At 55.8% G+C, this 115,343-nt stretch carries 97 protein-coding genes and 1 tRNA gene (2 of these 98 cut by a window edge); 47 read left to right on the forward strand and 51 right to left on the reverse strand.

Annotation, left to right across the window (positions count from 1 at the left end):
* The 4 genes from MTX78_RS16365 to MTX78_RS16380 all read right to left on the reverse strand — a co-directional run.
* Window positions 1–817, reverse strand: partial view of an adenylosuccinate synthase gene (locus MTX78_RS16365; protein ID WP_243796464.1) — the 5' portion only. The gene continues 455 nt to the left of window position 1, outside the view; 817 of the gene's 1,272 nt are visible here — the first part of the coding sequence; it begins with the start codon at window positions 815–817; its stop codon lies beyond the left edge, outside the window.
* On the reverse strand, window positions 817–1,164 hold the full coding sequence (locus MTX78_RS16370; RefSeq protein WP_243796465.1) for an STAS domain-containing protein: 348 nt from the start codon (window positions 1,162–1,164) through the stop codon (window positions 817–819). Before MTX78_RS16370 ends, MTX78_RS16365 begins: the two co-directional genes overlap by 1 nt.
* On the reverse strand, window positions 1,161–1,634 hold the full coding sequence (locus MTX78_RS16375; RefSeq protein WP_022822735.1) for a Fur family transcriptional regulator: 474 nt from the start codon (window positions 1,632–1,634) through the stop codon (window positions 1,161–1,163). The genes MTX78_RS16370 and MTX78_RS16375 overlap by 4 nt, the downstream gene beginning before the upstream one ends.
* A gap of 156 nt (window positions 1,635–1,790) precedes the next feature.
* Window positions 1,791–3,998: a RelA/SpoT family protein gene (locus MTX78_RS16380; RefSeq protein WP_243796467.1), complete on the reverse strand. Its 2,208-nt coding sequence runs from the start codon at window positions 3,996–3,998 to the stop codon at window positions 1,791–1,793.
* Between the two features lie 352 nt (window positions 3,999–4,350).
* Between MTX78_RS16380 and MTX78_RS16385 the strand changes: the two genes are divergently transcribed.
* The 4 genes from MTX78_RS16385 to clpX all read left to right on the forward strand — a co-directional run bounded on the left by MTX78_RS16385 (window position 4,351) and on the right by clpX (window position 8,161).
* Window positions 4,351–4,432 (forward strand) — tRNA-Leu (locus MTX78_RS16385).
* A gap of 109 nt (window positions 4,433–4,541) precedes the next feature.
* The gene (gene tig / locus MTX78_RS16390) at window positions 4,542–5,870 is read left to right on the forward strand and encodes a trigger factor (RefSeq protein ID WP_243796468.1); all 1,329 of its coding nucleotides are present in this window, start codon (window positions 4,542–4,544) and stop codon (window positions 5,868–5,870) included.
* Between the two features lie 109 nt (window positions 5,871–5,979).
* Complete coding sequence (locus MTX78_RS16395; RefSeq protein WP_317258908.1) at window positions 5,980–6,687, forward strand: ClpP family protease; 708 nt, start codon at window positions 5,980–5,982, stop codon at window positions 6,685–6,687.
* 250 nt (window positions 6,688–6,937) lie between these two features.
* Window positions 6,938–8,161 carry an ATP-dependent Clp protease ATP-binding subunit ClpX gene (gene clpX, locus MTX78_RS16400; RefSeq protein WP_243796470.1) on the forward strand — a complete coding sequence of 408 codons (1,224 nt, stop codon included), beginning with the start codon at window positions 6,938–6,940 and terminating at the stop codon, window positions 8,159–8,161.
* Window positions 8,162–8,265: 104 nt separating this feature from the next.
* On the opposite strand, the gene lpxB is transcribed toward clpX, so the two are convergent.
* From lpxB to MTX78_RS16420, 4 genes are all read right to left on the reverse strand, one after another.
* A complete protein-coding gene (gene lpxB / locus MTX78_RS16405) occupies window positions 8,266–9,381 on the reverse strand; it encodes a lipid-A-disaccharide synthase (protein ID WP_243796472.1) in 1,116 nt (371 codons plus the stop codon).
* A gap of 115 nt (window positions 9,382–9,496) precedes the next feature.
* Window positions 9,497–9,913, reverse strand: coding sequence for a 6-pyruvoyl trahydropterin synthase family protein (locus MTX78_RS16410; protein ID WP_243802909.1), 417 nt, complete (start codon window positions 9,911–9,913; stop codon window positions 9,497–9,499).
* A gap of 170 nt (window positions 9,914–10,083) precedes the next feature.
* On the reverse strand, window positions 10,084–11,082 hold the full coding sequence (locus tag MTX78_RS16415) for a FecCD family ABC transporter permease (RefSeq protein ID WP_243796474.1): 999 nt from the start codon (window positions 11,080–11,082) through the stop codon (window positions 10,084–10,086).
* 104 nt (window positions 11,083–11,186) lie between these two features.
* Complete coding sequence (locus MTX78_RS16420; protein ID WP_243796476.1) at window positions 11,187–12,119, reverse strand: ABC transporter substrate-binding protein; 933 nt, start codon at window positions 12,117–12,119, stop codon at window positions 11,187–11,189.
* A 934-nt stretch (window positions 12,120–13,053) separates the two neighbouring features.
* Here MTX78_RS16420 and MTX78_RS16425 point away from each other — a divergent pair.
* From MTX78_RS16425 to MTX78_RS16435, 3 genes are all read left to right on the forward strand, one after another.
* The gene (locus tag MTX78_RS16425; protein WP_243796481.1) at window positions 13,054–14,094 is read left to right on the forward strand and encodes a glycosyltransferase family 4 protein; all 1,041 of its coding nucleotides are present in this window, start codon (window positions 13,054–13,056) and stop codon (window positions 14,092–14,094) included.
* 116 nt (window positions 14,095–14,210) lie between these two features.
* On the forward strand, window positions 14,211–15,179 hold the full coding sequence (gene rfaD, locus MTX78_RS16430; RefSeq protein WP_243796487.1) for an ADP-glyceromanno-heptose 6-epimerase: 969 nt from the start codon (window positions 14,211–14,213) through the stop codon (window positions 15,177–15,179).
* A gap of 256 nt (window positions 15,180–15,435) precedes the next feature.
* On the forward strand, window positions 15,436–16,851 hold the full coding sequence (locus MTX78_RS16435; RefSeq protein WP_243796489.1) for an FAD/NAD(P)-binding protein: 1,416 nt from the start codon (window positions 15,436–15,438) through the stop codon (window positions 16,849–16,851).
* A 94-nt stretch (window positions 16,852–16,945) separates the two neighbouring features.
* Here the strand turns inward: MTX78_RS16435 and MTX78_RS16440 are convergent, their stop codons facing one another.
* From MTX78_RS16440 to MTX78_RS16450, 3 genes are all read right to left on the reverse strand, one after another.
* Entirely contained in the window at window positions 16,946–17,227 is a 282-nt protein-coding gene (locus tag MTX78_RS16440; protein ID WP_243796491.1) for a hypothetical protein, read from the reverse strand.
* Window positions 17,228–17,349: 122 nt separating this feature from the next.
* Window positions 17,350–18,354 (reverse strand): zinc-binding dehydrogenase, encoded by a 1,005-nt coding sequence (locus MTX78_RS16445; RefSeq protein ID WP_243796492.1) that lies wholly within the window; start codon window positions 18,352–18,354, stop codon window positions 17,350–17,352.
* 61 nt (window positions 18,355–18,415) lie between these two features.
* Window positions 18,416–18,826 (reverse strand): thiol-disulfide oxidoreductase DCC family protein, encoded by a 411-nt coding sequence (locus MTX78_RS16450; protein ID WP_243796494.1) that lies wholly within the window; start codon window positions 18,824–18,826, stop codon window positions 18,416–18,418.
* Window positions 18,827–19,368: 542 nt separating this feature from the next.
* Here MTX78_RS16450 and MTX78_RS16455 point away from each other — a divergent pair.
* Window positions 19,369–19,776, forward strand: a complete 408-nt coding sequence (locus MTX78_RS16455; RefSeq protein ID WP_243796500.1) for a hypothetical protein — start codon at window positions 19,369–19,371, stop codon at window positions 19,774–19,776.
* A 339-nt stretch (window positions 19,777–20,115) separates the two neighbouring features.
* Here the strand turns inward: MTX78_RS16455 and MTX78_RS16460 are convergent, their stop codons facing one another.
* Window positions 20,116–20,694: a hypothetical protein gene (locus MTX78_RS16460; RefSeq protein WP_243796501.1), complete on the reverse strand. Its 579-nt coding sequence runs from the start codon at window positions 20,692–20,694 to the stop codon at window positions 20,116–20,118.
* A gap of 157 nt (window positions 20,695–20,851) precedes the next feature.
* Here MTX78_RS16460 and MTX78_RS16465 point away from each other — a divergent pair, with 157 nt between their 5' ends.
* The 3 genes from MTX78_RS16465 to MTX78_RS16475 all read left to right on the forward strand — a co-directional run bounded on the left by MTX78_RS16465 (window position 20,852) and on the right by MTX78_RS16475 (window position 24,083).
* Window positions 20,852–22,399 carry an HTTM domain-containing protein gene (locus tag MTX78_RS16465; RefSeq protein WP_243796503.1) on the forward strand — a complete coding sequence of 516 codons (1,548 nt, stop codon included), beginning with the start codon at window positions 20,852–20,854 and terminating at the stop codon, window positions 22,397–22,399.
* Window positions 22,400–22,480: 81 nt separating this feature from the next.
* A complete protein-coding gene (locus MTX78_RS16470; RefSeq protein WP_243796504.1) occupies window positions 22,481–23,503 on the forward strand; it encodes an MBL fold metallo-hydrolase in 1,023 nt (340 codons plus the stop codon).
* Between the two features lie 259 nt (window positions 23,504–23,762).
* On the forward strand, window positions 23,763–24,083 hold the full coding sequence (locus tag MTX78_RS16475) for a hypothetical protein (protein WP_243796505.1): 321 nt from the start codon (window positions 23,763–23,765) through the stop codon (window positions 24,081–24,083).
* Window positions 24,084–24,161: 78 nt separating this feature from the next.
* On the opposite strand, the gene MTX78_RS16480 is transcribed toward MTX78_RS16475, so the two are convergent.
* Complete coding sequence (locus MTX78_RS16480; RefSeq protein WP_243796507.1) at window positions 24,162–24,665, reverse strand: DUF4126 family protein; 504 nt, start codon at window positions 24,663–24,665, stop codon at window positions 24,162–24,164.
* A 542-nt stretch (window positions 24,666–25,207) separates the two neighbouring features.
* Between MTX78_RS16480 and MTX78_RS16485 the strand changes: the two genes are divergently transcribed.
* The 3 genes from MTX78_RS16485 to MTX78_RS16495 all read left to right on the forward strand — a co-directional run bounded on the left by MTX78_RS16485 (window position 25,208) and on the right by MTX78_RS16495 (window position 30,833).
* Window positions 25,208–26,665 (forward strand): LbetaH domain-containing protein, encoded by a 1,458-nt coding sequence (locus MTX78_RS16485; RefSeq protein WP_243796509.1) that lies wholly within the window; start codon window positions 25,208–25,210, stop codon window positions 26,663–26,665.
* Between the two features lie 170 nt (window positions 26,666–26,835).
* Complete coding sequence (locus MTX78_RS16490; protein WP_243796510.1) at window positions 26,836–27,198, forward strand: hypothetical protein; 363 nt, start codon at window positions 26,836–26,838, stop codon at window positions 27,196–27,198.
* A 434-nt stretch (window positions 27,199–27,632) separates the two neighbouring features.
* Window positions 27,633–30,833: a TonB-dependent receptor gene (locus tag MTX78_RS16495; protein WP_243796512.1), complete on the forward strand. Its 3,201-nt coding sequence runs from the start codon at window positions 27,633–27,635 to the stop codon at window positions 30,831–30,833.
* A gap of 84 nt (window positions 30,834–30,917) precedes the next feature.
* Here MTX78_RS16495 and MTX78_RS16500 read toward each other — a convergent pair whose 3' ends face one another.
* A complete protein-coding gene (locus MTX78_RS16500) occupies window positions 30,918–31,571 on the reverse strand; it encodes a flavin reductase family protein (protein WP_243796519.1) in 654 nt (217 codons plus the stop codon).
* A gap of 335 nt (window positions 31,572–31,906) precedes the next feature.
* Here MTX78_RS16500 and MTX78_RS16505 point away from each other — a divergent pair, with 335 nt between their 5' ends.
* Window positions 31,907–32,773 carry an aldo/keto reductase gene (locus MTX78_RS16505; RefSeq protein ID WP_243796520.1) on the forward strand — a complete coding sequence of 289 codons (867 nt, stop codon included), beginning with the start codon at window positions 31,907–31,909 and terminating at the stop codon, window positions 32,771–32,773.
* A gap of 81 nt (window positions 32,774–32,854) precedes the next feature.
* Here MTX78_RS16505 and MTX78_RS16510 read toward each other — a convergent pair whose 3' ends face one another.
* From MTX78_RS16510 to MTX78_RS16520, 3 genes are all read right to left on the reverse strand, one after another.
* The gene (locus MTX78_RS16510) at window positions 32,855–34,705 is read right to left on the reverse strand and encodes a DUF885 domain-containing protein (RefSeq protein WP_243796522.1); all 1,851 of its coding nucleotides are present in this window, start codon (window positions 34,703–34,705) and stop codon (window positions 32,855–32,857) included.
* Between the two features lie 175 nt (window positions 34,706–34,880).
* The gene (locus MTX78_RS16515; protein ID WP_243796524.1) at window positions 34,881–36,116 is read right to left on the reverse strand and encodes a hypothetical protein; all 1,236 of its coding nucleotides are present in this window, start codon (window positions 36,114–36,116) and stop codon (window positions 34,881–34,883) included.
* A gap of 459 nt (window positions 36,117–36,575) precedes the next feature.
* Window positions 36,576–37,178, reverse strand: a complete 603-nt coding sequence (locus MTX78_RS16520) for a T9SS type A sorting domain-containing protein (RefSeq protein ID WP_243796526.1) — start codon at window positions 37,176–37,178, stop codon at window positions 36,576–36,578.
* A 1,157-nt stretch (window positions 37,179–38,335) separates the two neighbouring features.
* Between MTX78_RS16520 and MTX78_RS16525 the strand changes: the two genes are divergently transcribed.
* Window positions 38,336–39,052, forward strand: coding sequence for a 3-ketoacyl-ACP reductase (locus tag MTX78_RS16525; RefSeq protein WP_243796528.1), 717 nt, complete (start codon window positions 38,336–38,338; stop codon window positions 39,050–39,052).
* A gap of 91 nt (window positions 39,053–39,143) precedes the next feature.
* Here the strand turns inward: MTX78_RS16525 and MTX78_RS16530 are convergent, their stop codons facing one another.
* Together MTX78_RS16530 and MTX78_RS16535 are read right to left on the reverse strand one after the other, a co-directional pair.
* Window positions 39,144–40,793 (reverse strand): DUF6345 domain-containing protein, encoded by a 1,650-nt coding sequence (locus MTX78_RS16530; RefSeq protein WP_243796529.1) that lies wholly within the window; start codon window positions 40,791–40,793, stop codon window positions 39,144–39,146.
* A gap of 360 nt (window positions 40,794–41,153) precedes the next feature.
* Window positions 41,154–42,428 carry a carboxypeptidase-like regulatory domain-containing protein gene (locus MTX78_RS16535; protein WP_243796531.1) on the reverse strand — a complete coding sequence of 425 codons (1,275 nt, stop codon included), beginning with the start codon at window positions 42,426–42,428 and terminating at the stop codon, window positions 41,154–41,156.
* A gap of 283 nt (window positions 42,429–42,711) precedes the next feature.
* Between MTX78_RS16535 and MTX78_RS16540 the strand changes: the two genes are divergently transcribed.
* Complete coding sequence (locus MTX78_RS16540; RefSeq protein WP_243796537.1) at window positions 42,712–43,458, forward strand: superoxide dismutase; 747 nt, start codon at window positions 42,712–42,714, stop codon at window positions 43,456–43,458.
* Window positions 43,459–43,693: 235 nt separating this feature from the next.
* Window positions 43,694–44,710, forward strand: a complete 1,017-nt coding sequence (locus MTX78_RS16545) for an alkaline phosphatase D family protein (RefSeq protein WP_243796538.1) — start codon at window positions 43,694–43,696, stop codon at window positions 44,708–44,710.
* A gap of 87 nt (window positions 44,711–44,797) precedes the next feature.
* On the opposite strand, the gene MTX78_RS16550 is transcribed toward MTX78_RS16545, so the two are convergent.
* Window positions 44,798–45,841, reverse strand: coding sequence for a glycoside hydrolase family 5 protein (locus tag MTX78_RS16550; protein ID WP_243796544.1), 1,044 nt, complete (start codon window positions 45,839–45,841; stop codon window positions 44,798–44,800).
* 443 nt (window positions 45,842–46,284) lie between these two features.
* The gene (locus MTX78_RS16555; protein WP_243796546.1) at window positions 46,285–48,012 is read right to left on the reverse strand and encodes a cellulase family glycosylhydrolase; all 1,728 of its coding nucleotides are present in this window, start codon (window positions 48,010–48,012) and stop codon (window positions 46,285–46,287) included.
* A 687-nt stretch (window positions 48,013–48,699) separates the two neighbouring features.
* Between MTX78_RS16555 and MTX78_RS16560 the strand changes: the two genes are divergently transcribed.
* Window positions 48,700–51,900 carry a glycoside hydrolase family 3 N-terminal domain-containing protein gene (locus MTX78_RS16560; RefSeq protein ID WP_243796548.1) on the forward strand — a complete coding sequence of 1,067 codons (3,201 nt, stop codon included), beginning with the start codon at window positions 48,700–48,702 and terminating at the stop codon, window positions 51,898–51,900.
* A gap of 198 nt (window positions 51,901–52,098) precedes the next feature.
* Here MTX78_RS16560 and MTX78_RS16565 read toward each other — a convergent pair whose 3' ends face one another.
* Both MTX78_RS16565 and MTX78_RS16570 read right to left on the reverse strand, forming a co-directional pair.
* On the reverse strand, window positions 52,099–52,545 hold the full coding sequence (locus MTX78_RS16565) for a hypothetical protein (protein ID WP_243796554.1): 447 nt from the start codon (window positions 52,543–52,545) through the stop codon (window positions 52,099–52,101).
* Between the two features lie 277 nt (window positions 52,546–52,822).
* The gene (locus MTX78_RS16570; protein ID WP_243796561.1) at window positions 52,823–52,987 is read right to left on the reverse strand and encodes a hypothetical protein; all 165 of its coding nucleotides are present in this window, start codon (window positions 52,985–52,987) and stop codon (window positions 52,823–52,825) included.
* 77 nt (window positions 52,988–53,064) lie between these two features.
* Between MTX78_RS16570 and MTX78_RS16575 the strand changes: the two genes are divergently transcribed.
* Window positions 53,065–54,690 carry a 3-(methylthio)propionyl-CoA ligase gene (locus MTX78_RS16575; RefSeq protein WP_243796568.1) on the forward strand — a complete coding sequence of 542 codons (1,626 nt, stop codon included), beginning with the start codon at window positions 53,065–53,067 and terminating at the stop codon, window positions 54,688–54,690.
* A gap of 101 nt (window positions 54,691–54,791) precedes the next feature.
* Here MTX78_RS16575 and MTX78_RS16580 read toward each other — a convergent pair whose 3' ends face one another.
* From MTX78_RS16580 to nagB, 4 genes are all read right to left on the reverse strand, one after another.
* Window positions 54,792–55,298 carry a DUF2059 domain-containing protein gene (locus tag MTX78_RS16580; protein WP_243796570.1) on the reverse strand — a complete coding sequence of 169 codons (507 nt, stop codon included), beginning with the start codon at window positions 55,296–55,298 and terminating at the stop codon, window positions 54,792–54,794.
* 238 nt (window positions 55,299–55,536) lie between these two features.
* Complete coding sequence (locus MTX78_RS16585) at window positions 55,537–56,709, reverse strand: acyltransferase family protein (protein ID WP_243796572.1); 1,173 nt, start codon at window positions 56,707–56,709, stop codon at window positions 55,537–55,539.
* Between the two features lie 76 nt (window positions 56,710–56,785).
* Window positions 56,786–57,451 (reverse strand): class I SAM-dependent methyltransferase, encoded by a 666-nt coding sequence (locus MTX78_RS16590; protein ID WP_243796574.1) that lies wholly within the window; start codon window positions 57,449–57,451, stop codon window positions 56,786–56,788.
* Window positions 57,452–57,501: 50 nt separating this feature from the next.
* On the reverse strand, window positions 57,502–59,415 hold the full coding sequence (nagB, locus tag MTX78_RS16595; RefSeq protein ID WP_243796575.1) for a glucosamine-6-phosphate deaminase: 1,914 nt from the start codon (window positions 59,413–59,415) through the stop codon (window positions 57,502–57,504).
* 345 nt (window positions 59,416–59,760) lie between these two features.
* Here nagB and MTX78_RS16600 point away from each other — a divergent pair, with 345 nt between their 5' ends.
* The 3 genes from MTX78_RS16600 to MTX78_RS16610 are packed head-to-tail and all read left to right on the forward strand — an operon-like array spanning window position 59,761 to window position 65,825.
* Window positions 59,761–62,886 carry a SusC/RagA family TonB-linked outer membrane protein gene (locus tag MTX78_RS16600; RefSeq protein ID WP_243796581.1) on the forward strand — a complete coding sequence of 1,042 codons (3,126 nt, stop codon included), beginning with the start codon at window positions 59,761–59,763 and terminating at the stop codon, window positions 62,884–62,886.
* A 33-nt stretch (window positions 62,887–62,919) separates the two neighbouring features.
* Complete coding sequence (locus MTX78_RS16605) at window positions 62,920–64,455, forward strand: SusD/RagB family nutrient-binding outer membrane lipoprotein (RefSeq protein ID WP_243796583.1); 1,536 nt, start codon at window positions 62,920–62,922, stop codon at window positions 64,453–64,455.
* Between the two features lie 41 nt (window positions 64,456–64,496).
* Entirely contained in the window at window positions 64,497–65,825 is a 1,329-nt protein-coding gene (locus MTX78_RS16610; RefSeq protein ID WP_243796585.1) for a hypothetical protein, read from the forward strand.
* A gap of 117 nt (window positions 65,826–65,942) precedes the next feature.
* On the opposite strand, the gene MTX78_RS16615 is transcribed toward MTX78_RS16610, so the two are convergent.
* The 6 genes from MTX78_RS16615 to MTX78_RS16640 all read right to left on the reverse strand — a co-directional run bounded on the left by MTX78_RS16615 (window position 65,943) and on the right by MTX78_RS16640 (window position 70,860).
* Entirely contained in the window at window positions 65,943–67,730 is a 1,788-nt protein-coding gene (locus MTX78_RS16615; RefSeq protein WP_243796587.1) for a glycoside hydrolase family 10 protein, read from the reverse strand.
* 68 nt (window positions 67,731–67,798) lie between these two features.
* Entirely contained in the window at window positions 67,799–68,053 is a 255-nt protein-coding gene (locus tag MTX78_RS16620) for a hypothetical protein (protein ID WP_243796600.1), read from the reverse strand.
* Window positions 68,054–68,135: 82 nt separating this feature from the next.
* Complete coding sequence (locus MTX78_RS16625) at window positions 68,136–68,789, reverse strand: M15 family metallopeptidase (protein WP_243796606.1); 654 nt, start codon at window positions 68,787–68,789, stop codon at window positions 68,136–68,138.
* Complete coding sequence (locus MTX78_RS16630) at window positions 68,786–70,048, reverse strand: serine hydrolase (RefSeq protein ID WP_243796608.1); 1,263 nt, start codon at window positions 70,046–70,048, stop codon at window positions 68,786–68,788. Before MTX78_RS16630 ends, MTX78_RS16625 begins: the two co-directional genes overlap by 4 nt.
* 139 nt (window positions 70,049–70,187) lie before the next feature.
* Complete coding sequence (locus MTX78_RS16635; protein ID WP_243796609.1) at window positions 70,188–70,469, reverse strand: hypothetical protein; 282 nt, start codon at window positions 70,467–70,469, stop codon at window positions 70,188–70,190.
* A gap of 85 nt (window positions 70,470–70,554) precedes the next feature.
* Window positions 70,555–70,860, reverse strand: coding sequence for a hypothetical protein (locus tag MTX78_RS16640; RefSeq protein ID WP_243796611.1), 306 nt, complete (start codon window positions 70,858–70,860; stop codon window positions 70,555–70,557).
* A 153-nt stretch (window positions 70,861–71,013) separates the two neighbouring features.
* Here MTX78_RS16640 and MTX78_RS16645 point away from each other — a divergent pair, with 153 nt between their 5' ends.
* From MTX78_RS16645 to MTX78_RS16660, 4 genes are all read left to right on the forward strand, one after another.
* Window positions 71,014–71,892: a hypothetical protein gene (locus MTX78_RS16645; RefSeq protein WP_243796612.1), complete on the forward strand. Its 879-nt coding sequence runs from the start codon at window positions 71,014–71,016 to the stop codon at window positions 71,890–71,892.
* Between the two features lie 89 nt (window positions 71,893–71,981).
* On the forward strand, window positions 71,982–72,893 hold the full coding sequence (locus MTX78_RS16650) for a rhomboid family intramembrane serine protease (protein ID WP_243796613.1): 912 nt from the start codon (window positions 71,982–71,984) through the stop codon (window positions 72,891–72,893).
* 134 nt (window positions 72,894–73,027) lie between these two features.
* Window positions 73,028–73,987 (forward strand): T9SS type A sorting domain-containing protein, encoded by a 960-nt coding sequence (locus MTX78_RS16655; protein ID WP_243796619.1) that lies wholly within the window; start codon window positions 73,028–73,030, stop codon window positions 73,985–73,987.
* A 281-nt stretch (window positions 73,988–74,268) separates the two neighbouring features.
* Window positions 74,269–75,405: an esterase/lipase family protein gene (locus tag MTX78_RS16660; protein ID WP_243796621.1), complete on the forward strand. Its 1,137-nt coding sequence runs from the start codon at window positions 74,269–74,271 to the stop codon at window positions 75,403–75,405.
* A gap of 201 nt (window positions 75,406–75,606) precedes the next feature.
* Here MTX78_RS16660 and MTX78_RS16665 read toward each other — a convergent pair whose 3' ends face one another.
* Both MTX78_RS16665 and MTX78_RS16670 read right to left on the reverse strand, forming a co-directional pair.
* A complete protein-coding gene (locus tag MTX78_RS16665; RefSeq protein WP_243796622.1) occupies window positions 75,607–77,169 on the reverse strand; it encodes an alpha/beta hydrolase family protein in 1,563 nt (520 codons plus the stop codon).
* Window positions 77,170–77,367: 198 nt separating this feature from the next.
* A complete protein-coding gene (locus tag MTX78_RS16670) occupies window positions 77,368–78,402 on the reverse strand; it encodes a fasciclin domain-containing protein (RefSeq protein ID WP_243796624.1) in 1,035 nt (344 codons plus the stop codon).
* A 250-nt stretch (window positions 78,403–78,652) separates the two neighbouring features.
* Between MTX78_RS16670 and MTX78_RS16675 the strand changes: the two genes are divergently transcribed.
* Window positions 78,653–79,543, forward strand: coding sequence for a hypothetical protein (locus MTX78_RS16675; protein WP_243796626.1), 891 nt, complete (start codon window positions 78,653–78,655; stop codon window positions 79,541–79,543).
* A gap of 144 nt (window positions 79,544–79,687) precedes the next feature.
* Here the strand turns inward: MTX78_RS16675 and MTX78_RS16680 are convergent, their stop codons facing one another.
* The 3 genes from MTX78_RS16680 to MTX78_RS16690 all read right to left on the reverse strand — a co-directional run bounded on the left by MTX78_RS16680 (window position 79,688) and on the right by MTX78_RS16690 (window position 84,382).
* Window positions 79,688–80,230 carry a hypothetical protein gene (locus tag MTX78_RS16680; RefSeq protein ID WP_243796631.1) on the reverse strand — a complete coding sequence of 181 codons (543 nt, stop codon included), beginning with the start codon at window positions 80,228–80,230 and terminating at the stop codon, window positions 79,688–79,690.
* A 32-nt stretch (window positions 80,231–80,262) separates the two neighbouring features.
* A complete protein-coding gene (locus tag MTX78_RS16685) occupies window positions 80,263–81,813 on the reverse strand; it encodes an ArnT family glycosyltransferase (protein ID WP_243796633.1) in 1,551 nt (516 codons plus the stop codon).
* A 133-nt stretch (window positions 81,814–81,946) separates the two neighbouring features.
* Window positions 81,947–84,382, reverse strand: a complete 2,436-nt coding sequence (locus MTX78_RS16690) for a glycoside hydrolase family 31 protein (protein WP_243796634.1) — start codon at window positions 84,380–84,382, stop codon at window positions 81,947–81,949.
* 202 nt (window positions 84,383–84,584) lie between these two features.
* Between MTX78_RS16690 and MTX78_RS16695 the strand changes: the two genes are divergently transcribed.
* Window positions 84,585–85,622 carry a glycosyltransferase gene (locus tag MTX78_RS16695; RefSeq protein ID WP_243796636.1) on the forward strand — a complete coding sequence of 346 codons (1,038 nt, stop codon included), beginning with the start codon at window positions 84,585–84,587 and terminating at the stop codon, window positions 85,620–85,622.
* Window positions 85,623–85,777: 155 nt separating this feature from the next.
* Complete coding sequence (locus MTX78_RS16700; RefSeq protein ID WP_243796638.1) at window positions 85,778–86,251, forward strand: YdeI/OmpD-associated family protein; 474 nt, start codon at window positions 85,778–85,780, stop codon at window positions 86,249–86,251.
* 23 nt (window positions 86,252–86,274) lie between these two features.
* Here the strand turns inward: MTX78_RS16700 and MTX78_RS16705 are convergent, their stop codons facing one another.
* Window positions 86,275–86,505: a hypothetical protein gene (locus MTX78_RS16705; RefSeq protein ID WP_243796640.1), complete on the reverse strand. Its 231-nt coding sequence runs from the start codon at window positions 86,503–86,505 to the stop codon at window positions 86,275–86,277.
* An 85-nt stretch (window positions 86,506–86,590) separates the two neighbouring features.
* On the reverse strand, window positions 86,591–88,639 hold the full coding sequence (locus MTX78_RS16710) for an alpha-amylase family glycosyl hydrolase (RefSeq protein WP_243796641.1): 2,049 nt from the start codon (window positions 88,637–88,639) through the stop codon (window positions 86,591–86,593).
* Window positions 88,640–88,854: 215 nt separating this feature from the next.
* On the opposite strand from MTX78_RS16710, the gene ggt reads away from it, so the two are divergent.
* Window positions 88,855–90,612 (forward strand): gamma-glutamyltransferase, encoded by a 1,758-nt coding sequence (gene ggt, locus MTX78_RS16715; RefSeq protein ID WP_243796643.1) that lies wholly within the window; start codon window positions 88,855–88,857, stop codon window positions 90,610–90,612.
* A gap of 135 nt (window positions 90,613–90,747) precedes the next feature.
* Here ggt and MTX78_RS16720 read toward each other — a convergent pair whose 3' ends face one another.
* The 3 genes from MTX78_RS16720 to MTX78_RS16730 all read right to left on the reverse strand — a co-directional run bounded on the left by MTX78_RS16720 (window position 90,748) and on the right by MTX78_RS16730 (window position 92,258).
* Complete coding sequence (locus tag MTX78_RS16720) at window positions 90,748–91,113, reverse strand: hypothetical protein (RefSeq protein ID WP_243796644.1); 366 nt, start codon at window positions 91,111–91,113, stop codon at window positions 90,748–90,750.
* Window positions 91,114–91,344: 231 nt separating this feature from the next.
* Entirely contained in the window at window positions 91,345–91,674 is a 330-nt protein-coding gene (locus tag MTX78_RS16725) for a hypothetical protein (RefSeq protein WP_243796646.1), read from the reverse strand.
* Window positions 91,675–91,916: 242 nt separating this feature from the next.
* Window positions 91,917–92,258, reverse strand: coding sequence for a hypothetical protein (locus tag MTX78_RS16730; RefSeq protein ID WP_243796648.1), 342 nt, complete (start codon window positions 92,256–92,258; stop codon window positions 91,917–91,919).
* A 302-nt stretch (window positions 92,259–92,560) separates the two neighbouring features.
* On the opposite strand from MTX78_RS16730, the gene MTX78_RS16735 reads away from it, so the two are divergent.
* A complete protein-coding gene (locus MTX78_RS16735; RefSeq protein ID WP_243796649.1) occupies window positions 92,561–93,577 on the forward strand; it encodes a bestrophin family protein in 1,017 nt (338 codons plus the stop codon).
* A 50-nt stretch (window positions 93,578–93,627) separates the two neighbouring features.
* Here the strand turns inward: MTX78_RS16735 and MTX78_RS16740 are convergent, their stop codons facing one another.
* The 3 genes from MTX78_RS16740 to MTX78_RS16750 form a co-directional block, all read right to left on the reverse strand.
* Window positions 93,628–94,185: a YceI family protein gene (locus tag MTX78_RS16740; protein ID WP_243796651.1), complete on the reverse strand. Its 558-nt coding sequence runs from the start codon at window positions 94,183–94,185 to the stop codon at window positions 93,628–93,630.
* Window positions 94,186–94,220: 35 nt separating this feature from the next.
* Window positions 94,221–94,748 (reverse strand): hypothetical protein, encoded by a 528-nt coding sequence (locus tag MTX78_RS16745; RefSeq protein WP_243796652.1) that lies wholly within the window; start codon window positions 94,746–94,748, stop codon window positions 94,221–94,223.
* 172 nt (window positions 94,749–94,920) lie between these two features.
* Window positions 94,921–96,177: a helix-turn-helix domain-containing protein gene (locus MTX78_RS16750; protein WP_243796654.1), complete on the reverse strand. Its 1,257-nt coding sequence runs from the start codon at window positions 96,175–96,177 to the stop codon at window positions 94,921–94,923.
* 107 nt (window positions 96,178–96,284) lie between these two features.
* On the opposite strand from MTX78_RS16750, the gene MTX78_RS16755 reads away from it, so the two are divergent.
* From MTX78_RS16755 to MTX78_RS16765, 3 genes are all read left to right on the forward strand, one after another.
* Window positions 96,285–96,746, forward strand: a complete 462-nt coding sequence (locus MTX78_RS16755; protein WP_243796655.1) for a hypothetical protein — start codon at window positions 96,285–96,287, stop codon at window positions 96,744–96,746.
* Window positions 96,747–96,792: 46 nt separating this feature from the next.
* Complete coding sequence (locus MTX78_RS16760) at window positions 96,793–97,668, forward strand: AraC family transcriptional regulator (protein ID WP_243796657.1); 876 nt, start codon at window positions 96,793–96,795, stop codon at window positions 97,666–97,668.
* A 113-nt stretch (window positions 97,669–97,781) separates the two neighbouring features.
* The gene (locus tag MTX78_RS16765) at window positions 97,782–98,180 is read left to right on the forward strand and encodes a DUF983 domain-containing protein (RefSeq protein WP_243796659.1); all 399 of its coding nucleotides are present in this window, start codon (window positions 97,782–97,784) and stop codon (window positions 98,178–98,180) included.
* A gap of 48 nt (window positions 98,181–98,228) precedes the next feature.
* Here the strand turns inward: MTX78_RS16765 and MTX78_RS25470 are convergent, their stop codons facing one another.
* Window positions 98,229–98,543 carry a T9SS type A sorting domain-containing protein gene (locus MTX78_RS25470; protein ID WP_394805590.1) on the reverse strand — a complete coding sequence of 105 codons (315 nt, stop codon included), beginning with the start codon at window positions 98,541–98,543 and terminating at the stop codon, window positions 98,229–98,231.
* A 501-nt stretch (window positions 98,544–99,044) separates the two neighbouring features.
* Between MTX78_RS25470 and MTX78_RS16770 the strand changes: the two genes are divergently transcribed.
* The 8 genes from MTX78_RS16770 (at window position 99,045) to MTX78_RS16805 (ending at window position 107,932) form a co-directional block, all read left to right on the forward strand.
* The gene (locus MTX78_RS16770; RefSeq protein ID WP_243796661.1) at window positions 99,045–100,493 is read left to right on the forward strand and encodes an alpha-amylase family glycosyl hydrolase; all 1,449 of its coding nucleotides are present in this window, start codon (window positions 99,045–99,047) and stop codon (window positions 100,491–100,493) included.
* A 169-nt stretch (window positions 100,494–100,662) separates the two neighbouring features.
* Window positions 100,663–102,489, forward strand: coding sequence for a DUF885 domain-containing protein (locus MTX78_RS16775; protein ID WP_243796662.1), 1,827 nt, complete (start codon window positions 100,663–100,665; stop codon window positions 102,487–102,489).
* Window positions 102,490–102,604: 115 nt separating this feature from the next.
* Complete coding sequence (locus MTX78_RS16780; RefSeq protein WP_243796664.1) at window positions 102,605–103,084, forward strand: DinB family protein; 480 nt, start codon at window positions 102,605–102,607, stop codon at window positions 103,082–103,084.
* 92 nt (window positions 103,085–103,176) lie between these two features.
* Complete coding sequence (locus MTX78_RS16785) at window positions 103,177–104,523, forward strand: alpha-amylase family glycosyl hydrolase (RefSeq protein WP_243796665.1); 1,347 nt, start codon at window positions 103,177–103,179, stop codon at window positions 104,521–104,523.
* A gap of 292 nt (window positions 104,524–104,815) precedes the next feature.
* Complete coding sequence (locus MTX78_RS16790) at window positions 104,816–105,097, forward strand: hypothetical protein (protein WP_243796667.1); 282 nt, start codon at window positions 104,816–104,818, stop codon at window positions 105,095–105,097.
* Between the two features lie 192 nt (window positions 105,098–105,289).
* The gene (locus MTX78_RS16795) at window positions 105,290–106,240 is read left to right on the forward strand and encodes an aldo/keto reductase (protein ID WP_243796669.1); all 951 of its coding nucleotides are present in this window, start codon (window positions 105,290–105,292) and stop codon (window positions 106,238–106,240) included.
* Between the two features lie 328 nt (window positions 106,241–106,568).
* Window positions 106,569–107,042 carry a GNAT family N-acetyltransferase gene (locus tag MTX78_RS16800; protein ID WP_243796671.1) on the forward strand — a complete coding sequence of 158 codons (474 nt, stop codon included), beginning with the start codon at window positions 106,569–106,571 and terminating at the stop codon, window positions 107,040–107,042.
* A 179-nt stretch (window positions 107,043–107,221) separates the two neighbouring features.
* Window positions 107,222–107,932, forward strand: coding sequence for a DUF421 domain-containing protein (locus tag MTX78_RS16805; protein WP_243796672.1), 711 nt, complete (start codon window positions 107,222–107,224; stop codon window positions 107,930–107,932).
* A gap of 3 nt (window positions 107,933–107,935) precedes the next feature.
* Here the strand turns inward: MTX78_RS16805 and MTX78_RS16810 are convergent, their stop codons facing one another.
* The gene (locus tag MTX78_RS16810; protein WP_243796674.1) at window positions 107,936–108,631 is read right to left on the reverse strand and encodes an alpha/beta hydrolase; all 696 of its coding nucleotides are present in this window, start codon (window positions 108,629–108,631) and stop codon (window positions 107,936–107,938) included.
* 238 nt (window positions 108,632–108,869) lie between these two features.
* On the opposite strand from MTX78_RS16810, the gene gloA2 reads away from it, so the two are divergent.
* Window positions 108,870–109,259 (forward strand): SMU1112c/YaeR family gloxylase I-like metalloprotein, encoded by a 390-nt coding sequence (gene gloA2 / locus MTX78_RS16815; RefSeq protein ID WP_243796675.1) that lies wholly within the window; start codon window positions 108,870–108,872, stop codon window positions 109,257–109,259.
* Window positions 109,260–109,265: 6 nt separating this feature from the next.
* Here the strand turns inward: gloA2 and MTX78_RS16820 are convergent, their stop codons facing one another.
* Window positions 109,266–109,964, reverse strand: coding sequence for a hypothetical protein (locus MTX78_RS16820; RefSeq protein WP_243796681.1), 699 nt, complete (start codon window positions 109,962–109,964; stop codon window positions 109,266–109,268).
* Window positions 109,965–110,132: 168 nt separating this feature from the next.
* Between MTX78_RS16820 and serA the strand changes: the two genes are divergently transcribed.
* Together serA and MTX78_RS16830 are read left to right on the forward strand one after the other, a co-directional pair.
* Window positions 110,133–112,034: a phosphoglycerate dehydrogenase gene (gene serA / locus MTX78_RS16825; RefSeq protein WP_243796682.1), complete on the forward strand. Its 1,902-nt coding sequence runs from the start codon at window positions 110,133–110,135 to the stop codon at window positions 112,032–112,034.
* A gap of 145 nt (window positions 112,035–112,179) precedes the next feature.
* On the forward strand, window positions 112,180–112,584 hold the full coding sequence (locus MTX78_RS16830; RefSeq protein WP_243796689.1) for a cupin domain-containing protein: 405 nt from the start codon (window positions 112,180–112,182) through the stop codon (window positions 112,582–112,584).
* Between the two features lie 193 nt (window positions 112,585–112,777).
* On the opposite strand, the gene MTX78_RS16835 is transcribed toward MTX78_RS16830, so the two are convergent.
* The gene (locus tag MTX78_RS16835) at window positions 112,778–113,383 is read right to left on the reverse strand and encodes a hypothetical protein (protein ID WP_243796690.1); all 606 of its coding nucleotides are present in this window, start codon (window positions 113,381–113,383) and stop codon (window positions 112,778–112,780) included.
* A 51-nt stretch (window positions 113,384–113,434) separates the two neighbouring features.
* Complete coding sequence (locus MTX78_RS16840) at window positions 113,435–114,796, reverse strand: D-alanyl-D-alanine carboxypeptidase/D-alanyl-D-alanine-endopeptidase (RefSeq protein ID WP_243796692.1); 1,362 nt, start codon at window positions 114,794–114,796, stop codon at window positions 113,435–113,437.
* 352 nt (window positions 114,797–115,148) lie between these two features.
* On the opposite strand from MTX78_RS16840, the gene MTX78_RS16845 reads away from it, so the two are divergent.
* Window positions 115,149–115,343, forward strand: partial view of a Gfo/Idh/MocA family protein gene (locus MTX78_RS16845; protein WP_243796693.1) — the 5' portion only. The gene runs 1,242 nt beyond the window's last position; the window shows 195 of its 1,437 coding nt (coding positions 1–195); it begins with the start codon at window positions 115,149–115,151; its stop codon lies beyond the right edge, outside the window.

A 115,343-nucleotide genomic window follows, 5' to 3' on the forward strand; every position in this document is an offset into this window, starting at 1 on the left:
TACCTACACGAGTGCAATACGCTTTGCTGATACCATAGACTCTATCTATGTGGCGAGGAGCGATACCTAGACCAGTGCAAGCACCGGCCACAATGGTACTAGATGATGTAACGTATGGGTAGGTACCGAAGTCAACATCTAACAAAGAGCCTTGTGCACCCTCCGCTAGTATTTTCTTGCCTTGCTTCAACAAGTCGTTCAGCAGATACTCGGTGTCGGTAAGTTGAAGAGTACGCAAGAATTCCACGGCAGAGAAGAACTCTGTTTCCAAAGCTTCGATTTCCAACTCTTTGTTGTGAAATGCAGCTAACGTAGCATGACGAGCAACAGCCTCTTGGTAACGCTCTTGAAAATCGGGTAATAGTACATCACCGACACGAAGACCTGTGCGGCCAATTTTGTCTTGGTATGTTGGACCGATTCCTTTGAGTGTAGAACCTATTTTGCTTCCTCCCCTAGCATCTTCGTTGATGCGGTCAAGCGCGCGGTGTGAAGGAAGAATCAGTTGCGCTTTCTTGGAAACGTAAAGATTGGCGGCCCAGTCGATACCCCGATCGGTGAGCTTCTGTAATTCCTGCCGGAACACAACAGGGTCGAGAACGACGCCGTTGCCTACAACATTAAGAATATGGGGGTGAAATATGCCCGAGGGAACCTGATGCAAGACATGCTTGATACCATCAAAGGTAAGTGTGTGGCCCGCGTTGGGACCACCCTGGAAGCGTGCTACCACATCGTAAGTGGGGGCTAGCACGTCAACTATTTTGCCTTTGCCCTCATCACCCCATTGTAAGCCTACTAAAACGTCAACTGGCATTAGTTTGTGGCTTTCAGTTGTTGAGCGGCGGCGGTATCGTCGTCGGCAATAGAGAAAATAGCGTTTAGCTTGGTTAAAGCAAGCATTTTGCGTGGGTGGTCAGCGGGGTTGATTAAGACTAACTCGCCGCCGCGGCTACGGAATTTGGTGAGCAGTGATACAAGAACCCCAATACCTGTGCTATTAATGTACCGCACTTCTGACAAGTCAACAGCGCAATGACGCAGTTCATCACCAAGGTGTTGGTCAACCGATTGAAGTAATTGCTGTGTATCGGGACTACCGATAAGGTCGCCGGCAAGGCGCACGAAGAGGATGCCGTCCTGAACGGCCGTTTCTGTTTTCATTCGGCTAAAGAGCGGGTAGCGGCTTTAGCACGGCAGTCGCCGCACACGCCATAAAGATTTAAAGAGTGGTGCAAGATATGGAAGTTGAGTAACTCCCCGACCATGGTTTGGATGCCATGGATACGAGGGTCACAAAATTCAACCACTTTGTGGCACTCGGTGCAGATGACGTGGTCGTGCTGTCGGTAACCATATGACTTCTCATACTGAGCAAGATTACGGCCAAATTGGTGCTTACTAACTAGCCCATGTTCAACCAGCAGATCAAGCGTGTTGTAGACAGTAGCACGGCTTACTTGTAGGCCTTGCTCCTTCATACCGGCAAACAGTTCCTCTACATCGAAATGGCCTGTACGAGAATATATTTCTTCTAAAATGGCGTAGCGCTCTGAAGTTTTGCGCAAGCCCTTATTCTCTAGGTACGCTGTGAAGATCTTCTTGACCTCCTCGTACTTCTCTTTGTCGAGCATTTTATGTGATCCTACCATTATAAGGAGTGAGGCAAAGTTACTACACAACAACCAATGCAACCGGTACGCATTGGCTTGAACAACTCACACCTCCATTTATATGCTGTTTTAGACTGTAGAACTTTTTTAAGACTTTTTAAGACTTAGAATTAAGCTTTAGGAGTCAAATCGTTCAACTAACAAAACGCCGTTTACTTTAGAAAGGCGTTGTATTAGCTTCGTCAGGTGGTCAGTATCATTAACGAAGACCATGATTTGCCCTTCGAACATACCGTCGTCTGAGTCGATAGTGATAGACCGCATGTTGACTTTGAGGCTGTTACTGATAATACGCGTGACATCATTCACTAGCCCTACCCTATCGGAGCCCTTAATGCGTAGCCCAGCGAGGAAGGCTAATTCTAGCTGGTCAGTCCATTTGGCCCGAACAATTCGATTGCCATAGTTGGACATCATCTTCACCGCTCTAGGACAAGACGTGCGGTGGATAACAATGCCTTCCTCGGTTTCGAAGCCAAACACGTCGTCGCCCGGAATGGGATTACAGCACGGCGCAATAGTGTAGTCGAACTTATCGGTTCGTTCGCCAATCACCAGCATGTTGGCGCTTAGTCCTCGGATTTTTTGTACCTCGTGGTCGAAAGCTTTGGGCTCCAATTTGGACGGCAGGCGTGGTACTTCAATCGTTGGATCGAAGAGGTCCGGCTTGATTTCGCGACCATCAATCTGGCCAATAGCCACGCGGTAGAAAAACTCCTGCACATTATAGGTGTTGAAATGCGCCAGCAGGCGGTTGAAGTTGTCCTGCGTGTATTCGATGCCAATCAGCTCTAAGCGCTTCTCTACTATATATCGGCCATCATCTGCTTTACTGCGTTTGTCGTCGCGCAGCCATTCCTTGATTTTGGAACGCGCTTTGGACGTGATAACATATTGCAACCACTCCTCCGTTGGTTTCTGCTTTTGTGAGGTCAGGATTTCAACTTGGTCGCCATTGTGGAGCTGATAGCTGAGGGGCTGAAGCTTCTGATTCACTTTGGCACCTAAGCATTGAAGACCAATGTGAGTATGGATTTCGAAGGCAAAATCTAAAGCAGTGGCTTTGTCGGGTAGAATGAGCAGCTTGCCTTTGGGGGTAAAAGCATACACCTCTTTTACAAAGAGATTCTGGCGGAACTCATCCATGAATTCCAAGGCACTGGAATTGTTGGTTTCCAGCATTTCCCGCACCTTATTAATCCAGGCTTCTAGAGTGGACTCCGGCTGAATGGCACCGGTGTCTTTGTATTTCCAGTGCGCAGCGTAACCTTTCTCGGCAATTTCGTCCATGCGGTGAGAACGAATCTGCACTTCCACCCACTGCCCAGACCGGGACATAACAGTGGTATGCAGACTTTCGTAGCCGTTGGCTTTGGGTGTGCTTACCCAATCGCGCAGGCGGTCAGGGTTAGGCTGATAGAAATCGGTGACAATAGAATACACCTGCCAACAAGCGGCCTTTTCTTGCTCATGAGGCACATCCAGAATGATACGAATAGCAAACAGGTCGTACACCTCATCAAAGGTGATGTTCTGCTTGCGCATCTTCTTTAGGATGGAATAGATGCTTTTGGGGCGACCCTTAATCTCGAACTCGAACCCTTGAGCCTTCAATTCTTCGTCGATGGGCTGCACGAATTCTTTGATGAAGCGGTTGCGGGCACTCCTACTCTGGCGCACCCGGTTTACCAATTCATTATAGATGTCGGTGTCAGTGTACTTGAGATGGAGATCTTCCAACTCCGTTTTGATAGCATAGAGGCCAAGCCGATGCGCTAGTGGAGCGTACAGATAGATAGTCTCGGAAGAAATTTTAAGCTGCTTATGGCGCGGCATTGAGTCGAGAGTCCGCATGTTGTGCAGACGGTCGGCGAGTTTGATGAGAATCACGCGTACATCTTCGGAAAGCGTGAGCAACATCTTTCGAAAGTTTTCGGCTTGCTCGGAGGTACCGTACTCGAAAACACCCGAGATTTTGGTGAGGCCATCCACTATGCGGGCTACTTTCGAGCCAAACTCCCGCTCGACGTCAGCAATTTCCCACGGCGTATCTTCTACTACATCGTGAAGCAAAGCAGCTACGATGCTGGTGGTGCCAAGGCCAATTTCCTCTACTACAATCTGGGCTACAGCCAGTGGGTGCAGAATATATGGCTCGCCTGACTTACGGCGCATTTCTTTGTGCGCCTCTAAGGAGGTGTTAAATGCTTTTTTTATCAGCTTCGCATCCCCTTCTTTCAGGTAAGGCTTTGCGGTGCGGAGTAGGCGGCGGTAATGGCGCAGGATTTCCTGGCGCTCTACCTCGGGGTCAAGTAAGGTGGCCATGTTGCATGGGCAGCGCGGAAGCGCCAAAGTCAATAAACACTAAAGTACGAAGCTAGGGGCGGCTTATGAACAAGCAACAGCCACTAAAAGGTTGGTTTACCTAATTGCGGCCCGCGCAAAGCTCCTGCTAAAAGTGGATCCGCTGGTATGCAATCAGTCTATTGAGAGTAGACACTATGCCTGCCCATTACAGCACGAAGGAGGATGTGCAAAAAAAGCTACGCAAAGAGACTAGCAGAATAAGAGGCATTTAACACATTACGGAACGAATTTTAGGTTTTATCCGCGAGGTAGCGTTTGGTTTTTCAAGGAGCTTGCGTAGCTTTGCGCCCCCGAGGCGAATGGCCTTGAGGCGGATGTGGCGAAATTGGTAGACGTGCCAGACTTAGGATCTGGTGCCGCAAGGCGTGTGGGTTCGAGTCCCTCCATCCGCACATTTTTTTAACAAGTACCGAAGCACCCTGAGCCCTCAACCCAACCGTTGGGGGTTTCTTTTTCCCGGTTTCGGTCCCTTTACCCTTTACCCTTAACCGACGCCCCGTTTTGGACATCACCCTCGATAAGAAAGACGACCAACTGAGTGCCATCCTGACAGTAAACCTCAAGGAAGCGGATTATGCTCCTGCTGTAGATGCCAAACTGAAGGACTATAGCAAGAAGGCGCAAATCAAAGGGTTCCGCCCCGGCAAGGTTCCGGCCACGCTGGTGCGCAAAATGTATGGCAAGGGCATTCTAGCCGACGAAATCAACTCGTTGCTTGGCAAAGCGGTTGATGGCTATATCAAAGAAAACAACCTCAAAATTCTAGGTGAGCCGCTACCGGTTCCGACCGATGTGAATTTTGATACCGAGAAAGAATTTTCCTTTCCTTTCGAGCTGGGCTTGCTGCCTGACTTCGAACTGCCTACCGATCAGAGCATCACGGTTGACCGCCATAAAGTAGAGCTTGACGAGGCTACACTGCAAGAAACCTACGAGCAGATCGAGCGCCAGTTTGGCGAGAGCACCAATCCGGAGGTTTCGGAAGAAGGCGACTCGTTGTATGGCAAGCTGAAGAAAGCCGACGAGGAAGGCGAAGGCCGGCCAGTATTGCTGCCGATCAAGAAAGTAAAGAACGGTGCTGAGAAGTTTGTGGGTGTGAAGCCTGAGGACACTGTAACGTTTGATCTGAAAGATGCTTTTGACGGCGACGCGGCTACTATTGCCAGCGTTACGGGCCTGAGCAAGGAAGATGCTGCTACTGCAGAAGGCGAATACGTGCTGACGGTTGAAAAAATCAACCGCACCATAGCCGCCGAGATGAACCAAGAGCTGTTCGACAAGGTGTTCGGCAAAGACATCGTAACCTCGAAAGAGGAGTTCGATGAGAAAGTGCGCGAGACGGTAAAGCAGAATTATGATCGAGAAGCTGACAGTTTGATCAACCGCACCATCATCGACAAGATGGTGGAGGCTACTACTGTGCAGATTCCGACCGAGTTTTTCAAGAAGTGGCTGGTGCGTGCCAACGAAGGCAAACTAACCACTGAACAGGTAGAAGAGCACTACGCTGACTACGAGAAGGAGCTGAAGTGGTCGATGATCCGCAACAAAGTGGTTGAGGAGCAAGGCTTAAAAGTTGAAAACGAAGAAATTCTGGACCGCACGATGCAGAAGATTCTGGGTCAGTTCAACATGGAAATGACGCCTGAGCTAGAGGAGTCAGTACGTGGGTTCGCTGACAATTATCTGCGTCAGGAGAACGGTAAAAACTACGTGCAGGAGTATGAGGCCATTCTGGCAGAGAAAGTAGTGGAAAACTTACGCGGCAAAGTTGTTGTTAACGACAACCCGATTACGGCTGAGGACTTCCGCAATCAGAACGCTGGCTAAGGCTATCGTTCCGGTTTTCTAACCAACAAAAAAGCCCTTACTTGCCGTATGGGCTTTTTTGTTGCCCCACGGTTTCGTTTTAGCTATTTCACTTCTCCTAATTTTTGTCATGCTGAACAAACAAGAGTTTCGCAAATTCGCTGTGAAAGGCCAGGGCCTCAGCGGCCTAGGTGTGGATCAGTATCTGCATCATATTGAAGGTCAGGCGAAAGCCGGGCTAGTGCTACCAACGGGCATGACTCGTTCTGTGATTGAAGAGCGTCCTACGCGTTTCGCTGAGATTGACGTGTTTTCACGTCTCATCATGGACCGGATTGTGTTCCTAGGCACGGCCGTTGATGACTACATTGCCAACATCATTACCGCTCAGTTTCTATTCTTGGAGTCGGTAGACGCCAAGAAAGATATTCTGCTCTATATCAACTCCCCAGGTGGCTCGGTGTACGCCGGTCTTGGCATCTATGACACAATGCAGTACGTGAACCCTGACGTAGCCACTATCTGCACAGGTCTGGCGGCTTCTATGGGCGCTGTACTGCTAGCGGGTGGTGCCAAAGACAAGCGTTCCGCGCTGCCACACGCCCGCGTAATGATCCACCAACCTTCAGGTGGCGCACAAGGCCAGTCGTCGGATATTGAAATCACGGCGCGCGAGATTCTGAAGCTGAAGAAAGAATTGTACGACATTCTGGCGCAGCATACAGGCAAGACTTACCAGGAAATCCACGACAACTCGGACCGTGACTACTGGATGCGGGCTGATGAGGCCAAAGAATATGGCCTAATTGACGAGGTTCTAGAAAAAAAGGTAGCCTAAATTATACCGTTGAGAATTGAGCGTTGGGAGCTCAAATGCTCCTTCTCTAATGAGTTTATGCTCAGGCTCTAGGTTCTGTCCTTATTGATCTAAGATTTGGGAAAGCCCGCTCTTGCGGGCTTTCCCTTTTATATAGGAGGCCGACCGCGCAGGCACTTTTTTCGTGCTGTACGGCGTTGGCCTTTTCGTACCTTTGAGATAGGTTGATCGAATTAGCTTATCCTTCTCTACTCTGAGAGTTCCCTTAGCAATGGCAGATATAACATGCTCCTTCTGCGGTAAGAGCAAAAAAGACGTCTCGGTTATGATTTCCGGCATCAACGCGCATATCTGTGAGCGGTGTGTCGGACAGGCCCAGCAGATTCTCAACGAGGAGAACAAAATTCGATCGAACTCGAAGACACCAAAATTCAACTTGGTGAAGCCGCGGGAGATGAAGGATTATCTCGACCAATATGTGGTAGGTCAAGACGAAGCCAAAAAGGTAATGTCGGTGGCGGTGTACAACCACTACAAGCGCCTGATGCAGAAGCCACAGAAGGACGACGTGATAATTGAGAAGTCCAACATCATTATGGTGGGCGAGACTGGTACCGGCAAGACGTTCCTGACCCGCATGCTGGCCAACATTCTGCAAGTGCCTTTTTGCATTGCTGATGCTACAGTGCTTACTGAAGCGGGCTACGTAGGCGAGGATGTGGAGAGCATTCTGACTCGCCTACTCCAGGCCGCCGATTACAATGTGGAAGCAGCCGAGCGTGGCATCGTATACATCGACGAAATTGATAAGATTGCTCGTAAGAGCGACAACCCAAGCATCACGCGTGACGTGAGCGGAGAAGGCGTACAGCAGGCTATGCTGAAGCTATTGGAAGGCACTACGGTGAACGTACCGCCCCACGGTGGCCGTAAGCACCCGGAGCAGAAGATGATTACAGTGAATACCGAGAACATCCTCTTCATCTGCGGGGGCGCTTTTGTAGGTATCGAGCGTATCATCAAGAGCCGGCTTAACACCAAGCCCATTGGTTTTGCCAAGACACAGCTGGAGGAAAAGATTGATACAGAGAACTTCTTGCGCTACGTAACAGCGCAGGACCTGAAAGCTTTCGGGCTGATTCCGGAGCTTATTGGCCGTTTGCCTGTGCTCACGCACCTCAACCCGCTCGATCACGCCACCCTGCGCAAAATTCTGACGGAGCCTAAAAACTCTATCGTGAAGCAGTATCAGCGTCTGTTTGACATGGAAGGCGTTCAACTTTCCTTCACGGAAGGCGCGCTGGAATACATTGTTGTGAAAGCTGACGAATACCGCCTTGGTGCACGGGGTCTGCGCTCTATCTGTGAAGGCATCATGACGGACGCTATGTTCGATATGCCTTCGGAGACAGACACCAAGGAACTGGTTATTGACTTGGAGTACGCACGCAGCAAGTTCGAACAGTCACCGATGAAGCAGTTGCGGGCAGCGTAATTGCGCCTCTGTGAGCAAGCAGAAAGGACCGGGCCGTAACGGAAAGCAATTATACTTTCCGTTACGGCCCGGTCCTTTCTGCTTGTGGTGGACCGTGCTTGCGCTTAACTGGCTGGGGCTAGATAGCCTACCATCAGCTTTGCCGCTTTTTCGGCCGCGTTCTGTCGACCTAGCTTCTCGCGGATTTCAGCGTAACCAGCCTTTTGCAAGGCAATGAACGCCTCGTCAGCGGTTATCTTCTTCAACTCTTTGACGAGGTTGCGAGAATTGAAGTCTCCTTGAATAAGCTCTTTTACCACCTCACGGTCGGCAATCAAATTTACCAAGGAGATGTACGGTACCTTGATAACGGCTTTGCCTATTGCATAGGAAACAGCACTAGTACGGTAGCATACCACTTGAGGCACGCCAAATAATGCCGTTTCAAGCGTGGCTGTGCCACTCGTTACGAGTGCAGCGGTGGCATGAGCTAGCAAGTCGTACGTTTCGTTGAAGAGGATACGCACGTTATTGCGCTCGAAATTGGCGTAGTAGTTGGCATCGAGGTTGTCGACCCCGGCTACAACGAATTGGTAGTCGAGGAATGGCGGCAGAATGGCTACCATTTCGTAAAGCATCTCCTCGATTTCCTGTTTGCGTGAACCGGGCAACACAGCAATGATTTTGCGGGCTGGATCGAGGTTATGACGCTGGTGGAAATCGGTGGTTTTTTGGTGTTCGGCTACCGCATCGGCGGTGGGGTTGCCAATGTAGTCGACATCGTAGCCAAAACGCTGATAGAATTCCTGCTCGAAAGGTAAGATGACGAACATCTTATCGACCAGCTTTTTGACTGTATGAACTCGGCCTTGATTCCAGGCCCAAATCTTAGGCGAAATGTAGTAGAACACCTTGATACCGTGTTCCTTGGCAAACTTAGCAACTCGCAGATTAAAGCCAGCATAGTCGACCAGAATCAAGACATCGGGTTTGTAGGCTAGCAGGTCGCGCTGACATTCTTTCAGGTAGCCGCGAAACTTGAGAATGCTGGTAGCGGCTTCCCAGAAGCCCATGATAGCCATTTCCTGGTAGTGATGAACCAGCGTGCCCCCTTCGGCCTTCATCATGTCGCCACCCCAGCCTCGAAATTCGGCTTTTGCGTCTTGCTGACGCAGGTTACGCATGAGGTTGGAGGCGTGAAAGTCGCCGGACCGTTCGCCAGCTATCAGGTAGTACTTCATTCGTTGAGTCAATAATTAGTAAGCACGAAGTAAGAGTTGTCACTAAATAAAAATCGAATACAAAGCCGTGAAGCCTAAACTTGCCGATTCCTAGTTGCTACTTCCTATTTGTTGCTTACTCTCCTAAGTATTCCACGAAGTTGCGGGGCGTTTCGTAGAGCTTGATACTGTGCAGACGAGCAGGCGAAATACGCTCGATTTCGGGCTGTAGTATCTTCCAGAATGCCATAGCCAAGTTCTCGGTACTGGCCATTTGTCCCTCCATGAAGGGTACATCCAGGTTGAGGTTCTTGTGGTCGACCTGGTCGATGATGTGGGTACGGATGAGCGTGCTAAGTTGCTTGAGGTCGATGACGAAACCGGTATCTGGGTCAGGTTTGCCCTTTACGGTTACGATGAGGTCGAAATTATGGCCGTGCCAATTGGTGTTGGCACAAGGGCCGAACACCTCACGATTCCGCTCCTCGCTCCACTTAGGATTGTAGAGTTTGTGGGCCGCGTTGAAGTGTTCCTGCCGACTGATGTAAATCATTGATTGTTGCGTGATGATAGGCAGCTTGTTGGGGTTGCCATCAGCTTGAGTGGTGTCTGCTGTGCGCCGCCCGAAGGGAGCTTGAAAGAAAGAAGTATCGCCGGCCAAGGCATGGAAGTGGCTATGCAAGCAGCACAGAAGTTCCTCCTGAACCTGAACGGCAGCCGATATCAACCTTTTTTCCGCAGCAAATATACGAAGAACGGTACGCCGAACAGGGCAGTGACCAAGCCTACTGGCAGGCCAGCTGGCGGATAAAGTAGCCGGGCAAGTAGGTCGCAGGCCAGCAAGAAGTTCGCACCGAGCAGTACACAGAACAGCGGATTGGCCCGCCCCGTCACGCCCAACAGCCACCGCGTGAGGTGGGGCACCACCAGACCAACGAATCCAATGGGGCCACACAAGGCCACCACACAACCCGTTAGGATGGAGGCAGTAAGCAGCAACAGCCAGCGGGTGCGCGCTACGTGTACGCCGAGGCCCTGGGCCCGCTCCTCCCCTAGCAGCAAAATATTCAGGTCCTTCTGCATAAATACGAACAGCCCCAGCGCTGCTGCCAACGCTACCGCCGGATAGGGTAGCATGCTCCAACCGGCCCGCTCGAAGCTACCCGCCGCCCAAAACGTAACACTCCGCAGCTTTTCCTGCGTGTCCGACAGGAACGTGAGCACCCCACCCACGGCCGTAGTGAGTGAGCCTACCGCCACGCCCGCGAGCAGCAACTGCGCCGGGATAAGTTGGCCCCGCTGCGTGCCAACGGCTACCACCACCAACGTAGTAGCCAGCGCCCCAACCAGCGCGAAAAGCGGTGGCAGATAGAAGCCACCTAATGTTAGACTAGGCAAGAAAGAAAAGCAGAAGATAGCGCCTAGAGAAGCCCCCGAAGCCGTTCCTAGCAAGTAAGGATCGGCTAAGGGGTTGTTGACCATAGCTTGCATGAGGTAGCCACTGAATGCTAAGCCACCGCCCGCCAGCAACGCCAGCAGAATACGGGGCAGCCGCAGTTCTACGAGCACCAAATGGGTTGGGTCCTGAGGATTATAGCTTATAAAAGCGCGGGCTAGTAGAGCGTAGGTGGTTTCGTAGCTACCCACGCGCATACCCAGTACCACCAGCGCGAACGTCAGCAGCAAGCTGGCCAAAATCCAGGGCAGAGCACGTTGGTTCATGTGATTAGGCTACGGGTGTCTGGGGCTGACTTCTATTTAACAGCAAGAGCGGATGGTGGGGGTGGGTGAGATATAAGCCAACTTTTGCGGTATATGGGCAAAAACTATGGCTGGCTGCTCGCTAGTATCTTTTGAAGCTCTCGCACTGACTCCACTACCCGCGGGCCGGGGCGCTCCATTAGGTTGCCCGTAATACCATATACTTGGCGAGCTTGATAAGCACGAATCCGCTTCAGCTCTGGGTAATTTTTAAAGAACGTACTGTCTAGCTTGCCAAAGCTCCCCCCGATGAGCACATCAGGATTTAATTTGAGAATGTATTCGCGCGTAAGCGCTGGATAGGGCTGCGCAAATTTCTCGGTTACGGCGTTCTGGCCTCCTCCTAACCTGACTTTGTCGGTGAACAGCGTGTTTTGCCCGTATACGTAGATGGGGTCTTGCCAAGTAATAGCCAGCACGCGAGGCCGGGCTTTCGAGGCAGAAGTGTTCTTCGCAACAGCTGCTAGCTCTTGGCGCAACGAATCGGTGAGGTGGCGAGCCTGCGGCTGCCTGTGCAGTATACGGCCCAAAACCTGCATGCTTCGGAACACGTCTGCTACTGTCTGGCTACGCTGATAGTAGACTGGAACACCAAACTTTTCCAGCCGTGCTGCATCGTCAAGAGAAGTGATGCCTTCGACTGTAAATACCACATCGGGGCGGAGCGCAATCAAGCGTTCCATATCCAGCGGGTAATTGCTTATGATGGGCTTTCGGAGCGCCGCAGCTGGGTAGTCGCAATTTTGGGTACGGGCAATAATGGTGGCAGTGTCGGCTATGGCATAGAGCATTTCGGTCATGGATGGAGCTAGCGCCATGATACGAAGTGGCTGAGCCACTAGGGTGAGTTCGCGCCCTAAGTCGTCGCGGATACGTTGCGTTTTCGGTTGGACAGCCGTTACGGAGTTGGTGGCTGATTGGTCGGCTTGCTGGCAGGCTAGCGGCAGGCAGAGTAGCGGCAGCAACTTCAGCAGGTGACGCACGGATAAGTGAAGCATGGCTACAAAGGTAAGTTGCTAGGGGAAGAGTGCTTCGGCCATCAACACCCGCGTGCTAGTTGCCTCATAGACCCACAGCCTTAGTGTAGTTGCTCCATGCTGGCTGCACGTGTAGCCAGCCATGCAACCGGCACTGCAATATGATAGTCCATGTTGAATAGGCGCTGAAACAGCCTAGACACAAAATTCACTGGCCTAAACCACAGAAAACCAGGGTACTGTTTGCGTCGGAAAGCCTGTATCCAAATAATACCTTGTATCAGGGGTTGGTGGGGCGTTGTCAGCAACAACTAAGAACTCGTAAGAACTACAACTAATCTACCATATATACTTACTGATGCCCTTATTGCATACCTGCGTAGCAAGCACTAGCTGCTGAATACTATAGAGTGGGCTATTTCGGGTTTTCAATCAAAACGCAAAGCTTTTCTAACTTTGATAGCTTTCAGTTGTTGTACTACGCTTGGAACCTATTGTCTAAATCTACGATTGTCTAACCACTAAAATCAGCTGTTTCCTATATTTGCAGATCGGTTTCTAATGGCTCAAAGAACCAACATCATTGTAGCTGCGCTGGCTTCTGGTGTTTGGGGTTTCTCCTTCCCTGGTAACTTTATTGGCTTGAGCAGATAATTTTTTATTAAACCAGCCTTATAGTTTTTCGTCTATGCGGCAAGACATCCGCAGCGAAATGCTTTTACGAAAGCTGCACCACACTCCATCATGCAGCCAGAAGCACTTGCTACCAGTATGTCTGCTGCCACAGTACTTCGTGAAATTTCAGAAAGACCGCAGTGTTTCTGAACAAGTCTCCCCTAGCTTTTAAACCTCGTATATAATGCCGTCAGCTACACAAGTTCTCCCTCAAACTACAACTCATGCTGTTGAAACAGCGAAGGCACCGGCTTCTATTTTGGTGTTCGCTACGCAGCATATGCCAACGGGTGGTATTGAGAGCCACCTCCGGGAGTTCTGCTTGAATCTGGCTGAATCGGGAGCCGCAGTTGATTTGGTTATCCGCAATTCTGCAATGCTTCCGGAAACGGAAGATTTTTTCCGGCGCATCTGCAACCGAGTGTACCTAGGGCGGCCGAATAGTTCGCTTGGGCAATTGATTTGGCTTTCCTGGATCGGGCTAAAACGACTTACCAAGCGCTACGATGCGCTGTACACCAATGGCCAAGGCAACAGCGTCAACCTGTTTGCGCGGTTGCTGCCGCGCCGCCGCCGTTGGGTACACCACCACCATACCGCCGGTGATGCCGCCGACCAAGCCACTTGGCCAGCAGGCTACCGCAATGCCTTGCGCAACGCTGATTCCATTATTGCTTGCTCGAGCCGCAACGCCAAGGACATGCAGCAAACCTTGGACCGCCGGGTGCTTAGCATTCCATGCTTCTCACGGGAAATAGCAAGCGCCCACCCCGAGCCTGGTCCTACGTTGCGCTTCGGCTATTACGGCCGCTTGATTAAGGAGAAAGGCATTGATCTGCTGTGCCAGCTTAGCGCCGACCCCGAGGTTAAGGGTGTTGAGTTTCACATTTGGGGCGAAGGAGAAACGTATTCTCCTGAATTCTTCACGCGTTACCCCAATCTTCGGTACCACGGCCCTTTCTCTGGCAAAGAGGCACTGCAAGGCGTCTTAACCCAACTCGATGCCTACCTGCTGCTCTCCACCCATCCGGAAGGGTTACCTATCGCGCTGCTAGAAGTGATGAGCGCCGGCTTGCCGTGGCTGGCCACCGACCGTGGAGGCGTACCAGACATTGCCTGCGACCCCATGGCTACACGGGTTATTCCTACCACTGCTTCTTACGAGGAAGTGAAAAATGCAGTGCTGACTTTGGCTACTGACATTCAGACAGGCCGAGTATCCAGAAGCGCGCAAAAGGCGCTGTACGCCGAGACTTTTTCGGCGAAAGTATTGGTGAAACGCTGGCGCGAAACCTTAGGCATCGGGCCGACAGCTAGCTAAGCAGCTTCAGCTTCTTGCTTGGCTGCAGCGAGAGCTGGGGCTGCGTTGCTTGGCAGAAGAGGCGGCGGGCGGGCAGTCAGTGAAATCTGTGATACTTTTGACGAAAATTCTGCCTTATGATAGTCGTCACTGGAGCGGCTGGCTTTATTGCCAGCTGTCTTGTCACCCGCCTCAACGCCGCCAATTTCAATGACATCGTGGTGGTGGACAACTTTGCTGTAGAGCGCAAGCTTGCCAATCTCAAAGGAAAACACCTACGCGAATACGTAGACCGGACCGAGTTTTTCGATTGGCTGGATACCCATCATGAGCAAGTAGAGTTCATCTTTCACTTGGGCGCACGCACCGATACTACGGAGCAAGACCGCGCCGTGCTAGATTTGCTGAACCTGAACTACTCCAAGCAGATGTGGCAGGCTTGCTGCCGCTACCAGCTGCCGCTCGTATACGCTTCCTCAGCGGCTACCTATGGCTCGGGCACACTTGGCTACTCCGACCAGGATGATGCCCTGTTGCCGCTCTACCGCCCCCTCAATCCGTACGGCGACTCTAAAAACGACTTCGACAACTGGGCTATCAATCAGTTGGAGAAGCCTTTTTTCTGGGCCGGACTGAAGTTCTTTAATGTGTACGGGCCCAACGAGTACCACAAGGGCCGGATGGCTTCCGTGATTCTCCATGCGTTCGAGCAGATTCAGAAAACGGGCTCCATGACGCTGTTCCGCTCGCACAACCCCGACTATACGGATGGCGGCCAAATGCGAGACTTTGTGTACGTGAAGGACGTGGTGGAGGTGTGCTACTTTCTGATGCGCCAGCGCCAGCACTCAGGCCTCTATAACTTGGGCACGGGGGAAGCGCGTACGTTCCTGGATTTGGCGCTTAACACCTTTGCTGCCCTCGGCCGCACCGCCGACATCCAGTTTCGCGACACTCCTGAAGATATCCGGGACAAGTACCAGTACTTCACGCAGGCCGACATGAGCAAACTGCGGAGCATTGGCTACAACCAGCCTTTCATTGCTCTCGAAGAAGGCATCAGCGACTACGTGCGCAATTATCTTGTGCCAGGAGCTTACCTATAAGCTAGCCCTGTGTTGTATGGTTGTCAATTGCCTGATGCTGCAACAACAAGCTACGTTCATACGACTTTGTGCTTCAGCAGCCCGCCCGTGTGGAACCCACGGACGGGCTGCTGGTTTTATAGTGCAGTAGGTACCGGCTGGTTTGCTTGTCTGGTGAAGTGAATTCAGAATTATACTAGTCCATTGCTTTACCTTGCACTCTTTGAAGAGTCGGCGTTTTTTTTGCTCCTGATTCCGTACTTCTAACTTGCTTGTTTTGCAGCAGCGCACTATCACAATTTTGGGAGGCGGCTTTTCGGGCTCGATGCTGGCCATTCAGCTGGCGCAGGTAGCAGGGCCGTTGAACGGAGAAGTACACATTGTGGAGCCCCGCCCGGTGCTGGGCCCGGGCCTGGCGTACCTAGACCGCCGGCCCGAGCATTTACTTAATGTGCGGGCGTCAAACATCAGTGCCTTCCCCGATCAGCCCAGGCATTTTATTAACTGGCTACAAGCAACCGGCACTCCCGTCCAAAACGATGATTTTTGTCCGCGCCAAACCTATGGCCGGTATATGAGGGCCCTTACTGATGAGGTTCTAACTCACCCAGCCGCCAATGGCCTAACGTTTCAGTGGCACCAGCAAGCAGCAATAGGCGTGACGGTAGCACCCGACGGCCACTACGCCACTGTGCGCCTTGCCGACGGCACCACACTACGCAGCGACATAGTAGTGCTGGCCTTGGGCAACTTTCCGCCGCCTACGCCAGCCGGTGCGGCGGAGTGTGTTTCTCATTCGGGCTTTCACAACAACCCTTGGGCCGAAGGCGCCCTACGCGCCATTAAGCCCGACGATGAAGTGCTGCTTATTGGCTCAGGACTGACAGCGGTTGACATACTGATGGGCCTGCGCGCCGATGGGCACCGGGCTCAGATTACGGTGGTATCTCGCAACAAGCGCTGGCCAGTTAGCCACCAACGGCACCCTTCGTACCCCAGCTTCTACGAAACCGAGCTGCGCCACCTGCATACAGTGGGCGAAGTGGTAGCGGCGGTGCGGCGGCAGGTCAGACAGGCTGCTACACAAGGCATACCGTGGCGGCCAGTATTCGACTCCCTGCGGCCGCACCTAGGCGCCATATGGTCGGCATGGCCTCTTCCAGAGCAGGCGCGTTTTCTACGGCACTTGGCCTCTCTGTGGTCGGTGCTGCGGCACCGGAGCCCGCAGCAGAATGTAGCAGCACTTACGGCTATGATAGCCACCGGCCAGGTACACATGCACAGTGGCCGCGTCAGGAAGATCGTGGAAGCCGGTGAAAACCTGCGCGTTGAAACCGAGCATAAAACAGAAACTACCTGGCATACCGCCCGGCACGTTATCAACTGCACCGGCCCGCTGCTAGACTACTCCCGAATCCAGGACCCTGCGGTAGCAGCGCTACGCACCGCCGGACATCTGCAAATTGACCCTTTGCGGTTAGGTATTCTTACCGACGAGCATGGTGCTATGCTCAATGCACGTGGAGAGGCCTCCAACTTGCTTTTCACTCTTGGCCCAAGCAGAAGACCAGCGTACTTCGAGTCGACAGCGGTGCCTGAACTACGCCAGCAGGCAGTGGCACTAGCGCAAGAGCTAGGATGCCGCTGGAACGAAAAGCAGAACGTAGCCCTAAGTGGTCATGAAGCTGGTTAGAGTGCCGTGCGCAAGACACATGACCAATAGGCACCTAACACAACGACCGTGTCCTGGGGCCCGGTCGTTGTGTTAGGTGCCAGCAAGCAAGCTGTTAGGCTGCCAGTTCATCGTCTTCAGGATACAGAGGGAAAACTGGCGTTTCGGGTGTCAGTAGACGGTTCGGAATGAGGGAAGGAGCCACCGTGTTGGCGGCGTTGTTGCGACGCAGGGCGCGCATGAGTAGATAGCGGTATTTCTCTGCATCGGCAAGGGCAGCTTCCACTGCGCGTAGGGCATCGTTGTAAGCCACTACGGGCACTGATTCCGCAGATTCGCCCGTGGGATACGTCAGATCAAAAACCGGGCACTGCAGGTATTCGGCGGGCGTTTTCATAAGAGCAAGATAAAGGAAATCAGGGTTGAAATTCAATCAAGAGTACAACAGCCCGACCGGTATTTTCATTCCATTTCAAGCTGGTTTTTCAATGAATTTTACCTGCCACTTATCATTGAATATCAGTTAGTTATACTCAGTACTAGCTTTCCGAATTGCAGCCCATTTTCCATCCGGCGCAGGGCTGTTTCACCCTCGGATAATGGAAAGGTTTCGTCTATTATTGGCACTAGCTTATGCTCTTCTAATAGCTGCACCATTTCACTGAAGTCTTGCTCGGTGCCCATGCTAGAGCCCAGCAAGGAAAGCTGATTCCAGAACACTTTGCGGGCGGCTAGTTGCGGTATATCACCATGTGTGGCGCCATAAAACACAATGCGTCCGCCCGGAGCCGCAGCGTCTATTAAGTTATTGAAGCCAGGCCCGGCAGCGCTATCTACTATCACGTGGAATCCACCGCCGGCTTGCTTGCTCAGGATAGATGGCCATTTTTCAGTTTTGTAGTTGATGCCTCCTTTGGCACCCAAGGCTACCGCCTTTTCTATTTTTTCCTCGGAACTAGAGGTCACCCACACTTCGGCGCCCACCGCTACCGCCATTTGCAACGCATGCAAGGCCACGCCACCACCTATTCCACTAATAAGCACCCGCTCGCCGGGCTGTAGTGCGGCCCTTGTAAACAGAGCCCGATACGCTGTTACGCCACCCAACGGGAGTGCGGCGGCTTGCTCGAAGGAAAGATGCGCGGGCTTGGCCTGCACGTAGCGCGCGGGTACGCAAACATACTCGGCAAAAGTACCGTCCTGCGGCAACCCCAGGATCGTGAACTCACGGCCCTGCGCAGCAGGATTGTCGCCCCAGTTCTGGCCGGGATTAATGAGCACCTCCTGGCCACGTAACTGCTCGTTCACTCCTTCGCCTAGCTCAGCGATAATGCCAGCGCCATCGGCTCCGAGAATAATAGGAAATTTCAGGCCCGCATACTGCCCTTTTTGAATCCAGACGTCGCGGTGGTTGAGGGCAGCGGCACGTAGCTGCACAAGCACCTCCCCGGGGCCTGGCTGTGGTGTTGGTACTTCCCGATACTGAATTACTTGGTTGATGCCGTCAAGGACAAGAGCTTGCATATGGTGAGGTGGTGGAATGGAACGATATGGGTAGCAACAAGGCGTACTACCAAATGAGGAGTTACAGAAAGCGTTGTTTGAGGGCAGGCGTTGGCAGCATGCAGGCGTCTTGGTGTCCAAACCACTGGTAGCGGTGCCGGGCCACGAAGCGGTACACCCAGTCGCGGAGCGGACGTGGTACTGCCATGCCTACATAGGCCCATGCCCAAGGTGCCTGCAACCGCCGCACGATGCGCAAAGCAGCCGTGGAATGCGTGTAGACCTGCCCATGCTCAACTAGCATCACTGTTTCTGGCTCTAGCACCGGGGGCAACCCATGAGCTGCCAACAGCTTGCGGCCGGCTTCTGACTGCAGCGACGTGAACTGAAAGTAACTGGCTGGGTCGCGTTTGATAACGAACTGCACAAAGCCGTTGCACAGGTTACAGACGCCATCAAACAAAATAACGGCGGCAGCGGCAGAAGAAGCCATATACTAGTAGGTAAGCATGAGTGAACTTGCCGCTGGACGCAGCTACTAGCACCAGTACGTAGACTGGTGCTTGCTGTTCGTATCGTACTGAACTCGCAACACAGTCAAACGTTTTTATTCACTTGGCACCCTTGTGTAAGCTCAACGGCAAGCGGTGGAACAGCGCTATTATATCTAGATCTATACAACTGTTTATCAACTAGATTACGTGTTTTTACTTACGTCCTTATCAAGGAAAACAGGTGTTTATTCAGGGGTAAAAAGTCTATGTCTCTATCCGGATGGCCGTATAGCGAAAGACGGTTCTCAATCATCTACACTTCTTTCTGCGCTATGAAAAGTTAGGTACAACCTCGGACACCACTACGGGCGGCACCACATCGAGCACTACTAACCGAACTACTTCGGGTGGCGGCGGGGGAATCACCTAAGTTCAAGCTCTACAGTCGGTTGCAAGGAAGGTTTCCAAAGTAGACCTTCTTGGCGGTCGGCTCGTAGAAGGGGGCTGTTTGCTTATTCTTTCACTGTTTCTTCTTTCTACTATGTACAAGTCACGCATCAACTTTCTGGCAGTTGCTCTCTTAGGCGCCACACTTTCACTGGGTTCCTGTGGGGGCAATGGCAGTGCATCCGAATCGAGCACCGGATCAGGTGATGTTGCTACTGATTCTGATGCTAATGGCAGCTCAGACATCAACGGCACATCCAACACCGAAATGGACTCGATGAGCACGGATAACGCAGCAAGCACCGGCGAAGGCACGGGGGCCACGGGCGGTAGCTCTACCTCTGGCACAACCGGCAGCACCACCAACGGTGGCACCATGAGCAATGGTCCCGTGTCAACGGGCACTGGCAGCGGCAGTACCAGCGGCACTACGGGAGCCTCTAACGCAGGAGGTACCACAGGTGGCGGTACTACGGGCGGCGGCACTACCAGCGGCCAATAAGTTTAAATGCCTAAACAGCAGTATACCAACTCATTACTGCGCTGGTATCAGCTTGAAACTGGTAGCTATTTGTGCGTATAAGTTCGCAAAAGAGAGGGTCAAATGGTAGCTCAACCGTATTTATGCGGACTACAGCTGAGAAAATTCAGTATTAATTCAGAAGCTATTTCCAGCCCTTTGTTTGCTTGATACCGTAGAACAGCCCATTGCCCTTAGGCATTAGGTTACCATCATCCTCCCATCATCTCTCCGTTTTCTAGCTATGAAAAAGTCTTCATTCTTCCTTTCCGCCGCTTTACTTGCCGCTTTCGTTGCCACTTCTAGCGTATCGGCTTTGGCTCAAACTACAACGGGTGGCACTACCACAGGTACCAGCACTGCTGGTAGCACCAGCGGCTCCATGACGAGCGGCAGCACTAGTGGCTCCATGACCACTGGTACCACAGCTGGCACCACCGCCGGCCGCACTACCATGGGCACCACTAGCGGCACTATGACCTCAGGCACCACCGCTGGTACCACCAGCGGCGCTGTAACTTCGGGCACTACGGCCGGCACCATCACCAGCGGTACCACCTCGGGCTCAATGACCACGGGCACCACCACCACAGGCACTACGTCCGGAACTACTTCGGGCACCACGGCCGGTTCGCGTACGACGGCTGGCTCGGGCACCACGTCCGGCTCAGGCTCTATGACAAGCGGTTCTACCAGCGGCAGCACCTCGGGTTCGATGACTTCAGGTTCAACGACCTCGGGCCGTTCTACTAGCGGCGCTTCTACGTCCGGCACCTCGGGCCGCACGACTAGCAGCACCAGAAGCGGCAGCAAAAACGCAGGCCGTACTACCAGCGGTACCACGTCAGGCACTACTTCAGGCAGATCTACTTCGGGTTCGGGCTCTACGAGCGGTAGCACTACTTCTGGTTCTACCAGCGGCAGCACTACCCGCTAAGGGCAATGCCGGCTTCTAAGTTTTAGTTGGCCGAAAAGGCGGAAAGGCTGACCATCTGATACGATGGTTACCTTTCCGCCTTTTTTTGGCTGTTTGTCTCTGCGTTCCGTTGTGCTATCTATGCTCAAACTGCTTACAGTTCTTCGTCGCCCTTTCGTTTTCGATTTACGTGCGTTGGCCTTGTTGCGGGTAGCAGTGGCAGCAGTGCTACTCACCGACCTCGTTATCCGAAGCACTGATTTGGAGGCGCACTATTCCAACATGGGGGTGCTACCACTGCAAGTACTGTTTGAGCACAACTGGAATCCGTACGAGTTTTCGCTGCACAGCAGCAGTGGCCTGTGGCAGGTGCAAGCGGTGCTTTTCCTGTTGGCAGGCTTGGTGGCCGTAGCTTTGCTACTCGGCTACCAGACCCGCTTGGCTACGGCAATTTCGTGGGTACTGCTGGTGTCCGTGCAAAACCGCAACCCGCTCATTTCGCAGGGCGGCGACGATTTGCTGCGCATGCTCTTGTTCTGGGGCTTCTTTTTGCCTTGGGGCCGGGTGTACTCGCTTGATGCCCGCCAACGCCCTACCCCACCAGCGCTGAGCTATTTCAGTGTCACCAACGTGGCGTATGTAGCGCAACTGGCGCTGGTATATTGGTGCACGGCCCTGCTCAAAACCGGCGCCGAATGGACCCAAGACGGCACAGCCCTCTACTACGCCCTCAGCCTCGACCAGGTGTTGATGCCCGGCGGATGCCTTATTTACCCGTATCCGGAGCTGCTGCGTTTTCTCACGTTCAGCACCTATTACCTGGAAATGCTGCTGCCATTCGTGCTGTTCTTGCCGTTCTGGGTACCGTTCTGGCGGCTGGTGTTTGTGGGCGTCATGTTCGCGTTCCACCTCGGCATTAGCCTCACTTTGTTTGTCGGGCTGTTTTTCCTCATCAATATGGCCTCTGTGTTGGGGCTACTGCCTCCCGTGGCCATGGACTGGCTGGAACGCCGCTTAGTGCCTGCCACCCAACGGCTGCGCCCCCGGGTGGCAGCCCGGCTGGCTCCTTGGCAAAGCCGGTTGGCCACCTGGCAACGGCCGCTCCACGTCCGGATCAACTCTTCGCTGGAGCTTTCCGAAGGCTTCCGCCGCTTGATGCGCAGTATGCGCTCCGGGCTTGTTACGGGCCTGTTGGTGTATGTCTGCTGGTGGAATTTCGACAACATTGTGGACCCGCGTTGGACCATGCGCGAACCGTTGCGCTGGATAGGGTATTTGGTTCGCATTGATCAGCACTGGGGCATGTTTGCGCCGTCGGTGTTCAAAGATGATGGCTGGTACATTCTGGATGCGACCACCACCGACGGCCGCCACCTCGACCTGAACCGCGGGGGGGCGCCTACTACCGAAGCAAAGCCCGCTTCCGTAATGCAGCTCTTCAAAAACGACCGGTGGCGCAAGTACTCGGAAAACTATCTGTTTGTCTCGAACACCTACATGCGTCCCTATTACTGCAACTACCTGTTGCGTATCTGGAGCGAAGATCCGTCGCACGCCCCGCTGCGCCACCTCGATGTTGTCTACATGAAAGAAGTGTCGCAACCCAACTACCAGCCCGTAACGCCTACCCGAGAGGTGCTTTGCGGCTGTGATGCGGCTGTTCCTGCCGCTCCGGTGGCAGTTAAGTAGCAGGCTGTTGTGCCATAACAGCATGTGCTACGGCACAACGGCCACCTGTTTCTATTCCTCACCTTTTCTCCCCAATCTTCTATGCTTACCACCGCTAACCGTGCCAATACGCCCGCGCTGCAACATGTTGCAGCGGGTTTATGGGGCCTGCGCGACGTATTCGCGAACCTGTACTTTGTACGCAACCTCGATGTCATTGCCGACTCCTGGGTGCTGATTGACGCCGGACTTCCCGGTTCGGGCCAGAAGGTGCAGCGCTCTGCCGAAGCACTTTTCGGCGAGAAGAACCCACCGGCTGCCATCTTGCTTACCCACGGCCACTTCGACCACGTAGGCGCGTTGCCGCACCTGCTGGCCGCCTGGCCCGATGTGCCGGTGTACGCGCACTCGCTGGAACTGCCCTATCTCACGGGCCGCTCGTCTTACCCCCCACCTGACCCAACGGTTGGGGGCGGTGCTATGGCCGCCATGTCGTTTCTGTATCCAAAGAAGCCTCTTGACTTAGGCTCCCGCGTGCAGCCCCTACCAGCCGATGGCACCGTGCCGAACCTGCCCGGCTGGCGTTGGGTGCATACGCCTGGCCATACCCCCGGTCACGTTTCGTTTTTTCGCGAAAACGACCACACGCTGGTAGCCGGCGACGCTTTCGTGACGGTGCTGGCCGAGTCGGGAGTAGCTACTTTCACCCAGAAGCAAGAAGTGAACGGCCCACCTGCCTATTTCACCCCCGACTGGCAGCATGCACGCTATTCCGTAGCGCTCCTGGAAGGCATGGAGCCGAAACTAGCAGCTACCGGCCACGGCATCCCAATGCGGGGCGAAGAACTGCGCAAACAGCTCGCCGACCTGGTTAAGCACTTCGACGAGAAAGCGGTGCCAGCTCGCGGCCGGTACGTGGGGCACCCCGCCACCGCCGACGAAAGCGGCGTGCTATCGGTACCGCCGGCGGCCCCGAGCACCATTCCGTTGTGGCTGGTAGGAGCCGGTTTGGCGGTGGCTGGCGGCATTTGGCTGGCACGCAACAGCCATAAGATTTCCGGAGCCCGGCAGTCGCGCCGTGCCCCTAAGCAAAGCTATTCGTCGTCTACGGTTTACAGGGGGTAGAAAGCAGGTTGCAGAACAAAGGCGGCCAACCGGGTGCTTCCGGTTTGTTGGCCGCCTTTGTTCTGCAGTAGTGAGCTTGGCGGTGCAGCGAGCAAACGCCGGTTTGGCAGGGATTCAACGTACAACGGGCCTGCTAGCCACCCAAACCGTAACCGCAGAGCCGTGCAGTACGTTCGCTGAAGCAGCAGGTGGCTGGTTAGCCACCACTCTGGCCGGTTTGCCCTCCGTTGTTGTACTTCTACTATCCAATCACATACTCATGAAACGATTTCCCCACCTACTCGCCTTGCTGGCTATAGCTTCGCTTTCGGCCTGCGACCCCCAGAACTCTCCTGGCAAAGACCCGCAACGTAGCGAAGACTTCAGCCAGAATCCGCCCGCAACGGCCAACGAAACAGACCGTGACAGCATTTCGGGCGGCCAACGCGTAGAAAAGCCTATCGGCAAGGGCTCGGCGGCCGACCAGAAAACGTCAGGCTCGGATAGCTACCAAGCTGCCCCCGGCGACCGGAGCTCACCAACCAGCCAGATGCCCACCAATTCGGAAGAGCTGAAAGGCAACGCCCGCGAAACCGAATAGTTTTGCTTGCAAACAAACAAAAGCCCGCTGATATGCTATCAGCGGGCTTTTTCGTTGTGCTTTACTAGAGTAGACTCTTTACAGCGCTCTACCTGCCGGAGAGCCCAGCGCGGTGCCCTTCGACAACGCCAAACCGGCACCGAGCACCAGTGCATCTTCGAAGCCCCCGACCAGCGCGATTGGCAGGCCGGATTCTTGGGCTGATTTTTTGCGCAAATACAAGCTGCCATACGTGGCAGCAACCGCCATGGCGCCACCTAGCAGCGCCCCTTTCACCACACTGTCGTGGTTTAGCTTATAGAGGGTAGCTCCTACCAGTGCCCCCGAGAGCAACCGGCCGGCTAGTACCGGCGGCGCCGTACGGTCAGGCCCATCGGGCAGCTTGTCGCCGACCATTTCGCCGGCGGTCATGAACTTGAGGCCGGTGGCCACCCAGGGCTTTTGCAGCCACCGCAACGGTGATTTTGCCAAGCCTTGCGGATGAAATTTGGTGAGGTTATCAGCTAGTAGCATGGGAGCGGTCATGCTCCGGAAGCCGGCTAAGGTGCCCAAGCCAACAGTTTGCCAGAAGTGCTTCTGCATGTTCTTAGAAAATCAGGTGAGGAAAGTACTCCCTTGAACGGCAAATTCCCTCCCACGACCAAGCAACAGTTGATTTCTTTTTCTGTACCCCTCTCCCCTACCCGCGGTGCAGCGCACCACCTTGGAAGCCTTCGTTTAAGCGACCTTCAATGCTTGGCATTGGAAAGCTAGCGGGGGCAGAAAGGCAGAAACGTTCCTCAGGTTGCTCGTTCGCGTCGTGCCGGCAGTGCAGTGAACTTACCGGTAGGGAACTTGCCAGGAGCGGGGTATTTTGCTGGGTGCTGAGATTATGTTTTCACTCCCTACGCCTGTGTAGTAGAGGTCCATTGAACCGCCTTTTCCAACAACTATTCAACTAAGTCGCTATTAGCCAGTATGTACCTCGTGCATCGGGCTAGTCCCCGTAATTGCGCAAACCAGCACGGCCCTTCTACGGGTGTGTAATATTTTGATTCACACCACTATAAGCCTGCTTTTTTTCTTTAAAATTCTTAAATCCTAGATCGAAAGGCCATTCTATTTCTCAACCAACTATCCTTACCATGCGAAAGATTAACTCATCATTTACTGCTTCCTCTAAAAGGATGCTGCAACGGTGCGCTAGCGCGGTACTGCTTGCCAGCGCGGGCTTAGCCGGTTTGGCGTCCTGCACCGAAACGCTGGAAGAATCGGTTGCCCCTAGCACTGTGGGTGCTGCCGACTCCGAAACGGTGGAGGCGAGCTTCAGCCCAACACAGCGCAACCGCCCGGTGCTACCCGCCACGGCTTCTTTGGAAAAGGCCACGTTCATTGACCCAACCGTCACCATCACCGGCGCCAATTCCATTCTACTGGGTCCCCAAATCTACATTGGCCCGTTTGCGCGCTTGCTCGCCGACGACAGAAAAGACAAAGACCGTAGCACCGGCACTCCCGTTACTGCGGTGAGCTTGCAAGGCAACGGCCACGACGAGGACATCCAAATCCGGATTGGCAAGGAAACCAACCTGCAAGACAACGTAACCGTGGTTGCCGACGCCAACCGTTCCGGCGCCGACCGTGCCAAAGTAGCTGCGCTGGGCATCGAGGGCGTGGAAATTGGCGAGCGGGTTATTCTGGCTCACGGCTCCACCGTGAAGGGCCCTGCCCAGATTGGCATCGAGGGCACCAACATCCCCGTCGACCCCGACGACGACCAGGAGGTATTCCTTAGCTTTGGCTGCGAAATTGATGGGGCTATTTTAGAGAAGAACACCGGGGTATCGGCGTTGGCCCGTGTGGGTCCGGGGGTGCGGCTGCGCAGTGGCTACATTGTTCTGCCCGGCAAGAACGTAACCACCCAGGCCGAAGCCGATGACCCAGGGCTTGGCAAAGTCCGGCTGCTAGTGGAAGCCGACATCCTATTTAATGAAGGCGTGTTGGAAGTCAATATTGCTTTCGCCCGCGAGTACTCACGCCTTTTCCGCGAAAACCCGTCGAACGTGCGCGGCATCAACTTCGACCCTGGTAACACGGGCTTCAACCCCAACCGCGACCTTCCAAAACTGGCTGGCCGCCCAACCCAGATACCGGGTTACCGCAACCGCATCATCGGTGAGGTGTCCATTGCAAACTCGTTCCCAGACCTTCAGCACGTGCTAGGCGAGGGCATTTCCATCCGAGCTGATGAAGGGGAGCCCTTCGTGATTGGCCGCATTGCCCGCATGGACGACAACGTTATCTTCCACGCCCTAGAGCAAACGCCTATTCAGGCCGGCGACAACATCCGCTACGGCGAACGGTCTATTGTGCACGGCGGTGGCCGGCGCCCCCTAGCTGGTGGCGGCGACGATGAGCCTACCATTCTGGAAGACAATGTGCAGCTCAAAAGCCAGGCAGTGGTGTTCCGCTCGCTCATTGGGCGAGGCGCTAGTGTGGGCCGCAAGTCGGCAGTTGTCAACACCGATGTTGCGCCTAACACTGTAATTCCTGACCGGGTAGTCTACGTCAACAACGCCCTGTTCGGCCCCGTCGAGTGGTAAACAAAGCAGTTATGCTACCCCAGCAACGGGTTGCTAGAAGTCTGAAAGCCTGGTTCCCACTGGGGAGCCAGGCTTTTTTCGCGGTGCTTTTCGTAGCTAGCCTGCTTGCAAGCTGCCACGAAAAGCAAGCGCCTACAACCCCTAGTGCCTCCCTCGCGCCCGTCACAGGGTTGCGCACCACCTTGCTCGACACGGTAACCACCCTGCCCAACGGGCAGATTGCGTGGTCGACGTACTGGCGGCTGTGTTGGGAACCTTACCCTGGCGCGCAAGCCTACGAAATGCAGACAGCCACCGATGAAGGCATTTCGCCCAAATTGCGCCGGCTTCCGGCTGCTTGTTATCGCCTACAGGTGGCCGCCGGCCGAAATGCCAAAAGCCAAGGCTTCCTGAACCGCAAGCAACTTCTAGACCTGCAAGCAGGCCAGCTCTCATTTAGAATCCGAGCCGTGTTAGGGCCAAACCAGTTTAGCGCATGGTCGGCCCCTACCCGGTTGGAACCCGCTACCGCTGCCGCAGCTGCGCCTAACTAGAGTTGACTACTTCACTGCACAGCTCATTTTCTGTGGCAACACTGTTGCTAGCGTGCTTTCCACGAGGCCGCCGCCCCAACACAACTACAGTGTATCGGAGCGGCGGCTTTGTTGCTGGTTGTAGTAGCCGTAAAGCTGTGCTGTGTTGGCAGCGCAGGAGTTGCTTTCCTCACTCCTTTTTAAGCTACGCCTCACTTGGTTTCCTTAAGCTCCCCTGCTGCCGATAGAATAGACACGTATTGTCCTTGTCTATAGTATATTTCTTATATTTATTTTACTAGTGGAATATATAATTGACTATCACGCGCTTACGAGATATTTAATGTTTCCTAATTGTTACTAAAATGTTATGCAAGCATAATTCATAATTCCTTAATCTAGTTTCGCGGTCGAAAACTGGATGCTTTGTGCTGAAACCTAACCGCTCTTTTCCTATGAGAAACAAACTTCTACTTGTTCTACTACTGGGCTTTACGCTCCTGCTTGGCGGCCACGTTGGGCTTGGGCAAGGAGTTACCACGTCCGCCATGAAGGGGCTGGTGCTGGATAGCAAAAACCAACCGTTACCCGGCGCCACCGTGGTAGCCACCCACCTTCCGACCGGCACCAAATACGGCACTGCCACCCGCGACAATGGCCAGTACGACTTGCTCAACATGCGCGTTGGCGGACCGTATGAGCTGGCAATTTCCTTCGTGGGGTCCCAAACCTACACCGATACGGGCATTCAGCTGGCGCTCGGCAAAACGTTTGAAAGCAAAGTGACACTGGCCGATGGCACGCAGGCGCTGGGCGAGGTGGTAGTGAAGGGCAACCGCGACGGCCAAATCAACAAGGACCGCACGGGGGCATCCACCAACATCAGCAGTGCTGCTATCCGTACGCTGCCCACTATCAGCCGCTCCCAGGAAGATTTTACGCGCCTCACGCCCCAAAGCAGCGGCCTGAGCTTTGGCGGACGCAACACGCTTTACAACAACTTCTCGCTCGACGGCTCCATTTTCAACAACTCGTTCGGGCTAGATGCGCCTACGCCGGGCGGCCAAACCAACTCGCAGCCGGTTAGCCTCGATGCCATCGAGCAGTTGGAAGTGAGCTTGGCACCTTACGATGTGCGGCAGGGTGGCTTTACGGGCGCCGGCGTGAATGCTGTAACCAAGAGCGGCACCAACGACTTTAAAGGCACCGTGTACACGTACCTGCGCAATGAGAGCCTAATCGGAGAGAAAGTAGGCGACGTTCAACTCACCAATCCCGACCTCAAATTCAACCAGACTGGGTTTGCGCTGGGCGGTCCTATCCTTAAGAACAAGCTGTTCTTTTTCACCAACGCTGAAATTACGCGGCGCGACGACCCAGGCCTCACGTTCCGTCCTGCTAGTAGCGCCGCTGAAGCCCAGGCCGCCCTCAACGGCTCGGTTGATGGGGTGAGCCGCGTATTGGAGAGTGACCTAATCAGCATTCGACAGCGCCTGATTGATGTGTATGGCTACGACCCCGGCACCTACCGAGACTTTACCTACCGCACCTCCAGCGACAAGTTCCTGGTGAAATTCGACTGGAACATCACGCCCAAAAGCACTTTCTCGCTGCGCTACAACTACCTGAAGAGCTACCGCGAGCAAGGTCCGCACCCCATTGCCATTGCGCCATCCAGCCGGGTGCAGGGCGTGAACACGCTGCAATATTCCAACTCGGGCTACACCATCCACAACAACTTGAACTCATTGGTAGGCGAGTTAAACTCGCGCATCGGTGAGAAGTTCAGCAACAAGGCCCAACTCAGCTTCTCAGCTTTCCGCGACTACCGCGAACTGCCTTCCAACAAGCTGTTTCCGATGATAGACCTCACGCGCAACGGCACCACTTACGTGAGCGTGGGCACCGAGCAGTTTTCGGCTGAGAACCGGCTAGACCAGAACATTACGCAGTTCACTGATAACCTAAGCTACTTCGCTGGTGCCCACGTGCTAACGGCCGGCGTTACCTACGAGCAGTTCAACTTCGTCAACGACTTCAATTTGCAGCGCTACGGCTACAATCGTCTCGAAGTAGACAGCTTGTTCAAGTACACAACTCCTGGGCAATCAGGCTTTTTAGACCTCAATGCAACAGCTGAAGCCGGCGGCCGCAACCGGGTAAAGTCGGCGGACGTGAAGGTGGCGCAGTTGGGCTTGTACCTTCAGGATGAGTGGAACGTCACGCCCGCGTTCAAGCTGACGCTTGGCGTCCGCGCCGACATGCCCATCTACAACACCGACGTGGCCCCGAACACCCAAATCCTGAACGCTCCCCTGCTCGACTCCAAGGGCCAGCCAGCCACGGTTGACGTCACCAAGTTTCCGAAGAACACACCGTTGTTTTCGCCGCGGCTGGGTTTCAACTACGCCATCGAAAACGACCTTACCACCCAGGTTCGGGGCGGCACGGGCATTTTCACCGGCCGTATTCCGTTCGTATGGATCAGCAACCAAGCTTCTAACTCGCAGTTCGACCCTGGCTATACCTTCCAGATCAACGGTACGGCCAATGACTTCAAGTTTCCGCAGGTATGGCGCTCCAACCTGGCCATCGACCAGCAACTGCCGGGCGGTATTGTAGCTACGCTGGAAGCTATTTACTCTAAAGACCGGAATGCCGCCATTCACCGCAACTACAACTTCGTGACGCCGACCGAAACCCTAACGGGTGCGGATACGCGCTTGATTTATCCGGCGGCAGGTCCACGCATCACACCGGGTTTCACGGGTCCGGATGGGCAGTTCAGCTTCCTAGACGCCGGCGTGATTGTACTCGAAAACACCAACAAAGGCTACCAGTACAACCTCACCGGACAGCTGAAAAAAGACTTCGCCAACGGCCTATACGTGCAAGCAGCCTACACCTACTCGCGCGCCAAAGACGTAACGTCGAACCCCGGCGAAATTGCGGCCGATGCGTACCAGCGCAACCCGGTGATTGGCAATGCCAACAATCCGCAGCTGGCGTTCAGCGACTTTGGGTTGCAGCACCGCATCATTGGAGCCGCCGGTAAGCGCTTTAGCTATGGCAACGGGAAGATGGCCACCACGCTTAGCTTCTTCTTTGAAGCTGCCCAAGGCAACCGCTTTTCCTACACCTACGCTGGCGACCTGAACCGCGACGGTATTCCGGGCAACGACTTGCTGTTTGTGCCTGCTACCCGCGACCAAATCAACCTGGTGGACATTCGGGATGCCGCGGGTACTGTGCTGGTTACGGCCGCGCAGCAGTGGGAGCAGCTGAATGCCTACATCAGCCAAGACGATTACCTGTCCGAGCAACGTGGCAGCTTCACGGCCCGCAACGGCGCCATTAGCCCGTGGTACACCCAGTTGGATGCCAAGGTATTGCAGGACTTCTCGGTGGCAGCCGGTGAGCGGAAGCACACCTTCCAACTTAGCTTCGACATTCAGAACCTAGGCAACTTACTCAGCTCCGATTGGGGCGTGCGACGCGTGTACGCCAACAACCGGTTCATCGAAGCCAGCTACCCAACGGCCACCTCGAACGTGCCCGCGTACCAGTTCCGCGGCGGCAACCAAACCTTCATCAACAACACCGACCTCAACAGCCGCTGGCGTGCCCAGATTGGCCTGCGCTACATTTTCGATTAAGTAACGCATAGCGAGTATTATTAGCAAAAAGGCCCCGAAGCACAATGCTTCGGGGCCTTTTTTTGCGGAGTGCGCTGTGTAGGGCTAGCCGTTTGCGTCCTTGCTGCTCTCCTTGTACTGCGGGCCTTGGCCGGGCCGGGCGTAGGCAAATGCCCCCACCTGCGTAGCTCGGTAGTAAGTATCGAGGCCGGATACGCAAACATCGTCGACGGCGACCAGGTCGAGGGTGCCGTCGGGCAGCAGCACGTTTTCGGGAAGGTAGATATGCTCCACGGTGCCCACCAGGAGTGCCGTGCCGTTATGAATCGGCAATTCTTCCTTCAACCGCAACCCGATACTGATTTTGCTTTCAGCCACATAGGGCGCTGGAAAACCGTCGCGGAACTCGGCCGTGAAATGGCATTGCTCGAACTCCGATTCTTCGGCCGGGAAGTCGGCGGAGGTGTAGTGGGCCTGGGCTACAAAGCCGGCGTGCACGTGGTTGATGGTGAAACAGCCCGTGGTTTTCAGGTTCTGGTAGGTATGGCGCGGCACGGTGGTCGGCCGCGTAACGATGCCCAACACCGCTGGTGCCGACCCCAGGTGAATCACCGAGCTGAAAATGGCCAGGTTGGTGAACCCGCCTTCGTCGGCAGTGCCAATGAGGTTGGTGGGCTTGTAGCCGGGCAGAGCATTGATCAGGTTGAGACGAAATACCTTCTCGAAACCCTTAAGGTCGTCGGGGGTGATGTGGCGCATAAAGAAGTAGGGTATAAGCTAAACCACTTGCGGTGGTTGAAAACGTGAGCAGCAAGCAAAAGTAACCGGAGTTTGCGAGGCGCTATAGCCACGCCTGAAACCAAACGCGCATTGGTTGCCAGCACCAAAAGCTATGGGCAGCTGGAAAGGTTTATCTGTTTCTTGGTTGTGGGTACCCGGCCGCGACGCAAGCCCAGCATTCAACACAGCGCTTCGGTTTCAATCTGGCCCCACAGCCGCTGCCTATACCTACAGCATTCTGGTATATCATCGCCTTGTTGGCGTGGAATACGTTAGTGGTAGTATCGTTTTTCATTCCAATTAGACTACTCATCATGGCAGGCACAACCAGCACTTCTTTTGACGCTACCTACACATTGGGCGGCGATATCACCATCAACCGCATGGGCTACGGCGCCATGCGCATCACCGGCGACGGTATCTGGGGTCCACCTAAAGACCACGACGAATCCATACGCGTACTGAAGCGGGCGGTGGAGCTAGGCGTCAACTTCATTGACACCGCTGATAGCTACGGCCCGAACGTATCGGAAGAATTGATTGCCGAGGCCTTACACCCGTATCCGTCCAGTCTGGTGATTGCTACTAAGGGTGGACTTACGCGCACAGGTCCCAACCAATGGCCCATCAATGCTCACCCCGACCATCTGCGGCAAGCATTGGAAGGCAGCCTGAAGCGGCTGAAGCTCGATCAAATCGACTTGTACCAGCTGCACCGCATCGACCCGGAGGTACCCTTTGAACAAACGCTGGAATTTTTGCAGCAAGCCCAGGAACAAGGGCTGGTGAAGCATATTGGGTTGTCGGAGGTCACCGTCGAGCAAATCAAGAAGGCCCAGGAATACGTGCGGGTGGTGTCGGTACAGAACATGTACAGTGTTGACAACCGCAAGTGGGAGGCCGAACTGGAGTACACCGAGCAACACGGTATTGCGTTCATTCCGTGGTATCCGCTCAGCGGCGGCAACGAGCAGGCCCTCAGCAAACTCGACCAGATTGGCCAGAAATACAACGCCACCAAACAACAAGTGGCGTTGAGCTGGCTGCTGCACCGGGCGCCCAACATCCTGCTCATCCCGGGCACCTCGAAAGTGCAGCACCTGGAGGAGAATATGAAAGCAGCTTCCATCTCACTTTCGCAGGAAGATATGGCCGAACTGGAAGCACTGCATCAGGCCTAACAGGCACGCACAGAAAAGCGGGCTGATTTCTTTGACGTTGTATCAAAGAAATCAGCCCGCTTTTCTGTGCGCGCTTAGTGGTTATTTCTCGCCGTAAGCCCAGGTATCCATCTTGCGTTCGAGCACTGAAAGCGGCATCACCCCGTCTTTGAGCAGCTCATCGTGGAAACCCGCCAAATGGAAATGCTCCTTATTTTGACCTGGATACTGCTCACGCAGCGCATTCGTCTTAGGTCCTAGCTGCTTCTGGTATTTTTCGCGTAGCTCCCGGATTTTCAGCGCGCCTATTTTGTAGCTCAGCGCCTGCCCCGGAATAGCCATGTACCGCTCGATTTCGGCCGTAGCGCCTTCTTCACTGATGGCTTCGTTCTCTAGCATGTAGGCAATGGCCTGTTCCCGGGTCATGTTTTTGCTGTGCATGGCTACGTCTACTACCAAGCGGACGGCGCGGTGCATCTCGTCGCCGAGGGCGCCCATGTACTGGTAGGGGTCGGTGTAGAGCCCTAGCTCTTTGCCCAGGCTTTCGGTGTATAGCGCCCAGCCCTCGCCCATGGCTCCATACCAGGCAAACCGGCGAAACTTCGGTAGCTTGTCGTTTTCCTGTTGCAGCGAAATCTGATAGTGGTGGCCCGGAATGGCTTCGTGCAAGAACAACGACTCCATGCCCGACGTCACGTTGAAGGTTTTGGCGTCCAGAATCGGGATGTAGAAGATGCCAGGCCGGGAGCCATCGGGGCTGCCTTGGTTGTACTCGGCTGAGGCCGAGGCGGCGCGGAAGGCTTCGGTTTGTCGAATTTCAAACGGCGTTTTGGGAGTGCGCCCAAACATCTTGGACAGGTTGGGCGTGATTTTAGCCTGAATAGTCCGGAAAGCGCCCAACACATCTTCCGGCGTCTGGTACGGCATCAGCTTGGGGTCGGTCTTCAGCGACGCAAAGAAGGCTTTCAAGTCACCCTTGAACCCAACTTGCGCTTTCACTTTCTCCATTTCCGTACGAATGCGCTTCACTTCCGACAAGCCAGTCTGGTAAATTTCCTCGGGCGTTTTGTCGGTGGTAGTCCAGCTCTTCACGTAGTAGCGGTAGATTTCTGGCCCGCCAGGCACAGCCGCAATACCGGTAGTGGTCCGAGCTTTGGGCAGGTACTCTTTCTCCAAGAAGTTGCCGAGCTTCCGGTACGTAGGCACCAGCTCTTCCATGATGGCTTTCTTGTACGCGGCTGTAATCCGCTCTTTGTCTTCGGCGGAAATTTCTTTTGGGAAGCGGTTGATGGGGCCGTAGAACAAGCTCTTAGTTGGGTCCGTCACTTCTAAAGCACGCATCTGCGGAACCATCCGCTCCACCAGCGTTTTGGGCAGCACCACCCCGGCCTTCATGCCTTGCCGGAAATTGACGATAGCCGAGTCGCCCCACACCGAGAAGCCACGTACCCGGCCCAGCCAGTTATCGTAGTCTTTAGCTGTTTTGAACGGCTGCACTCCCTCGCCGGAGCCATACTGCCCCATAGAAATGGGCAAGCCCCAGAACTGCTGAAACGGCATCATCCAGAGGTTCAGCTTCAACCCTTCCAGCTTGGTTTCCAAGTCATACTGAAAGATGTCGTAGCTGATCTTGTCGTTTTCCGACAGCTTTTCGCGGTTGAATTTCTTGAGGCCGTTGAGGTATTTCTCGTAGAAGCCTTGCACCTGCTGGCGGAAGGCGCGGGTTTGGTCGTTCGGCAGCTGGTCGTTGTAGCGGTTGTCGCCCTGCGTGGTAGCCTCCAGCGGGAACAGGCGCGCCTGCTCTTCCCAGTACCCCGCAAACAGACCTGATAGGTCCTTGATTTTACTGATGTCCGTTTCGATAGGAGTGCTGCCATCCGCAGCAGGTTTTTGTTGGTTGCAAGCACCTAATAGGGTTGCAGCTAGCAAGCCAGTAAAGGCAAATTTCTTCATGTAGAAAAGCACAACAGAGTTTTGTGGTCAAAAGGTAAGCGGTTTGCACGGTCCAAGGAAAAAGTTTGCCTTTTATGACAAGACCTTGTAACCGGTCCGACACCGGAAAGCCCCCAAGAAGCGTTTCTTAGAGGCTTTCAGGTGGGAAGCAGCACCAGCAAAAGATGGTGGCAGTTTAAGGCGTCGTCGCAAACTTCTTGCTTATCACTCCTTCCGATGTGACAGCCTGCACTATATACACGCGCGTTTCGGCAGCAGGCATAGGGATGCTGCGCTTCACAAGCTCAGTTGGCGCAGCTGTTAGTGTTTCTGTGTACAGCACCCGCCCCATGGTATCCAACACCCGCAACTGTTGCAAGGCGCCCGGCACTTGCACTATCACATTCAGGTTGCCCTGGCTGCCGTACGCTTCTACTTTCGACGTTGCGCTTCCTACTTGCACGGGCACCACCTGCGTGTAAGAAAAGGTGCCATCCAGGTCTACTTGCTTGAGGCGGTAATAATTCAAGCCGTTGCGCATGCCGTAGTCCGTGGCCTGGTAGTCATGACGGACAGCGGAAGTACCGGCCGCCGCCACCGTTGCCACAGTGCTGAAGTTTTTGCCGTCTGAAGAGCGCTCTACAACGAAGCTAGCAGCATTCATCTCGGAAGCCGTGGCCCACCGCACGTTCACTTGTGCTTGTTCCAAACGAGCGGAGAAGCTTATCAGCTCCACGGGCAGCGGCCCAGCCAAGCAGTCAAAAGGTGTGTTGTTGACGAATATATTAGTTGCCACGAAGTTCCGAACGGCACCAGGCGTGGCAATAATAGACCCTTCCACCCGGAGGGTGCCTCTCCCCTGCCCGTCTAGTCCTTCCACGGCCGTGTTGCCTTGCGTAATGGTTAGGTTTCCACCTATTGTAATGCTACTAGGAGCAGACAAGACCGTGTTATTGGCAATAGTTACGCACGAGCTAGTTTGCATGGGAGCGGCTAGGGTGCCGATGGCCTTGATAAACGAAATCTTGAACAGATCAAGCGCATTGCCACCAGAGCGGCTTTGCACTCTAAGACGCTCCTTCGAGTTTCCTCTTATGTCGCCAATTGTGAGTGTATGTCCTCCCGCATCCACCAACGTTCCAGTAGGTGTGATGGTCAGCAAGCCGTCGTCTCCACCCACTGCATAGTCGGTATTCAACCGAACTGTGTTGTTGATTGTGATGATATTGTTTGCGCCAGGTACGGGATACGAGTCGGGCACGGGTACTCCGTTTTGGGTGGCAGTCCAGGTACTAGGAGCAGTCCACAAGCCGTTGGGCGTTCTTGACTCGTAGATGATAGGCGTATTCGACCCCGGTTGTGCGTACGCGTTCGAGGCGAAGTTTAGCACGCAGAACCACATGCTAAAAAAGAACAGTAAAGGCGTTTTCATAGAGGGCAGGTTTAGCAGAGCAGTTGTCAATTCTGCAACAAACTTACCTTTCCTGAAAACCGATTAATAGCTAATCCGCAACTATACAGATAGATACATAAAAAATGGTTTTATACAAATAGGATTTCTTCAATTAAAATATTTCAACACAAAAAGTGTCTTAAGATATCTCCTACCAGCTTTCAGTATAAATTTCGGAAGGCATTCGGAGGCCCCGGAAACGCAGATCAGATGCCGCTTACTGCTATTTTCCTTGGCATAATCCAGTATACAAAAAAGGGCCTGAAAGTTATTTCAGGCCCTTTTCTCGGCTTGTATCAATTTGTGCGCGTGTGCCCTATGCCATTCGTGGTAACCACCTATGGTGACGCGAACCTGTTATATGCACTTCGAGCTCTTATGGAGTCCATTACAGGAATGAATGTCCTTGTAACGGGTGCTGGCAAGGGTATTGGTTATTTAACGCATCGTTGCAAACTTCTTGCTTACCACTCCTTCCGACGTAACGGCTTGCACCATGTACACGCGGTTTTCGCTACCCATGGGCACCGAGCGTGTAACAAGGCCGGTAGCGCCTTCAGGTATGGATTCGGTGTAAAGCACTCGGCCCATCATATCGAGTACTCGCAGTTGCTGCACCGTACCTGGCATTTGCAGTACAATGTTGAGGTTGCCTTGGTCACCGTAGGCTTCCAGTCGCTGTGGCTGTGCGTCGTCCCCTACTTGTACAGGTACGACGGGCGAATACGTGAATGTGCCGTCCAAGTCGGTTTGCTTCAAGCGGTAGTAGCTCAATCCGTTACGCACATTGCGGTCAGTTGCTTCATAGTCGCGGCGCGTGGAAGAGTTACCAGCAGCTTGCACTACAGCAACGGGGCTGAAATTCTTGGCATCCGAAGAACGCTCCACCGCAAAGTTGAGGGCGTCTTTCTCTGATGCCGTGGCCCAGCGGAGTACCACTTGGCTGTTGTTGTACTTAGCATCGAAGCTAATTAGCTCCACGGGAAGAGGCACCAGTACGTCACAATCCTGGTTAACCTCAGGATCGTTTTGGATCTGCACGTTTACGAAAATGAAATTTCTTAAGGCGTTCGGATTACCGTCCAATCTACCTCTAACCCGGATTATAGATCTAGCATTTCCACCGCCATCTAGGCCATTTGCAGCAGCATTACCCTGTGGCACAACTAAGTTGCCGTTTACGGTGATAGTAGTTGGAACAAATAAGTCAGATTGGTTGCCAACAGTCATGCAGGAAGCAGTTGCAAGCGGAGCTGCAATGGTCCCTTCTGCTTTTATAAATTCAATTTTGTATAGGTTCATAGCAAGCGTTGTACGAGCCGCTACTGTGATGCGCTGTTGTGCACTACCGCGTTGATCCCCTACTGTCAATGTGAACTGACCAGTATGAGATAATGTGCCTGCCTCCGTGATAGTTAGTGCTCCGTTGTTACCACTAACATCATAATTGATATTTAGCCTAACGTCGTGGCCGATGACTACATCGTTATTAGCATTTGGAGCAGGAAACGAAGAGATTAGCGTTCCATTTGGACTAATGGCTGTCCAAGTACTCGGGGAGTTCCACGGACCATTGCTCCTCGATATGTATCTGGTGGCCTGTGCCTGCGACTCCGAAATGGAGCCAAATAGGCAAAAGAAGGCTAAAAAGACAGTGAGTAAGGTGGGTTTCATAGTAATTGCGTTTGACGAAGCATGACTTAATTCTTCGGCAAATTACGCTTACCACAACTTTATGATGCCTAAACAGCAGAAATACAGATAGATACATATAAATAAGAAATATTCAATTCAATTTATAAAGATTATAATATTTTAAGTGACTTATCTAATTACATGCAATCAACCATTATTATTTTGCAATATAAAAAGACAAGTAATAAAGAAATAATTCAAGTCGCTGTATCTGATGACTAATTTTTCTTATTAAAATACAATATATCGAGCAGCTATACTGCCGGGCTTATCTGAACACTGTGCGCCTCAGCTACATACCTCTAAAACACGCACCAAAACAGCCCAAACTTCTTACCAACGCTGGCAATAAAGCAAGAAATTACCTTTGTGCCGCTAACCTGTGCCAACAAAAGCTTGGCGTCCCCGTCAACCATATGCAAAGCACCAAAGTAAGATAACTGTTTCGCCGCAGATCGGTTGTACAAGCTTCTCTCGTTTACATTCTCACGTTCTAAGTTCCTATGGAATCCATCAGTGGAAAAAATGCCCTTGTAACGGGCGCAGGTAAAGGTATTGGTCGGGCCGTGGCGCTTGCCCTAGCACAAGAGGGCGTACACGTGGCCTTGTTGGCCCGGACCGAGAGTCAATTGCAGGACGTTGCCAAAGAAGTGGAAGCCTTGGGTGTAAAGGCGACCATCGTGGTGGCTGACGTGGCTGACCGCGCTGCGGTGGAGACGGCCGTTTCTCAAGCCGAAGCCACCCTAGGTACCATCGACATCCTAATCAATAATGCGGGCATCGGCACGTTCGCCAAGCTCGTTGACATGGACCCGGCTGAGTGGGAACACATTGTGCAGGTGAACCTGATGGGAACCTACTACACCACCCGTGCTGTGTTGCCCGGCATGATAGCTCGCGAAACCGGCGACATCATCAACATTGCCTCCACGGCTGGCCAGCGCGGCGCGGCCACTACCAGTGCCTACAGTGCGTCCAAATTTGCCATTATGGGCCTCACCGAGTCGCTGATGCAGGAAGTCCGCAAGCACAACATCCGCGTATCGGCCCTCACTCCTAGTACCATTGCCACCGAGCTTGCCATCAGCAACAAGCTCACCGACGGCAACCCCGATAAGGTAATGCAGCCCGAAGACTTAGCTGAGTTCATCGTGTCGCAGCTCAAACTCAACCGCCGCATCTTTATCAAAGAAGCTGGTATGTGGAGCACCAATCCGTAACCAAACTAGATAACGCGGACCCGTTATCTACTAGCAAAAGAAAAAGGCTACCGTGTGGCAGCCTTTTTCTTTTGCTAGTAGATACTGGATACTATGAATAGATAGGCACTCTTACTTTATATCTCTTTTTCAGATTGTCACCAAAATCAACTTCATATTCACGCTGTGCTTCTATGCTACCGTAGCCTCCGTTCACGTTATAGCCTATTTTCTCTTCAATAATTTCGGCGTCTTTGGCACTAGCCGATCTTAAAGCGCCGGTACCGTTTGTTTCGGTGGCGCTATTTCGAGCAAGAATAGCAGCCAGCTTTTGCTGAAATAACTTGTCGAGCGTTTTTTCGTCGAACGACGCATACTTGCTGTCGGCTGCGCCTTTTCTGTTGCTGTCGGGGGCAAGCGTTGATTTGGCTTTCGTGCTGAGGTCCACGACTTTTTTCGCGGAGTTTGTGATGGCAATCACGTTTCCATCATTATCAATGCTCACCCGCACCAAGCCGTTGCCGTCGTTGATGGTTGGCAGGCCATCAATGAGCTGCCGGAACTGCACGATGGTTTCCGTAACAACTGGTTCTCCAATTTCGCCACCGCCTTTGCTGGAACCGCCGCAGCTAAAGCCATGAATTACTTTTTCAATCCGCAAATCCGCTTTTTTATCGAAGCCGGTTTCAGCTAGTACAGACTTGGCAATTGTAATTGCTTTGTCTTGGCTGATCTGGCGAGTGTTTTCATAATTGTACTTGCCAGTTACTATGCTAATAGTACCGTCTTTCGCTACCGATGCGCGTTTGTCGCCGTCTTTCAAATACGCATTCCCGTCCCGATCATAGAGCATGGTTTCGGTTGCTTTATTCGAGAAGCCTAATACAGTTGCGGCCTTCACTAATTCTCTGTCCTGCGTAGTAGCACTTTCCAGAATAGCTATTTTGGGTTCTGCTGGAATAGCAGCAGTTGAAGCCAGCAGCATCTCCGAAGTGGTAGCAGCGGCACTGTACCAGCGCCAATGATAGAAGTTGCGGGAGGTAGCAGCGCCATCAAAAATTCGCTCGTTGAACACCCGGTTCTGGGCCTCCGCGGCGGTAGCGCCCGTCGCGACGACGGTGGGCGTTTGGTTGTGCGAGATGCGCCAGCTTGCGTCTAGCCACGCAGTGCTGAAAGACTTGTTCTTGTTCCACTCTTCCCAGAAGAACTTGCCATAGTTGGCGTCGTCTACGCTAACTGTTTCGAAGCCAAACAGCATTCTGAACCCGAGGTTGGCGGGGTGCCACGTACGAATAGGGTTGTGGGTGCCAGAAATGCGGCATGAATAGCAAGTGGACCAGAAAATGTAGCGCACCGTTTCATTGCCGAGCCGCATGTCGGACGAGAAAGCCCAGTCGCGGTTGCTCCATTTGCTGCCCAGAGGAATCTGGAACACGCCATTGTTATCCATGGCGCCGTGGCCGGAGTGGTAGAAGGCTACTACCGCATCAGCGCCGTAGGTGTCCTGCCAGTTGTCGTACTGCTCTTCGTACAGCCAAACCTGAACCCCGGAATCCTTATACCAGAAGTTGCCGGGCGTGAACTTGGTTACATAATCTATCCAGCCTTGCGCGTCTTCGTGCGTGAGCCCAAGCGGGCTGGCTGAACTGAACGTTTCGATGCTGCACGCACCGTACATGTCAGCAGAGCCACTGATTACGGCTTCTGCCCCCACTTTGCTTTTTGCAATCGGGGATTCACTTTCAACTATCATCTTTTTCATAGCGGGAGTTTTTATTACATAGAGAAGTTTCTATATAACAAAACTATAGTGCCTCTCTCCGCTACGCAAAAAACGCGGGTCACATAATCATGCGGTAAACTACCATCTACCACTGATTGTCAGCTAGTTAAATTTTAAAAGGCCATTGTAACAGGTAGTTTGTACGGGAGCAGATTATACATATCTAGGTTGGCAAACTCTTAGCTGTCATAACCAGCTTCTGCCTCACTAGCATCCTCACAAACGCACACTGCCTTCACGCAACACGGCACCAGCGCCACCCTCTACATGGGTAGCTTGCTGGTGCCGTGTTGCGTGAAGGCAGAGCTACTGGGCGGTGCTACGCGGCTTTGTGGTGTATTATTTCTGCGCGCCAGCTTTGGGCTGGGGCTTTTTAACCATGGTCCCGAAAGCGCCTTTTTTCTCGAACGAGGCTACTACCTCATCTTCAACAGGCGTGCGCTGTACCACCGGATTATTGGCCCAGAACTCAGGGTCGTATTTGGTGGCTTTAATTGTTTCCAAGTCCCGGTCGTCGAGGCTGGCGCGGGCGTAGGGAATGTTGGTGGCCTTCGTGGAGGTGTCGTAGAAGTAAGTGAACGACGTTACGCTGAGTGGTACGGTGCCGGTTTTGGTGCCCGTAACCAAGTCGGCGGTGAGGTCTACCTGCATGTGGTCGATGGGAGAAACCAAGTCGCTGGAAGGCTGAAATACCATATCCACCGACAGCTTAGGGTTCTTGAACTGCTGGTTGGGGTTGCTGGAAGTGGCCGTAAAATTGGGCTGGGTCATCTTGTACCGCACAATCTTGTTGGTTTCAATATTGATCCAAATCGTACCGGAAGACTGGTATTTGATTTCTGGCCGCGTCTCGAAGGATATTTCCGCAATGGTGCTGCTGTCTTGGTCGAGCAAGCCTTTCAGTTCCAGCAAGTAGTTTTTCACGGTGTTGGGGCTGAGCAGCGCCAACGACTTGGTGCTGTCCATACCAGCGTCGTAGAGACCGTAGCGGCGGGTGTAAATCGAGAAGTTGCTGAACGCGGTGGCGGCCTGCTTGGCCGCGTAGCGTCCCTGCGCCACAGTGGTTCCTTCGATGCGGGCCGGGTTGGATTTCACGTTCCACACCACTTCCTGGAGCTCAGTGGGCTCATTGCTGATGCGCGTGAGCTGCCGGTAGTAGGCTTTGCCGTAGAATTTGCGGGAGTAGCTGCTTTGCAGTTGCCGAAACGCCTTTTCCACCAGCTGGAAAGGGTAGCTGTTCACTTTCACCTCGGGCAACGCCACCGAGGCCGGGGCCATGGTTATTTGCAGCGGAGTGGTGTAGTTGGCTTGGGTTACACGCGCCGTGTCGCGCAGGTGACCTAGCTCCGAGAAGACCAGCGTACGGGGCACGTCTTTGAGCACCAGCGTAAACTCTCCGTTGGCATTGCTGGCAGTGCCGTTGGTGGTGCCCGCCACCGAAATGCTCACGAAGGGCAGCACCTCTTTGGTTTCTCTATCAACCACGGTACCGCGCACCGTGTATTGGGCCAGGGCAGCTGAATTGAGGCCAAGAAGGGCAACCAAGATAAGTCCACTCGTTAGCAGCAAGCGCAACGGCGACCAACGACGGATAGAAAAAACAGACGAGAACAAGGCGGTACTGGTTAAATGAACAATGAAAGTGAAGTCCTAACGGATAAAGAAGGCCGAAGCATATGTTATGGCCACAAAGGTAGGCCAGGGTGAAGTTTCGGTGATGGAAAAAGTGGAAGTTTCTCGCTGGAATACAAATACAATACCGATTCGGCTACTTCACTCGGTGAAGCTGTTTTACTGTTCAGTACGATACCTTTTTCTTCATCTGCGTACACCCGGCGGAACCTATCTTGGTACCTTCGCTGGTATCATTCTTTCCTTCACTCCAATTTTCCACGTCATGCTGAAGCGAGATTTTTTGAAAAACGGTCTATTGACCATGGCCGGTGCCCTGGTTAGCCCCGCTTTGCTGGCCCGCGCCCACGACGAAAAGCTGCTCCGCGAAGCCCGCGCCACCCCTATTGCCGACGGCCCTTTTACCCTTCCGGCTTTGCCTTATGCCTTCAATGCACTAGAGCCCCACATTGATGCGCGTACCATGGAAGTGCACCATGATGCCCACCACAAAACCTACGTTTCCAAGCTGAACGAGGCCGTGACTGGCAAGCCACAAGAGAAAATGTCGTTGGCCGACTTGCTAGCTTCGGCCAGCAAGCAGTCGGATGCTGTGCGCAACAACGCCGGTGGTCACTTCAACCACTCTATGTTCTGGCAGTTGCTGTCAGCGAAAGGCGGCGGGCAGCCCACGGGTACGTTGGCCACGGCCATCACCAGCAGCTTCGGCTCGTTCGACAAGTTCAAGGAGCAGTTTGCTACGGCGGCCACCAGCCGCTTTGGCTCCGGCTGGGCTTGGCTGAGCGCCGACAAAGCCGGCAAGCTGTTTATTTCCTCGACCCCCAACCAAGACAATCCCCTCATGGACCTGCCGGGTATCCAGCACGGCACGCCGGTGCTGGGCCTCGACGTGTGGGAGCATGCCTACTACCTCAAGTACCAGAACAAGCGTCCTGAGTATGTAGCCGCTTTCTGGAACGTAGTCAACTGGAGCGAAGCCAACCGTCGCTTTGAAGCCGTGAAGAAAAGCTAACCGCTTTTCCCCTTGGCCTTCTTTGCCAGGCATTGAATTTCACATTGAAAAGGGCTGTCAGATATTCTGGCAGCCCTTTTCTGTTTCCAGAGGTAGGTGGCGCTCTAGCAACCACCAGTAGGCTGTGCTTGTGAGTCGTTGCTAGCGTGTGCGCTTCACCTATGCATCACTTAGTTAACAAACACTTCACATGCGGCTCTGCACCAAGCAGACGCCAGCTTACCATCTTTGCCGGATGAAAAAACACCTGTTAATCCTCCTATCGGCGGGCATGCTATTTGGCAGCTCGGCTACCGAGGCACAAAACAAGAAGGAACTAACGGTAGCTTTTGGCTCCTGCAACCGCATCGATCTGCCCCAGCCTATGTGGCCCGTTATTGCCAAGGAAAAGCCCGATGTCTGGATCTGGCTTGGCGACAACATCTATGGCGACACCGACGACATGGCGATGCTTAAAGGCAAGTACGACAAACAGTACAACCTGCCCGGCTACAGCCAGTTTCGGGCCCAAGTGCCCACCATCATCGGCACCTGGGACGACCACGACTACGGCCGCAACGATGCCGGCAAAGAGTATCCCTACAAAAAGGAAAGCCAGCAGCTCGCCCTCGACTTTCTTCAAGAGCCCGCCAATACCCCACGCCGCCAACAGGAGGGCATCTATGCTTCCTACGAGTACAAGGTGGGCAGCAAGAAGGTGAAAGTGATTCTGCTCGACGACCGGTACCACCAGGACGCGCTAACGAAAGACACCCAGAAAGCCTACATCGCCAATCCTACCGGCGACATCCTGGGTGCCGCGCAGTGGCAGTGGCTGGAGCAGCAGCTCAACAACAGCACCGCCGACGTGCACATCATTGGTTCGGGCATTCAGTTTGTGCCCCAGCAGCACCCGTACGAGAAGTGGGCCAACTTCCCCGTGGCGCGCCAACGTTTCCTCGACCTGCTAGCTTCCAGCAAAGCCAAGGGCGTGCTACTCGTTAGCGGCGACCGGCACATCGGAGAGTTTTCCAAAATAACGCCGGCGGGCATGCCCTACCCCGTGTATGAAATTACGTCCAGCGGCCTCACGCACCCAGCCGTCAACAACAAAGGCGAAGACAACCAGTACCGCGTGGGCCCGCTCGTCAACCAGAAGCACTACGGCGTTTTTCGCTTCCGTGAGCAAGGCAAGAAGCTGTTCGTAGCGGCCGCCCTAAAAGGCGAAGATGGCAAGGTGATTTACGCCGAGGATATCGAGGTGAAGCCCTAAGGCCGACGTTTCTACAGCAGCACGCCAGCCAGCAGTGGAATTCTCCTTCGCTGGCTGGCGTGTTGCTGTAGTTGCCTGGGAAAGAACCTACTTCTCGACGTTGTACTTGCGTAGATACTCCCGCACTTTGAGCCCCGATTCTTTCAGATCCTCGTCTTTCCACTTGCCCGTAGAGGCAGCTGTCTTTTTCAGGATAGAGCAGGTTTCGTCTTTGTCGGAAACCGACCAGGTAATCCAGCTCACCTTGTTGGCTTCCATCCAGTCGATGTACTCTTGCCACGCTGCGTAGTTCAGAGGACCATCGCCGGAAGCTTCCATGCCCGCCGACTCGGAAACGAATATTGGTAGGCCGCTCTTGATGGCCGCTTCGGTCCGGTCGCGCAGTTCCTGCTTGTGGGTGGCCGCGTAGAAGTGCATGGTGTACATCAGGTTGCTCTGGCCCTTGATGGGGTCGGCGGCCGGCAGATGCACATCCTGGTCCCAATGCGGCGAGCCAACCAGTATCACATTGTCGGGGTCGTTTTCCCGAATACTCTTGATTACTTCTTCGGCATACGCTTTCACCTCGGGCCAGCTCTCATAATCAGGCTCGTTGAACACCTCGTAGATGACGTTCGGCTGCTTGCCATACGCCTTCGACATTTCGGCGAAGAAGGCTTTAGCTTCGTTGAGGTTGATGTTGTGGCTGTGCCAGTCAATAATCACGTAGATGTTGGCCTTAATGGCGCCATCCACCACCGCCCGGATTTTTTCCTTCGAGAAGTCCGGATGCTTGAGGTAATTCTTTTCCCCGGATTCCACGCCCGCTGCTGCCCGCACCACGTTGCAGTTGAAATCCTCCTTCAGCCACTGCACTGTTTCTTCGGTGTAGAAGCGAGGCCACATGCTGTGCCAGCCAAAGCTCAAGCCGCGCAGCACCACCGGCTTGCCGGCTTGATCAACTAGCTGCGTGCCTTCCACGCGCAACTGCCCGTGCTTTTTCACAAACTTGGTGGGGCGCTTCGCTGGAGCGGGTTTCGTGGTGCTTGCTCCCTCTGATGGTGCTAGTGTTTGCCCTGATGGCTGCGCAGCCACGGGGCCAAGTAGTGCCGCTGCCAGTACGAGGGGCAGCATTTTACCGGTTTGGAGCATAAAAGCTGGTAGTAAGAGGTGCGTAGGTTATTGTTGACGAATGCGCCGACCAACAGGGCTGCACAAATAAAGGGTGTATTCCCAACAAGTGCTTAAAGGATTTAGCAATTATCTCTTTTCTCACCTGTTTCCTACACCTCTGCTCACGCAACGCCTCAGGCTTGTGGTTGAAATAAGCGGTTGCAGGGCACTGGAATCTTGCTGCTCTCGCGCCGCACAAAGTAGCATTTTCCTCAACGGATTGCAGCTTGAATCCTTATGCTTCTCACAGCTATTGAGTTCAAGACCTGGTTACTACGAACTACACAACAAAGGCCCACTCAGCACAAGCGCTGAGTGGGCCTTTGTTGTGTAGCGGCCAAGTTGGCTTAGCCTAACAAACAGATTCAGTGAAAGCAGAGCCTAAGCCTAGGTTCGTGCTGCACTTTGTTTGCTGTCGAGCATTACTCTTTCACGAAGCGGTGCGTGGTAATGACACCGTTGTTGCTCACTCGGACCGAATAAATACCTGGCTCTAACCCAGAAACGGGCACCAGCATTTCGCCGCCCTTCAAATTGCTGCTGCTACGGGTGAGTACCTCGCGCCCTTTGGCATTGAACACTGTTAGTTGCACGCTGCTGCTGGTAGTTGGCACCGATACCGTCAGTTGGCTCTGGGTGGGGTTGGGGTACAGCGACACGGTAGCTGGCTCCGTGGTGGCTGCCCGGCCGCCGGTCGTGGCTTTCGTGAAGCTCCACCAATTGAGGTTGTAGCCACCAGCAGCCACTCCAATGGCAATGTTCTGCCGCCCTGCCGCCAAGCTAACGGTGTGCGAAATAGTGGTCCAGGTCTGCCAGCCACCGGTAGCGGGCACCGCCAAGGTACCCCGAACAGTCGTACCCGAGTTCTGCTCTAGGCTGATACGTCCGCCGCCACTCAAACTAGCTACCCGATACTGAATCACGTAGTCGCCGGCCGTGGGCACGTCGATGGTATAGGCCATCCAGTCGCCGGCGTCGAGGTAGCCCACGTTCAGGCCGCCCCCCGTGTCGGCAGTGGTTTCGGTCTGCACGCCCGACATGGCATTGTAGCTTTCGGCCTGCACCGTGGTGCCCCCCGTAGTGGGTGGCGTGGTTGGGGGCGGCGTAGTGGTACCTCCGCCGGTGGTGGTGCCATTCCAATTCTGGATGTAGCCTTTCACTAAGGCTCCCGACTGCGTAAGGTAGCTGTCCGACCACGCAGCCGTAGGACTGGTGCCGGGCTTGAAAATCGAGGCTGATTCTGCTTTATCGTTTACCGCCCAGTTGAGGTGGCTGATGCCGTTCTGCTTCATAAACGTCATCCATTCCTGGGTGGAGGCGGCGTCTACGTAGCCGTTGCCGGAAGCTTCCGTAGTGCCGTACTCTGTCACGAATAGCGCAACCCCTTTGCTAAGAGCTGCTTGTGCTTTTGTTCGGAGGCTGGCTTTGTGGGTGGCTGCGTAGAAGTGCAGGGTGTAGGCAATATTGGAGTAGCGGGTAATCGGGTCGTTGGCGGCCACATCCACATCCTGCGACCAGGTGGGCGTACCCACGATGATGAGGTTGTCGGGGTCGATGGCTCGGATGGCGCCAGCCACGGCTTCGGCGTAGGGTTTCACCACGCCGCTCCACGACACCTGCAAGGGCTCGTTGTACACTTCATACAGCACGTTAGGGGAGTTGCCGTAGGTGGTGGCCATCTCGCGGAAGAAGGCAATGGCTTGCTGCTGTTGCTGCTCAGCTTGATGCGAGTGCCAATCGATGATGACGTACAAACCCGCGGCTATACAGGCATCTACCACCGTTTTCACTTTCTGCTTTTCGCGGGTTGGATTGCTGAGGTAGCCGCCGCTTTCGTTGGTGCCCATGGCTACGCGCACAATTTTGGCTTGCCAGTTGTTCTTGAGCCAGCCGACCACATTGGCATTGTAATATTTCTCGCCGCCCCAACCGTCGTTGCTCCAGAACAAGCTGTTGCCGGCCAAGCTAATAGGCTGGTTGTTCTTGTCAACAATCTTGTTGCCAGCCACTTTCAGCTGGCCGTATTGCTGCACTGGCGTTAGGGTTTGCGCCGCCGCACTTAAGGGCAACAGCAAGGCCCCTGCTGCACACAGGAGGCCAGCCCCCCAAGAGCGCAACGTGCGCATACCGGTCATTGTACCATTGTTCATACTAAGGAAGATTAGGGTTGGTTGGTAGGAAAGAAGGGTTGTAAGCGAGGTTCGCAGCTTGGCGCCGGCCAGAAAGAGCACAAGGGTTTAGCAGCGCCACAACTGGCACAGAGAACCGGAGAGCAAGAGCAATAGGGAGGCAGGGACGTTATCAGCGGTCAACCGCCTTTTTAAAGGCAGACAACCAGCACGACGACAGGGCGAGTTGCCAAGGTGGTGTGTACCCTGACAGTAACTACATGATGGCCTACGGCAGGTGCAGCCGCAGCCGCCTACGAGGCTAGTAAGGCAACTCGCAGGACGGAATAGCAAAAGGATATAGCGCACGAAACTAAGCGTAAGCTTGTATAAAAAATTCAATCTTCTGAGATAATGACATAATCCTATAACCCTACAGCTGAGGATGATGTAGCGCCTAGTCAACTAGTTGCGCTTCCTTTATATGCGTTGCTGCAACAGCACTATCACGCAAGCCATTGCCCTGCGTGAGGTAGAACATATGGCGGCGCTTCCAGCTGGTGCCCCTTGCTAATAGCAATTGAACCTAGGAGGCTTCGTGCACACACTCTGGTCAAAGCGTGCTGTTATGCAACGGCCCACCAGCTCTCAGCTTTTGGGAGGTGGTCGGTTGGCTTCCATATGCCTGCGGCTTTTGTGCGGCGGACGCGCAACTTCTGGCTCTAACCCATGCATTCCCTTACATTCGCCTTCACACCTTTCTCTTCTACTCTGTTGTCGTTATCCCGCCTCCTGCCTCTCCTGTTGCTGGTGCTATGGACCGCCCCCGACGCCTCGGCCCAACGCCGTCAGCAACCCACTACGAAAACAAGCTCTGTTACCACTGCCAGCCGCAAAGCCGCTACGGCGAAAGCTGCCACCCGAGCGAAGAGCAGCAACCAGCCCGTGCCCTTTGCCCGTCAGATGGCCAGTTCCCGCTGGGTTGATTCGGTGATGAAAACGCTCACGCCCGACCAGCGGGTGGCGCAGCTTTTCATGGTGGCCGCCTATTCCAACCGCAAGCGCATCGATGAAGACTCGATTACGGCCCTCATTCAGCAGTACGGCATTGGGGGTGTGATCTTTTTTCAGGGCGGCCCGGTGCGCCAAAGCCGGCTTCTGAACCGCTACCAGAGCCAGAGCCGCGTGCCCCTGCTGGTAGCTATGGATGCCGAATGGGGCGTAGGAATGCGCCTCGACAGCGTCCAGCGTTTCCCCTACCAGATGAGCATGGGCGGCATCCGCGACAACCAGCTGTTCTACGACATGGGCACGGAAGTAGCAGCGCAGTTCAAGCGGTTGGGCATGCACGTCAATTTTGCGCCGGTGGTGGATGTGAACAATAACGCCGCCAACCCGGTCATTGGGTTTCGGAGTTGGGGTGAAGACCGCCAGAGCGTAACCGAAAAGAGCTACCTCTACATGAAAGGCATGCAGGACGCCAACATTTTGGCGGTGGCAAAGCACTTCCCAGGCCACGGCGACACCGATACCGACTCGCACCTGGCCCTGCCCCTGTTGCGCATCGACCGGAAGCGGATAGACACGCTGGAGCTGTTTCCGTTTCGGGACCTGATGCGGCGCGGCCTGGGGGGCATGATGGTGGCTCACCTCAACATTCCGGCGCTGGACACCACTGGCATGCCTTCCACCCTATCCAAACCCATTACCACGGGCCTGCTGAAAGAGAAGCTAGGGTTTCAGGGCGTCATCTTCACTGATGCCATGAACATGAAAGGCGTCATCAGCAAATACCCGCCCGGCGACGCCGATGTACGGGCCTTGCTGGCTGGCAACGACGTGCTGGAATTCTCGAAAAACATTCCGCTGGCCCTGAAAATGGTGCGGGCCGCCATCGATAGTGGCCGCATCAGCCAGGCGGACCTTGATGCGCGCTGCCGCAAAGTGCTGGCCCTGAAAGAATGGGCGGGCCTCAACCACTACAAGCCCATCGAGCTGAAGAACCTGGTTGCCGACCTGAACACGCCGCACGCGCAGTACATGAGCAAACACCTCACGGAGCTAAGCGTGACGGTATTGCGCAACCAAAGGAAGCTGTTGCCGCTGCAACGCCTCGATACGCTCCGGCTAGCTACGCTCACCATCGGCACCAAAGACACCACCGATTTCCAGCGCATGGTAGCCGATTATGCGCCCGTGCGCCACTTCTGGCTGCCGGCCACGCCAGCGCTGGACGAGCTAACCAAGATGCGCGAAACCCTGAAAGCCTACAACGTGGTGCTGGTGGGCATGAACAACTTAGGCCGACTCCCCGCCACCAACTTCGGGGTGACAGCCGAAGCCAACGTACTGCTGCGCGAGCTAGGGACGCCCGGCCAGAAACTGGTGGTATCGGTGTTCGGCTCAGCCTATGCCGTGGCCAAAATCCGAGACCTAGACCGCGCCGATGCCGTGGTGCTGGCTTATCAGGAAAGCAAAAACGCGCAGGATGTAGCCGCCGAGGTAATTTTCGGGGGTATTTCCGCTACCGGCAAGCTGCCCGTAACCGTAACGGACCGGTATAGCTACGGGGCGGGCCTCACTACGCAGGGCGGCATCCGGCTGCGCTACAGCTTCCCCGAGGCGGTGGGCATGAACAACAACCTTGAAGCCCGCGTGGATTCCATCATGAACGGGGCGCTGGCAGCCCGGGCCTTTCCCGGCGCGGAGGTCCTGATTGCGCGGCGCGGGACAGTGGTACTGCGCAAAAGCTACGGCACCCACACCTTTGCCGATGCGCCCTCGCAAGGTGGCCGCCCGAGCCGCGTCGTCCGCAACACCGACCTCTACGACCTAGCTTCCGTGACCAAAGTTTCGGCGGCACTGCCGGCCCTCATGAAGCTCCAAGACCAAGGCAAGTTCAACCTCGACATGACCCTGGGGCAGCTTTTCCCGGAATTTATGGGCACCAACAAGCAGGACCTGAAGCTGCGCGACGTACTCACGCACCAGGCCCGCCTGAAAGCCTGGATACCGTTTTGGAAAGACTATACCAAGCCCCGGGGCGTGTTCAACGCGCTATTCGGCAACAGCCCGGACGCCAAAGACGTGTCCGTCACCAAGCCTTCGGAACTTAGCCGCCGCTACTTCCGTCCTGATTCGTCGGCGCGCTTTCCGTTGCGCGCAGCTACCGGCTTGTGGGCCCGCAAGGATTTTCCGGAGCGCATCACCAAGGCCATTGCCGAGTCGCCGCTGAACGAGAAACCAGGCTACGTGTACTCGGATTTGTCGTTCATCATGTATCCCAGGTTCGTGCAATCGGCATCTGGCAAGCCGCTGGCGCAATACGTAAACGACGAATTGTACCGGCCGCTTGGTGCTACTACGCTGGGCTACAACCCCACGCGCCGCTTCCCCCTCAGCCGCATTGCCCCCACCGAATACGACTCCCTATTCCGTCGGCAGTTGCTGCACGGCACCGTCGATGATGAAGGAGCGGCGTTGCTGGGTGGCTTCTCTGGGCACGCGGGCCTGTTTGGCAATGCCAATGACTTAGCCAAAATAGTGCAGCTCTACGCTTGGAATGGCAAGTACGGCGGTCAGCAGCTGCTCAAGTCCGAAACCCTGGCCGAGTACACCCGCTGCCAGTTCTGCCCCGACAACCGCCGGGCCCTCGGCTTCGATAGGCCTGCCACCAACCCAACGGTTAATTCGGCCAAAAGCGCCTCCCCGCAAAGCTATGGTCACACCGGCTTCACAGGTACGTATTTCTGGGTTGATCCGAAAGAGGAAATCGTGTGTATTGTACTCACCAACCGCGTGAATCCTTCGCGCCGCAACAACAAGATTTCCAGCATGAACGTCCGCACCAACGTGTTGCAGGTGGCCCTGGAAAGCGTGCGCCCCGTGCAGCAGCAAAGCGTAGAAAGTACCGTTCCCAAGGAAAACTAACTGAGCGTGTAGGTAGCAAGCGACGCAGAATACTGCCAGCTACATCCTTAAATGACACCTACCACTTTCGCTGAAGTGGCACCAAACAAAAACTCCCCGGCTGACAGCAGCCGGGGAGTTTTTGTTTGGAAGTAAGGGGAGACTGTTGTACTGGTGAAGCGTTTTTAGTCGAGCAGGTGCTTGCTGGCAACATCGGCTTCACCTGGATGCCTGCAACTGCGGCACTAACTGCTGCTGCTGCACCAACCAACTCATGCACTCGCCTTCCGTCGTGCACAGGTTCAAGTGCAACGGCTGGCCGGTAGTGGCGGCGGACGTCGTCAGCTGACCATCCACTTCATAGTCTTTGCGCATGTCGGGTGCCATGAAGTAGATCATGTACACAGGAACATCAAAGTTGGCAGTTAGGCTTGGGTAGTAGCTTTTCTTGAGCCACTCCTGAATTTCCGTACTGCTGTGGTGGCACCGCCGAACGTCAATCAGCCAGTATTGCGCTTTCTGCTGCCGAGCGGCAGCCAGCAATTCTTCGTAACCATGGCGGGCTTCTAGCAGGGTTACTGGGCGAAGCCAGCGGCCCACCAGAATATGCGTGTCGTAATTATAGCTGATGGTCAGGAAATCTGACGCGGTAAAATCGATATACATCGGGCGGAGCACTAGCGAAAACTTCTATGGTTGCTTTTACGGAGCAAGCTGCACAATGGCCGACTTTTATCTTTAATATTTATACCTACTTAGATTAACACAAATAAACAAAGGAACAAAATAGAGGCTAAGTAGGTGCAATCAACTTGTAGCCAGCCATATACGGTCACTACAGGCATCACATATTTATCGCACAAAAGCAGTCAGCTTTTGTTTTGAATGGCTGCATTCTTTAGCTGTTTTGGTCTGGCTCACTGTGTGGCAAGTAGCTTTTTAATCAGGAAAGCAACCGGGTTAGCACAGCAACCGCCGTAGGTAGTGGCTGGCAAGCACGAGCGAAGTTTTTCTGCCCAACGGAGACCTGCTTGCTACCATAGTACAAGCGGGTTTCGTTGACAGCTACTAGCCCCACAAAGGCCAGCGTTTCCAAGCCGTGGGCCATGGGTTAAACGGCGACAGCGCGGACGCCGATTTTTTGGTAGCTTGTTCAGCACAAGCCCACTATTCCCACCTCGTGCTATGTTTGGACTGATGATGAACGAGCCCCTGCGCATTGCGGGGCTACTGGAGTATGCCGCCAAGTGGCACGCCGATACCGAAATCGTGTCGCGGATGCCAGAAGGCGCTATGCACCGCTACACCTACGCCGACCTGGGCCGTCGTAGCCGGCAGCTGGCTAATGTGCTTATCGAACTTGGCATCCGCAAAGGCGACCGAGTGAGCACGCTAGCGTGGAATACCCACCGCCACCTGGAGCTCTACTATGCTATTTCGGGCATGGGGGCGGTGTGCCACACTATCAACCCACGCCTGTTTTTCGAGCAGTTGGTGTACATCATCAACCACGCCGAAGACCGGCTGCTGTTCTTCGACCTTACTTTTCTGCCGTTGGTGGAGAAGCTAGTGCCTCATTGCCCCACCGTGGAAAGCTGGGTGCTGCTGACCGACCGCGCCCATATGCCCACCAGTGTGTTTTCGGGCGGTTTGCACTGCTACGAAGACCTAATGGCCGCCCACGCCGCCGACTACGAATGGCCGGTGTTCGATGAAAATACGGCTTCCTCGCTCTGCTACACTTCCGGTACCACCGACCAGCCCAAAGGCGTGCTTTACTCGCACCGCTCTACGTTGCTCCACTCCTATGCAGCCTCGCTACCCGACTGCTTCAACTGCTCGGCCCGCGACGTGGTGTTGCCGGTAGTGCCCATGTTCCACGTCAATGCCTGGGGCATCCCGTACATGGCGCCGCTCAACGGCTGCAAGCTGGTAATGCCTGGTCCTGGCCTAGATGCGGCCAGCCTGTATGAGCTGTACGAGCAGGAAGGCGTCACGTTCACGGCCGGCGTGCCCACCATCTGGTTTGGACTGCTGACGTTTATGCGCGAGAAGAAGCTACAGTTCAGCACCCTCAAGCGCATGATAGTAGGTGGGGCCGCATGCCCGCCAGCGCTACTGAAGGCTTTCGACGAAGAATTGGGCGTGGAAATCTGCCATGCCTGGGGCATGAGCGAAACCTCGCCGCTGGGCACGGTTTGCACTCTCAAAACCAAGCATTTGGCCCTCAGCGAAGACGAGCAGTTTGCTATTCAAACCAAGCAAGGGCGTTCCATTTTCGGCATCGACATGAAGATAGTAGACGATGAAGGCAAAGAACTACCCACCGATGGCATTGCCTTCGGCGACCTGTTGGTGCGGGGTCCGTTTGTGGTGGCAGAATACTTCCGGGCCAACCATCCCGGCGAGCTAACCGCCTCCGGCTGGTTCCGCACCGGCGACGTCGCCACCATCGACCCCGACGGCTTCATGCACATCACCGACCGTTCGAAGGATGTCATCAAGTCGGGGGGCGAGTGGATTTCCAGTATCGAGTTGGAAAACCTGGCCGTGGCGCACCCCCAGGTGGCGGAGGCTGCTGTTATTGGGGTGCCCCACCCCAAATGGAGCGAAAGGCCCCTGCTGGTGGTAGTGCGCAAACCCGATGCAACGGTAAGCAAAGAGGAGCTACTGGCCTTCTACGACGGCAAAGTAGCGACATGGTGGAAGCCGGATGCCGTGGAGTTCGTGCCGGAACTACCCCACACGGCCACCGGCAAACTATTAAAGACCAAGCTCCGTCAGGATTTTGCGGGCTATACATTCAGCTAACAAACCAAAAATGGCATGGCGTAAGTGGGACTTACTACCGCGAGCAGGCTCCACTTACGCCATGCTCTTCCTGGATGTAGGAATAGCACGCAACGCAGCACCTATTCCGTTTTTGCAGGCTGTTGAGACTTCATTTTCTCGCCAATCACTTGCTGCAATTCGGGCAGGTGCTCTTGCACGCGCTTCTGCCCGATTTCCATACCGGCCATCATGAGCTGCGGCATTTTCTGGATGGTTTTGCGGCCAGTAGGCGTTTGGTAGAACTTAGACAGTTCCTTTAGCTCTTTCTCGGTGAACTCTTGGGTGTAAAGCGCCGCAATGTCTTCTTTGATTGCGGGCCAGCCCATATACTTGGTAATAAAAGCGCGCATTTCGGGCTCTACCGCCTTCATTTCGGGGCGTTGCGTCAGCTGGCTTTCCAACATGCGGTTCATCATGTCGGTGGTGTTCTTCTCGCTTCCCGTGACGGCTAGTAGCTCTTCAGCCGCTTTACGGTGACTGGCAGAAACAGGTGCCGCCGAGGCAGTAGTGGCGGAAGTTGTTGATTGGGCCTTTGCCATTGGGGCCGCCAGCAATAGGCTGGCCGCCAGTATCCACAGTTTTTTCATCCCCTGACGTACGAGTATTTCACCGGTTAGGTCGGCATACGCCCTTATTCTTCGTCGTATTCGCAGCGCATACGGCCCTAGCAGGCCCAGCAGAATGTAAACGTTCTAATATCACTTGGACGAAATATTGGTATCATACTAGGCATAGTTGAATAAGTAACGCCTACTTCCAATACAGTAAAATCGCGTGGATACATATGCGCCACGCAGCAACGTCAAGAACCTGAGGGGCTATCCTTTACACTTTAATAATTACCCCTTTCCGATACATTATCCAGAGAATACCCAGCCAAATCAGAACGCATACCAGCGCGCCTGCCAACGAGGCATTGATAGGACTGAAATACGGAGTGAAAAAGGTGGTGTAAAGCCAGGTTTTGAGGGGCACGCTGGCCGCTGTGACTTTGATAAGATTCAAGGACTTGGCTACAATTGCCGACAGGAAAAACACCGTAATAGCGTTGACCCCATACACCAGCGCGGGGGTAGTGAAACGGCGGTAGCCCTGCACGTCGGTCAGCCAGTAAAGGCCCGCTAGGGTAGCCATGGCCAAGCCGCCAGCGTAAAGTACGAACGAGCTAGTCCAGAGAGCTTTGTTGATGGGAAACCAGCCGTTCCAAATTAGGCCAAGCACCACAGCCCCAGCGCCCGCTACAAATAGCCACGCCACGCGGGTAGCGGGGTCCACGTCTTTGCGGCGCAACCACTGCCCGGTAAGCATACCTAGCAGTCCGGTACCCACGGCCGGCAAGGTGCCCAGCAAGCCTTCTGGGTCCCAGGTGCGGCTGCTCGACCAGAGGTGCTTTTCTGTGAACACCACCCGATCCAGCCAAGCTCCCAGGTTGGTACTGGCTTCCAGGTTAGCGGGCCCGAAACCGGGCACAGGCACCACTTGCAGCAGCACGTTGTAGAGCACCAGCACAAACGCCAGCAGCCCAAGCTGTTGCCGCCGGGTGGTTTTCAGAAACAACACCCCGCACACAAGAAATACCCACGAAATACGCGCCAGCACCCCCGGTATCCGCACCGTCTCGAAGTCGAAGTTGGGAAAGAGCGCCGAAAACAGCCCCAACCCAAACAGAATGGCTGAACGCTTGAGAATGCGCACCATCGTGCGGCCGTGCGTTTCAGGCTGCCGCCGCGCCCCATCCAGCGCATACACAATACTGACACCCACAATGAACAGAAAGAAGGGAAATATCAGGTCGGTGGGCGTACAGCCGTGCCAGGCAGCGTGTTCGAGCGGCACATAGATGTGGCCCCAGTCGCCGGGGTTGTTCACCAAAATCATGGCCGCCACCGTGATACCGCGAAACACGTCGAGTGAGACAAGCCGCCCAGGCTGGGAAGCTTCAACCAGTGGCTGCGCGTGGGTGGTTTCGAGGGCGGCTTGGGAGGTACGGGTGGTCATGAAGTTGAAATCAGGAACAAGGAAAAGGTAGGTTAGACGGCCTATTTATTTCTCGGCCGTGGGACTGGTCAGGCAGCTAAATCTTCTGGGCCACCAGCTTCACTAAGCGGCAGGTTTCTTTCGAAAAGTCAGCTACGCTTAGCGGCTCTTCGTAGCGAATAATCTGGAAGTTAGCGGCAGCATACAGGTGCTGCAATTCGTTTGTAGCAAACCCAATCGTCTTACCGGATTGGTTATTGCGGGTTTGGTTGACTTCAACGTGAAAGTTCTCGAATACGAGCAAGCCCCCGGGCCTAAGTGCCGCCTGCACCTGCGCTACGTGCGTACCTTCGTCGGCGTAGCACAGCACAATTAGGTCCCACTGGTTGGTACCCCAGTTATACGTATTTGCGTCGTGCTCAATAGTAGTTAGGCAGACGCCTAAGCGCTGCGCCTGTTGCTGAGCGTAGACTAGGGCTTGATCTGCAATGTCTACGCCGGTGACCTGCCACCCTTGCTGAGCTAGGTATAGGGCGTTGCGACCCTCCCCCATGTTCACATCCAGCGCCTTGCCAGCTCTGCAGTCTTCTACTGCCTCCAGTAGCAACCTGTTAGGCTGGGCGTTGAAGCGCGTGTTTCGCCAGGTGGCATCCAGCAGGAAGTGGTTCCAAAGGCCACGGTCGTATTCAAGTTGCTCGTTTGGCGTGGCATCAACTGGGGGCGGCGGATAGCTAGCGGACTGCGAAGGACCAGGCTGTTGCATGACCAGTTACTAATGGATATAAAACGGCTTTTCTCTCACGAAGCTACTTTTCAGAACTTCCACCGCACAAATGCTTCGATGCCCTCGTACTCGGGCAGGCCGAGTTGGTCGTAGATGCGGGCGGTGGTGCGGTTACGCTCTTCGGCGCGCTGCCAGAACTCGCGCTGGTCGGCGCCGGGGAACAGCGGCCGGTCTTTCTGCGACTGATGCTTGAAAATAGCCCGGCGCTTGCGCGTGAGTTCCTCAGGGGAAAGCGGCACGGCCATTTCAATCCGGTCGATGTCCCACTCCTGCCAGGCGCCGCGATAGAGCCACACCCAGCAGTCTTGTAGCCACTGCGCACCCTCTTCTTGGAGGCGCTGCACGGCCTGCATAATGGCGGCCAAACACACGCGGTGGGTGCCGTGCGGGTCACTCAGGTCGCCGGCGGCGTAGATTTGCTGGGGCTGAATGCGGTCAAGCAGTTCCATGGTTAGTTGGATATCCTCGTCGCTAAGGGGCTTTTTGCGCACGCGGCCAGTTTCATAGAACGGCAACTCCTGGAAGTGGGCCCGTTCCTGCGGCACCCCCACGTAGCGGCAGGCACTTTTCGCTTCGCCACGCCGAATGAGGCCCTTTATCTGCTGCACTTCGTTGGAATCCACCTGGCCGGGCTGCTTGTTTTCCAAGAACTCCACCACGCGCTGATACAGGGTTTCGGCGGGCTGGTCGTCGAAGCGAAACGCCTCGTCGTAGTCGGCTACGAACTCGGCAAACCGGATGGCTTCGTCATCGAACACCGCAATGTTGCCGGAGGTCTGGTACGCCACGTGCACCTCGTGGCCCTGATCGACCAGCCGAATCAGGGTGCCGCCCATGGAAATAACGTCGTCGTCGGGGTGCGGACTGAAAACAAGTACGCGCTTCGGAAAAGGAGCGGCGCGCTCGGGGCGGTGGGTGTCGTCGGCGTGGGGCTTGCCGCCCGGCCAGCCAGTAATGGTGTGTTGCAGTTCGTTGAAAACCCGGATGTTGATAGAATAGGCCGGACCTGATTCAGCCAACAAACCAGACAACCCATTCTCGTTGTAGTCTTCGTCGGTGAGCTTGAGAATAGGCTTTTCCGTTCGGCGAGCCAGCCAGGTCAACGCTTTCCGAACCAAGGCCTCATCCTGCCAATTGCAGGGCACGTTGGCTAGCCAAGGCGTTTTTTGGGGGCTTAGCTCGGCGGCGGCCGCTTCGTCGAGCACGGCTTGCACGGCGGGGTGGTGCTGCAAGTAAGTGGCGGGCACGGTATCGGTTGGCTCGCCTTCCACCATGCGTTTCACCACGGCGGCCTTGCCTTCGCCCCACGCCAGCAGCACAATGTTGCGAGCTTCGAGAATGGTGCCCACGCCCATGGTCAGGGCGCGGCGCGGTACGTTTTCCTCGCCGTAGAAGTCGGAGGCGGCGTCGGTGCGGGTGATGTGGTCGAGGGTGATCATGCGGGTGCGCGACTCCGAACCAGACCCCGGCTCGTTGAACCCGATGTGGCCAGTACGCCCGATACCCAGCAATTGCCAATCAATACCGCCCGCTTCCTGAATCTGCTGCTCGTAGCGGCGGCAGTAGTCGGCCACCTGCTCGATGGGCACGGTGCCGTCGGGGATGTGCACGTTTTCCGGCTTGATGTCGATGTGGTCGAACAAGTACTCGCGCATGAAGCGCACGTAGCTCTGCAACGAGTCGGGCGCCATGGGGTAGTATTCGTCGAGGTTGAAGCTCACCACATTCTGGAAGCTCAAGCCTTCTTCGCGGTGCAGCCGCACCAGTTCCTCGTACACCCGCGTCGGCGACGAGCCGGTGGCCAGCCCGAGCACCGCCGTACGACCCTCGGCGGCGCGCTGCCGGATGAAGGCCGCCAACTCACGTGCCACGGTGGAGGAGGCCAGCTCGGAATCAGGGAACACTCGGACGGGGACGCGGGAAGTGGCAGCAACGTTGACCATGAAAGCAAACGAATGAAGTGAGCGGGAAAGCTGAAGCTTTTCGAAGAGGATTCAAAGTCAAATAATTGCTAAATTAAATCACATATATAGTTGGTTAGCCTTACCGAGCTTTCTAGTTTAGGCCCAGTCTTTTTTGTTCACCGGGCTCTATATTCTGCTTTAGGGCTATTGAGCACATAGCAGCTCGGTGATTTTAGCTATTCCCGATGGTCGTCATTTGGCTTTGTTGTCCGACGCTCTCTTCGCAGTCCATCCACTGTTGGCCGGGCCGCCGCTGCACGTAGCAGCCGCGGCCCGGCCACTTGCTTTTTACCTTCTTTCACCCCACCCTCTCCCTCCCTCACTATGAAAAGACTTTACTTGCTGCCTGCGGCTTTTTGCGTACTGGTGGCTCCACCAGGTTTTGCCCAAGCGCAACGCACCATTACTGGCGCTGTTACTGCTACCGATGGTAGCGCCCTACCAGGCGTGACAGTCCTCGTGAAAGGAACTACTACCGGCACGAGCACTGGCCCCGACGGCCGCTACACCATCCAGGTAGCACCGGGTAGTACCCTCACGTTTAGTTTTATTGGGTATACCACCCTAGAGCGGGCTGTTGGCGAAAGTACCACCCTTGATATCAGCCTCCGTGACAATGCCACCCAACTAAAAGACGTAGTGGTGACGGGCTTTAATATCGCACAAGACCGCCGCCAGCTCAATTATGGGGTGCAGCAGATAGAGGGCAAAGAGCTGGTGGATACCCGCCAAACCAATATTGTAAATGCCTTGCAAGGCAAGATTGCTGGCGTAAACATCACCTCCTCGGGTGGAGCACCAGGCGAAGGAGCTTCCATTGTGATTCGGGGAGGTAACTCGCTCGATGGCGACAACCAGCCGCTGTTCGTAATTGACGGTGTGATAATGGATAACTCCTCGTTTGCCGAGTCGACGGCGCCAGGTGGAGGCTCGGGTTTCAACGGCCTCTTAGGCCGCTCGGTAGGCACTACCAACCGGGCCTCTGACCTCAACCCGGAAGATATTGCCAGTATCACGGTGCTGAAAGGCCCCGCGGCTTCGGCGCTCTATGGCTTGCGGGCAGGCAATGGTGCCGTTATCATCACCACCAAAAAAGGCTCGTCTGGCCGCACCACTATCACCTACCGCACCCAGTATTCGGTAGACGAGGTCAACCGGCTGCCTACTCTCCAGGATCAGTATAAGCAGGGTACTAATGGAGTGTTTGATCCGAGTGTTCGTACGTCATGGGGGCCGCAGTTCGGTTCGGAAGAGACGGTGTACGACAACCTAGGCAATGTATTCCGCACGGGTACAAGCTTCCAAAACTACCTGACCATGTCGGGTGGCTCCGACAAGGCGACGTTTTTTCTGTCGGCCTCGCACTTACTGCAGAATGGCGTGGTACCCGAAAGCCAGTACGATAAAACATCGGTTCGGCTGTCGGGCACCGCTAAATTTTCGCCCAAGATCAGTGCTTCAGCCTCAGCCAACTATATCAATTCGGGCGGGGAACGGCCTTTCCAGGGCCAGGGCTTATTTGGCAATAGCCTCCAGCCGAGCGGCTTCTTTCTGAGCTTGATTAACTGGCCACGTAACGACGACACCCGCGTTTTCGAGAACCCTGATGGTACCCGCCGCCGCTTGCTCGGTGCTAGCACCGCTGCCAATGACCCCGACAACCCGTATTTCTCGTTTTACCGCAACCCGCAGACCGACCGGACCAATCGTCTGATCAGTAACGTATCGTTGACTTATCTGCCTTTCAAATGGCTGAATCTGACTTACATTGTAGGTAATGATTTCTACCAAGAGCGCACCCGTTCCGTGCGTGCGCCTGGCACCTCACAAGTCAACAACCAAGATGGAGGGTTAGCTGAAACGGTGAACTTCAACCAAGTGCTGACTTCCAACTTGCTGGCCACTTTCACGCATCAGTTCAGTGAGAATATCAGTGGGTCGTTGTTGCTCGGCAATGCTATTGAGCTGAACGACAACAAAGCCAACGACCTACTGGGCCTGATTTATCAGAATCCCACGTTTGTAAGCCTTAACAACACCGTAAACCGCGGCGCAATTCAGCGTTTCTCCAGCCGCCGCATTTTGGGCAATTTCGCTCGTATCAACCTCGACTTGTTCCACCAAGTGACGCTGGAATTGTCAGGGCGTTACGACCGGTCTTCGACGCTGCCGCGCCCTGATGAGGGCAAGAACTTCGGCAAAGGCTTCGGATATGGCTCTGCCGCCGTTGGCTACGAGTTTACCCGTACCCTTGGCCTCGACCAGAACCCAGTGTTCAGCTACGGTAAGCTGCGTGCTTCCATCGCGCAGGTAGGTAAAGACACGGGCCCTTACCGCGTAGATTCGCCACTGACCACCAATACGTTTATCGGGGGCGGATTCCGCAACGGCTTCTATGGTTCCAATCCATTACTTAAGCCAGAAAAAACCGTCAGCTACGAGTTGGGCTTGGATTTGCAGTTCCTCAAAAACCGGCTGCGCGTGGATGGCGCTGTGTATCAACAGGAAACCACGGATCAGCTGATTGCTCCCCGCGTGAGCCAGGCTACCGGCTTTATTCTGCAATACATCAACGGAGGCAAGGTGGTAAACCGAGGCTTTGAGCTTGCGGTGAGCGGCACCCCCGTTAAACTGGTCAACAGCCTGACCTGGGACATCAACGCCAATTTCTACGCCAACCGCAATACGGCCACGCTACCGCCCGCTCTGGCCATTATAGCTCAATCCGACGCCTCCGTATCGGATTATGTGCAGGGCGCTGCCTTTCTTGGCAGGCCGCTGGCGGGCATAGCCGGTACCGACTGGGTGCGAGCTCCTGATGGGCAAATCCTGATTGGTGCCAACGGGTATCCTACTGTGAACCCAGCGTTTGTGTATCTCGGCAACCGGGCACCAAAATACACTACGCAGCTTACCAACACGGTTTCCTACAAAGGTCTCGCCCTTACGTTCCTGCTCGATTTCCGCAAGGGCGGCAAAGTGTACAACGGCAACGACCAGTACGCTACGCGCGTGGGCATGAGCGAGCGGACGTTGGACCGTTACAAGCAAATCGTTGTCAATGGGGTTGTGGCCGTGACCAATCCGGATGGCACAACCAGCTACGAGCCCAACGCCCGGCCAGTGGAAGCAACCCAAGCCTATTACCGTGACCAACTAGGCACGGTAGCGTCGGCCTTTGTTGAGGATGGCTCCTGGACGCGTTTGCGCTACGCTACCTTAAGTTATGCCCTGCCCGCCAAGTGGCTGGGTGGCAGCGCAGGCGTCGTAAAGGGCTTGGAAGTGAGCGTAACGGGCCGCAACCTGGTTCTGCTAACCAACTACTCCGGCGTGGATCCAGAAACGTCGGCCTCGGGCTCTGGTGTGCGTGGCGGCGGCGCAGGCGGCTTCGATTACGGCAGCGTACCCGCTACCCGCGGGGTTGACATGGCCATTCGGGCTACTTTCTAGCCTCAGCCTTCTTTTGACTTGCTTACTACCTATATGAAAAAGCTAATTTTCCTGCTGTGCCTGGCCCTAAGCGGACCAGCACTGACAAGCTGCGAGAGTTTTCTCGATAAGAACACGGACCCCAACAACCCAACCAGTACTACCCCCAACTTTCTGCTACCCAGTATCATCAGCAACGGGCTGGCTATACAGGGCTTTTCGGCGCTACGCACGGCGTATATCACGCAGTACGTGGCTGCCCGCGCGGCTGGCGCCGGAGGTGCCGACCAATACGTGCTGACGACTGCCTTCAGCAACGCAACGTTCAACAACACCTTCTTTTTGGTGGGGGGCAATATTCCGCCCATGATCAAACTGGCGCAAGAAGAAGGCTCGCCTTATTACGTGGGGGCCGGCAAGATTATGATGGCTCTGATCCTGAGCCACGCCACCGATATGCTCGGCGATATTCCTTACCGGGAAGCTTTCCGCGGCGAATTAAACTACACGCCCGTATACGACCCGCAACAACAGCTGTACGAAGACATCCAAGTGCTCCTAGATGAAGGCATTGCGGAAATGTCGAAGCCAGTTTCTGAAAATAGGCGGCCGTTCTACTCGGCGTTGCCGAGCCCCAGCGGCGACATCCTCTACCAAGGCGATGTGCAAAAGTGGATTCGGCTGGCGTGGTCGTTGAAAGCCCGGCAGGCCCAGCACCTCACCAAGAAGGCCGGCCTCTACAACCCTGCCACTGTGCTGGAGTACGCCTCGAAAGGCTTTACCAGTTCCACCGACGATGCACAGCTGCAATTTCAGGTAGCAGTGTCTCCACTGATGGGCACCACCAATATCTTTGGTCCTATTCGCAACAACTTCGCTATGGCCACTTACGGGGCCAACTTCTTGAAATTTCTCAATGGGGCTACGTACGCCGGCGTCATTGACCCTCGCTTGCCCATTATGGCAACCCCTACCAGCACTGGCGCTGACCCTGGCCGGGGCGGCGGACCGCAGCCGCCTACTGCCACCACGGATTTCTACAGTTCTTGGTATGCCCGCGACCTAGGCTACGAAGAAATCATTACCTACCACGAGCTGCAGTTTATTAAGGCAGAGGCTGCCTTCCTGGCCAATCAGAAGGCTACAGCATTGGCCGCCTACCGAGAAGGCATCCGGGCGCACATGGCGAAGATTGGCACGCCCACCGTTAGCACTTCGCCCGCCGTTACTTTTCCAGGCATCACCGCGGCCCAAATTACCTCTTATCTGAACAGCAGTGCGGTTGCACAAACCGAAGCGCAGTTGGCATCACCCAGCAATCCCACCCTGCCGCAAGCTATTATGCAACAGAAGTACATTGCTATGTTTTTAAACCCTGAATCGTGGACGGATATGCGGCGCTATGATTTCAGTGCCGAGATATATCCTAACCTGGTGTATCCGGTTGGGGCCAACACAGTAGCGGCCGGGCAATACCCACGGCGCCTACTACCCGCAGAGCGTGAGGTAGTGCTTAACACAGCTCAAGTAGATAAAATTGGAGGTCTGGCGCCTGATTTCTTCATCAAGAAAGTATGGTGGGATGAATAGTTCTGGCAGCTTTTAATATTTCTCACTGACTCCTCTACACCATGATACAACGCTACTTCCCCCACCCCGCTGTGCTGCTCGGTTTGGTGGGTTTGCTGCTCGTCAGCTGCGAAAAAGAAATTGACAGCACTTACGAAGTGCTAGACGACAACCGCTTCCCCACCTTGCTCAGCAATGCTCTTCCAACTCTTTCAACTAGGTATGCACCAGGCGAGACTGTTCCTATCGAGCTAAACTTTGCTGCTCAGGAAGATCCTATACGGGAAATTCGCGTTTTTCAGCGCATTGAGCCAGCCCCCGATTCAGCAGTGGTACAAACCATTGAGGCAAGCCAGGCGGCTTTCTCGCGCCGTAAGAATGTTGACACGTTAGTAGTAAACTACGTACTGCCAGCCGAGGTCAACAAGTCGCGCGTACGGTTCTCGGCGGTGGTGGTAAGCCAGAATGGTCTTACCAAAACCCGCTCCATCAACTTCCGGCTAGCGGAAGCCACGCCTACAGTCCGCATCAATTCAGCTACCAACGTAACATCTCCGCCCAACGGCACCCTTGTACGCGGCGACGTTGTACGCTACAATTTGACCCTCAATGCCAACGGCATCAACACGTATCCCGAGCGGCCCGCCGCCCCACCAGCCGTCACCGCCATCCTCTACAAAGAGCTTGATAGCTTAGTTGTGTACAGGCGGGTGGGAACCGGTATGGAAGAGCGCGACAAAACCCTAACTCGGCGCCTACCCGCTACGGGCACGCAAACCGGAGCCCAAACTGTCGTAACGGTTGATGCAGTTCTGCCAACGAGCATGAGTGGCCAATCGGTAGTGTATCGTTTCGAGGCAAAAAGCCGCTTTCTGGGCACTCCCAATGTTCGAGTTGGTTCGGCTACGGCGGCACCGCTCACCTACGGTATGCCTACCGCATTGGCAGCGCCTCGCACAGCCACACTCACGTACACAGGCACTACCGGTGGCGACTTGGCAGCCTTTGACCTGACGAGGTTTGCGGCAGTGCCGGCCGCCGGGCAAGCTAGCAGCAAGGATCTTGCTATTACCAGCACCGCCAGCAATGCCGTGCGCTTACAAACCCTCAACCCAACCACTGGTACCCCACCCCCTACGCCTACCCGGTTCGTCCGCCTTACTACGGACGGGGCCGCTGCCTATGCCAACGCTACGCTTAATAGCATCCGACAAACGTTTTTGCTAGCGCCAACAGCCAGCCAGGTGACTACTCTCGACAATGTAGTGGTAGGCGACGTAGTCATTGCGCGGGTTCGCGGCCTCGACCAGTACGTCATCTTCACCGTAACAGGAGTTAACCGTACTTCCCCTACCGATGTAGCCGTAACGCTGGCAGTCAAGGCACTTTAGCACCTATCTGTGTTTGTCCAAATAAAAAGGCTCTGCTAATATAGCAGAGCCTTTTTATTTGGACAAAGCATGGGCAATACGCGCACAACCTGTTCTTATACCACACCTTGCACCCGCTTACCGGCCGCCAAAGATTCGCTGGAAGAAGCCGCGCTTTTTCCGGGGCTTAACCTTGGTTTTGATTTTGGTGACGCTGCCTGGTGAAGTGGTAGTGCGCGTGGTAGCACGAGTGGTGGTTGGGCGGGGCACGGGCCGCGTAACGGGCGCAGTAGCTACGGGCGGTACGGCGGGCGGCATAGGTGCTGGCGTGGTGGAGGCCTGTGCTACAATGATTTCAACCGGGCGGCCAGTGGTGCGCACATTCACGGGGCGGCTTTCATTGTGCAGCCGGTCCACGGCGGTGAGGTAATAGGCATACCCGAGGCCAGGGCGGGCAGTGGTATCAACGTATACTAGGCCGGTGCCGGGCCGGGGGCGCAGCACGGTCAGGATGTGGCGCGGGTCGTCGGGGCTAGGCGCTTCGGTTGAGGCGAAACGGTAGAGTACATAGTAGGCGGCTTGGTCGCCATCGGGGGCAACGGGCGCGGGCTGCCAGGTGAGCGTATTGGCTTTGGGGGCCGCAGTGAGCACCAAGTTTTGGGCGGGGAGTGGTGGCATGGCATCCAGCCACGGCATAGTGGGCACCAGGGCCGGGTAGCGGAACAGGTTCAGGCGCAGGGAATCGGCGGCGTGCCGGGGGTTGGAAATCAACGATTTCGAGCTGAAAAATACGCTTCCCTGCACATCGGCGGGGAAAGTACGGTTGAGGCGCACCTGCCGGGGCAATTCCCGGGTGCCCAGCCAGGCTGTGTCGCGGCGGCTGGTTTCCAGCATGCGGTAAGCACCCTGCCCAATGTAGAGGTGCCGCCCAAATCGGTTGCGCGACCACCATTCCAACAGCACTGGATAGGCGGCCACCTTAAAGCTGCTGCTCCAATACAGCTGCGGCAAGATGTAATCAACCCAGCCCTGGCGCGTCCATTCGCGGGCATCGGCGTACAGGCCCGAGTAGCCTTCAAAAGCAGAAGTGGCCGAGCCCTCCGGGTCGTTGCGCTGGTTCATCCACACCCCGAACGGCGACACCCCAAATTTCACCCACCGCTTGGTGTGCTGAATGGAGTCGTGCAGGTCTCGGATAAGCACGTTCACGTTTTGGCGGCGCCAGTTCGGTACGCTGAGGTTGTCGGGGTTGAACTGCGCGTAGGCCATTTCATCATGAATGACCTGTCCCGCTTCCGGGTACGGGTAGAAGTAGTCGTCGAAGTGCACGCCGTCGATGTCGTAGCGGCGCACCACATCCATGATAATGCGGTTGATGTACTGGCGCACTTCCGGCAACCCAGGGTTGTAGAGCAACTTGCCCGCATAGCGCAGAAACCACTCCGGGTGCTGCCGAAACGGATGGTTGGGAGCCAGCCGGCGCGTAACAGAATCCATGGAAGCGCGGTACGGGTTAAACCAGGCGTGGAATTCCATGCCACGGTTGTGAGCCTCCTCGATAAGGAAGGGCAAGGGGTCGTAGTTGGGGCTGGGTGCCTTGCCCTGGGTACCCGTCAGCCACCGGCTCCACGGCTCATAGCTGCTCTGGTAGAAAGCATCCGACGCGGGCCGCACCTGCACAAACACGGCGTTGATACCGTTGCGCTGCTGCTGATCCAGCATGCGGCGGTACTCGCGGCGCTGCTGCTCGGGGGTAAGATTGCGGGAACTAGGCCAGTCAATGTTCTCTACGGTGGCAATCCAAACGCCGCGTAGTTCGCGTTTGGGGGGCACATCGGCAAGGGCGGGGCGCGCAGAAACGGCCAGTAGGCCTACAATGGAAACAAAAAAAGCAAGAAGCCGGCCGGCGGCAAACAAATGGGACATCAGCACGAAAAGGGAATCAAGCTGCAAATTAGCGCCTCCTCGCCGGATATCACTACTGTTTTGGTTGGCTAAGAACTACTTGCCACCGCAATACCGTTGCGCCGCACCACAAACCCAATCTGGAATAACCCGCTGAGCAGATTCACTTCATAGACTACATTGGTACCGTCTTCCACCACCGTGAAGATGTGAGGACTGACAAACAGGAAGCTTTTCTTGTCGGATACAACCTGCCCATTGTACGTAATTCTTTCCCGGCCGTTCCAGTAGCTGACCTCGATATCGACGCGGTGCCCGTGAGTATCTACAGTGATTTTTTTCATGCGCTGCCTTGCCGCTTGAGCCTAATAGTGCCTGAATATAGACGAATACCTGGCCTTCTTCAAACGCTAACTTCATCTGCAACTACTTAGTGGTCAACGCAGAGAACGGAATATCCAGTAAGTCAAACTCAGCCCACCGCGCAAAGTCGAAGTGCCACCACTCCGCCGGGTAGTTCACGAAATGGAACGCTGCCATAGTATCCAGCAACAACGTGCGGTTGCGGCGCGCCTCGGCTGATACGGGCTCGTAGGTGGCATGGGCGGCGGGTGTCAGATCATCGAAAGCCGTGGGCATGCGTAACGGCTGACCGGTAGCATCCACCAGCGCCACATCCACGGAGCAGCCGCGGTTGTGCCGGGAGCCGCGCCACGGTGGGGCCGCGTAGGTTTCGTCTTGGATCTGCTCCCAGAACTGCACCGTCACGCTGTACGGCCGGTAGGCATCGAACACCACTAACCCCACGCCATGCACGGCTAAGGCAGCTTGCACCTGCTGCAACGCCTCGGCTGCGGGGGCACGCAGAAACGCTGCGGCCGTCGGGTATAGGGCCTCGCCTAGCACATTGGAAGTTGTGGCGTAACGAATGTCAAGCTGAATATTAGGAATTGCATCCCGCAGGTTTACTAGCTTGGTTTCGGGGTGTAGGTGAACTTGTTGCCAGTAAACGGCCACGTCAGTAACTACCGCCAAGCCATAGGCATTGGGCAATGGTGAGGCGAAGGCAGTAGGTGTCATGGCGCGTCCTCCCCTACTACATTGTAGTTGAGCTGAAACCGGCTAAGGTTGGCCGGGTGGCGGCGTGGGCGTTGCCGCTCGTAATTGTACACTGCCTGGCCTAAATCGCGCAGGAAAGGGAAGCCAATGGTGCCGTAGTCATACTGGTCGTCGTTGAGCACGCCATCGGCATTCACGTAGATCACCGCCGAGAGCAGAAACTCCACGCCGTGCTCGAAATCCACTACGTAGGCGTTGTCAATCAGAAATCCGTAGGCCTGCCCGATTTTGTTGAACGCCCGCACCCCCGACGGCAACGGCGCGATACCCCCACCTCCCAGCAGAAACTTGGCGTAGGTATCAGGGTAATGCGCGGTGTCGTAGCGGGGCGCCAGGCTTTCGCGCGGCAGCATGGACAGGTAGCGATACAGAAAGCGGTAATCTGCTTCGGCCAGCGCAAACCGGTGCTTGCCGGGCGTGGCTTCCGGAAATAGCAGAGCGCGCAACACCTGCTGTTGCTCGGCTAACGAAAAGTTGTTTTTGGCGCCGAAATCCAACGGCCCTTCTATCCGTTTGTTGCCCTGCATATAGGCCCGGCCAATGCGGAAATCTTGCGCCGTTAGTTTGGGCAGTGGCTGGTTGTTGTAGGCGGAAGGCTGCACGTACAGCGGCTGCGTGAGGGCCGTATCGGCGTAGAATGCTAGCGGGTTGGTGTGGCGCGACCCGGGTTCCTCGTCCCCAACCGAAAGCCGATGAATCAGGCGGCTGTTCCGCAGGCCAAGCTGGCGCAACCCCTTGTTCAGTTCCTGCTGCCCCACAAATTCATACAGCCGGTTATACGCATCGTTGTCGCTCACCAACAGCACCTTGCGCACATACTGCCCAATGCTAGCTCGGCCGGAGGCTGCCGATGAATCCCGCAGAACGCGGGTTTGGCCAGCGAAGGCGGAATCGAGCCGTAGTGGCGAAGCTGCCGTTAGGGCGGGCACCTGGGCGCGCAGGCTTCGTAGCTTTGCCAGCGCCAACGCCGCAGTCGGCAACTTCACGGTACTGGCCGGATAAAAATACTGCCGCCCCGAAGCGCCGTACCGGTACGTGCGAAAGTGCGGTTTTCCGGCCGCATCACGGTTGATTTGGGTATACAAAATCTGGACCCGATACGCAGCCGGGTCGCGCATCACCCGCCCAAACCGGCTGGTATCGGCCCCAAGCAAGCGGGGCATTGGATTGCCGCCGCGCTGGCCCAGCACCGTGGCTGGGAGCAGCAGTACGCTTGCCACAAGCAATTTCGCACTCGTCTGACATAGAAAACCCCTCATAGGTTGGAAAGATAGTTTCTTCTCACCTATGAGGGGCTTTGTACTTCGATGCGCACAGCTAGCTCACTTTTGTTGCAAAGCTACTGCTGTGGGGCGCGCCTTATTCGGCGCCTTGGTCTTCTTTGGTAGGACTGCCGTCGGAGGCGGCATCAGCACCGCCTTCCATACCATTAGTTTGGCTGGCATTGCCGTACTCGCCCCGAATGCCCGATCCGTCACCCATGTTTTCCTGGGTGCTGGTAGCTTCAGGGTTGCCGCTCGCATTGGGGTCCGGATCATCGTGGCCAGGAATACGGCCGCCGGTGCTTAGTTGGCCAGCCTGGTGCTCGGCGGCTTCTTTTTGCTGCTTATCTGACGTGGGGTCTGGCTGATTGTTTGCCATGATGAAGTGGGAATAATAAAGGTGAGAGAGGAAATATGGTCTGGCAGAAGAGCAACAGTCAATGTGCCCGTCGCTGCGGGAGCGGCTACAGATTCACTTTGCCGGTTTCGCCGCCCGATACGCCGGTGCCGCTGCTGGTGGTGTTGCCACCTACGTCGCCATCCTTGGCGTTGCCGGGCGCATCGTAGTTGGGCGCACCTGACCGGACGCGGGCCCCTTTGATTTCCTGGCCGCCTTCGGTGCCGCCGCTACCCGAGTTGTCGTCGGCGTTGTTGCCGGTATCGGGTCCGCCGGAAGCTTGGCGGCCTTCCGGCTGGCGCTGGTCGGACTGGGAACTGCTGGCTTCTGGGAGGTTGCTGGCGTCGATGGGTTTTTCGGTTGGCTGATCCATAGCTAGGAATAGTTGGGTTGAGAGAACGGGGAAAGAGCGGTAAGAGGCTATACGCGGCTCCGGCCGGCGCGTTGGCCGAGGGCGCATGGTAGTGCCGGGGCTTTTGCTGAACTTGGGGGTCGATTCTTTCTCTATACTGCGTTTAGGCCTGTTATGTCTGCTTCGTCTTCTGCCGATTCTCTATCCGAAAAAACCGACGCGCAACTGCTGTTTTTAGCGCAGCATCCCGAGCTTTACCACGCCGACCTTGTGACGGCCGCCCGGCGCGAACTGCGCCGCCGCAGCATCAGTCCCGACCCACCCGCACCCGCGCCACTACCCCGCGAAACCTATATCCTGCCGTACGAAGAAGAACACGAACCCAGCTTCTGGCAACGCCCGGCGCCGTGGATAACTCTGCTAGCGGTGCTGCTGATTGGGGGCGTTCTGTACTGGAACAACACGAAAGCAAAAGCCGCCCAGGACCTAGCGGCCCAACAAGAACAGGAAGGCCCCATTGAGCTAAAATCGGTGGAGATTCTACGTATTCCCGCCTTCGACTCGCTTACCCGCACCCAGATTGCGCAGGAAATGCGCCAGCTCTCTCCCACCCAACGCACCGAAGACACCACGGCCACGCGCAAGTACAAGCTGTTGGCGACACGCTACTGGAACGCCGAAAATCAATCTGTTTACCTGCTCGACTGGCTGCAAAAGCCTAACGCCAATAGGGCAATGGCCAGCCAAGCCACCGTGGTTATCGAAGAGTGGCGCCGCCTTACGAAAGCCTTGGTCTACGACCACGGCCTGACGCCCGTTCTGGCTGAACGCATGAACGTGATGCGCGGCGCGGCCTATCTGCGCATTGAAACCTTGCAGGAAATCAATCGGCACTTTCAAAACAAGCAGTCCATTCTCGACCCCGACATTATCAGCCTCAGTGACTCCGCGGCGCACATCAGCGAATCGTTTCTTAGCCGCCAAAAGTGGAACGACCGTCTGCAGCGGGCCAAATTCTTTCCACCGCCGCCACCCCGCTACAAACGCGTCTGAAGCAACGCATCGGTAGTTGACCCGGCACAAAAAACACCCGGGGCTACTACCGGTTACACTAAACTCGCCAGCCAACGAAACCGGTTGGCGTGGGAACGGCACTTCAGCTCCTATTCGAGTTCAACCTGAAGTTCCAGGGCTACCTTGCCGTTCCTGTTCGTTTAGTTGATGGCCTCATGCCTTTTGAAGAGAAAACCGATGCGGAGCTCCTGTATCTGGCGCAGCATGGCGCAAGCTACTCCCTGGCCGTTGCCGACGCCGCCGTGCGGGAGCTACAGCGCCGCGGCCTGATTCCAGCGGAGCTGCCAGTTCCTACTGCCCCGCCTGTTGCTGCCCCTGCTGCTTCAGGCAGCGGATTTCAACGACTGAAAAAGTTGCTAGCTGGCATGCTATGGCCACGGGCGGGCTACTTCACCACGCCTTTGTTGCTGCTAGCCAACTTGCTGGTTTTTCTGCTGATGGGCTTGACAGGAATAAATCTAGTGTCTCCCGCCGGGGCAGACCTTATAGCGTGGGGCTCCAACTACTCTCCTCTCGTGCCGACCCAGCCCTGGCGGCTATTCACCAGCATGTTTTTGCACGGCGGCCCGGCGCACTTGTTGCTCAACCTGAGTGCACTGCTGCTGTTGGGCGTGTTGGCAGAAGAGAAAGTGGGTCGTTGGCCTTGGCTGCTTATATACCTGTTGAGTGGGGTGGGTGGCAGCCTCACTAGCTGGTGGTGGCATACGGGCGGCATCAATTCGGTGGGAGCCTCAGGGGCTATTTTTGGGTTGTACGGATTGCTGCTGGCGCTGCTGCTAGTGCGCACGCACTTTACCACGCGGCAAGAACGGGCCGGTATCATCGGCTTGCTGCTTTACTTCGCGCTTGGCAGCTTAGTAGGTGGGTTGCAAGGGTCTGCTGTTGATAATGCGGCTCACTTGGGCGGCCTCCTAACCGGGTTTGGAGCGGGCATAGTTCTGGGGCTCACAAACGGTACTCCGCACGCATCCAAACAATAGCGTACCTCTGTTCGCACTTAGTTATTCCTATAATTAACTAGATTATTCTTTCCTTAGTACAACCAAATGCGTTGCTACTTCCTCTATGAGGTTGAGCACACTTCCTTTTCAATCAGTTTTCATTTCCCGTATCCATGAAAGCAACTTTACGTAAACTGGCCGCTGCCCTTGCTTTGCTCGTGCCCACATCCGCCTCGGCACAAGCCATACCCAACGGCACCTTCGACACGTGGGTGAACCGCACTAGGCTTGAAGTGCCCCAAGATTGGACCACCGTAGACGAAGGAATTGAGGGTTCCCCTTTCGGCCTACTCTACAATACAGTTACCACTTCAAAAGATGCGACCAGCCGTACAGGGGCGTTTGCTGCGAAGATGGAATCAAAATCAGACCCTTTCCTAAGCTCCTACGGTCCAATACCCGGAGGCGTATTACTAGGCAGCGCAAACTTCGCGGATGTTCTTGGGGTCATCAACTCGCGAGACATTAGCAATATTGGTGGACTGCCATTCACGACGCGCGCTGCCAACATGCAGTTTTATTACAAACTAACGGGAACTAACGCGGCGGCTGATTTGGCCTACGCCATTGTTGCGCTGACGCGCACGGTAGGCGGCACCGTACAAACCATTGCGACTGGTGAGCTACGCATACCACCCGCAGCCACGTATACCTTGGCTAACATCCCCTTGGCGTACACTTCTTCCGCAATTCCAGACTCCATCCATATTGTTCTTGTTTCAGGCACAGCCACAGTTCGCACTGTTGGCACTACCCTTTCTGTAGACGATCTTGTGATGACGGGCACTGTGGCTTCCACTCAAAATCCTGCTTTGGCCGCTGCTCTAACTGTATACCCCAACCCAAGTGTGTCTGGCAAGTTTCAATTGGCCTCGCCTAGCCGGCCAGGCGTAGCTACGGCTCCGTATAGCGTTACAGATGCTACCGGCCGCGTGGTGCGGACGGCGGCGGCGGCTCCAGCTGGCTTGGCTTCCGGTCGGCCACTGGAATTACAAGGCCTACCCGCTGGCGTGTATCTGCTGCATCTGAATACACCAGAAGGCGCACTAACGCATAAGTTACTGATTCCTTAACTCTACACGGAGTTGCTACCCCATTGCGGCAACTAGCTGGCATTGTTATCACTCCCGTTGTTGGCCCTGCCAGCGGCGGGAGTGTTTTTTTATGTACTGCAGATACGGTTCTTCTCGGCGGGTGCGCGGCTAGCTGTACGCGGTTTGCTCTTGGCTGTCGTATTACTCCGGCAACTAACTAGCATTCTGGTTTGTAGTACCTCTGCTCTGGAACTACCCCGTTTATTTTTCATATACTTGGTAGAGCAGGCCCTGTTTACCGCCGCCCAACCTCCACCACCGTGACCGACGATCTGCTGCCTCACGATTCGCAACCTGCCTCCCAACCCGACAAACAGCCTTCGCGCTGGCAACGGACTGTAGCGGCTGTTGGCCGGGTTGCCGTGGCGCCCTTCAATACGGCTGGCTACCTCTACCGGGTCGGACAACGCAACCAGCACTTCACCCTGCCTGTTCTCAACGGAGCCTTCGGCGACCAACTCGCCGAGCGCAACGACCGGCGAGCCATCCAAATGAGTTTCCGCCGACACGCCGCCGATGTGCCCGTGGCTTCCCTACGCTTGCAGCCTACTGCGGAAGGGCGCCCACGCAAAACGGTGGTATTCCTGCACGGATTGATGGGCGACGAGGTTATCTGGCAGGCAGGCACGCCAGAGGGCTTGCGCTATGGCCCACGCCTCCAGCAAGACACCGACGCTCATTGCCTTTATATCCGCTACAACACCGGCCTGCACATTTCCGAAAACGGCCAGTTGCTTGACGCTCTCCTGACCACCTTGTTGAGTGCTTTCCCTGCGGCCATCGGTGAACTGATACTGGTCGGGCATAGCATGGGCGGCCTTGTTGCCCGAAGCGCAGGCTACTATGCTGCCCGCCGTCAGGGTGCCAGCAGCTCCATTGCGGACACGGACTCTACAGCAGAAACCAGCAATTGGCTAGCTCACCTGCGCGACGTATTTCTGATTGGGGTGCCCAATGATGGTTCTTTTCTAGAACAGAACAGCCATTTTACATCGGTGGTGCTGCGCAAAATCAACCTGCGGCCCACGCGCTTCATCAGTGGCCTCATCGACAAGCGCAGCAACGGCATCAAGGATTTGCGGCATGCCATCCTGGTTGATGAAGATTGGCAAGACCCACACGCCAACGATTTGTTTCCGCCCCGCACGTTGGTGCCGCCCCTACCCCGCGTCCGCTACCACGTGCTGGTGGGTTCTCTGCTGAAGTCCGCCAACTCGGCCCTCCACGACTACTTTGGCGACGGCCTTGTGGGCGCCGGCAGTGCGCTAGGGCGCGTCTTCGGAGACCCGGCGCTTCCCCCCGAACAGCAAATCAGCACCCGCGTATTCCCGAAGCTCCACCACGGCACGCTGCTTAGCAACCCAGAGGTATACCAGTATTTACGGGACCGAGTGTAGCCCGTTCTGTATCAGCGAAGACCAGCAACCTATACGCAGCGACCTGGCTACGTAGTGGCTCCTCCACTTTGCTGGATACGAGGCCTCTATAAACAACCCCAGGCCCCAGGGCTGGATCATACAGATCCGGCCCTGGGGCCTGGGGTTGTTATTGCTCTACTTTGCTGGCTGTTGGTTGGCCAAGCTGTGCTTTCCGCTGGCTTACTTTTTAACTTGGTCTTTAATCCAGCTTTGAATTTCTTCGAGGGCTGCGGGTGCCACTACAGGCCGAGGCTCGCCGTTGATCAGGGGCCACTCAGTGGTGGGGGCTTGAAAAAGGTGGTTGATGCCGTCCAGCTTCTGCACTGCCACTTGCTTGTTTGCCTTCAGGCCTTTGGTCAGCAAATCCAAATTAGCTTGCGCCTCGGCCATGTCGTCGCCGGTACCGTGCAATAGGAGCACGGGGTTGCGTACGTTGGCAAGGGAGGCCAGTGGGTCGAAGCTGAGGTAATTTCGGTACCACGGCGAAGTCAGGCGGGCCGCTGCCACCTGCACCAATCCCAACCGCATGTTGGGGTTGTCCTGCTGAATCATGTTGGCTACAATAGCCTGCGCTTGGTTGTTGTCGGTGGTCTGTCGCACGATTTCGAGCATGGCGCGGCGGCGCTTACGCAACGCATCGATGCGCTTGCGGTCTTCTGCTTTCTGGCGCATCCGCTGCTGCTCGAGGTAGGTTTCCACCTGGGCGACATTGGAACCGGACGCACGCAGTTTGTCGGCCTGAAGGCGGGCGGCTTCACGGGCTTGCTCTTGGCGGCGGGCCAAACTCAATAGTGCCGTGTCGGCAGTACCAGAGCGAAGCAACAGAGAAGGCCGCTGCTCGGCCAGCACTTCGCGGCCCGGCATGCCCGCTGCTGCCAGCGTTACCACAAAAGCGGGCGGCAATGGTTGGGCAGCCGCCAGCAGTGCAATATTTCCTCCCTCACCATGCCCTACCACACCAATGTGCGCAATGTCGAGCAGCGGCCGGGTTCGCAAAAAAGCCAATGCAGCCTGTGCGTCACGCACTCGTTCAACAGTCGTTACGGTTGTCGAATCCCCTCCCGATTCTCCGATACCCCGGTCGTCGAGGCGCAGCACCGCAATACCGCGGCGAGTAAGAAAGTCGGCCAAACCACCTGCTAAGGCATAATTGCCATACACTGCATCACGGGTTTGGGTGTCCATATCGGAGAGCAGTACTACTGCCGGAAACGGTCCTTCACCGGCTGGTATCGTGAGTGTTCCTCCCAAGCGCAAATGGTCGTTGGCATTCGGTACGCTCACTTCCTCGACGCGGTAAGGGGGCGGAAACTTAAAGGTTTTGGGCGCCGCCGTCGTGGCTGGCGGCACAAACAATAGAGTCAGGGGCGTTGCATAGCCTGTTTGCTGCCATACGCCCAATAGCTGCTGCCCATCAGGCGAGCGGCGGCCCACGAAGCGGCAGCCAGCCTGCTCGGCTTCGAAGGTAAGCGTATCGCCGCGTGGGGTTACCGTCATCGGCTCCCGGTTAACGCGCTGCATAGGCACATCCAGCACAGCAAACCGGTTGCCATCAGCTAGCTCTGTTACCGTAATCATCATTGGCAGGCTTCCACCCGGCACAGTCAAGGCACCTCTCCACTGCCCTTCTAGCGAGTAGCGCTTAGCAGCGGGTGCCTGAGCCTGCACCTCAGTACGAATAGCTAAGCTGATCAGTATCAGCACTACCCAGCTTCGTAGGAAACTGGAAACCAACTTTTTCATGATGAAAGAAAAGATACGAGAGCTTGTGTAAGGACGGGTCGGTTGCAATCCAGCCCATCTGCTCGGCGAGTAGATGGGCTGAATCATATATATGCTGCAAGTACGTTATTGCGTGGCTGGCCCGGCCGTGTAATTCGTTGGAAGTGGGTAAAAAGGCGACAGAATAACTACCCTAGCTGATCAATGTCTGTACACGAATTAGGGACGCAGCACCCGGTCAATAACGTGCACAATCCCGTTGGTAGCCTGCACGTCTGGAATCACCATGTTGGCAGGGGTAGCATTGTTGGCCCCTTTCACGGTGAGTACTCCGTTACTGAAAACTCCTAGTTGCAATGGCGCGCCCCCGAACGAGCTAACTGTAGTGTTGTCGGGCAATTCGGGCGTGAATTTGGCACCCGTGGCTAGGACGTGCGTAGCCAGAACAGCCGTTACTACATCTTTGGGCAGTTTGCGAATATCGGCGGGAACATTCAGGGGTACTCCCAGGTCAGCGCCCAGATTTTTAAAGGCCTGATCTGTGGGAGCGAATACCGTGAGCCCCTGTGTATCCGAAAGCAAAGACACTAGACCACAATACTTCACTGCTTCTACCAAGAACGTTAGCTCTGGGCTGGTAAACACCGACGATGATTCTAGTGCCTGAGCCGATTGCACCACGTTGCCACCTGTAGCCAGCAACACCTTGTCGATGACGTGAATAGTGCCGTTGTCAGCAAGCACATCAGTAGTCAGGATGCGGGAGCCGTTTACGTACGAGTCGCCGCCTCTACGAATGATGCGGCGCGTAATAGGAATAGCCGGCGTGGCTGGCGTAGTAGCCGTGGCAGGTACCGCTGGAATAACAAGCGCTGAGGCTGAGGTCGAGCCCATCTGTAAGGAACCGCCAGCAATAGTGCCGTTGGCCACATGGTAGAGCAGCGTGTTCGTTAGAAAATTCTTCTGCAAATTCAGCAAATCAGCAGCCGAATTAAGGCCCAAACGAGCGAAGGCAGCATTGTTTGGTGCAAAAACAGTAAAATTACCCTGCGCAGTTGGGTCGTTAGGATTTTTATTAGATAACACTCCCGCAACACCCCCTCGAATAGCCGCATCTTCCAGCACTTGAAAGTCTGGATTTGAAACCGCAATGCTAGCAATTGTAGGGTCAACTTCTTCTTCTTTGTCGCATCCAGCGAGCGTTAAAGCACTGAGCAAAAAAATGCCGCACCAATTGGGTAGTATTTTTTTCATACTTAATGTGTTGTTAAACTGAAAATTAACTAAAATCTTATCAACCTATTGCAAGGATTTCGAACACCAAAACTGCGTTACAAACGAAAATAAGCCACCTTCGGATTGGAGCACAAGCAAATCCAACCCACAACTACATTTCGTAGCTCAACTAAGTTAAACATTGAAATCACAAACAAGTCTACGAAGGTATTATATTTGAATAATCTTCAGAGTTGTTCGTGTAAACTTGTTTTTAAATCTTCTTTTTATGCAAAACATCTACCGGTCTCTACTTCTATTTTCACTCTCCAGCTTGAGCGGACTATCAGTGGCTAATGCACAGAGCTTAGTTAGTGGTTTCATGGCGGGCAAAGGCCACGGCTCGGTGGTAGTTTCAGGTACGGTAGAGCGGTATTCCAGCGTGTACCTTGCTCCAGCCAAAATCGATAAGGTCCCGATTTTCGAAGAGGTGCGCGTTAGCTCTGTCAACCTCTACGGTAGCTATGGTATCAGCGACAAGTTGGAGGCAGTAGTGAGCCTTCCTTATATCGAGTCGAAGGGCAATGCTGACGAGCAGGTGATAAAAGCGCAGAATTACACCAACCGCCGCGCTGGATTGCAGGACCTGACGGTGTTACTGAAAGGCAAGGTTCTAAGCCGGGAGCTAGGCACCAACGTGCTCGATATACTGGCTGTACTTAGTGCCAGCACGCCCGTGAGCGACTATAAGTCGGAAACAGGCTTAGGCTATATTATTGCCATCGGCAACCATGCCAAGAAAGCAACTGTGTCGGGGGTAGCTCACCTCAAGACCGTATCAGGCGTATTTTTCACGGGCCAGGCTGGCTACAGTGTGCGCGACAACAGCGCGCCAAATGCCTTCGTGGCTGAAACCAAAGTGGGGTATGCGGGACCAAAGCTATACGTGGATGCGTTGGCTTCTTTTCAGCATTCCGACAAGGATGGCACTGACATTTTGCAGCCAGGTTTCACCGGTTTCTTTCCTGCTACCCGCGTTAATTTTGTGCGCCTGGGAGCCAGTGCCTTCCGCCCGCTGGCTAAGGGCTTTGGCTTGACAGTTGGTGTGAACACGTACGTAGCGGGTCGCAACGTAGGAAAGTCGACGGGTGTATCGGGCGGCGTAGCTTACAACTTCTAAGCCTACTGTGCTTGTGGGTTGATTGCTAGTTCAAGAATGCTCATTCCACTTAATGCCACCTAACCAAGAAGTCCTGGCCTAGCAGCCGGGACTTCTTGGTTAGGTGGCAACGCCCGGCTATAAGGCAAGTATCAGCTTCAATATCTAGCGTATCTCGAATATCCTCCAGTCATCTATATACACCGGCTCGGTGGCGGCGTTGTGGCGCGCGTAGATCATCAGGTGGCTGGCCTGACTGATAGTGCTAGGCAAGTCGAAGTCAACAGCTACTTCCTTCCACTGCTCATACGGCCCGTTATCGGCTAGATAGAGGGTCTTTTGGGCCACGATGCTGTTTGCATCGTTGGGCGCCGATACGGCTATGGTCACGGTGGCATCGTCCTCGTACTGTTTCACCCAGGCCCAAGTGCTGAAGTGCAATTTGCGGGGCCGGGTCCGGAACAGGCTGCCCAACGGCACGCTGTAGGTACCCGAAGATTTGTGCGACCAGTCAAGCAACAGAGCAGCGGTGCCAGAATGCGCCTGATTGGATGTGAGCGAGTGGACTATGGAATCGGGCAGGGCACGAGTTGGCGCCTCGAAATCGGTTTGCATCACCAAGTACTCGCCCACATCGGAGCGGCCTTCTCGGGGAGAGCAGCCACCAGCTACAACGAGAGTTGCTGCTAGCAGCAAGTAGCTTTTCATAAGCCAGATAGAAGAATGGGTCCTACTACGCATCACCAAGGCCGATTCATATTGCGCAGCCGCATCACTACGAACGGCGTCTTCATTACCGGCGCAAATACCTCGTTCCAGGCCGCGTGCTGCGTCGCGAGACTATCGTGATACACTGCGTGGTGCATCACCACATACTCGATGTTGTGGCGTGCCATTAGGTTGGCCATAAGATCGGGCGACATACCGGCTACCTCGCTCCATACCAGCCCCCGCCGATCGGCGCATACCAAGCTGGTGTTGGGGGCAGGGTCCCCGAGTACATAGATGTTCGTGGTGGGTGCAATACCGTGCTCGGTTAGCTGTTGGCTGCTGCCTTGCAGCCAGGCATAGTCCTGTTCGGCCATGCGCTTGTGTAGCCGCTGGTAGCCGTCGCGCACCATCAGAATGGAGAGAGCGGCTAACCCAATGCTGGTAGCCCACTTGTACCAGCCGCGGTAGCTGCCCAGGTTCAGCAAAGCCAGCAACAGCAGTAGAACTGCCAAGGGAGCAAACGAGCAGATAGTGTAATAGTCATGAACAATAAGCTGCGACCCCATTTGCCAGAAGAAAGCATAGGCAATGGGCACGGCGGCTCCCACCAGCAGTACCAGCGGTAAGCGGCGGCGCAGGTTAGGCAACAGGAAAACCAGAAACAGCGCCACGCAAGCCCATATTACGCGCTGCTGAGTGCGCGTAGCGGATTCGGTTCCGACGTACCCTTTCAGTGCCCGCCACGTGTGGTGAAACATGTCGCTGTCGGTAATAGGCCGAAGCTCGCTCAGGAATAAGGTCGCTTGGTGGTAGGTGTTGAGTTGCTGGTTGTGGTAAAAGAACCCTGCAATTGCGCTTACACTGCTTGCCGCTAGGGCCACAAACCACATCTTCTGGCGCCGCGTCAATAGTTCCGGCTGGAAGTAGCACCACCCGATGACGATGGCCATAGCGCTAATCAGAAATAACGCCGTAGTGGTTTTAATCAAACTGGCCAACGTCAGCACCACAATGCCTACTGCTAGGTGGCGAAAGTGACGCTCGTCGAAGAAACGCAGCCAGTAATAGTAGCCGACGAAGCTCAGAGACAAGCTAAACGGGTCGGGCAGGTAGTTGCCGGCGTAGAAAACAAACGAGGCGGACGACAGTAAAAAGCACGCAGGTACTAGCGCCGCCACAAAATGGTTGGTACGCTCGAATATTAGCCGAAATAAATAAAAGAACCCAAGTAGCGTGACGCTTACATCCAACACCCGAAACACGGTATTGATAGAAGAGCGACCAAACAGCAACCCGCCTACAGCCGCCATATACGCCTGCAAGGGAAATTCAACCCCAGTTACGCCGCCAATAGACCCAATATCGGAGGTACGGGGCTTCCAGAAGTTGAAGCCATAGTCGTAAAAGTTGATAGCCAGTGCCAGCCGGTCGCCCTGCGCCCAGGAATGGTAGCCGGATGGCATCCGGGAGAGATAAGGCCAATAGAACAGGGCACCGAGCGCCACTACCAATACCGCCGCGGCAATATGATAGGGCTTATTGGCAAGGCCTTTCGTAGAAAACCAAGATGCGAGTTGCAAGCAGAAGTTTTATATGATGATGACTATACCCCTATCGTTTGGCACGCAAAACAATAAGCCCTCCTGAAGCCTCAAGTGGTTTCACCCAAGGACCAGTCCGTTTGCAGGTAGCGCGTGGTGCTACGCTATAGGCTTAGCCAACTACCAGTTCGCCGAAGTTGGCTGCCACTACCACGTTCGGAAGGGTCAAACCAGTTTCCAGCGTTGCCTCCTCCAGCTCTGCCAGTTCCCCATCAATGCTGAAGGTGGTAGCACCGAAAGGCAGGCCGTGCAGCACCACACGGTACTGCTTGAAGCTCGGCTGATAATCGCCTTCAATAGCTTGCTGCAGCAAAAGCCCTTTGTCGCTACCAACTACCGTGAAGCGGCGCGTCGTGCTGTGGCCTTCCACGTAGCCGTAGCCTTCGCCCCCGTCGTCGTAGAGGACGCTGGCTTGCTCGCCGGCTTTGTAGTAGACGTGCAACGTCACCTCTTCAATAGTCAGCTGGCCTACATACTGCTGCACCGGATAAAACGGAATAACTGCGCCCGCCCGAACAAACAAGGGAATCCGGTCGAGGCCGGCCGTGGCCCACACTTCAGCCCCGCCGGTTTTGGGCTCGTCGGTGTAGTAGTAGAACCAGTCGCCGCGAGGCAGATACATCCAGCGGCCATCTACGCCGGCCTGCGTGATGGGGCACACCAGCAGATGGTCGCCGAGGCTGAACTCGGCCATGCGCAGGTAGGTTTCTGTGTCGTTCTGGTCGAGGAAAGGCAGGGGGCGCAGCATCGGAGTACCCTGCTGCACATACTGCCAGAACGTGGTGTACATGTACGGCAGCAGCCGGTAGCGCAGTTCGATGAAGCCTTTCGCCAACTCGGCAGCTTCCTCCCCAAACGACCAGGGCTCCTGGTCGCCGTGGTCGCCGGAACTGTGGGTGCGGAAAAACGGATGGAAGGCGCCTAGTGCCACCCAACGCACATACAGCTCTGCGTCGGGAGTATCGATGAAGCCCCCAATGTCGGAGCCGATAAAGCTGAACCCGGAAATACTCAGCCGCTGGCACTGAATGTTGGCTAGCCAGAGGTGTTCCCACGACGCAATGTTGTCGCCGGTCCAGGCGGAAGAATAGCGCTGCCCACCAGCGTAGGTGCTGCGCGTAATGCTGAAAGGCCGATTGGGGTAGCTGAATTGCTTGACGCCGGCCGCCGTGGCCCGCGCCATTTGCATGCCGTACACGTTATGTGCCTTCTTATGCGACGCCGGATGACCTTCGTAGTGGAAACGTACATCGTCGGGGAAGGTGCCTTTTTCGAACACGGCCGGCTCGTTCATGTCGTTCCAAACGCCCTTCACGCCATCTTCCTGAATCAAGCCTTTGAAGAGGCCCGCCCACCACTCGCGCACTTCGGGGCGGGTGTAGTCGGGGAAGTTGCAGAGGCCGGGCCATACTGACCCTTTCATCAGCGGACCGTCGCCGCGGCGGCAGAAGTAGTCGTTGGCTAGGGCTTCGGTATAGACGCTGTAGTTGGGGTCAATCTTGATGCCGGGGTCGATGATGACGATGGTTTTGAAGCCATCGGCGGCCAACTCCTGCACCATGCGCTTAGGCTCCGGGAAATGCTGCGGGCTCCACGTGAAGCACCGGTACCCGTCCATGTAGTCGATATCGAGGTAGAGGGCGTCGCAGGGAATCTGCCGGTCGCGGAAGCCCTGCGCAATGGCTTTCACGTTGCTCTCAGGGTAGTAGCTCCACTTGCATTGGTGGTAGCCCAGCGCCCAGAGCGGCGGCATTTCGGGCGGGCACGTCAGGCGGGTGTACTCCTGCGTGACTTCCATCAACGAGGGCCCGTAGATGAAGTAGTAGTTCATCTCGCCGCCCTGCGCCCAGAAGCTGGTCACATCGGCACGCTCGGCAGCAAAGTCGAAGTTCGAGCGGAACGAGTTGTCGAAGAAGATACCGTGCGCCAAGCGCTGCTGCAGCTCGATGTAGAACGGAATATTCTTGTAGAGCGGATCGGTGCCTTTCACGTAGCCGTAGGTATCGGTGCCCCAGTTGGTGAAGCGCCGGCCGCGCAGGTTCATGTTGTCGGGTTTGTCGCCGAGGCCGTAGTAGCAGACGCCACTTTGCACCTGCTTGCTCATCTTCACGATGTCGTTGCCGGAATCGTAGTCGTACTCCCAATGAAAGCCTTTGTCGTCCTGCATGAGTATCACGCCCGAGCGGTTGAGCACCCGGGTGCGCAGGCCTTCTTTGGACACGGTGCAGATCAGGCGGTCGGTGGTAATGCGGTAGTGGTCGGTTTTTTCGCGAAACTCCAAAAAAACAGGGGTTTGGCGAGTGGGCACGCCCTCGGGAAATGCATAGCTGAAATCAGGCGCAAAACCCGCTTCCGTGGCAAACCGAAACCGCAATACTTTATCGGTAATCACCTCAACCCGCAGCTGCACATCATTGTCGCAGCGAAAAAGAAAATCGGTGCCTTCTTGCTGACTGGCAACCACCTGGCCTGGAAAAAACTCCTGTTTCGCTTTGGCGGCCAGGTCGTTTACCATGTAGTTTTGGCCCTGGAAATTATCTTCGTTCATAGGAGGTACGCGGGTGCGGAGGGTAGAAACCGAGAAGCTAAGTGAATGCCGGACGCGCCGGAAACTGCCTCTGTTAAGCCTGTAAAGGTAAAAATGAATCCCACGAATTTTGCCTAACATTGACCATCATTCCCTATAATTGCCCTGGCGGCCCTATCAGTGCAATTTTTTTGGGAATTACCGCTCTCCTTTGCCGCCGCTCATGAAAACTACCCCACTGAAAGTACTATTATTGGGCTGGGATGCACCCGATGTACCCACCGACGTAGTACCCCCAACCTCTACCCTACTTCAAGCCCTAGCCCCCCGTGCCGACCTAACACTTCTGTTGCCGCGCCTCTCGGAACCCATGCGGCTTTCCAGCCTAGTTCAAACCACCGGACTAGGCAACCTCACCGCTGAGGAGCTGGTACTGGTAGAGTCATTATACGAGTCAGACCGGTCACAAACAATACAGTGGCCCGCCGCGCCCTACTTGGGCGCCACCCTCAGCCAGGAAGATTCGGCTGGCGTGCCGGCAGCCCCATACATCGGCCGCTCAAGCGAGCAGGCGGACATGCCGTACGAGGCACCATCTGCTGACTTCGGCACCGTTGAGGAGGCCGCGGCTAGTGAAATCGGAGTAGGCGAAGCCGCCGACCTAGCGTTTGATGATGCCCCAGCACAGCCTGATGCCAGCGCATTTGCCGGTGAGGAAGCAGCGGAGTCCACGGACACACCAAGTTTTTCGTCCAAAAACATAGCGGAGCTAGAGGCAGTGCCTTCCACTTGGCGGACAGAGCTACCAGTGCACCATTCCATTCTGGATGTAGCCATGGCGGCTTTGCAGCAGCTACCAACGGACGATGCTAGCCTCAATTTTCGGGTGATTCAGTACGCCCGGTTGGCTACTCGGCTGGCTTCCAGCCAGGATTTCTCTGTGATTTATGCTTCCGACTGGCAGTCGTGGCTGGCCGGCATGGAAATTCGGCAGCTCACGGGGAAGCCGCTTGTGCTGCACGTGTACAGCCTAGCCCAAGAGCGCAATACCCCCGCCGATCGGGGTTGGGTGACGGAGCTGGAGCGCATTGCGCTACGCCGCGCCGATCTGGTGCTGACAGCTACCGCCGACCTTGCGTTGCGCGTGATAGAGATGCACGATGTGGCTCCGCAGCGCGTACGGCGCCTGAGTCGCGCCGCCAATCAGGAGCCCGACCTGCTGGCCGAAACCATTCTGTCGGCACTGCGGGAAGTATCGTAACGACAGGAAACCAGAAAGCTACTTTTACCTAATTGCCGCTTCTTTCTTCATGGAGGAGCGGCAATTGGCTTGTATAGGTATTTTCGTTTCAAACTATAGGTAGGTGCTACCTTTGCAGCGCGCAACACATAGCGCATTACCCTTTGCGTTTTTCTATGGCTGATTCTCAGGAACAGGTTTTCGATGCCGAATTAGAGTTGCACCCCAGCGACGGGGGTGTGTTTCTTTTCGTTCCTTTCAATGTGCCGGAAGTGTTCGGCCAGCGGGCTCCAGTGCACGTCCGCGGTACCCTCGACGGCTTTCCGTTTCGGCTGTCTTTAGTGCTCGACGAGGACGGACTCTATATTCTGCCCGTAAATAAGCAACTGCGCAATACCATCGGCAAGACATGGGGCCTCTCGGTGCACGTGACCATGGCGCTGGACACCGACGAGCCTGGCTTCACCATACCCGAAGACCTAGTTCGTGCCCTCGAGCGGACCGGCCTACGTGCCAAGTTCGACCAGCTTGCCTACCCGCACCGTCGCGAGTACGTGCAGTGGGTGGAGCGAGCCAAAAAGCCCGAAGCCCGTATCCGCCGTATCAACGAAGTGCTGGAAGGGGCTGAAGCAAGCAGGAAATTGAAGTAGGGGAAGATTCGAAGCCCACTGCTTTAAATAAATTGTTTCCTAAGCGGCCCTTCTCTTTCCACTTTGTTAATGGCCTCCAACCAGTATTCCCAGAAGGCGCTGTCTGCTGGGGTGTCTGCTTTAATATATTCGCCTCCGCTCAGTATATCTGTTAAATCATTTGAGCCAGTCAACTCCCAGTAATATTTGAGCATATATAGCATGGCTTCGTAGCCTTGCTTCTCGGTTATTGTTTTTTTGCTGTCGATTTTCATAGCCTTTTTGAAGTTTAGCTTTGTGCACTGGCCACGGTTTAGCAGACTCATTTGGGCTAAACAGTGGCCAATGCCCATCTCGCTTTTACCCTATGCGCGTCAGTACCAGGGCTGTACGATTGGTGACGTAAAGGCTCAGTTTCTCCAAGCCCTCTTCATCAAACGTCTCGTAGGTAAGGGACGTGTCCACGCGGTTGTGGCCGCCAAATTCGGGTGCATCGGTGCTGAGCAGGATACGGTAGCGGCCAGACTTCGGCACGAAGAAGTGGTAGTCGGGAATGCTGTTCGAGACGTGGAAGTTGAAGACAAACACCAACGGGCCCCGCTCGAAAATCAGCACTTGGTTGACGGTGTCGATGTTGAGCTGGTGGGCCGCAGGAAAGGACAGCAAGTGGTTTTTGCGCGCTAGGGTGAGTTGCGCGTGGTCGAAGGCGAGTAGCTGCTTGAACTTCAAGTCGGGGTTGTCGGCGAGGCTCCATTGCCGGCGGGCGAAGTGGTAGCTCCAGTCGTTGCCTTCGCGCGGAAAGTCCACCCATTCCGGATGGCCAAACTCGTTGCCGATAAAGTTGAGATACGCTTCGCCGCCCAAGCTCAAGGTAAGCAGCCGAATGAGCTTATGCAGCGCAATTCCCCGGTCGGTTATTGCATCGGGGTCGTCTTTGTGCATGTGCTCATAAATGGCCTTATCAAGCAGCCAATGTGAGAGGGTTTTGTCGCCCACCAGCGCTTGGTCGTGGCTTTCGGCGTAGGCCACGGTTTTTTCCCCGGCGCGGCGGTTGGTGAGCGTGTACCACAGATCGTGCAGGTTCCAGTTTTCGTCGCGGGTGTGCTTAAGCAGCTTGATCCAGTAGTCGGGGATGCCCATGCCGAGGCGATAATCGAACCCCACCCCTCCTTCTACAATAGGCCGGCACAGGCCGGGGAGGCCGCTCATGTCTTCGGCAATCAGCAGGGCGCCTTTCTTGGTTTCGTGTACCAGCGTGGTGGCCAGCTGCAGATACAGAATGGCATCCTCGTCGGCTTCCGGGCCGAAATACTGCTGGTAGCCGGTGAAGGCTACACCCTCGCCGTGGTGTTGGTAGAGCATGCTTGTTACCCCATCGAAGCGGAAACCGTCGAAGTGGTATTCTTCCAGCCAATAGCGCAGGTTGCTGAGCAGAAAGCGTTGTACCTCGGGCTTGCCATAGTCGAAGAGTTTGGAATCCCAGCCGGGGTGGTTGCCGCGCGGACCGGGGTGGAAATACTGCCCGCCGGAACCGTCGAAATCGGCTAAGCCTTCGGCCTCGTTCTTCACAGCATGCGAGTGCACAATATCCAGCAGCACCGCTATGCCGCGCTGATGGGCTTCGTTGATTAGATACTTTAGGTCTTCGGGCGTGCCGAAGCGCGAACTGGCCGCAAAAAAATTGGCGACATGGTAGCCAAACGAGCCGTAATACGGGTGCTCCATCACGGCCATCAGCTGCACGCAGTTATACCCGCCATCCTGAATGCGGGGCAGAATGTTGTCGGCAAATTCGCGGTAGGTACCCACCCGCTGGTCTTCAGTGGCCATGCCTACGTGCGCCTCGTATATCAGCGGCTCCTTGACGTGGTTGTGGATGCGAAATTTCTGGTCGGTCCAGATGAACTGCTTGTCGGGGCGCCACAGCTGGCCGGCAAAGTCATGCGTGTGCTCGTCTTGCACCGCGCGGTGCAGAGTGGCGGGCAACCGGTCTTTGCCACCTTTAGCTGTCTGGACGTGCACCTTGAATCGGCTGCCGTGCGTAAGGCGGTCCTGGTAGTCTCGGTCGGGCAGAAACACTTCCCATACCCCGTCTTCCGTGCGTGTAAGCGGCGTAGCCTGCCGGTCCCAGCCGTTGAAGTCACCGATCAGCGACAAAGCCTGGGCAGCGGGGGCCCACTCCCGGAACCAGAAACCCCGGCGGCGCGAGTCGTAATTCAGCCCTAGTTGCTGGTGAGAAGAAGCGAACTTGCTCAGGGAGCCCCACTGGTCCTTTATTTCGTTGAGGCGCTGGTTGAGGCGCGCGAGGCGCCGACGCAACACGGGCTCGTAGGGCGTGAGCCAGGGATCTTGCTGCACCAACGGAAGATGAGGTGTTTTCAGAGCTGGAATGAGCATGTCGGAAGCCATGGGAGCGGAGTTGTGGGTGAGCGGGTAAGTTAGGAACTGATACGAAAGAACGTGCTAGCTGAACGCAACAGTGCGCAGAATGGCAGTTACCGGAGTGGTAATTTCCAGCGAAATTGTCGTTATCCTTATCAATTCCGGCGCAAGTATCGTTTGAACTCGGTACTTAGCAGCTAGTTAGGCGTTACTTCTTTTCTCTGCTCCTCTACCTCTGCTCTATGCATCAACGGTTCCTTTCACTGGCCCTGGCTGGCCTCTTCTCCTGCGCTACGGCGCAGCGCCTCGAGGCCGTTACCAGTACTCCAGGTGCTGCCGCAGGTACGCTGGCGGCTCCTATACCGCCCGGCACGCCCACCGTAACCAGCAAGGCCATGGTGATATCGGCGCATCCGGAAGCAACCCGCGTGGGGGTGGAAATCCTGCGCCGCGGCGGCAATGCCTATGATGCGGCGGTGGCCGTGCAGTTTGCGTTGGCGGTAGCCCTGCCTACGGCCGGCAATATTGGGGGCGGCGGCTTCTTGCTGTACCGTGGCAAAGACGGCACGGAAGGAGCCTTAGACTTTCGGGAAACGGCGCCGGCAGCAGCCACGCGGGATATGTACCTCGATCAGCAGGGCAACGTAATACCCAACCTGAGCACGCTCGGCCACTTGGCGGCCGGCATTCCGGGTACCGTGGCAGGCATGGAAGCCTTACACAAAAAGCTAGGTAAGCTCTCCTGGAAAGACGTGGTGCAACCCGCAGTAACCTTGGCGCAAGGCATGAAGCTAACTGAAAAGGAAGCCAATGGCCTTAACAGCCAGCGGGAGAATTTCCTGAAGTACAATCCTTCCACGCCGCCCGCCTACGTCCGTACCGACGCGCTAACGCGCCCCTGGCAGGCCGGTGACATCATCAAGTACCCCGACTTGGCTGCCACTCTCGGCCGCATCCGCGACCAGGGCCGCGCCGGCTTTTACACCGGCCAAACCGCCGACCTTATTGTGGCGGAAATGCAGCGCGGTAAGGGGCTCATCAGCAAGCAAGACCTTGCCAATTACCAGCCGAAATGGCGCACACCCCTGCACGGCAAATACCGCGGCTACGATGTGCTGACGTTTCCGCCACCCAGTTCGGGGGGAGTGGCGCTGCTTCAGACGCTGCAAATGCTGGAGCCTTATGATCTGACAGCAGCCGGCTGGCACTCTCCCCAGGCTACCCACTGGATTACGGAAGTGGAGCGCCGCGTGTATGCCGACCGCGCCACTTATCTCGGCGACCCAGACTTCGGCCGCGTGCCCGTAACCCAGCTTCTCGCTAAGCCCTACAACCAGCAGCGCTCAACCACCATCCTCCCCCACCGGGCTACGCCAAGTGCGCAGGTGACAGCCGGCCCAGGCCTACCCGCCTACGAGTCGGAACAGACTACGCACTACAATATTGTGGATGAAGCCGGCAACGCCGTGAGTTGCACGACCACCCTCAACGGCGGCTATGGCAGCAAAGTAGTGGTGGCAGGCGCAGGCTTTCTGCTAAACAACGAAATGGATGATTTCAGCAGCAAGCCCGGCACGCCCAACGCCTACGGCCTAGTAGGGGGCGCCGCTAATGCCATTGCACCAGGCAAGCGCATGCTGTCCTCAATGACGCCCACTATCCTCACCAAAAACCAAAAGCTTGCCTTGGTAGTGGGTACCCCCGGCGGCAGCACCATCATCACCAGCGTGGTGCAAGCCATCCTGAACACTCTAGACTACGGCATGAACGCCCAGCAAGCTGTGGCCGCCCCGCGCCTGCATCACCAGTGGCTACCCGATTATATTGATGTGGAAGACCAGGCATTGCTGCCCGCTGCCCAAGATTCGCTCCGGGCCCGCGGCTACCAGCTAAACCCGCGCAATGCGTGGGGCCGCGTCGAAGTGATTCGGGTGCTACCCAACGGCCGCTTGGAAGGCGGAGCCGACCCCCGCGGCGACGATACAGCAGCTGGGTATTAATAGATGGTGAAGTAGTGAGATAGTGAAAGGGTGAATTTGCTATTCGACTTGCGCCACATGTGCAGTTGACGCAGAATATGGGGCTAGAAGGTCAAACTCGCTTTTTCACTATCTCACTAGTTCACTACCTCACCTCTACTCCTGCTCGTCGTCGCGCTGGTGTTGGAGAGTGCGGGCGGCGTCGGTCATGGCTTTGGAAAGTTCGTCGAGCGAGCTGATGAAGCGAGGATTGGCATTGTCAACGATGATGTTGATGTGCTCGGCTAAGGTTTGGAGCGTGTCGCTGATAGGATTGGGGTCATCGCCGTTGAGGTAGCCCTTGAGCTGCACCAAATCGGCGGCGATGGTGGCGTGTGCCGTTTCGCCGGAAGCCCGGAGGGTTTGAATCCAGCTGTCAATGTTTTTATGAGCTAGGTCAAGGGCTTGGGCTAGGTCGCCGCTACGGAAAATGCGGAGGGATGCTTCGAGTTGGTCGGCGCTGGCGGAATGCGAAATAGACATAAAGCAAAGGGGTTCGGTGGAAAGAAAGGAGCCTGTATTTACTGTTTCGCTCGCGTCAGGGTTGGCAACGCCAAAACATTTTTCCTTACTGCTCAGCTTGTTGCCGTGGCTCCTTATCGGCCCTAGGTGCTATTGCTTTTAAGCTACCTGGTTGCCGGTAGTGGTTTCCGACACAACACAAAAAAGGCTGCTCCAGTGATTGGAGCAGCCTTTTTTGCTTGCAATTGCTCGTTACGCATTCAGCGAAGTAGCAGCGGAGCTAAGCGTCTGGCCTAGCTGCTGGAGCTTGGCGCTAGTATCAGGCGTGGCGCTTTGAGCTGCTTTGGTGGTGTGCTCACCTAGCGTCTTCAACGACTGCCCGATTTGGTTGCTGTCGCCGCTGCCAATGGCAGTTTGCAGGTTTTCTAGCTCGGAAGCAATGGCGCTCAGGGCTGGGCTACCAGCACCGTTCAAAGTGGAAATCCAGCTTTGGATGTTGCCGGCAGCAGCTGGAGCAGCAGCAGTCAGGCCGCCATCAAGGGCTTGCAACGTAGCATCGAGTTGATTGGTGGATGAAGACATAGTATATGGTGTTTGGGTTGGAAGAAATGAACACTCCTACTACTGCCCTGCCTTCTCAATGTTGAGGTCGGCACTTTCAAACAATGCTCTGGAAAACAAATTGCGCATTGCGTGGTAACGCGCTGACACGCTCCAGCTTGACAATGGTTCTATAAAATTTAGGCTGGCCTTGCTCCCGGAGGAGTAAGGCCAGCCTAAATTTTATACACTATTAATTTATTATCAGAAACTTAACACAGTTCTCACGACACCTTTAAGTTGCCGGCAGCGGTGATAAGGGTTTGGCCAAGGTGGCGCAGATGGTCGCCGGTTTCGCCATGCAAGTCGTGGGCGGCCAGGGAGGTTTCTTGCCCCAGTTGTTGCAGCGAGGCCGCAATAGCAGGCCGGTCGTCGCGCTCTACGTGGCCACGCAAGGTGCGCAGTTGGGTTTGGATGCCCGTGAGTGCCGACCCGCCAAGGCCGTCGAGAGCGGCAATCCAACTGTCGATGGTGCCAAGGCCGGCCTCGACTGGGTGCTGCCCCGGATGCTCGAAGGTGTGGTAGATGCTGCGGATGGTTTCTTCGATACGATCGTTGTGGTTCATGGCAAAGATGGTTTAGGGAGATGATGGAAAGCTACCCGACTGTACGCCGCCCGGCTAGTGGGCGTTGCAATACCCTTTTTGGCGGCTGCTCACTGACTGGCGACGCGGTTTGTTTGCCCGTCGTCTTGAATGACATACCACAAACCCTATATCTTGCCTACTGCGTCTGCGGTGTGCTTGCCTGAAAACCGACAGGCTATCAGCTGCACCTCAAGATTTCGTTGCCGGCCGTTGCTTCACCGCGTGGGAGCTGCGGGCCGAAGCCGGCTGTTTTTCCTGTTTGCTTACCTCTACTGTAGCTTATGTACACCAACAAAACCTTTCCGCTGCGCATCATCCTGTTCTTCTGCTGGCGCGAGCTCCTATGGTTCACGCTTTTGAGTGTGGCTGTACTGGCGGCATACAAGGGGTTGGGCTGGAAGTTTGTGGCCATTCCGTTTTTGCCGGTAGCCACTATCGGTACGGCGGTGGCCTTTTACGTGGGCTTCAAAAACAACTCCTCCTATGAGCGGCTGTGGGAAGCTCGCCGCATTTGGGGCGCCATCACCAACGTGAGCCGGTCGTGGGCGACGCTGGTAAACACCACAGTGGGCCGGCAGCAGTACGACGATAATCCGGACGCCATCAGCCGGGTGCGGCGGCAGTTGCTATTGCGGCAGGTAGGCTGGGTGAATGCCCTTCGCATTCAGCTGCGCCGCCGGGTACTGTGGCAGGAAGACCCCACCGTCCGGTCGTTGCACGTGAAACTGGTGCAGCAGCAGCACCGGCAAGCCGAGGAAATGCACAGCACGCTGGAACCGTTTTTGGCTTCGTTCGAGCTGGCCTGCACCGACTGTGGCGCTACCAATGTGCCCAACCTGCTGCTGCACGCCCAAGCCAACCAACTCGCAGAGCTGAAAAGCCGGGGCCTGCTAGACGGATTCGAGCACGCTAGCCTGTCGGCGCTGGTAGTGGAGTGCTTCGCGCAGCAGGGTGCTGCCGAGCGCATCAAAAGCTTTCCATTTCCGCGGCAGTACGCTCATTTCAGTACCATCTTCGTTTCTCTGTTCACCTTTCTGCTGCCGTTTGCCTTGGTTGGCGAGATGGCCAAGTTCGGGGAAGACGCGGTATGGCTGGCACTGCCGTTCAGCATCTTGATTTCGTGGGTGTTCTTTTCCATGGAGTCTATCGGCGACGCCAGCGAAAACCCGTTCGAAAATGGCCTTAACGATGTACCCATGACCGCCATCTGCCGCAACATCGAAATCGACCTACGCGAGCTACTCGGCGACACCCCGCTGCCCGAGCGCATTGTAGCAGTGGATGGCGTGTTGCTGTAACTACTTGCTTGCTAGTGCGCTTTCTGCCCTGATGCATCCGCCAAACTGCTCTACCTCTTCGCGGCCACTATATCGAAAGCAAGCTGAAAGTCGTTGCGAATGGCGTAGGAGCCCAGGTTTTGGAAGAAGCTGCTGGAATTGTAGTTGATACCGAACTGGGTCCGGTCGAGGGTGGCCGTGCCTTTGAGGCGCAGGCTGCCGTCGGGCTGGCGTTCCAGCGTTATAGGAAACTGTACTGGCTTAGTTACGCCTTTGAGTGTGAGCTGACCGGCCGCCACACCGCCCTTCACGTCGCGCAGCACAAATACGGCCGTTGGGTGCTTTTCGGCGTCGAAGAAGTCGGTGCCCCGCAGGTGTTCGGTTAGCTTGGCGTCTTCGTGCTTGATGGTGGTCATATCGAACTCGAAACGGGCAGCGCGCAACGTGCGACCATCATATTCGAAGGTGCCATGATGCAAGTGCACGGTGCCGGAGGGCGCCCAGGTGCCTGCTTCCGCGTGGCCGGTCCAGGTTAGTTGGCTGGCTGCTAGGTTGGCTTGGTAGGTGGTAGCCGCGGGTTGGAAGGATGCCAACGACAGCAAAAGCAGAAAGGCGAGGATGGTTTTCATAGTAAAGAAGTGAGGAGGTGAAATTTCGAGGGAGGTTAGCGGGGAGTTGATTCGGTTTCTATCAGGCCGGTGCCTTTGTAAAGCTTCCCATTCTTGTCTTTGGCCAGGATGTACCACAGCGCGTCGCCGCCGTAGAGCTGCTGGGCACTGTCGGCGAAGCGGTAGTTTTTTTCGAAGGTGTAGGTCTGGCCGGCGCGGAGGCGGGCGTCAGGGCAGCGAAACAGCTCGGCAAACTCGGCAGGTGTTTCTTTCATATTCGCCTTCCAGCCCTCGGCGCTGTACCAGATGAAGCTGCCGCATTCCACTACCTCCAGCTCACCCACTTCTGAGCGAAGCAGGGTGCTGTGCTTCCACACGTAGCCACCGGGCTGCTCGGGGTTGGGTTCCGGAAACACCGGGTTGGGCGTGTGCCAAAGCGTGAGGCCCACGGGCACCTGCCGCAGCTTGGCAGGTAGCACGCGGCTGTGGTCCGGCCAAGCGGAAACAGGCGCGGCAGAAGGTTGGGCCAGAAGGCGAACAACTGGAACGGCCAGCAAAAAGGCCAAGAGCAGGAGCGTTTTCATATGAGTCATACTGCGTTGAAGTATGACCCAAAGGTGACGGCCCGAAACAGTGAAAACGCCCCACATCCTGCATCGGCACGCCCCATATCATGATGTGGGCGCTGTCGGGTGCCGAGAAAACCCGAACAGGGTAGCCACCTTGTTCGGGTTTAAAATCCAACCTTACTCTCTCCTATTCCACCCAATCCCGGGGGGCTACGCCGGTGAACTGCTTGAAGATGCGGTTGAAGGTGGTTTTGGAGTTGAAGCCACTCTCGAAGGCAATACCCAGCAACGTCAGGCGCTGGGCATCCGACGTGGCCAGCCGGCGCTTCACCTCCGCCACGCGGTAGCTGTTCACCAAGTCGTTGAAGGGCTGCCCAAAGCCGTTGTTGACGGTGAAGGATATCAGCCGGGGAGCCAGCCCCGTATGGGCCGATAGCTCGGCGAGCGTGAGCGTGGGGTTCAAGTACAGTTGCTCTACTTCCAGGGCCCGCCGGATGCGCGCTACCACGGCAGCGTCCACCGTAGCAACGGGCAGCTTCACGTCCGACGCGGCTATACTCCGGGCTTCTGTTTTATACTCTTTGTCTGACGGTGCGGGCTCTGGGGCCACGGTAGCATATGCTTCCGATGAAGGCTCCATTGTGCTTGGTGCTGCTACAAGCGCAGGCTGCGGAGTGGCAACAACCGGCAAAGGGTCCGGCTCCACCTCGTTTTCGGGCACAAAGCGGACGGCGTGCATATCAGCTTGCCGCAAGCCTACCACCCCAATCAGAAACACCACCACTCCGAGTAGCTCCGTGGAATAGTCGAAGCGGTAGTAGAGCCCGAAGAACTCGCGCAGCACCAGTTCCACCAGCCACTGCACGCTCACCACGGCCACCAGCACCAGCAAGGTGCGCAGCCACAACAGCCGCAGCTGCGACGCTTCCGAAAAATTATCGAGCAGCCAGCGGCGGTAGTGGCGCAGCAGGCGCAAACTCAGCACTAGGTAGATAGTGAGTGAAATCCAGGTGCCGATGAACTCGACCCGGTAGGTAATGGGCTGGTGAATAGTCTGCCAAAACCAGTTGCGTGTGTCGTAGTCTTGCATACGCAGCCACCCGTACAACGCGGCTTGCACCAGCACCGGCCCGAAATGCCACCAGTACCGCGCCTCCCACTGAAACGCATGGTTGACGAGGCTACGGACGTAGAAATAAAGCAGCGGCCCGAAAGCAAACGAGTAGTAGATGGGCGCGAAATACCAGTCGGGGTTCTGCGCATAGATGTTGGCTACCCGGAAAAAGCCATCAAGCAGCCACAAGGCTATAGCCAGCATGAGCAGCGCCAAAAAGCGGTTGGGCAACTGGTTGGTACGCGCCAGCCCCAGCAGCCCCGCCGCAAATACCGCTTGCGCTATCACCGCAAACAGGAGCACTACCACAGGCGTAAAAGGAACTTGCATCGTACGGAATGAAGCCCAGCAGCGCCGAGCGTGCGCGGGGAGCGGCCGGCTGGTATCTTGCTGCCGGTTAAAATAGTGGTTTCTCTAGTGTCTCGCACCTGGCCCGTATGAAACAGAAAATCCGGGAATGGCTGCGCCGGTATCTGCCCGCCGAACTCCTGTCGATGGCGGCAACGCTGGTGGGGGCTTGGGTGGCGCTCCATGCAACGCATAGCCACTTGAACGCCGCCCTGGCGGGCACTTGGGCCGGCAATGTGGCGTACTTCGGCTATCTGCTCGGGCAGGATGTGCACCAAGCCCGGCAAGCCTGCCACGCGCACCAGCGGCCGTATACACGGCGCACCTTCGGGCGCAACGTGCGGGCGTTGGCGGTGGAGTTTGGGCCGGCGGAGGTAGTGGACAGCTTGCTTATCCGTCCCACGCTGATGTACTATCTGCCGCGCTGGACGGGCAGCTTTGGAGGGGGCATCCTCCTGGCCAAGCTGCTGGCCGACGTAACGTTCTACGTGCCGGCCATTGTGAGCTACGAACTCAGCAAGAAGCGGCTGCGTAATTTCGGCGACGAGTGAGGCCCCTTTCGCGCCCCTGGCCCCCTATCCACTGCTCCTTCTGCCCATGAAGCCTCCTGGTCTGCCTGTTCTAACGTTGGAGTCGTTTCCGCAGGGGCGGGCCCAACGGCCGTGGTACCTGGAGCAACTGGCCCGCCACGTTGCCAACTTCCCTGGCGTGAGCCAGCCCCACGCCCACGACTTCTACCTGCTGCTCTACGTCACGCAAGGGCACGGCACCCACACCATCGACCTGGTGAGCTACGAGGTACGCCCCGGCAGCTTGTTTTTCATGACGCCGGGGCAAGTGCACCATTGGCAGCTCTCCGACGACACCCAAGGCTACGTGGTGCTGTTTGAGGCTGATTTCTACCTATTCCGCTATCCGGGCTCCCGTTTGTTTGACTATCCGTTTTTCAACCACACGCATCCGCCGGTGCTGTACCTGGCCGAGGGGGAAACGGAAATCCGCTTCCTAATTGAGCGAATGTGGGCCGAGGATGCGGCGCCCGCGCCGCAGCAAGACGAAGTGTTCCGGTCGTATCTGCACATCTGCCTGGAGCTAGCGGCCCGCCACTTCCCCAGCACTACAGCCCCGGAGCCCGAAGAGCCGCGCCATGCTCAGCAGTTGCTCCGCGAGTTTGGGGCGCTTATCAACCAGGGTTTCCGCGTGCACCGCGAAGTGCAGTACTACGCCGACCAGCTGCATGTTTCGCCTAATCATCTCAACGCCCTTTGCCGTCGGCATTTAAGCAAAACGGCCAGCGCCTTCATTCAGGAGCGGGTGTTGGTGGAAGCACGCCGCCTACTGCGCCACACGCCGGCCACCGTAAGCCAAGTAGCCGATGCGCTTGGTTTCGAAGATGCCTCTTATTTCGGCCGCTACTTCCGCAAGCACACTGGCCTCACACCCGATACATTTCGGGGCACGCATGCGCCTTGACTGACGGTTGAGCTTCAACAAATTGATTTGTCCTATACAAGCCCGCAAATGGCTCTTACCCACCGCGCGCCCGTATACTAGCTTTGTGCCAATGCTTTTATCTGGTAATTGCCATGTCAACAACTGATTCTTCTACGCTGGCTGCGCTGCAGCAACGCTGCCCGCGGTGCCACCAAGGCCCGCTCTTCTCGCATTCGGCATTCAACATCACCAAGTTTGCTGATATGCCGGCCGCCTGCCCGGTTTGCGGACAAGCCTACGAACCGGAGCCCGGCTTTTATTGGGGAGCTATGTACATCAGCTTTGCCTTCTCCACGGCCATTATGCTGGTAGTAGGTTTCGCGGTGTATTTCCTTCTCGACGACCCTGATACGTGGGTGTATATCGTGAGTGTGGCCGTCGCCTCGATACTACTCACCCCGCTTAGCTTGCGCTACTCCCGTACGCTGATGCTGTACTGGTTTGGCGGCGTCCACTACGACCCTAACCGGGCCAGCACGTCGCATTCTTAGCTTCCTGCGGCGCTTGCGATAACTGCTAGCAGCCTGCTTCTACTACTATCAAAAAAAGGCCACTAGGAATATCCCGGTGGCCTTTTCACTTGATAGCTGCTTGTGGTAGCAGGTGTGCTTACCGCATGAACACCATGCGCTTGTTCTGCACTTCCCGTTCACAATCAGGCGGCAGAAGTACACACCGTCCTCCATGTTCGCTCTTGAAAATGGCAGGTAGTAGTCACGGCCGCTTTCCACCTCGGCGTTGTAGAGCGTGGCCACCAATACGCCCAGCTGGTTGTAGAAGTGCACCTGCGCTTTGCCACCTTTTTGAGTGTGGAAGTGAACAGTACCCTGTTCAACCGTGGGGTTAGAATACACATCCAGCGTGTTTAGCTCGGCTTGGCTGGATTTCGTGCTTAAAGCATCTGCTTGGCTTTGCGTAGTAGCTTCTTCCGTAGGGGAAGCTGTGCTCCGGGCAGCAGCAGATAGGCGAAAAGCACCACGAAAATGTGCTTTTTTCTGCTCTAACCTCCAGAAGGGAGGCCACTGCTGAATACTAGAACCGGGAAAATTGTATGCAGACTGCTTTCAGTTACATGCCTATCAGCTCCACTACCCTTCCATGTGTGGTAGTCGCGCCTGCACGCAAGACCACGGGTACCGATTTCCGCATCTTCGCTGGCTTGCCTCCTGTTGGAAAAGCTTCGGATACCCAGCCTTAACAGTCGGGTACTTGTACGGCCAGCCGCTACCAGCGGTGGCCTTACGGTAAGCGGCTGCGTAAAGCGTACCCTGTTTCAAGTTGGCGCTTTATTCTCTGCGCACTCTTTTCTTTAGTACGGCAGCTTATTCACCAGCACCGACAAAGACCATTCTCTTATGCTTAAACCTTACCTTTTACTAAGCGGCTTGCTGGCCCTGCTCACTTCCTGCAACCAGAACGGTTCTGGCACCGCCGCCGAATGTGGCCCGGCAGTGCCAGCGGCGTACACCATCCGGCATCCAGCTTGGGCCAGCAATGCCAGCATCTACGAGGTGAACATTCGGCAGTACACACCGGAGGGTACGTTTCGGGCCTTCGAGGCGCATTTGCCCCGCTTGCAGCAAATGGGCGTAGGCATCCTGTGGCTGATGCCGGTGCAGCCCATCGGGCAGCTCAAGCGCAAAGGCACGCTCGGCAGCCAGTATTCCATCCAGAACTACCGAACCGTAAACCCAGAGTTCGGGACAATGGCCGACCTGCGCCACTTAGTGGATGAAGCGCACAAGCGTGGCATGCACGTTATTCTAGATTGGGTGGCCAACCATACCGCCTGGGACAGTGAACTTGCCCAAGAGCACCCCGAGTGGTTCACGAAAACCAAGCAGGGCCAGTTCCGCCCGCCCGTTGCCGACTGGCAGGATGTTATCGACCTGGACTACAGCAAGCCGGAGCTGCGCCGATACATGACCGAGAGCATGGCGTTCTGGCTACGTGAGGCCGATATTGACGGGTACCGTTGCGACGTGGCGGGCCTCGTGCCCACCGATTTTTGGAACGACACGCGCCAGCAGCTGCAAAAAGTGAAGCCCGTTTTCATGCTGGCCGAATGGGACGAGTTGTACCCGCCTACGTTCATTCCCAAAGCCGAATTCGACCCCAACACCAAGCTACTGGAAAAGGCCTTCGACATGACCTACGGTCTGCGTCTGCACACGCTCCTCGACAGCATTGCCAAAGGCCAGAAGACCACCGCCCACCTCGATAAGTATCTGGCCGATGAGCGCCGCCGCTACCCGGCTCAGGTGTATCTGATGCACTTCACTAGTTCCCACGATGTGAATAGCTGGGACGGCACCGAGTACGAGCGCCTCGGCAAAAACGCCCTGCCGTATGCGGTGCTCACAGCCACTCTGCCCGGCATGCCCATGGTGTACAGCGGGCAGGAAGCCGCTCTGAAAAAACGGCTGCGCTTTTTCGACAAGGACACCATTCCGTGGAACGACTACCCACTCCAGGAGTTCTACACCAAGCTGCTCACGCTTAAAAAGAACCACCCGGCCCTACGCAACGGCGACCCGTGCAGCGAGTTCGTGCGGTTGCCCGCCAATGCCAGCCCGGATACCTACGCCTTCGTGCGCCACAAAGACGCGGCGGAAGTGCTGGTCGTGCTCAACCTGGGCAACAAGCCGCACGAATTTATGATGCGCGAGCTGGAATCAGGCAACTTTCAGGAGCTGTTCACGGGCCAGCGTATTCGGTTGGGTGCCACCTCCAAAATGCTGCTCACCCCACACACCTACCGGGTATACGAACGCCTGCCGGAGCAAGACAAAAGCTGGTTTTAAGCGGGTCCGCAGCACGTAGCTGAATGCGTTTGCGTAGCCTACTCTATGCTTTGCGAAGGTCTGCTGGGCAAAGCCGCCAGCCCCTTGCACCACCGAAAAATCTGGTGGTTGCTTTTGGCTGTTCACCCGAACATGTAGCTTGGTGTGCTCATTGGCATCTTGACACTCTATGAAAACAACATCTTTCGCGTTAGTAGCGGCCTTGTGTTTACCAGCAGGCCTAGCAACGGCTCAATCAGGCAAACAGCCAGCCTCCAACGCTGCTTCCAAAGCCACTACAGCTTCCGCTACCACGGCCCCATCGGCGGCCTTGACTACGCTTTTTGACGCGTATTGGGAAGACCGCGCCAAGCTGTATCCGCTTAATGCCACCAGCCAAGGCGACAACCGCTACAACGACCAGTTGCCCAATGACCAGACCCGCGCTTTCCGCCAGCAGCAAGAGCAGTTTTTTCAACAATACCTGGCCTCGTTGCGCAAGATTGGCCGCACCAAGCTGTCGGCCGAAGATCAGGTGAGCTACGACATCTTCGAGTATGAGATGCAGAGCCGGCTGGAAGGGCTGAAGCAGAACACGTGGATGATGCCCTTCGCGCAGTTTTATAGTCTGCCCAACACGCTTGGGCAGCTGGGGGCCGGCACCGGCGCGCAGCCGTTCAAAACGGTGCAGGACTACGACAATTGGCTGGCGCGCATCGGTAAGTTTCCAGTTTGGGCCGATTCGGCGGTTAGCAACTTCCGGCAGGGCATGAAAGCGGGCGTGGTGCTGCCCCGGGTGCTGGTGCTGAAAATGATACCGCAGCTGCAAGCCCAACTCACCACCGACGCTACCAAGAGCCTGTTTTACGGGCCCATTACGCGGATGCCCGCCAGCTTTTCCGAGGCCGATAAAACCCGCCTTACGGCCGCCTATCAGCAGGCTATTCTGACCCAACTGGTACCCACCTACCGCAAGCTGGCCGATTTTCTGCAAACTGAATACCTACCCAAAGCCCGCACCAGCACCGGTTTGGCGGCCGTGCCCGGAGGCGCTGGTATGTACAGCTACAACGTGCGGCTGATGACCACCACCGACCGCGCCCCCGACGCCATCTACCAGACCGGCCTTTCCGAAGTGAAGCGCATCCGAGCCGAGATGGAAGCGGTGAAAAAGCAAGTAGGATTTCAAGGTGACTTGCCTGCCTTTTTCACCTACCTGAATTCCGAGCCGAAGTTCACGCCCTACAAAACCCCGGAAGATGTACTCAACGCCTTCCGGGCCATCCAGGCCCACATTACGCCCAATTTGCCGAAGCTATTTGGCCGCACCCCGAAGTCACCCTTCGAGATTCGGCAGACGGAAGCCTTCCGCGCGGCCACTGCCTCGGCCGAATACAACCGGGGCACCCCCGACGGCTCCCGACCCGGTATTTTCTACGTGCCTATTATGGATGCCACCAAGTTCAATACCACCTCGGGCATGGAGTCGTTGTTTGCCCACGAGGCCATTCCGGGGCACCACTACCAACTCTCGTTGCAGCAGGAAAACACCAGCCTACCGAAGTTCCGCCGCTTTGCTTCCTACCCCGCCTTCAGCGAAGGATGGGCTCTGTACTGCGAAAGCCTCGGGCCAGAGCTAGGTTTATACGCCGACCCCTACCAGAAAATTGGGGCGCTAGGCGACGAAATACACCGCGCTATTCGCTTAGTGGTGGATGTAGGTATGCACGCCAAAAACATGACGCGCGAGGAAGCCATCAAGTACATGATGGACAACGAACCGATCAGCGAGCAGGGCGCTACCGCCGAAATTGAGCGCTACATGGCCATTCCGGGTCAGGCCCTGGCCTACAAAACCGGTGCCCTCAAGCTACGCGAGCTGCGTGACCGGTACGCCAAGCAGCTCGGCCCGAAATTCAACTTGCGCGCCTTCCACGACGAAGTACTGGCCGGCGGCAGTATGCCCCTAGCCGTGCTAGAGCGCAAGATGGACGCCTGGGCCGCCCGGCAGAAATAGCCACTACGTTCGTCGTTGCATAGTCGGGTTGCGGCCTGAAAGCTGTTGCAGAGGTGATGCACGCAGCGCCAAGCCGCAACCCGATTTAGTAGCTTACACGTGTAATCACCAGCCTATGTCAGCCGTTTTCTTGGCGCAGTACGCACTCGTGCAAAGTGCCCGCGCCGCCTTGCTCGACTACTGCGCCACGCTGGCTCCTGCCGATTTCACAGCGCCCGTACCGGCATTCAACAACAGTAGCCCGCGCGACCTGCTGGTGCACGTAGCCAACGTGTATCAGCAGTGGCTGGGGGTGGTGGCTCAAGGCTTCCCTCCCTCCTACTCCGACCCAGTTCTTGTTCCTGATGTGGAGGCCGTTCGTCGGCTTTTCCAGGAAATTGATGCGTTGGTAGCTGCTTACTGCATTCAACGTGAAGACAGTTGGCAAACCACCGCCTCGTTCGCTGTACCCGGCCGGCCAGAACCCTTGGCCCTCACCCCGTTGATGCTGTTCACGCATGTGCTCACCCATGAGTTTCACCACAAAGGGCAGGTGCTGAGCATGAGCCGGCAGCTAGGGTACACGCCCCTGGACACTGATGTTATTCGGTCTTAACTAAGAGCGAGGATAGCGCCGCAAGCTAGCCGTTAGCCGCACTTTCTGCGTAGGCGAGCAACAAATAGTTGTTCTTGTAAAGCTTCCGTCCTGTGCCCGATTCTTCTTTACACCCCGATTCGCATCTGTTTCAAGTGCAGCACCCGGCTTGGGCCACGCACGCCAGCATCTACGAAGTGAATGTGCGCCAATACACGCCTGAAGGCACATTTAAGGCCTTCGAGGCGCACTTGCCGCGCCTGGCCGATATGGGGGTGGGCATTGTCTGGCTGATGCCGATTCATCCCATTGGGGCGGTGCACCGCAAAGGCACACTCGGCAGTCAGTATGCTGTGCAGGACTACTACGGCGTGAATCCCGAGTTCGGCACGCTCGATGACTTGCGCCACCTCGTACAGGCAGCCCACGCCTTAGGTATGTATGTGCTCCTTGATTGGGTGGCCAACCACACCGCCTGGGACAACCCGCTGGCAACCGAGCACCCGGAATGGTACACCCACGATGCGGCCGGCAACTTTGTGCCGCCCATTCCCGACTGGCACGATGTCATCGACCTGGACTACAGCCAGCCCGCGCTCCGCCGCTACATGACCGATGCCCTGCTCTACTGGGTGCGCGAAGCCGATATTGACGGATACCGCTGCGACGTGGCCGGCCTCGTACCCACCGATTTCTGGGACGACGCCCGCCAAGAACTCGACCATGTAAAGCCGGTATTTATGCTGGCCGAATGGGATGAGTTGTACCCCTCCGGCGGCCTTAGCTGGGAAGAATTCGACGGCAACACCCGCCTGCTGGAGCGCGCCTTCGACATGACGTTTGGTTTGCGCCTGCACTACCTGCTCGACCACGTGGCCGAAGGCAAGCACCCCCTCTCCGACGTGGATGTGTACCTAGCGGCCGAGCGCGCCAAATATCCGCCTAGCGTGTACCTAATGCATTTCACCAGCAACCACGACGTGAACAGCTGGGACGGTACCGAGTACGAGCGGCTAGGTGACAACGCCCTCCCTTTCGCCGTATTGTCGGCGCTGTTGCCAGGCATGCCGCTCGTGTACAGCGGGCAGGAAGCGGCCCTGCATAAGCGACTGGACTTCTTCGACCGGGACCCAATAGACTGGCAGAACTATCCCCTGCAAGACTTCTATACCACGCTGCTGCAACTCAACAAGCGCCACCCCGCGCTGCACAACGGGATGCTGGAAAGCCGGTTTGAGCGTGTAGCTACTCCCGATGAAGCGTATGCGTTTATCCGTCGCCACGAGGAAGCAGCCGTGTTGGTAGCCATTAACATAGCGCCCGCACCGCTGCAACTTTCACTGCCAACCCAGGCAGCCGGCTTGTACTTTGATGTCTTTAGTGGCGAACAGCTGCACCTGCAAGCCAACTCAGAACTACCCGTTGCGGCGCATGGCTGGCGGGTGCTAGAACGAGTGTAGCTGCATTATTCCGGCGGCATCCGCTGCGCGTGGCACCGCCTTTAAAAGTACACCCTATTACCGTACCTCAACGTGGGTGAAGATGCACACCAAGCCGCAGTCCATAATGAGATTCGAGAACACAATATCTTCTCATTTTGAAACAATATTCAAAATATACCATTTGCTTACAAGCACTGAAAAACCGCCCTAGTGCTCCGTTAATGCGGTTTTGAAAACTGTATTACCGAATTGTTGCGAAGTGGTACGAAGAGTGCACGGTTGTTCTGAGAACATCAAACTCCTTCCAACCATGCAGCTCAATCATCTGGAATTTCTTACTCTACCTACCGAGGAGCAAGGCGGTTATGTATTCAGCCAAGGCACGTACCTGGCCAGCCGACAAGAAGGCACCTACAGCATAAACTTGTATTACCTACACACCTTCTACTGCGAGTTGTGGATGGACCAGCATAGCCCAGAATTAGACTTCTTCCGCACGTTCACCAACCAGCGTTGCCTGTATCCTTACCTCCAACAGTTGTCTTTGCCACTAGAGCACAGCTTGGTAAGTCAGCAACCCAGCAAACCCTAGGTAGTAGCGCTTTTTATAGTACCCTTATTGTTACGCCCTTGTATTTGGTGCCAGCCCTGGGACAAGTAGCTACGTGCAGGCTACTTGTTCCAGGGCTGGCTATTTTCACAAATCTGCAACTCAGGGCCCGATTAGCAGTTTGATAGCATGATCTAGCCGCTCTTGGTGAGTGGCTCTTTACATCTGTCGATTATGCAACATCGTGAACTTGGCCGCTCCGGCCTGCACATTGCGCCGCTCGTGTTGGGCGGCAACGTCTTCGGCTGGACAGCCGACCAAGCAACTTCCTTCCACATTCTTGATGCCTTCGTGGCGGGTGGCGGCAACGCCATTGATACAGCCGATGGCTACTCAGTGTGGGTGCCGGGTCATCAGGGCGGCGAATCGGAAACCATTATTGGGAACTGGCTCAAGCAACGCAACCGCCGCGACGACGTTGTCATTGCCACCAAAGTAGGCTGGGAAGTGAATCCCGAGAATAAGGGGCTCGCCAAGAAGTACATCCTGCGGGCCGTGGAAGGCTCCCTTAAGCGCCTCCAAACCGACTACATCGACCTGTATCAGTCGCACAAAGACGACCCTACCGTGCCGGTGGAAGAAACATTGGAAGCTTACACACAGCTCGTGCAAGAAGGCAAGGTGCGCGCCATCGGGGCCTCCAACTTCAGCGCCGACCGCCTACGCGAATCAGTGGCAGCCAGCTCTGCGCACAACTTTCCGCGCTACGAGTCATTGCAGCCGCTCTACAACCTCTACGATCGGGCCGAGTTCGAGCGGGACTTGTTGCCGTTGGTGCAGGAGCACAACATTGGGGTGATTCCCTACTATGGCTTGGCAGCCGGCTTCCTCACCGGCAAGTACCGCACCGAAGCTGACCTTCAGAAAAGCGCCCGTGGCGGCGGTGTTGGGCAGAAATACCTCAACGAAAAGGGCCTCACCATCCTGCGCTCTCTTGATGCGGTAGCCGCTCGCCAGCAAGCCACCCCCGCTCAAGTAGCCCTGGCCTGGATTATAGCCCAACCCGGCCTTACGGCCCCTATTGCCAGCGCTACCAGCGCCGAGCAGGTAACAGAGCTACTAAAAGCCACAGAACTGACGCTAACTGCCGCTGATTTGCAGGAGCTAGAGCAAGCCAGCGCCTAGAACTGCTAGCCCTGGTTTCTGCGCGTACTCGCTTTATCGAAAACGCCCGTGCCCAGCCAAGTACGGGCGTTTTCAATGAAATAACTCTACTACACGCTTGGTGGGCTATCGGCATACGGCACGTGGGCTGGCGTGGAATGCATCACCAACGATAGTAGCTCCGCAGTAGGTTTGTAAAATTGAGTAAACACAGTCTTTACAGCCTGATTCAGTGGAAGATCCATACTAGGCAGGGCATCATATAACCGGCCGGCCGTTTGCGAACTACCGTTTGCAGTCCTACTTTCACCTGTTTGCCTGCCAAAGCCGTGTTCTCTTTCTGCCCTCTATGACCATTCGCGAAGCCACTCCCCAAGACCTAGAAGAGCTGTACCGGCTGTGGTGTGAGCTAATGGAAATGCACCAAGCCTACCATCCTATATTCGGCTTTCATCGGGCCGCGAAGGGGGAATTGAAGCGGCTCCTGCGCGACCGGCTCTACGAATCATATACCCGCATCTTCGTGGCCGAAAAACCGGGCGGGCTGGCGGGCTTGCTGGTCGCTACCTATCAAATTGGCAGCCGGGGCATGCATTTCCATCGGCGCGGCTACCTTGCCGAAACCATTGTGGAAGCAGCGCACCGCCGCCAAGGGGTAGGCCGCGCGCTTTTCAACTCTGCCAAAGCCTGGCTTACCGTTCAAGGCGCCGACCACCTCGAATTGCAGGTTGCCCTAGCCAATCCGGCGGCACAGCAGTTTTGGGCGGCCCAGGGCTTTGCCACCACCACGCAACACATGATCCTGCCGCTCATCGACCTGTAGGACGTAGGTCTGCTTTTGTTGCGGGTGCCCGAGACATACCGCAACGCCTGCGTGGGGCCGGACGCTGTTTTTTTCAGGAAGGCGAGCCCAACATTGCTCGGTTAGTTTAACTGAACAGTGGCTTGTTGCGTTAGGAGAAGCTGCGCTGTAGCGCTTTTCACTTCCTAGCCTGACTCTCCATGCTTCTTGCAGCTCCTATCACTCCTTTCGACTGGAACAGAATTTTCTTGTCGGAGGATGCGCCTCCACTCTTCCTCTTGGAAGTAGCCATGCGCTGCGTGCTCACCTACTTGCTAGTGCTTGGTGCCCTCCGCGTAACCGGGCGGCGGGGCGTACGTCAGCTTTCCATCTTCGAACTAAGCATCATTCTGGCCCTTGGCTCCGCGGCAGGCGACGCCATGTTCTACGACGATGTGCCCATGCTGCACGTGTTGGTGGTGTTCGTGATGGTCACCATCCTGTACTCCCTTTTTAACCGCCTCACCGAGAAGTACCCGCATTTCAGTGACTGGCTGGAAGGCGCGCCCGTGCTGCTGGTGGAGAACGGAGAGATTAACCTCGAGAATTTCACCAAACAAAACCTTACTCAGAAAGAGCTGTTCGGGGAGTTGCGCCAACGGCAAGTGGAGCATCTGGGCCAGGTGCGCCGGGTTTATATAGAAGCTACCGGCAACGTCAGCGCCTTTTTCTTTGAAGATAAAGACGTGCGTCCTGGCTTGCCCATCTGGCCGGAAGGCCTGATGCACCCACTGCAGCAAGTAGAGAAAGCCGGTTTGCATGCTTGTGCCCTGTGTGCGCACGTGCAACAATTGCCAACCGGTCCTGCTCATTGCCCGGTGTGCAACAACGACACCTGGATTGCCGCTAGCAGTGACAAACGCGTGCCGTAACGGCTAGCTCACACCCTGTGCACGGCTGCTGGCAGCTGTCAATTGCCGCAGCAGCCACCCTACTACGTCGACATCCACTTGGTCTCGGCACTCGTCCAGCCCATGCCGACAGCCGGGGTACAGCAAGATTTCCTTGGGTTCCTGTGCCCGCTCATATATGCTGCGGGAGCAGGCATCCGACAGAATCTCGTCGTTGGTACCGTGTAACACCAATAGTGGCCGTGGGCTAACGCGTGGGGCCAAGTCGGTGCCGTAGGTTTGGCTGCTCATAGCCACCACAGCTACCACCTCGTCGCTGAGTGCGCCGGCACTTATCACCACGGCCCCGCCAAACGAATGGCCTACCAGCGCCACAGCTCCGTAGCCGAGTTGCTGCACCAGATACTGCACCCCCAGCAAGGTGTCCACGACGCAGTCTTCGAGGTAGTTGGGCTTGCGGTAGTGCAGGCGCAACGAGGCAATGCCTTGTGCAGCTAACTGCCCTGCCAACCGCAGGTACATGCCCCACGCCGGCCCGTCGAGGCCGCCGCCTGATCCTCCAACCCACACCACGGCGGCGGCTCCTGCACCGGCCGGGTGCAAACGGGCGGTAATCAGGCCCGCGTTAGTTTGCATGGCTAGTGCCTGTACGCCCTGTTCATTGGTGCCTTCAACCGTTACCACTTCCAACACAAATTCTTTGTCCTGCCCCCGTGCCATACCTGTCTAGCTAATTTTAATCGTTTACATAGGTGTACTGATCCGGCCCGAAATTGATGCTGCGGAGGTTGAGGCAATTGCACCTCACACCAGAGCTAAGGCTGCCGTGGTTTCCCGGTTTCTTAGCCTGCCTTCCCGCCTAGACTAACAGTATTGTATACCTTCACCGGCACCTATTGCTACTAGTGCAGCTTTTTTACTGTCTGCTTTTCCTTCTCACTGTTACCTGTAACAACGTATGGTTGGCCTGCTCCACGTTCATCACATTGCCATCATCTGCCGGGATTACGCCGTATCCAAGCGGTTCTATACCGAAGTGCTTGGGCTGGAAATTATCCGGGAGGTGCACCGTGCCGAGCGGCAGTCGTGGAAGCTGGATCTGGCGCTCGGTGGGCAGTACGTCATCGAGTTGTTTTCCTTCCCCGAACCCCCACTCCGCCCAAGCCACCCTGAAGCCGCCGGTTTGCGTCACTTAGCCTTCGCCGTCTCTGACCTAGATGCCACCGTGCGCGGACTGGATACCCACGGTGTAGCCTCAGAGCCTATCCGGGTCGACGAGTTTACCGGCCGGCGTTTCACCTTCATCCAAGACCCTGACGGGCTGCCGCTGGAATTTTATGAGGTGTAATCAGGCTTAGATTCGATACGCTACCCCTGCCCGAACGATGTGCGAGTACAACTCCCTTGTGCCGTACGTATCGTTGTTGTAATAATTGGTCAACCCCCTAGAGTATCCTACTACCAGACCAATATGCTTGTAATAGGCGGCCAAATTGAGCCGTGCCCGCAAATCCAATCTGGGTTTGTCACGGTCATACTCACTAGCGTACAGAAGATTACCCGCAGTTGTGATGTTCTCTACAACATGAATGCGATACAATAAGCTCAGCTCTGGGCCAGCCGTTAGGTCTAAATCCACAACTTTCACGACAAACCGACGGCCGAAGAAAGGATGCGCATCAACACTACGATTGGTTAGCGTGATGTGGCCCGAGGAAGGTGCCCGGAATATATAGCCTTGTATTTCAGTAATATTCCGCCGGTTTTGTAGCACCCCGTATCCTGCTTGCACTCCAAATACATCCCGCGTTGGTGTAACGCGTTGTATTTGCGCTGCTAATCCATAAGAAAAGCCTATTCTTCTGCCATACGGGCTGTTTGTGTCAAAAGGGACATTGCCATTATCAGATATAGTGAAAACCGAGCCGTCTGCAGCATAAGGTCCTCGGTATGCTGAGCCACCCGAATTGATGTGAGCGGAATACTCCGTTTTCTGACCATAAGAAATGTGAGCAGTGAGGAGCGCGCAAGCAAGGAGTGTAGCGTATTTCATGAATTTGCAATAAGCGATATACAGGATCTGGTAGATAAAGTGGTTGTCTTGTGCCTCCACTCTGTCTAGGAGGATAGTTATTGTCTTGAAATGGTTGCAGGGCGCTATGGCCGATTTTTGTTGGTTTTTCCTATAGGACTCGGCATTCCGTTTTACCTTGCCTGCATTATGCCCGAACCACAGCAGCCGCTTCCGTACCTCATCATTGACTTCGATAGTACGTTCACGCAAGTAGAAGGCCTCGACGAACTGGCCGATATTGCCCTGGATGGGCACCCCGACCGAGAAAAAGTAGTCGGCGCCATCCGCACCCTCACCGACCGGGGCATGAGCGGGGAGCTGAATTTCTCGGAGTCGCTGAAGCAGCGGCTGGCGCTGCTGCCCGCGCACCGGCGGCATCTGGCGCCGCTGGTGGAGCGGTTGAAAGGCAAGGTTTCGGAGAGCATAGTCCGCAACCGGAGCTTCTTCGAGCAGTTTCGGGGGCGGGTGTATATCGTGAGCAGCGGCTTCCGCGAGTTTATCGAGCCGGTAGTGGCCGAGTATGGCATTGCCTCCGACTTCGTGCTGGCCAACACGTTCACCTACGCCGCCGACGGAAGCATCAACGGCTTCGATGCCAACAACATCCTGAGCCGTGATGGCGGCAAAATCGAACAACTGCGCCAGCTCGACCTGCTCGGCGACGTGTACGTGCTCGGCGACGGCTACACCGACTACCAGATCCGGGAAGCGGGCCTGGCCAACCGCTTCTACGCCTTCACCGAAAACGTAACCCGCGACGCTGTAGTAGCCCGCGCCGATGAAGTGCTGCCTTCCTTCGACGAATTTCTCTACCAGAACAAGCTTCCCATGACCCTTTCGTACCCCAAAAACCGCATCAAGGTCCTGCTGCTCGAAAACCCCGACGTCCGCGCCGCCGAACTGTTTCGCCAGGAAGGCTACCAAGTGGAAACCATCCCCGGCGGCCTCGACGAAGACGAACTGGTGCAGCACATCGAAGGCGTGAGCATCTTGGGCATCCGCAGCAAAACCAACGTGACGCCGCGCGTACTGGAAGCCGCCAACCGCCTGATTGCGGTGGGTGCGTTCTGCATCGGCACCAACCAGATTGACCTAGCAGGCTGCATGAAGAAAGGCGTGGCCGTGTTCAATGCCCCGTTCAGCAACACCCGATCGGTAGTGGAATTGGCGCTAGGCGAAATCATCATGCTGGCCCGCCGCATCCCCGACAAAAACCCCAAAATGCACCGCGGCGAGTGGGACAAATCGGCTAAGGGCTCATTTGAAATCCGGGGCAAAACGCTTGGCATCGTGGGCTATGGCAATATCGGCAGCCAGCTGTCGGTGGTAGCTGAGGCAGTCGGCATGAAAGTGGTGTACTATGATGTAGCTGAAAAGCTGCAGCTTGGCAACGCCGTGAAGTGCCGCACCCTGGAAGAGTTGCTGCGCCAATCCGACATAGTAACACTGCACGTGGATGGTCGCAAGGAAAACACCAACCTCTTCGGGGCCGCCGAGCTAGCCATGATGAAGCCCGGCGCGCTGTTGCTCAACAATAGCCGCGGCCACATCGTGGATATTGCGGCGCTGGCCGATGTGCTCCGCTCGGGCCACCTCGGCGGTGCCGCTGTCGACGTGTTTCCGTACGAGCCAAAAACCAATCAAGAAAGCTTTGAAAGTCAGCTGCGCGGCCTGCCCAACGTGCTGCTCACGCCCCACATTGGCGGCAGTACGGCCGAAGCCCAGCGCAACATTGCCGAGTTCGTGCCGGAGCGCATCATGCAGTACATCAACACCGGCAACACGCAGCAGAGTGTTAATTTCCCCAACATTCAGCTACCCGAGCAGCAGGCGCACCGCCTCATTCACATCCACGCCAACGTGCCCGGCGTGCTGGCCCGCATCAACAATGTGCTAGCTGCTCACCACGTCAACATCCTCGGTCAGTATCTGAAAACCAACGAGCACATCGGCTACGTGATAACCGACATCGACAAGCAGTACGAGCAGGAAGTAATCGGTGAGCTGCGTAAAGTGGAGCACACCATCAAGTTCCGGGTGCTGTACTAGATAATTACGGTTTAACAACTTTTGTCTACTTAGGTCGTCCTGCTGCGTTTGTCGAAGCAGGACGTTCTTTTTTGCCGACTGTCACAGCTTAGCTACTGCCAATAGTTGACACAGGCGAAGCAGTACTGCTCAAAATTCAAAGCCCATGGAAGCAAACGAGAAAAGTGAGCAGCAGTACCTCAAGGCCATCCGGCTCCTCAACACGCCCGACGAGCAATGCACGTTTGAGGTAGGTAAGCTTCCGATTCAAGCGCACATAGCGGCTACTCACTTCTTTGGTAAGACCGAGGTAAGCAACGAGTATACCCCTCATCCTGCTCCTCGTATGCAATTCGTCGTCACGCTCAAAGGCAAGCTGTGCTTCACTGTAAGCAACGGCGACACGTTCATTGTCGAGCCCGGCATTATTCTTCTGGCGGAAGACACCAAAGGCCCTGGTCACAGTTGGGAACTACTGGAAGGCAAGAAGTGGGAACGACTGTACATTCCTTTTGTACCCGGCACCACCCACGGCTTTATCTCCGACCAAACTGCTCCGCCGAACAGGTAAGTAGCAACGCCCACACAACACGTAGCACCCACGGCTCCTGGCATCACCTTACGGTGGCCACAGGGGCCATTTGTTTTGTGGCTCATACGTGGTTTGGAATAGTTATTTGGACACCTACTCTTCTAGCCGCTTGTTGTAGTCGTAGTCAGCAAAGGAAATCCGGCCAAAATCCTTAACGGTTTCGACGTGGGTTTCAACTTTGTCGGGGGTCGGCGGCGTGGAAACTGTCGCCGCCTTCGCGGTGCAGGTACCATTGCCGGTCGGTGGGGGCGTACTTGAAAGTACTGATGTGCGTCCAGCGCCAGCCGCTGCCGCCATAATGCTCTACGGAGAAGAAGCCTCTCTTAATGGTGATGCCCTGATATGGGTCGCCCATCATACCGCCGCAGCCAGAACACATGACGGCCCGGTCGTTGCGGGCGGCTAGCTGGTAGCGGTGGTTGGGCTGGCCTAGGAGCAGCAGTAGAGGACGATTTAGTGTATCGCCCATCGTGGTGGTATCAGCGTCTTTGCGTTGCAGTACCAGCACCTTATCGGGTAGGACATCCAAGTTCAGGTTGCCGCTGGTAGCATCGAGCAGCTCATAGCCTGCAGGAATAAATGGAGCTAGCTGCTGCACAGAATCAGGGGTAGCCGGGAGCACCTTTTCCGACGTAGGGGCAGCTGGCGTTGGGCTGGTTGGTGCAGCTGCAGCAGTAGGCGCAGCTGCTTCCGCTTTATTCTTTGGCGGATTTTGACAGGCATTGAGGGCCGCTAGTAGGAGCACTGCCTGAACAGGGTAAGCACATTTATTTTTCATGGGTGCGGGACAAGCACTAGACAATACCGGGTGGGAAATACTTGACAAATGCTATAGCCGCTCCCGCACCTGCGTCAGTACCCGCTCTATTTCCCTGCGCACCTCGGTGGTCGTTACCACGTGGTTGTTGTTCATAAAGCTGAAGGCCAGCAGCCGGCCCGAGCGAGTACGCAAGTACCCAACAAGATTGTGGTTGTTGGTAAGCGTGCCGGTCTTGCCCCACAGCCACGGCCCCCGCGAGTCGCGGTACACGCGGCGCAGGGTACCGTGGCCGCCACCGGCCGCTAGCAAACTGAGCAGGCGCTTTTCAGGCACTTCTTGATGCAGCTTCAGCAGGAGCGCCACCATGGTGCGCGGCGTGACAAGGTTAAGGCGCGAAAGGCCCGAGCCATCCACCCAATGGGGTGCATCAGGGAGATTGGCCAGAAACAACGTGCGCATGACGCGGATGGGCCGGATAGCGCTAAGCGAATCCTGCCCTAGGCGACTAGAGCACATGAGCAGCAGTTGCTCGGCCAGAAAATTGTCGCTTACCTGCAACATGCGGCGGTACAGAGAATCTACGGGCAAGCCATGCACTACCCGAACACTGTCTTGGGCTCGGAGGCGGAAGGCAACGGGCAATACGGGGCGGTGCAAGGTGTCTTGCAGCAGTTGCAGCAGCAAGGGCTGGCTAGTTCGGAACGGCGTTTCGTCCACCCAATTCTTGGTGATGGGAAAGAAGGCAAACCGGTTTTCCAATTCCGGCCGGCGCACATGGTCGTCAGCCGGATTAGGGGTACCAGGGGCTATAGGTTCGGTTAGGGCTCGGAAGAACCGCGGGTACACGCGCGGCCGTGGCTTACCGGCTGTAGCGTAGAAACGCACTGTGTGGCCATAGATTGGAAATGGACCTCTTTCGGGCTGGAAATAGTAGTTGTAGTCGTCCCAGGTCCAGCCGGGGCCGTAGGCGGTTACGCTGGGAATTTCCGCGTAGAACAGCTTTTCCGGGCGGGTGCGCAGAAAGTCCAGCGCCCGCCGGCTTGGTACGTCGCCGTGCAGCAGCGTGGGGTCACCGGTTCCCCAAAATATTAAAGAGTCGTGGCGTACAACGTAGTGTAAACTCGGCAACGAATCGGAGAGCATGTGCAGACCCGTGTACAAGCTAAACAGCTTCATCACGCTGGCCGGCGTGAAGTATTTGTTGGCGTTCAGTTCGTACACCTTGGTTCCGGTGGTGGCATCGGTGAGGCACACCCCCACGTTGTGCTGCCGCAGCACCGGTGACTCGTGCAGGAGTTGGTCTAGCCACGCCGGGTTGGCAGCAGGTGCGGGTACCGTGGTGGCTGGCGCCACCTGCGCGCACACGGGGAGCGTCAGCACCCAAAAAAAGCCGACAGCCAGTGCGCGGCAAACCAAATGAAAGAGCGGCATCAACGAGAAGGAACAAGCAAAAACTCTCGCAACATGGGCAAAAGCCTCGCACTTTTCAACTACCAACTGCTCTAGCTGCTACACTTGATGGAGGAGGCCCTTCTTTTCCGGAGAGCAGCACAGTCAAGCTTACATTCTAAGACAACGGGAGAGGCAACGCACGCTTTGCTGCACACCACATGCTGCTGGCACCTTGCTGAAGATTCATTTCAGCTAAGGCAAGCACAACACTACCACTTAGTGCGCTGTGATACAAGATAATGGCAATTCCGCGCGGATGCGTGCTGCGCCGCAACCTCACCACGAGCTAGGAGTATGGGAAAGGATATCGATCATCTAGTTTTTGCTTGTTATGTCCATCACCCACGACCTACTCAACACTGTGCTGCGCCATGCCAGCCAGGAAGTTTCGCGCAAAGAATTTTTAAGTCTGGCTGGCCGCGGGCTGGCTGTAGGGGTAGCAGCGAGTACCCTAGCCAGCTGTCAATCTGATGGGGCCGGCAAAGCCGTAGCGGGAGTTCCTACCACGGGCACGCCCGCGTCCGAA

This window comes from Hymenobacter tibetensis, assembly GCF_022827545.1.
GTDB classification, from domain to species: domain Bacteria; phylum Bacteroidota; class Bacteroidia; order Cytophagales; family Hymenobacteraceae; genus Hymenobacter; species Hymenobacter tibetensis.

What these genes read in the sequence shown, in the direction of transcription:
- MTX78_RS16550 (WP_243796544.1), bottom strand. Translation starts at nt 45,841, where the DNA reads ATGCTCCAAACCGGTAAAATGCTGCCCCTCGTACTGGCAGCGGCACTA.
- MTX78_RS16820 (WP_243796681.1), bottom strand. Translation starts at nt 109,964, where the DNA reads ATGAAATACGCTACACTCCTTGCTTGCGCGCTCCTCACTGCTCACATT.
- MTX78_RS16505 (WP_243796520.1), top strand. Translation starts at nt 31,907, where the DNA reads ATGGCAGGCACAACCAGCACTTCTTTTGACGCTACCTACACATTGGGC.
- MTX78_RS16700 (WP_243796638.1), top strand. Translation starts at nt 85,778, where the DNA reads ATGGCTGATTCTCAGGAACAGGTTTTCGATGCCGAATTAGAGTTGCAC.
- lpxB (WP_243796472.1), bottom strand. Translation starts at nt 9,381, where the DNA reads ATGAAGTACTACCTGATAGCTGGCGAACGGTCCGGCGACTTTCACGCC.
- MTX78_RS16615 (WP_243796587.1), bottom strand. Translation starts at nt 67,730, where the DNA reads ATGTCCCATTTGTTTGCCGCCGGCCGGCTTCTTGCTTTTTTTGTTTCC.
- MTX78_RS16395 (WP_317258908.1), top strand. Translation starts at nt 5,980, where the DNA reads ATGCTGAACAAACAAGAGTTTCGCAAATTCGCTGTGAAAGGCCAGGGC.
- MTX78_RS16510 (WP_243796522.1), bottom strand. Translation starts at nt 34,705, where the DNA reads ATGAAGAAATTTGCCTTTACTGGCTTGCTAGCTGCAACCCTATTAGGT.
- MTX78_RS16645 (WP_243796612.1), top strand. Translation starts at nt 71,014, where the DNA reads ATGTCTGCTTCGTCTTCTGCCGATTCTCTATCCGAAAAAACCGACGCG.
- MTX78_RS16665 (WP_243796622.1), bottom strand. Translation starts at nt 77,169, where the DNA reads ATGAAAAAGTTGGTTTCCAGTTTCCTACGAAGCTGGGTAGTGCTGATA.
- MTX78_RS16480 (WP_243796507.1), bottom strand. Translation starts at nt 24,665, where the DNA reads ATGCAGAAGCACTTCTGGCAAACTGTTGGCTTGGGCACCTTAGCCGGC.
- MTX78_RS16780 (WP_243796664.1), top strand. Translation starts at nt 102,605, where the DNA reads ATGTCAGCCGTTTTCTTGGCGCAGTACGCACTCGTGCAAAGTGCCCGC.
- MTX78_RS16730 (WP_243796648.1), bottom strand. Translation starts at nt 92,258, where the DNA reads ATGAACCACAACGATCGTATCGAAGAAACCATCCGCAGCATCTACCAC.
- MTX78_RS16755 (WP_243796655.1), top strand. Translation starts at nt 96,285, where the DNA reads ATGAAACAGAAAATCCGGGAATGGCTGCGCCGGTATCTGCCCGCCGAA.
- MTX78_RS16495 (WP_243796512.1), top strand. Translation starts at nt 27,633, where the DNA reads ATGAGAAACAAACTTCTACTTGTTCTACTACTGGGCTTTACGCTCCTG.
- MTX78_RS16565 (WP_243796554.1), bottom strand. Translation starts at nt 52,545, where the DNA reads ATGTATATCGATTTTACCGCGTCAGATTTCCTGACCATCAGCTATAAT.
- MTX78_RS16585 (WP_243796572.1), bottom strand. Translation starts at nt 56,709, where the DNA reads ATGACCACCCGTACCTCCCAAGCCGCCCTCGAAACCACCCACGCGCAG.
- MTX78_RS16710 (WP_243796641.1), bottom strand. Translation starts at nt 88,639, where the DNA reads ATGGCTTCCGACATGCTCATTCCAGCTCTGAAAACACCTCATCTTCCG.
- MTX78_RS16800 (WP_243796671.1), top strand. Translation starts at nt 106,569, where the DNA reads ATGACCATTCGCGAAGCCACTCCCCAAGACCTAGAAGAGCTGTACCGG.
- MTX78_RS16515 (WP_243796524.1), bottom strand. Translation starts at nt 36,116, where the DNA reads ATGAAAACGCCTTTACTGTTCTTTTTTAGCATGTGGTTCTGCGTGCTA.
- MTX78_RS16605 (WP_243796583.1), top strand. Translation starts at nt 62,920, where the DNA reads ATGAAAAAGCTAATTTTCCTGCTGTGCCTGGCCCTAAGCGGACCAGCA.
- MTX78_RS16735 (WP_243796649.1), top strand. Translation starts at nt 92,561, where the DNA reads ATGTACACCAACAAAACCTTTCCGCTGCGCATCATCCTGTTCTTCTGC.
- MTX78_RS16640 (WP_243796611.1), bottom strand. Translation starts at nt 70,860, where the DNA reads ATGGATCAGCCAACCGAAAAACCCATCGACGCCAGCAACCTCCCAGAA.
- MTX78_RS16525 (WP_243796528.1), top strand. Translation starts at nt 38,336, where the DNA reads ATGGAATCCATCAGTGGAAAAAATGCCCTTGTAACGGGCGCAGGTAAA.
- MTX78_RS16745 (WP_243796652.1), bottom strand. Translation starts at nt 94,748, where the DNA reads ATGAAAACGCTCCTGCTCTTGGCCTTTTTGCTGGCCGTTCCAGTTGTT.
- serA (WP_243796682.1), top strand. Translation starts at nt 110,133, where the DNA reads ATGCCCGAACCACAGCAGCCGCTTCCGTACCTCATCATTGACTTCGAT.
- MTX78_RS16625 (WP_243796606.1), bottom strand. Translation starts at nt 68,789, where the DNA reads ATGACACCTACTGCCTTCGCCTCACCATTGCCCAATGCCTATGGCTTG.
- MTX78_RS16805 (WP_243796672.1), top strand. Translation starts at nt 107,222, where the DNA reads ATGCTTCTTGCAGCTCCTATCACTCCTTTCGACTGGAACAGAATTTTC.
- MTX78_RS16690 (WP_243796634.1), bottom strand. Translation starts at nt 84,382, where the DNA reads ATGAACGAAGATAATTTCCAGGGCCAAAACTACATGGTAAACGACCTG.
- MTX78_RS16450 (WP_243796494.1), bottom strand. Translation starts at nt 18,826, where the DNA reads ATGGCTTCTTCTGCCGCTGCCGCCGTTATTTTGTTTGATGGCGTCTGT.
- MTX78_RS16415 (WP_243796474.1), bottom strand. Translation starts at nt 11,082, where the DNA reads ATGAACCAACGTGCTCTGCCCTGGATTTTGGCCAGCTTGCTGCTGACG.
- clpX (WP_243796470.1), top strand. Translation starts at nt 6,938, where the DNA reads ATGGCAGATATAACATGCTCCTTCTGCGGTAAGAGCAAAAAAGACGTC.
- gloA2 (WP_243796675.1), top strand. Translation starts at nt 108,870, where the DNA reads ATGGTTGGCCTGCTCCACGTTCATCACATTGCCATCATCTGCCGGGAT.
- MTX78_RS16420 (WP_243796476.1), bottom strand. Translation starts at nt 12,119, where the DNA reads ATGCTTCACTTATCCGTGCGTCACCTGCTGAAGTTGCTGCCGCTACTC.
- MTX78_RS16440 (WP_243796491.1), bottom strand. Translation starts at nt 17,227, where the DNA reads ATGAAAACGCCCGCCGAATACCTGCAGTGCCCGGTTTTTGATCTGACG.
- nagB (WP_243796575.1), bottom strand. Translation starts at nt 59,415, where the DNA reads ATGGTCAACGTTGCTGCCACTTCCCGCGTCCCCGTCCGAGTGTTCCCT.
- MTX78_RS16475 (WP_243796505.1), top strand. Translation starts at nt 23,763, where the DNA reads ATGAAACGATTTCCCCACCTACTCGCCTTGCTGGCTATAGCTTCGCTT.
- MTX78_RS16830 (WP_243796689.1), top strand. Translation starts at nt 112,180, where the DNA reads ATGGAAGCAAACGAGAAAAGTGAGCAGCAGTACCTCAAGGCCATCCGG.
- MTX78_RS16655 (WP_243796619.1), top strand. Translation starts at nt 73,028, where the DNA reads ATGAAAGCAACTTTACGTAAACTGGCCGCTGCCCTTGCTTTGCTCGTG.
- MTX78_RS16705 (WP_243796640.1), bottom strand. Translation starts at nt 86,505, where the DNA reads ATGAAAATCGACAGCAAAAAAACAATAACCGAGAAGCAAGGCTACGAA.
- MTX78_RS16500 (WP_243796519.1), bottom strand. Translation starts at nt 31,571, where the DNA reads ATGCGCCACATCACCCCCGACGACCTTAAGGGTTTCGAGAAGGTATTT.
- MTX78_RS16380 (WP_243796467.1), bottom strand. Translation starts at nt 3,998, where the DNA reads ATGGCCACCTTACTTGACCCCGAGGTAGAGCGCCAGGAAATCCTGCGC.
- MTX78_RS16720 (WP_243796644.1), bottom strand. Translation starts at nt 91,113, where the DNA reads ATGTCTATTTCGCATTCCGCCAGCGCCGACCAACTCGAAGCATCCCTC.
- MTX78_RS16680 (WP_243796631.1), bottom strand. Translation starts at nt 80,230, where the DNA reads ATGAAAAGCTACTTGCTGCTAGCAGCAACTCTCGTTGTAGCTGGTGGC.
- MTX78_RS16580 (WP_243796570.1), bottom strand. Translation starts at nt 55,298, where the DNA reads ATGAAAAAACTGTGGATACTGGCGGCCAGCCTATTGCTGGCGGCCCCA.
- MTX78_RS16575 (WP_243796568.1), top strand. Translation starts at nt 53,065, where the DNA reads ATGTTTGGACTGATGATGAACGAGCCCCTGCGCATTGCGGGGCTACTG.
- MTX78_RS16540 (WP_243796537.1), top strand. Translation starts at nt 42,712, where the DNA reads ATGCTGAAGCGAGATTTTTTGAAAAACGGTCTATTGACCATGGCCGGT.
- MTX78_RS16590 (WP_243796574.1), bottom strand. Translation starts at nt 57,451, where the DNA reads ATGCAACAGCCTGGTCCTTCGCAGTCCGCTAGCTATCCGCCGCCCCCA.
- ggt (WP_243796643.1), top strand. Translation starts at nt 88,855, where the DNA reads ATGCATCAACGGTTCCTTTCACTGGCCCTGGCTGGCCTCTTCTCCTGC.
- MTX78_RS16610 (WP_243796585.1), top strand. Translation starts at nt 64,497, where the DNA reads ATGATACAACGCTACTTCCCCCACCCCGCTGTGCTGCTCGGTTTGGTG.
- MTX78_RS16725 (WP_243796646.1), bottom strand. Translation starts at nt 91,674, where the DNA reads ATGTCTTCATCCACCAATCAACTCGATGCTACGTTGCAAGCCCTTGAT.
- MTX78_RS16530 (WP_243796529.1), bottom strand. Translation starts at nt 40,793, where the DNA reads ATGAAAAAGATGATAGTTGAAAGTGAATCCCCGATTGCAAAAAGCAAA.
- MTX78_RS16485 (WP_243796509.1), top strand. Translation starts at nt 25,208, where the DNA reads ATGCGAAAGATTAACTCATCATTTACTGCTTCCTCTAAAAGGATGCTG.
- MTX78_RS16675 (WP_243796626.1), top strand. Translation starts at nt 78,653, where the DNA reads ATGCAAAACATCTACCGGTCTCTACTTCTATTTTCACTCTCCAGCTTG.
- MTX78_RS16760 (WP_243796657.1), top strand. Translation starts at nt 96,793, where the DNA reads ATGAAGCCTCCTGGTCTGCCTGTTCTAACGTTGGAGTCGTTTCCGCAG.
- MTX78_RS16570 (WP_243796561.1), bottom strand. Translation starts at nt 52,987, where the DNA reads ATGGCCCACGGCTTGGAAACGCTGGCCTTTGTGGGGCTAGTAGCTGTC.
- MTX78_RS16560 (WP_243796548.1), top strand. Translation starts at nt 48,700, where the DNA reads ATGCATTCCCTTACATTCGCCTTCACACCTTTCTCTTCTACTCTGTTG.
- MTX78_RS16555 (WP_243796546.1), bottom strand. Translation starts at nt 48,012, where the DNA reads ATGAACAATGGTACAATGACCGGTATGCGCACGTTGCGCTCTTGGGGG.
- MTX78_RS16425 (WP_243796481.1), top strand. Translation starts at nt 13,054, where the DNA reads ATGCCAACGGGTGGTATTGAGAGCCACCTCCGGGAGTTCTGCTTGAAT.
- MTX78_RS16765 (WP_243796659.1), top strand. Translation starts at nt 97,782, where the DNA reads ATGTCAACAACTGATTCTTCTACGCTGGCTGCGCTGCAGCAACGCTGC.
- MTX78_RS16370 (WP_243796465.1), bottom strand. Translation starts at nt 1,164, where the DNA reads ATGAAAACAGAAACGGCCGTTCAGGACGGCATCCTCTTCGTGCGCCTT.
- MTX78_RS16635 (WP_243796609.1), bottom strand. Translation starts at nt 70,469, where the DNA reads ATGGCAAACAATCAGCCAGACCCCACGTCAGATAAGCAGCAAAAAGAA.
- MTX78_RS16620 (WP_243796600.1), bottom strand. Translation starts at nt 68,053, where the DNA reads ATGAAAAAAATCACTGTAGATACTCACGGGCACCGCGTCGATATCGAG.
- MTX78_RS16470 (WP_243796504.1), top strand. Translation starts at nt 22,481, where the DNA reads ATGCTTACCACCGCTAACCGTGCCAATACGCCCGCGCTGCAACATGTT.
- MTX78_RS16770 (WP_243796661.1), top strand. Translation starts at nt 99,045, where the DNA reads ATGCTTAAACCTTACCTTTTACTAAGCGGCTTGCTGGCCCTGCTCACT.
- MTX78_RS16670 (WP_243796624.1), bottom strand. Translation starts at nt 78,402, where the DNA reads ATGAAAAAAATACTACCCAATTGGTGCGGCATTTTTTTGCTCAGTGCT.
- MTX78_RS16840 (WP_243796692.1), bottom strand. Translation starts at nt 114,796, where the DNA reads ATGCCGCTCTTTCATTTGGTTTGCCGCGCACTGGCTGTCGGCTTTTTT.
- MTX78_RS16775 (WP_243796662.1), top strand. Translation starts at nt 100,663, where the DNA reads ATGAAAACAACATCTTTCGCGTTAGTAGCGGCCTTGTGTTTACCAGCA.
- MTX78_RS16835 (WP_243796690.1), bottom strand. Translation starts at nt 113,383, where the DNA reads ATGAAAAATAAATGTGCTTACCCTGTTCAGGCAGTGCTCCTACTAGCG.
- MTX78_RS16600 (WP_243796581.1), top strand. Translation starts at nt 59,761, where the DNA reads ATGAAAAGACTTTACTTGCTGCCTGCGGCTTTTTGCGTACTGGTGGCT.
- MTX78_RS16465 (WP_243796503.1), top strand. Translation starts at nt 20,852, where the DNA reads ATGCTCAAACTGCTTACAGTTCTTCGTCGCCCTTTCGTTTTCGATTTA.
- rfaD (WP_243796487.1), top strand. Translation starts at nt 14,211, where the DNA reads ATGATAGTCGTCACTGGAGCGGCTGGCTTTATTGCCAGCTGTCTTGTC.
- MTX78_RS16375 (WP_022822735.1), bottom strand. Translation starts at nt 1,634, where the DNA reads ATGCTCGACAAAGAGAAGTACGAGGAGGTCAAGAAGATCTTCACAGCG.
- MTX78_RS16740 (WP_243796651.1), bottom strand. Translation starts at nt 94,185, where the DNA reads ATGAAAACCATCCTCGCCTTTCTGCTTTTGCTGTCGTTGGCATCCTTC.
- MTX78_RS16545 (WP_243796538.1), top strand. Translation starts at nt 43,694, where the DNA reads ATGAAAAAACACCTGTTAATCCTCCTATCGGCGGGCATGCTATTTGGC.
- MTX78_RS16795 (WP_243796669.1), top strand. Translation starts at nt 105,290, where the DNA reads ATGCAACATCGTGAACTTGGCCGCTCCGGCCTGCACATTGCGCCGCTC.
- MTX78_RS16810 (WP_243796674.1), bottom strand. Translation starts at nt 108,631, where the DNA reads ATGGCACGGGGGCAGGACAAAGAATTTGTGTTGGAAGTGGTAACGGTT.
- MTX78_RS16790 (WP_243796667.1), top strand. Translation starts at nt 104,816, where the DNA reads ATGCAGCTCAATCATCTGGAATTTCTTACTCTACCTACCGAGGAGCAA.
- MTX78_RS16410 (WP_243802909.1), bottom strand. Translation starts at nt 9,913, where the DNA reads ATGATTTACATCAGTCGGCAGGAACACTTCAACGCGGCCCACAAACTC.
- MTX78_RS16445 (WP_243796492.1), bottom strand. Translation starts at nt 18,354, where the DNA reads ATGCAAGCTCTTGTCCTTGACGGCATCAACCAAGTAATTCAGTATCGG.
- MTX78_RS16455 (WP_243796500.1), top strand. Translation starts at nt 19,369, where the DNA reads ATGTACAAGTCACGCATCAACTTTCTGGCAGTTGCTCTCTTAGGCGCC.
- MTX78_RS16750 (WP_243796654.1), bottom strand. Translation starts at nt 96,177, where the DNA reads ATGCAAGTTCCTTTTACGCCTGTGGTAGTGCTCCTGTTTGCGGTGATA.
- MTX78_RS16695 (WP_243796636.1), top strand. Translation starts at nt 84,585, where the DNA reads ATGAAAACTACCCCACTGAAAGTACTATTATTGGGCTGGGATGCACCC.